Origin of the sequence: Holdemania sp. Marseille-P2844 (genome assembly GCF_900120005.1) — a bacterium.
Classification (GTDB): domain Bacteria; phylum Bacillota_I; class Bacilli_A; order Erysipelotrichales; family Erysipelotrichaceae; genus Holdemania.
Genome location: NZ_LT635449.1, coordinates 288106 through 403448 on the forward strand (window position 1 = coordinate 288106; position 115343 = coordinate 403448).

Here is a 115343-nt window from a genome sequence, read left to right on the forward strand (position 1 = left end):
GCATCGGATTTTTGGAAGACAGCGGAATCCGGCAGTCGCGCAGCTCGATCACTAAATCGACCAGCTTTAAATTTTCCTGCATTTCCCGTCTGGCTTTTGTCATGTGCCCGGGAAACCACTGAATGGTCATATCAATGCACTCCTATCTGTTGAAACGGGAACAGCACGACAACGTCCTTCGCCTTGATCTGTTCCTTCTTAAACGGGCCGTACCAGCGGGAATCGCTGGAATACGGACGATTGTCGCCGAGCATGAAGTATTCGTCATCCGCCAGCGTCACCGGTCCAAAATCCTGGGTGAAGCTGCCGTTGGCGCTCTGGCTGCGCTTGTAGTCCTGATCGAAGAAATCTTCTGCCACAGCTTCGCCGTTGACAAGCAGCTGATCCTGACGGTATTCGATCGTTTCCCCCGGCAGTCCGATCACGCGCTTGACAAGATATTCCTTCTTCTCCGGCACATAGATGATCGCGATATCAAAACGCTTTAAGCCCTGCATCCGGTAAGTCAGAATATTGGAAAACCCGATCGCGTTGTTGTGCAGCGTCGGATACATGGAATCGCCGTCGACCCGCACCGGCCGGATTAAAAACCGCGTGCACAGGAACACGACGACGATGCTGATCAGCAGCATCTTCAGGAAATCCAGAATCTCCCGTCCCCAGTTGATCGGCGCTTGTTTGTTTTCTTCCATGGCAACTCCTCCCTGCGCCGCTTTGGGGCGCAACAAAAGAAAAAGCCGGATAGCTCCGGCTTCGACTAGCGAATTTCTTTGATACGAGCCGCTTTGCCGGACAGGCCGCGCAGATAGAACAGCTTGCTTCTTCTGACCTTGCCTCGACGGACGACGGTAATCTTGTCGATGATTGGCGAATGCAGCGGGAATGTTCTTTCAACGCCGACGCCGCTGGACATTTTACGAACCGTGAAGGTTTCAGCGATGCCGCTGCCCTTCTTCGCGATGACCAGACCTTCGAACGCCTGGATACGGGACTTGTCGCCTTCTTTGATCTTGACGTCAACTCTGACTGTGCAGCCCGGACGGAATTCCGGAATGTCGGTACGGAGCTGATCTTTTGTGATTTCGTTGACTAAATTCAGATTCATACTTTTTCTCCTTTTCAAATCTCGATTTTATCCGATGCTCATTCATTCAGCAGAATCAGCGGAACATGGACGCTATTAAGCTGTATTATTATAACATACGCGAGGTCAAAAAGCAATCCTTTTTATTCCAGATTCTCCTGATTTTCCGGACTTTCTGATTGCAGAAATGCCTCCGCTTTCGCTTCTTCCTCTTCCAGCACTTCATCCAGAAGCTTCCGTTCTTCCTTGGTGAAGCTCCGGTTTTCCAACAAGTCCGGACGCACCTGGAGCGTCAGCCGCAGCGACTCCTTCAGCCGGAATTTGCGGATGTTTTCATGATGGCCGGAAAGCAGCACCTCCGGCACGGTGTGACCCTCATAATCCACCGGCCGGGTATACTGCGGATATTCCAGCAGGCCGTTCTCAAACGATTCATCGAGATGACTTTCTTCCGTGATCACGCCCGGCACCAGGCGCGTCACCGCATCGGTGATCACCATGGAAGCCAGTTCGCCGCCGGTCAGCACATAGTCGCCGATACTGATCTCCTCGTCGACATACGCGCGGATCCGCGCATCGAAGCCCTCGTAATGACCGCACAAAAGAATCAGGTGATCCTGTTTTACCAACTCGCGGGCCTTGGCCTGGTTAAATTGCTGGCCGGTCGGTCCCATCAGCAGCACCCGGCTTTGGGGCGTCCGGACGCTTTTCAGACAATCGAGCACCGGCTGGCATTTCATGATCATCCCCTGACCGCCCCCGAAAGGATATTCGTCGACGCGGTTGTGCTTATCGTCGGTAAATTCGCGGATATCGACCGCTTCAATTTCCGCCAGCCCCTTCAGGCGGGCTTTCTTGATGATCGACGTCGTCAAAAAGCCCTCAAACATTTCGGGGAACAGCGTCAGGATCGTGATTTTCATAACAGTCCCTCGATCAGATCGAGCGTGATCGTTTTGGCCTGCAGATCAACCTGCTTCACAAAAACGTCGATGTACGGAATTAACGCCTGCTTGCCGTCCGGTTTTTTCAATCGGATCAGATTCTGCGCCGCCGAGGCTTCCATCCGCACGACAGTCCCCAATTCGTTCCCCTGCGGATCAATCGCTTTTAAGCCCTTGAGCTGGAAGAAATAATATTCACCCTCCGCTAAGGGCGGCAGGGCGTCCTGATCAACTGCCAGTTCGCAGCCCTTGAAATGTTCTACCTGATTGATGTTCGTCACGCCTTCCAGCAGCACAAGCAAAAGACCTTTATGTTCCTTAACCGACGCGATCGTGACCTCTGCCTCACCTTCCGGCAGGCAGACGATCAACGTCTGTCCCGGCGCAAAGCGTTCTTCAATGAAATCCGTATCCGGAACCACCTTCAACTCTCCGCGGATACCAAAGGTGTTGACAATTTTGCCAATGATCATTTTCTTCATCCGGCTTCCCCCTTCTCTGCTTTGAAAAAAGGATGCAGGGCATCCTTCTTAATACGACTCAAATTTTACCGAAATCCGGCGGTTTTCGATCCGGGCCGGCACGTTCATCAGCTGCCGCAGCGCGGAAGCCATGCTTCCCTGGCGGCCGATCAAACGGGCGATATCCTCGCTCTTGGCATACACCACTAACAGGATCTCGTTTTCGTTAAGACTTGGCAGCGACTTCACTGAAACACTGTCCGGGTCTTCCACCATCGGCTTGACCAGGTTCAGTAAGACTTTCTCCAGATCGAGTTCTGCCATACTTTACTTCGCGTTTTTTTCTTCGTGCAAACGCTTCATCAGACCTTCGCCGGACAACAGATTGCGAACTGTATCGGAAGGCTGCGCGCCGTTTCTCAGCCACTTCATTGCCAGATCCGCATCAATCTTAACGGTAGCCGGATTCGTTGTCGGATTGTAGTATCCGATCGTTTCGATGGAACGTCCGTCTCTTGGGAAGCGGGAATCCGCAGCGACTATTCTGTAAAACGGAGCCTTCTTAGCACCCATTCTCTTTAAACGCAGTTTAACAGCCATTTTTCTATACCTCCTGAAAATTACTTACTCATCATATCATAAAAAGAAAGCCTGTCAAGTGTTTTTCCTTTACAGGCTTCATTTTCTTGTATTTCTGCTTTTTACCACTTGCGGCGGCGTGGGTTCAGCGGGATGTTCATGCCCTTCTTCTGCCCCATCAGAGCGTTCATATTCAGCTTGCCGCCCTTTTGCATCTGCGCCATCTGCTTCATCATCTGGCGGGTCTTCTCAAACTGATTGACCAGCGCGTTGACTTCCTGCACGGTCGTGCCGCTGCCGGCCGCAATTCTTTTCTTGCGGGAGGCGCGCAGAATACCCGGATCCTGACGTTCTTCCCTGGTCATGGACAGGATGATCGCTTTGGAACGATTCATCTGCTTCGTTGTCTTTTCATCGTCAAGCTGGGAAGCGAACTGATTGAGTCCCGGAATCAGCTTCATGATGCTGCCTAAAGAGCCCATCTTCTGAACCTGTTCGACCTGTTGAAGCATATCGTCCAGCGTAAAGGTGCCTTCCATCATCTTGCGGGCGCTCTTTTCGGATTGTTCCAGATCCATCTTTTCCTGGGCCTGTTCGACTAAGGTCATGATGTCGCCCATACCGAGAATCCGGTCGGCCATGCGGTCTGGATAGAAGACGTCGAGATCTTCCATCTTTTCACCCAAACCGATAAATTTTACCGGCACCTGAGTGATCGAACGGACGGACAAGACGCCGCCGCCGCGGGAATCGCCGTCGAGTTTGGTGACGACTAAGCCGGTGACGTCCAGCTTTTCATGGAACGCCTGCGCGACGTTGATGATATCCTGACCGGTCATCGCGTCGACGGTTAACAGAATATCGTCCGGTTTGGCAATTTCCTTGATCTTCGCCAGTTCTTCCATCAGCGCTTCGTCGATGTGCAGACGGCCGGCCGTATCGATCAACACAATATCCGCGCCGATTTCCTTCGCATGCGCCAGGCCCTGACGGACCGTTTCCACAGCGTCGGTTTCCGTTCCCAGCGAGAACACTTCGGCCCCGACTTCCTTGCCTAACGTCTGCAGCTGCTCAATCGCCGCCGGACGAATGACGTCCGCCGCGATCAACATCGGATGCTTATTATATTTTCGTTTTAACAGCGAAGTAATCTTGCCGACAGACGTGGTTTTACCGGTTCCCTGCAGACCGACCATCATGACGACGGTCATGCCGGATTCCTTAAAGTTCAGCGTCGCTTCCTTCTCACCTAAAAGTGCGACCAGTTCGTCGTGAACGATCTTAACGACCATCTGCGACGGATTCAGCGAGGTATAGACCTCCTGCCCTACCGCTTTATCCTTAACCTTTACTAAAAAATCTTTGACGATCTTGTAATTGACGTCCGCTTCCAGCAAAGCCAGCCGGACTTCCCGAAGCATGTCGTCCATGTTTTTTTCAGTCAGTTTGCCCTGGCCGCTGATATTCTTAAACGCTTTATTCAGCCGCTCTGTCAACGATTCAAATGCCATACTTGTTTCTTCCTTTCCTGCAAATTTCTTATCCGGGATTTATTATACCAAGAAATCCGGGGCAAAGCACCTGTTTCAGCGGTTTTTGCTCAAAATCAAAAAAAGAAGGCGCAAACACAGCCTCCTTTTCTCCTTTTCAAGCTTTATCCAGCGGTACTTTCCGGACTGTGTTTTTAGGCAGAGCGCGAAAGTGCAGATGGAATTCAATCCGCTTGCCCTGACCGACAGCGTTGATCGTGCCGCCGTGCATCTCCACGATATCCCGGGCGATCGCCAGTCCCAATCCCGCGCCGCCGGTAGCGGCGCTGCGCGAAGGATCCGCGCGGTAGAACTTCTCAAATAACAGGCTGATCTGATCGTCGCTCAGCTGCGGTCCGATATTGGCGAACATCAGCTCCACCCCGCCGGCGTTTTCCTGCATGGTGATCTCGATATCGCTGTTCCTGTCGCAATACGCCAATGCATTCCGCAGCAGGTTATCAAATACCCGCGCCAGTTTGTCGGCGTCAGCCTCGATCATCACGCCCTCTTTCAGCTGCAGCCTGCACTGAACCTGCCGCTCCTCAAACAACGGATAAAACTCGTCGGTCAGCTGCTGCAGCATGACGCTTAAATTCACGGGTTCTTTATTGAGCGTCTGTTTCTGCAGCGCAAACCGTGTAATATCAAAGAATTCATTGATCAGACTTTCCAGCCGATAGCTTTTCTCCAAAGCGATCTGCGTGTATTTCCCGCGCAGTTCCTCGCTGATTTCTTTCTCATCGTTCAACAACGACAGATATCCGATAATCGAGGTCAGCGGCGTCTTTAAATCATGCGCCAGATAAACGACCAGATCATCGCGCTTCTGTTGTTCCTGCTGCTGCGCCTGTTCGCTGCGCAGCGTTTCAAATTTAATCGAATTCAGCTGATTCTCAATTTCCTTAAAATCCGTCGGCAGCACGACCAAATTCTCATCTTTATTAAAAACCTGGTTGATCGAGGTGATGATTTGTTCCAGATAGTTCGAAGTCTTACGGATCGTAAAATAGATGACGATCATAATCGTGCCGGAACCGATTAAAAACAACAGCGCCGCTTTGTTGCGTACGCAGAACCGATACAGGTCGCTGTCCAGTGAGAATAGAAAATTCGCAATAAAATCATTTAAAATTCCATCGACCAGCCGCAGTCCCAGTAAAAGCAGCAGAATCGCGCCGACAATCTGCAGGCTTAACTCCAGAAACAGCCGGATCTTAAATCGTCGCAGGCTATTTTTCAATTTTATACCCCATTCCCCACACCGTCTTTATGAATTTCGGATTGCGCGGCTGTTCGTGCATCTTTTCGCGGATGCGCCGGATATGGACCATCACCGTATTGTTGGACTCGAAGTATTTTTCCTTCCAGATGCTTTCAAACAAATCCTGCGAACTGATGACCTTGCCCCGATTCTCACACAACATCTGAAGAATTGAAAACTCCGTCGGCGTCAGATTCAGCTTTTCTCCATACAGCGTGCATTCATGCGTGCTGCAATTTAAGATTAATCCCTGAAAATCAATGATATTATCGTCCCGCTTCTGGGAATTATAGCGCATATACCGGCGCAGCTGCGCTTTGACGCGGGCTGTCATTTCAACCGGATTAAACGGCTTGGTGATGTAATCGTCAGCCCCGATTGTCAGCCCCGTAATCTTATCAATATCCTCGCCTTTGGCCGTCAGCATGATGACCGGATAATTATAATGGCTGCGGATTTCTTCACACAGATGAAATCCGCTGCAGTCAGGAAGCATGACGTCAAGAACCGCAAGGTCAAATTTGTGGTCCCGAATTAACTTCAACGCTTCCGTTCCGCTGTACTCCACGGTTGTTTGAAAACCTTCGTTTTTCAGATAAACTGAAACCAGCTGAGCGATTTCCGCATCGTCGTCGACGATCAGGATTTTCTCATTCATCATTATCCCTCATTTCGATTTCAAGTATAGCTTATAAACGGATTTCCAACAATCTGCAAATTCTTACAAAGAAATAAACGTCACACCGCCATTTCCGCTAACGGCGGATTGTTGAGCGGTTTCACTGAAATAAACGAAACCTTTTCCGCCACGATCTCCGCGTTGTAATACATCTGCCCCTCCTTCGGCTCGTAATTGTGCGCCTGCAGCCGGCCTTTCACCGCGACAACCGAACCGGGACGCAGTAAATCCGCGCAGGTTTCCGCAATCCCCCGCCACAGCACAACATTAAAAACATCCTGATCATACTCGCCATTGCTGTTGCGGAATCCGCGGTCGACCTCCAGCAACATCGTCGCGATTTTTGTGCCGGCCGCTGTCAGCCGGATTTCGGGAATTTCTTTGACCTTTCCTACTAATACCATGAAATTTAACATAGCTTTCCTCCTTGCTGCTTCATTATGCCGCAGACCTTCCCCGCTGGCAAACCGGCGAATTCAACCTTTTTTTCATAGTTAGCTGGAATTATCACGCGGAAAATATGCAAAAAAAACGGAGAAGTCAGAATTCTCCATTTTTTGATTTTTTTCTAAATTTTATTTCAGCACCGTCAAAAGGACTGTTAAGCCTCAGTCTGACCTCTGGCCGGACTGATTTCCACGACGCTGCGCTGATCAAATTTCAAGGCCTCGAACGCTTCCTGCACCTGCTTCTGATCGAGCTGACCGATGATTTCCAGGGTATCAAAGAAACTGACGCCATTGAACTGATTTCGAATCATCGCCACCGCAATATCCTCCATATTGTTAAACGTCCGCATCGCTTCGCCGAAATACCGCCGTTTTAACAGCTGCAGCTGCTGATAGTCGACAGCCCGGTTCTTCAACCCATTCAGCTGTTCTTCGACAAATCGGGTAAACGCCGCGGCGTCTTCCGTTTCATTATAGAACATCATCATTGCGTAATCCTTGCCCAGATCAATTTCATAACCAAAGTAATCGTTGATGATTTCATTGTCCAGCCATTTTTGATAATCCGGATTCAGCGCGCTGAAATGCGATTCCAGCAGACACCGAATCGCCCACTCCTGGCGCACCCGCTCTTTGGCCGAGGTCTTCAGCGGCGCAAATTTATACGCCACACTGACCTTGCGGACGGCGACGTCCATCGGGATGACCGTATGGCTGGACACCACCGTCTGGGGTTCCTCTTCCAGATACCTTCCGACATCCTTGACCGGCTCAAACGACTTCGGCTGCTGATTTTCCTCAATCCATTCCAACAACGTTTCAGGGTCCTGCGGTCCTGCGACGATCAACGTCATGCGGGAAGGATGATAGTTCAGCTTGTAACAATCCTCCAACAGCTGCCGGGTTGTGGCGTTGACGCTTTTTTCATCCCCGCCGATATCACGGTTAAGCGGATGCTTGTGATACAGCGCCTTAAACGTTTCAAAAATCAACCGGCTGTCCGGCATCTGCAAATACATCTTCAATTCCTGATTGATGATGCCTTTTTCCTTTTCCACCGATTCGTCGGTAATCCGCAGATCCTGCACAAAGTCAAGTAACAGATTCAGCGGTTCCTTCAGATCACCATGACTGGTCGTGAAGTAATAACACGTTTCGTTGTAGGAGGTAAACGCGTTGACATTCGCGCCCATCCGCGAAAAATCATCCATGACGTCGCCTTCATCCGACTCAAATAACTTGTGTTCCAGAAAGTGCGCGATTCCGCTTGGAAAATCAAGATGATTGCCGTCCTTGTCGATCTGTCGGTAGTCCAGAGCGCCGTAGGGCGTCGCAAAGACCACGGCTGTGCTGACAAATTCCGGCTTATGCCAGAAGATCAGGTTTAATCCGTTATCCAGCGTATGCGTATACCACGTTTCGTCAAACTGCGCGTTAACAATTTTCTTCATGGACGTCCTCCTTCTGAATTAATGCGAACACCGCTTTGCATTCCATCGCGGCAAACAGCTTCATGATGGCCTTGCGCGTAACGCTGCGGATCTGGTCGCTGATCTGCTCTAGCGTCTGCGTCTGTTCCAGCAGACAGTTCTGGAATTCCCGGTTGATCATCGAGAGTGGATCATCCTCGGAAGCGAGGATCGAATTGATCAACATTTCCTTGGCAGTCTCCAGCATTTCCTCGTCGAAAGCACCCTCAGCCATGCGCTGGCGCTGCTGCTCGATCAATTCCTTCACTTCGTCCAGATGCGCTTTGTCAATTCCTGTGCTGACGCTCATTACGCCGTCGTAGGAAAGAATGCTTGAATAGATTGAATAGCACAGACTGCGCTTTTCCCGCACCTCCTGAAACAATAACGACGTCGGCAGCTGGCCGAAGATGCAGCTGCCGGTGCGCAGCGCCCAGTAATCCGGGCCACTCAGCGCAACGTGCGTCGGATACATCATGACAAGCGTCGTCTGATCGATTGAACGGGTTTCAGATTTTTCTTCAGCCGCTTCCTTTTCCGCCAGATATTCGCTTTTGATTTCCAGCTCACGGTCTTCGAATGGGAACGCGTGTTTTAACAGCGAGATCACGGTCGCCGGATCCACCTGTCCCTCCACAAAAATATCAATTCGGTCCTCGCGGATCATTTTTTCATAGGCTTCGCTGACTTGCGCCAGTGTAATTGTTTCCGCTTCTTCCATCGTCGGCAGCACGCTGATGCCTAACGCCTGACCTTCACCCAGCAGTTTCGCGCATTGAGAAGCTGCATAGGAGGCCGGATTGTCGCTGCGGCGTTGGATCATCGCTTTTAAATTGATCATGGCTTCCTTAAATAATGCGTTCGACAGCTGATCCCCGTCTTTCAGCGGATGCAGAAGAAACTGCGAAGCCAGCGCGATCTGCCGCTGCAACAGATCCCCGCCGACATATTTTTCATTCAAAGCTTTGACGCGGAATTCCAGAATCTGTCCCTGACCATAGGTCGTCGTCCGCGCCGACGCGCTGGCGCCATACAATCCATCCAGGCAGCAGGATACCTCCCGCTTCGTCGGATATTTCTCACACCGGTCTGCCAACATCAGCGCCAACACGGTCCTGACCCAGCTGTCCGGAGTTTTCAGTTCATTAAAAAAACGGAATGACAGGATGACATCCTTGAATTTTCCGGTTTCCAGAATATGCATTTCAACATTTTTACAAAGGGTTTCTTTTCTCATCAAACGTTCCTCCTTCGCTACCTAGTATATCCCACTTTCCAGGCAAAAAACAGAAAATCTTTCCTTTTCCCCCGCGATCAGACTGCGAAAGCAGACGCCCGCAAAGGGAGTGCAGCGAACTGACGCGCTGATGATCAGACCCGAAATTCAGCAAAATTCCCGTTTAGAAAAAACCCGTTTTCCTCTTCTATTGAAAAAACAGGACAAATTCGGATGATTTCATTTTCATCGTTTAAAAATTTTGTTATGATAATCAATAAGCAAGAAGAAAAGAGGCCAAAGAGATGAAAACAGAACTTTTTCTGAAAGAAAAAGACGACCGTTCCTTATTGGTCGTCGTCGACATGATCAACGGCTTTATCCATACCGGAGCCTTGGCGGACCCGAAAATTGATCAGATCACCCCAGCCGTGCTGGATACTGTGAAAGCTTATTTAAAGCGCGATTTCCCGATTCTCGCCTTCCGCGACTGCCACAATGAAAGCGCGAAAGAATTTTCCAGCTTTCCGCCGCATTGTTTAAAAGACAGCGAGGAGAGCGAACTGATCAAGGAGTTGAAGCCCTATGCCGATCAATTTATCATCCTGGAAAAGAATTCGACCAACGGTTTTGTTCAGCCTGAGTTTTTAGAAGTGTTCCAGCAGATGACCAATTTGCGTTCCGTGATGATCGTCGGCTGCTGCACCGATATTTGCGTATTGCAGTTTGCTTTATCTTTAAAAGGGTATATTAATCAAAACGATCTGGGTATTGAAGTCATCGTGCCGAAGGATCAGGTCGCAACCTTCGACGCGCCGGGACACAGTGCCAAGGACTATGGGCACTGGGCGCTGAAATTGATGGCCAACGCCGGTATTCATGTCGTGAACAACGAGGAGGAATAACAAATGCAACCCGAAGATTTAATGCTGCTGACCGATTTTTACGAATATACGATGGCGTATGCGTATTTTAAAGAGAATAAACATGAGGAAATTGCCTACTTCGATATGTTCGTGCGGACGATTCCAGACGGCGGCGGCTTCTTGATTTTAAACGGCCTGCACCGGTTTATTGATTTCGTTCAAAACTTTCATTACACGGACGCGCAGATTGATTATCTGCGGCAGACGGGTTACTTTGACGAGGATTTTTTGCATTATTTAAAAACGATGACGATGGACGTGGACGTCTGGGCGATTCCGGAGGGAACGCCGGTGTTCGCCAACGAGCCGCTGGTCACCATCCGCGGCACCTTGATTCAGGCGCAGATTCTGGAAACCATTCTGCTTTTGTGCATCAACTATCCAACATTGACTACAACCAAAGCCTACCGCATCGTCCGTGCCAGCAAGGGCCGGGCCGTCCTGGAATTTGGTTCGCGCCGGGCGCATGGCTTCGACGCCGCCACCGAAGGGGCCCGCGGCGCTTACATCGCAGGCTGCGCCGGTTCCGCCTGCACGATTGCCGGTCAGAAATATGCCGTCCCGGTCAGCGGTACGATCGCCCACAGCTATGTTCAGCTGCATGACAGCGAGCTGGAAGCCTTCCGCAGCTACGCGCGGGTTTCCCCGGACAACTGCATCCTGTTGGTCGATACTTATGACACGCTGCATTCCGGCATTCCCAACGCGATCAAAGTGGCCCAGGAGGAATTGATTCCGAACGGCCACCGTTTAAAAGGAATCCGGATCGACAGCGGCGATTTGGCTTATCTGTCAAAGAAAGCACGGAAAATGCTCGACGCGGCCGGTCTGACCGACTGCAAGATCGTCGTTTCCAATTCGCTGGACGAATTCTTAATCGACGATCTGATCATGCAGGATGCGAAGATCGACACCTTCGGCGTGGGTGAAAACATGATCACCGCCAAATCCACACCGGTCTTGGGCGGCGTCTACAAAGTGGTAGCGCATGAAAAAGATGGTCAGATTATCCCGAAGATCAAGATCAGCGGCAACGTGGAAAAGCTGACCAATCCGGGCTTTAAGAAAATCATCCGGTTCTATGACAAAGAGAATCATCAGGCGATCGCCGATTTATTAGCGCTGCGCGACGAAGTAATTCCGACGGATGAGTATCTGTTATTTGATCCGCAGGCGCCGTGGAAGCAGAAACGGATCAAGGATTATGAAATGCGCGAGCTGCAGGAACAGATTTTCGATCATGGCAAGTTAGTTTATACTGTTCCTACAACGGAAGAAGTTAAAAACTACTGCATGCAGCAGATGGATACGCTGTGGGAGGAAGTCAAACGGCTGCGTTATCCGCATCGGTATTATGTCGATTATTCCCGCCAGCTTTATGATTTGAAACAGGAATTGATTGAAAAGAACACCATTAAAATCTAATTCTTATCTTCTTGAGAACGCGCTCAGCGTTCTCTTTTTTTCATTCTTTCTCCTTTTTTATATTCTTGAAGGCCGCTATCCATTTTTGCGCAAACCGGCGCTGTTTTTTGTTTTACGCAAACGTCCGTCTTACCAGTTGATATTCCGTCTTTTCATCGCTATACAAATCCACAGCTTTTTTGACTTTCGTTATTAAAGACAGGCAGCAGATGAAAATCCGGGGTCTTTATGCCGCTGTATTTTAAAAGGCCTGTTGCCGTCAGTTTATTGATGAATTAAGCGGCGAAGGTCTTTGTGCCGCAATGATTTAATAGACCCGTTGACCTTGACTTTGGACACGATCAGAAAGACCGGCAGTCAAAAAGTTTTATCAGTCAAAAAAAAGCGCTGCATCCCTTTTCACAAAGAGTCAGCGCACTTTAGTTTGCCCTCACGCGAATAAACGTCAGGGATGACAGGCGCTGCCTTTGCAGCGCCGCCTTCCCCTTTTGCCAATTCATTCCAAGCAGGCATTTCAATTTATTATTTTCAGTTTTTTCATGCTTCCCTGCAGCTTTAAACACCCAGTTCCGCCCGCTTTATTTCAGCCGGATCAGCTTTTTCAAGCCCGCTTTCCTGATAATCAAACAGGCCTGGTTGTGCAGCGGCAGCCCTTCGCAATACAAAATCTTCTTTCCCCGGTAAAGCTGCTGATGGAAAATGACGCACGTATAGCTTTCTTCACCCCGGACAAACCGCCAGGCGCTGACTTCCTCTTGCCTCAGCTTTCCGCGGCCCGGCTGCACAACCTCAGCCGGTTCCAGCCGGAAGTCCTCGCCATAAAACAGCTCGTCCTGAAACAACGATCCGCGCATCGTTCCCCGGCTGGCAAGGATTTTATGGTCCTGCAATTCGTTGTAGCGCAGCGAACACGGTCCCTGTTCCACGCTGACCGGCAAGCCTTCATGATGATAATTCAGCTTGACTGTTCCCTGTTTCAACTGCCAATCCGATTGATTGCTGCTGACCTCTGCCTGCGGATCAAGCTGGATCCGGCTGACAACGGTATGCCCGCCCTCACAGAAAATCTCATCACAGACAACCCAGCAGCCCTGCGGAAGCATGATCAGCTTCCGGATGTGCGTCATCTGCGGCTGTTCGGTCAATACGCCCCCTTCCCAATACAAGCCCTCCGGCGTATCGCGGATGAGCGTTGCCAACGGACGCAGAAACCGTTGATAGGTCCAGCTGGAATCCGGCACGCTGCCGGGCTGATCGTCCAGAACCACCGTGTTGTGCGCGCTCATCCCTTTCAGTTCGACGCGGACTGGATGATCCTCACGATAGGTGAAGCGGCCGGGGTCGATCACAAACGGCAGACCCTGGTGGATAATCGAATAATGCAGATTATCCGAATGACCATGACCGCTGCCCAGCTCGCCGTTAAGCACCATCATCCATTCTGCGCTCCGGCCGAAATCACTCCGGCGTACGACGATGCCGCAATCCTGCCCGGCATAGAGCAACGTCTGCGGCGTCTGCTTCGGCAGGGTCTGCAGCTTGCGCCAGGCCGGCATCCCGCCGTTTAAAAGCAGATCGCTGTCGCCCTGATCGCTGCCCATCGCGCGCAGCTGCGGATCGTCAAATAAAATAGCGCCTTTGTTCATGACATCCTCGGCATTGACCCGGTCGGAGTCGCCGAAGGTTTCGATCTGATGATCCGGCATCATCATATGCATCAGCGCCCGAGTCATCGCATGTGCTTTTTCGCGGATTTCATCCGTCAGCGGAATCGGATAATACTGCGCGTAATCCAATACCCGCAGCACATTGTTGAGCACCTCGACATGATACATCGTCGATTGTTCCCAAAGCATGCCATCGGATCCGATCTGAAGCTGCATCTGGGTTTCCAGTTCCTCCAGTGCCCAGCGGTAGACTTCATCCTGCCGCGGATCCTTTCCCATCATTGCCGAGCACACGATAATCCCGCAGGTTTGAATGCTGCCCCAGTTGCTCAAGGTGTATTTCTCAATATAATTCGCTTTCAAATACGCCAGCTGATTCTCTACGCTTGTAAGAATCCATGTCAGCTCCTCTTCGCTCAGCTTTTCCGCTGCTTCCAAAAGCGCTGCGCATTCCAGCATGTTGACCACACGGATGCCGGTATCCAGCGTACGCGTCGACAGACTGGCTTCAATCTGGGGATGCTGCGTGATCCAGTCAAGCAAAAAGTCTTTCGCCTGATCAAGATAGCGCGTATCCTGACTGATCAGCGCCGCTTTGGCCAGCGCCGACCAGTAATCCATGCGGTTGAGCATGAATGTCCATTCCTCGTCGTCATTGAACACCTGATTCCAATTCATCGTTTCCATGGTATGCGGCGTCAGACACCGTTCCATGTCCCACGGATGATCGAACACAAATGTATGCGCGCACAGCTCCCGTCCCCGCTGCATGATTTTTTCCCGCTCCGGACTTTGCCGCAGCAATTCCGCTACCTGCTTGAACTCTTTCTGCGCGACAAGCTGCCGCCATGATTTTCTGATTTCTTCAATCTTCATCAATATCCTCTTTCCTTATCAGCGATGAAATCTGATTTCTTTCTTTATTACTGATTATACCAGAATTAACAGGGAAAAAGAAAAACCGGCTGAATGGAATTGCACAATTTCAGCCGGCTCAGTCTTAACGTTTGCCTGTATCGTATATTTCGCCCGCCGCCTTCGGACCGACCGACTTGCCGGCGAAGATGACCAGCGCGATGATCGTCAGAACATACGGGAACATGCTGAAGAATTCCGTCGGCAGCGTCGCCAGAAACGGGATGTCCTTCGCGTAGAAGCCCAGCGTCTGGGAGAAGCCGAAGAACATGCCGGCGCCTAAGACGCCGAATGGATTCCACTTACCGAAGATCAGCGCCGCGATCGCGATAAACCCGAAACCGTGAATGGTCACGACGGTAAACTGAACGTCCTGGGTCAAGACCATGACGCCCCCGGCCAGGCCTGCCAGCGCGCCGGAAACCAGCACGCCGAAATAGCGCATCCGGCGGACGTTGATGCCCATCGACGCAGAAGCCTGCGGGAATTCACCGCAGGAGCGCATGCGCAGACCGAACGGTGTTTTAAAGACGACAAACCAGGTTACAAAGACGAGGATGATCGTCAGATAGAAGGTCGGATGCACCTGCTTGAAGAACATCTCGCCCAATACCGGGATGTCCTTTAAGACCGGCACATCAATGCGCGTGATACCGCGGATAAACGCCGGGGTACGCTGCTGGTTGAAGAAAATCTGGCACAGATAGACCGTGATGCCGGCCGCCAGCAAGTTCAGCGCCGTCCCGGAAACCGTCTGGTCCGCGTTCAGGTCGATGCTCGCATAGGCATGCAGCAGGGAGAAGACCACGCCGGCCGCCATGCCCGCGATCAAGCCGATCAGAATCGCCGTCTTACTGTTGGCTCCGGTCGGATCCAGCACCACAACCACCGCTGCGGTAACAAACGCTCCGACCAGCATGATGCCATCCAGCGCAATGTTGACGACGCCGCTGCGTTCGCTGAACAAGCCGCCCAGCGCCGCGATGATAATCGGAGCCGAGATCATCAGAGTGATCGTAAACATGTTATAGAACAAACTCATGCTTCTTCACTTCCTTTCTCCGCCGTTTCTTTCTTTTTTGACAACCAGTTCATAATGAAGATGATGCCGTTCTGCATCGCGACTAACATGATGATGGTCGAGGAGATGATCGTTGCGATATCCTTCGGAATCTGCATCGACTGCATCAGCGGCTGCGCCACCTTCAGCAGACCGAACAACAAGCCGGCAAAGAAGATGCCGATCGCGTTGCACCCGCCGACCAGCGCGACGGCGATGCCGTCAAAGCCGTAGTTTTCCGCCGTATTCAGCACGCGTCCGTAGCCGAAGGTGCCCAAGACCATGATCGCTCCTGCCAGCCCGGCCATAACGCCGGAAATCATCATCGCATAGACGACGTTGCGTTCAACCTTCATGCCCGCATAACGTGCGCCCTCGGCATTGAAGCCGGTTGCCCGCAGACTGTAGCCGAACGTCGTCTTCTCAATGACGATGTGATAAACAATCACCGCCAGAATGACGACCAGAATGCCCCAATGCAGGCGGGAATTATTCGTGATCTGCTTGAGAAAATCCGATTTGATCAGCGCCGAGGCCGGCAGATCCACTGTACGGGTCTGGGTTGAACCCGGCAGCGCCTTTAAGATGTAGTTGCAGAAGTACAGCGCGGCATAGTTCATCATGATCGCCGTGACGACTTCCGAGATATTCCGTTTGACTTTCAAAAAGCCAGGTAAAAAGGCCCATAATGCCCCGGCAGCGCCGCCGGCGATCAAACAGACGATCGCGTGCAGCACCGGCGGCAGCGGTACGAGAATGCCGACGACGGTCGCCGCCAGCGCCCCGACCATGACCTGACCTTCGCCGCCGATGTTGAACAAACCGGTGCGGTAAGCGAACCCGACCGCCAGACCGGTCAAAATCAGCGGCATCGAGAAGACGATAAACTCGCCGAAGTAGCGCGGGTTGATCGGTCCCGGCGCCAGGATGTCAAAGCCGCAGAAGCTTTTGACAATCGCCGAGATCAGCAGCACCGGCGATTTCCCGCTGGCGATGACGATGATCATGCCGACTAACAGACCCAGCAGAACCGCGATTAACGGAGCTGCCAGTTTTTCTCTTTTTTTCATGCTTCGCCAACCCCCTTCCGGATCGAACCGGACATCATCAGACCCAGCTCGTTTTCATCCGTCTCTTCCGCTTTGACCCAGCCGGTCAGCTCGCCGTTGAACATCACGGCAATTTGATCAGACAGCGCCAGCACTTCGTCCAACTCCAGCGAAACAAGCAGAATTGCCTTGCCGTTGTCGCGTTCCTGCACGATCCGTTTATGGATGTACTCGATCGCGCCGACATCCAGTCCCCGCGTCGGCTGAACGACGATCAGCAGCTTTGGACTGCGGTCGATCTCCCGGGCGATGATCGCTTTCTGCTGATTGCCGCCGGACATGCTGCGGGTAATCGTTTCCCGGCCCTGACCGCTGCGGACGTCGAACATTTCGATCAGTTCGTCGGTTTTCCTGTCGATCGCCGCCATCTGAAGCAGGCCGTTCTTCGCATACGGCGCTTCGTTATAGCTGTGAATAACCATGTTCTCTTTCAGTTTGAAATCCAGAATCAAACCATGCTTATGCCGATCTTCCGGAATATGGCCCATCCCGGCTTCGATCCGGTGCTTGATTGAGCTGTGCGTGATATCCTTGCCGTTAAGCAGCACCTTGCCGCCTTCCGCCTTCGCCAGTCCGGTCAGCGCATACACCAGCTCCGTCTGTCCGTTGCCGTCGATGCCTGCCACGCCGACAATTTCACCGGCGCGCACCTGCAGACTGAAATCCTTCACGCCTAAAAGCCCCTTGGAGTTTTTGACTTTCAAATGCTCGATCTCCAGCACGACCTTGCCGGGCTGCTGAGCTTGCTTCTCAACGCCGAAATCGACTTCCCGGCCGACCATCAGCTTTGCCATTTCCTCTTCCGAAGTTTCCGCGACCTGAATCGTCCCCATGCACCGGCCGCGCCGCAATACGGTGCACACATCGGCGACTTCCTTAATTTCCTTCAATTTATGCGTGATTAAAATAATCGTCTTGCCTTCCTTGGTCAGATTGCGCATGATTTCCATCAGCTCATGGATTTCCTGCGGCGTCAGCACCGCCGTCGGTTCGTCAAAGATCAAAATGTCCGCATTGCGGTAAAGCATCTTCAAAATTTCGACGCGCTGCTGCATGCCGACCGAGATATTCTGAATCTTGGCATACGGGTCGACGTTCAGCCCGTACATTTCGCTCAGCTGCTGAATCCGCTGCGCCGCCGATTTGATATCCGTGGTATAGAATTTTGTTTTCGGTTCCAGTCCGAGAATAATATTTTCAGTGACCGTAAAGCATTCTACCAATTTAAAATGCTGATGCACCATCCCGATCCCCAGGCTGTTGGCGACATTCGGGTCTGTTATTTTTACTTCCTGTCCCCGCACTTTAATCGTGCCGCGGGTCGGCTGATACAGACCGAATAAAATCGACATCAGCGTGGATTTTCCGGCCCCGTTTTCTCCCAAGAGAGCATGAATGCTTTTTTCCTCTACTTGAAGAGTCACATCGTCGTTGGCGCGGATGCCTGGAAAGTCCTTGGTGATGTTGAGCATCTCTATCGCATAACTCATTATTTTCCCTCCATTAACTATCCAAAATTATAACATACTTCCCTCCTCTCCCGGTGGCTTTTTTTGCGTTTTCCGCTAATAAATGTGACATTTGACACCTGAGCAGTGCTTGTGAACAGAAAAAAGAAATCTGAGCGCTGGAAGACTTCGGCTTCTTTCCCCGCTTCAGGCAATTCAGTAAAGCAACGTTGGACTTCTGATTTTCAGCCTGTCCGGGGCGCCAGCAGTCTTCGCAGAAAACGGCGATTAAACGCGGCAGCCGCAAAAAAATAAATACAATACAAAATCCCAAAGCATAAAACAAACACGCCGCCGATCTGAAACAGAACATCGGGCATCGCCGGAAGCAGCATCGCATTCAATTTGAAATTGACAAAGGGCGCGGCAAGCCCCAGCGAAACAATCCCCATGCCCATGGGCAGACTCAAACCTTCGATAACCTGATAATCAAGCCAGCGGTTCAGCGCTTTCTCACTTTTGCCCAAAGCGTGCAGAATCATAAGCGCGCGCCTCTGCCGCCGCAGTTGAAGTAGCTGCGTTAAGGAAAGCATTGAAAAATAAAGAACCAGAAAGATCAGTCCGATATTGATCTGCAAGAACCCCATCCAGCGCTGCGTCTGCGGATCACCAACAACCAGCCCCTCCGCAAACAACAGCGTGCCGAAACAAAACGCTGTAAACGCGAAGATCAGACAGACACAGAACACCGTGTTAAGAAGTGCTCCGCTTTTCGCCCCGCCGCTGAATTCCGCGATCTTCAGCAAACGGTCATTTTCAAGCAGCGCAGAGGGGCAGGTGCGGCGCAGACCTGAACCTGCGGCATAGACAAACTTGTAAAAAGCGGCAACGCTGAGCAGCAGGGGGATCGCGATGAACGCGATGGAGAACATCATGATTTCCTCGTTTCCGCGAACCAGCAGGATCAGCAGGAACACATAGACCGCCAGACTGACCAGAAAGATTGTCTGCCACCGCTTTCGCTGATCCGGATTCAAAGGCGAATTCCGCCGCTGCTCGGCGAACAGCTGACAAATCTGCAGGCGCGATAATTTCCGGTAAACCGGATAAGCGGATAAAAGTTGGGCCAGCAGAAACCAGACGGCCGTCTGCAGCGCGCTCTGGCCAAACAGCGGCAGCATGTTGGCGAAGATCGCCCCCTCCGGCAGCGAAAAGAGCAGGATCCAACCGGCGCCACAGCCCAGCCAGATTCCCAACAGGCAGCAGAACGCTCCGATCCATCCCAATTCCAAAAGAAGCAGCTGGATCAACCGGCGTTTTTCCATTCCCATTAAAAGGTAAACGGCCAGCTCCTGAGCCCGCTGCGCCACGATGAACTGATTGAGAACCCCGACCAGCAGCACCAGAATTGAAACGATGAGAAGCGGCAGCGCCGCCGTCTGAAATCCGGCCTGCCTCTGTCCTAACGCTGCAACACAATGGGAAAAACACAACAGTGCGGCCAGAATGATCACCGTCATCACATAGACAAAATAATCGCCGGCACTGCGGCAGGCGTTACGCCACGCTAATTTAAAAACCATTCTCCGCCGCCTTTCTTACCGATCCCATCGCGTCCAGAATGCGGGTAAAAAACGCCTGTGGGCTTAAACTTCCCCGCTCGATCACCTTTCGCAGCTGACCATCGTGCATCAACAGGATGCGGTCGCAATAGCTGGCGGATAAAACGTCGTGAGTCGCCATCAGAATCGTCGCCCCCTCCCCGCGCAGCATCGTCAACGTTTTCAACAGCGCTTTCGCCGCCTGACTGTCTAACGCCCCGGTCGGCTCATCGGCCAGAATCAGCGTGGGCTGCGTCGCGATCGCGCGGGCGCAGGCACAGCGCTGCCGCTGTCCCCCAGAAACCTCGCTGGGAAAATGCTGCAGAATCTCAGAGATCCCCAGCCTGGCAGCCCAGTGTTCCACAATCCCTTTAATTTCAGTTTTCGGCGTTTGCTTGATCGTGAGCGCCAGCATCATATTTTCCCGGATTGTCAGCGTTTCCAGCAAATTGTATTCCTGAAAAATGAATCCGAGATGATCCCGGCGAAAAGCCGCCAGATCTGCTTCCGATAATTCCGCCAGATCCTGCCCATCCAGCTCAATCGTTCCGCCGCTGGGCTTATCCATCGTCGCGATCAGATTCAATAACGTCGACTTTCCGCAGCCGGAAGCCCCCATGATTCCGACAAAGCTGCCTTTGTCCACCGTGAAGCTGACGTCCCGCACCGCCTGCGTCAGTACGCCGTCATTCTCATAAACCTTGGCGACATGCTCCAGCCGCAAGACCGGACAAGATAAGCTGGACTTGTCAGCCGGCACCTGCTCATCCCGGCCCAGCCATCCGGCGATCACCTCCAGCAGCACCTGATCTGTTTTTTCCATTAAATCTTCTGCACGGATCAATTCGCCCGAAAATAATTCGCTCAGCGTGATTCCCAACGCCTCGCTTAACGGCGTCAGCAATGCGTAATCCGGCAGCGATTTCCCCGTTTCCCATTTCGACACCGCTTTATCGGTAATCCCCAAGACCTCGGCCAGCTGACTTTGCGTCCAGCCTTTTTCCTTTCTGCGGATAGCGATGAAGCCGCCGATTTTTATCTGATCCATACTTTATCCTCGCTTTCATCGTTTTCATTGTAGCGCAGCACGCCAAAAGGAACACCTACCAACGGTAGAGTTCCTCGTTTTCCACCTGTTTTCTCTCTTCTGCCGCGTCGGTTTGGGATAAAAACCGATTGGATTTCTGACAAAAGTCCTCTTCCGATCAGAGACCTGTAACCTTCATGAAAGAGTTCAACTTTTGTCAAAAAGAAAGGAGAGCCTGCGCTCTCCTCTCACAAATTGAAAATCAGCTTATTTCTGAACTGCTTCGTCAACGACGATCTCGCCGGACTTGATCTTCGCTAACGCGTCTTCCATCGCCTTGACGATTTCATCAGACAGGTTCGGGTTTTCCTTCGGGAAGCCGATGCCGTCATTGCTTGCGTCAAAGACCATTGTTCCACCCTGGAATGTGCCGTTCTTGACCTGTTCTGCGAAATAGTAAGCCGCTGTATCCACACGCTTCAGCGCAGAAGTCAGAACTGCGGATTTGCCGTCAGACATCAGACCTGCGTCATACTGGTCGGAGTCAACGCCGATCGCCCAGACGTCTTCGCCAGCTTCACGGCGGTCCTTCGCTTCTTTAATCAGACCGTTGCCCGTTGCGCCCGCTGCATGGAAAATAACATACGCGCCGTCATTGTACTGCTTCTGAGCCAAGGTCGAGCCTTTGCCCGGATCGTCAAATGCGTTGGCATAATCCGTCAGCACTTCGATCGCCGGATCGACGCTGGCAACACCCTGCTTGTAGCCCGCTTCAAAACGTTCGATGATCGGGTTTTCAACGCCGCCGATAAATCCGACTTTCGTCTTGCCCGCTTCTTTCGCCTTCATGGCTGCGGCAACACCGACCAGATAAGAAGGCTGCTGCTCTTTAAAGACTGCGGAAGCAACGTTTGGTTTGTCAACTTCCGTATCAATGATAACGAACTTCTGATCCGGATACAGATCGGCAACTTCTTTCATCGCATCTTCAAACAGGAAGCCCGGAGCTTCGATCAGATCTTTCTTTTGATCCGCGAAGGTGCTCAGATTCGGGATGTAATCCGCGTCCGCCGAGGACTGCAGGTAGCCGTAGCAATCTTCGCTCATCTTGTTGTCTTCCGCGAATTTAACTACGCCTTCCCAAGTACCCTGGTTGAAGGACTTGTCGTCGATACCGCCCAAGTCGGTAACTAATCCGATGGTAATCGTGCAGCCGGTGTTTTCACCGTCTGTGTTTGCGTCAGCGCTTGGTGTCGGTGTAGCCGTTCCTCCGCCATTGTTGGAACAGCCGGCAACCATCAGCAGCGCTAAAGCAAAGGTCAGCAATTTTTTCATTTTCTTTCCCTCCATTGCTTTGTGCAAGCTATGCTTACAGTATAATATTAGACTTTTAAAATGCCATTTGTCAACTTAAGGCGTGGTTTTCTTCAGACAATTCCGGCAAGTCAGGAAAAAAACCGGTTTTGATTCAGAAAATAATCAATTCCGGTTTCAATGTGATTTTTCAATCTTCTTCCTCAGCGTCCGCTTCAGCGTTCTTTTTAATGTAAACATCTCTTGGCTTCGAGCCCTGAACCGGACCGATGATGCCGCGTTCTTCCAGCACGTCGATCAGCCGGGCCGCGCGGTTATATCCGATTCCGAACCTTCGCTGCAAGAGCGACGTCGACGCCTTCTGCGTTTCGATGACGTAGTCCTTCACTTCCTCGTACAGCGGATCGTCCTGGGCTGAGACCACAGCCGTGCTCTCGTTGTTATCGACCCCTTCCAGCCGGATAAACGCGTCCTCGTAGCGCGGCTTCATCTGAGCGGAAACAAAGTCGGTGATCCGCTTGACCTCCTCGTCGGTAACATAGACACCCTGCAAGCGCACCGGACTCGGTTCGCCGATCGGGAAATAAAGCATATCGCCGTTGCCCAGCAGCCGTTCCGCTCCGACATGATCGAGGATCGTCCGGGAATCAATGCCACTGGAAACGGAGAAGGCGATCCGGCTTGGAATGTTGGCCTTGATGATGCCGGTGATGACATCGGTCGAGGGCCGCTGCGTCGCGACGATCAGATGAATGCCGGCGGCGCGCGCCAGCTGCGTGATCCGCTGGATGCTCATTTCCACTTCCTTGCCGGCCACCGCCATCAAGTCCGCCAATTCGTCGATGATCACGACGATAAACGGCATCGGCTGCAGGTTCGGCTGCGGTTCTTTGGCGATTTTCTCATTGTAGCCGGCGATGTTGCGCACCCCGACCTGCGCAAAGACTTCGTAGCGGTTTTCCATCATCATGACGATGACCTTTAACGCGCGGGCTGCCTCGGCGCCGTCGGAAATCACCGGACCGATCAGATGCGGGATCTCGCGGTAAGGCGTGAATTCCACCTTCTTCGGATCGACTAAAAGCAGCTTTACCTCATCCGGCGAAGTCCGCATCAACAGCGAGGTGATGATCGTATTCATACAAACCGACTTGCCGCTGCCGGTCGCGCCGGCGATCAACAGATGCGGCATTTTGTCCAGTTGGCAGAAAATGCCTTTACCCATTAAATCCTTGCCCAGCGCCAGAAGCAGCTTTTTGTCTTTTTTATCCTCCGGCAGCTGACGCATCAGCTCCAGCATCTTGACCGGCGTCGTTTCGACATTCGGAATTTCGATGCCGACGGCGTTGCGGCCGGGAATCGGCGCTTCAATCCGGATATCGCGGGCTGCCAGCTCCATTTTCAGGTTATCGGAAATCGCGTTGATCTTCGATACCTTGACGTTGGAATCCGGACGGATTTCAAATTTAGTGACCGCCGGGCCGATATGCGTCGCGACCAGCTGCGCGTTGATACCGAAATTGCCCAGCACCTCGATCAGCTTCTTGCCTTTGATCGACGCGGCGTTCTGGTTCAGCACCGAGCGTGACTTGGCCTGAATTTCATCAAGCATCGTCAAGGCCGGCAGCTTGTAGTCGACCGCTCCCGCGCCGCTGCCCACGGATACCACCTTCGGCAGCTCCTCCGCAGCCGGTTTCTCTTTTTCCTCTTTTTTCTTTTCTTTCTTCACGACCGATGACGGCAGCTCTTCTTCAGGCGCCGGTTCGTCATCCGGGGTTAAGAAAATTGATTTCTTCTTCTTTTTGCCCAGCTCCACCGTGCCGATCACCTTCCGCTCTTCCGCGGCCACTTCCAGCGAATCGCTTTCCGTTTCGCGTTTGGAACGCTTCGGCTTCGTCTTTTTCTCACGATGCAAAGCCCCGGTGAGCGACTGCCACAGCGACACATAGACCTCGGTCTTGATCATCAGCAGCGCGGCCAGCGCCAGCAGCGCGAAAATCACCAGCACCGTGCCGGTGCGGGCAAACAACAGCGAGCTGAGCGAATACAATAACGCGCCCAGCACGCCGCCCTGAGCCGCGACGGTTGAAGGCGAACTGAAATGCTCGCCGGTATGGGAAAGATACTCGCTGAACACCTGAAAGCCGCTCAGCTGCGGATCCTGAGGAATCGCCGACCACAAAATCATCGCGACCAACACCGCGCCGATCGCGATCAGCGTCTTAACGGAGAAAACGGGAAACTTCTGTCCAAACAAGACAGCCAGCCCCCCGAGTAAACACAGCCCGTAGACGACTCCGTAATACGTTCCGAACAAATACCGCGTGATCGTAGTCAGAAACTGACCGACGATGCCCAACTGCAGCGCCGCGATCAGCGTCACGGTGATCGCCGCCAACGCGATCACATAACGCAGGATTTCCGAATCCACGGTATTCTTATTGCTTTTTTTCTTTTTCTGCTTCGTTTTCGCCACGGATCATCATCTCCTATTCCGTGACATTGATTTCGACAATCGCCGGTAAAATCATCGGCCGCTTGCCGGTTTCCTTCAAGACATATTTCACGATCCGGTCTTTGGCTTCCATCCGCACCGCCATATTCTCATAGCGTTTTTCCTTGACGGCGTCCTCGACCGTGCGTTCGATAATGTTGCCGATTTCCTTGACGATGTGATCGGCGTCCTTCAGATAGATCACGCCGCGGCTCTGTACATCCGGTCCGCCGATGACCTCCTTGGTCTTGTGATTGACGACGATGCCGACGATGATCGCGCCGTCGGTGGATAAAATTTCCCGATCGCGCAAAACCATGCCGCTGACGTCGAGATTCTCGTTGCCGTCGATCAAAACGTCTTCCAGCGTCAGCTGATCCGCCGTCGATTTCAGAATGCCGTCTTCAAATTTGGCAATCTGCCCGTTGTCCAGCACAAGGATCTTATCCGCGTGATACCCCATGTTCAGCGCGATGTTGGCGTTGGACACCAGCTGGCGGTATTCGCCCTTGATCGGCATGTAATAGGTCGGCTTAAACAGGTAAAGCATCATTTTCAGATCTTCGATCGACGCGTGCATGGAATACACCTTGCGCCGGTCCAGCGTCACAACGCGGACGTTTTCCTTATACAGTTCGTTTTCCATATTCGTCGCTTCGCGTTCGGTGCCCGGCACCACCGGCGAGGCAATGACGACGGTATCCTGGCCGTTCAGCCGCAGCATCGCGTCTTCGCCCAGCGCGACCTTGTGCATCCGCCGGAACACGTGATCGCCTGAACCGGACACGATCACCACGACGCCCTTCAAGTCATTGGTAAACTTGGCTTTCGGGATTTCCAGACCGATCGGCATGCGGTAATAGCCCATCTTTTCGACGGCTTTTAAAATCGCGCGCAGATCGTCGTCATAGAAAATCACTTTGCGGTTGTACTTGTTCGCCAGCTCGATAATCTCGATGATGCGGTATAAATTCTGATGATAAGTCGTAATGATAATCCGGCCTTCCGCGTCTTCAAATGCCGGTTCGACAAACTCCGTGATCCGGTGATGCGGCGCCGAATGGCCCTCGCGGTCCGCGCCGACCGACTCGGTCATCAACGCCAGCACGCCGCGCTTGCCAATCTCCGCCAAAGCGGTGATATCGCAGGAAAAGGCGTCGTTATGAATATCGTAGTCGACGATGTATTCGCTCGTGTAGACGATCGCACCCTGCGGCGTTTCGATCGACAGGCCGAAGCCGTCGGCGATCGACTGGGTCATGCCGAAGGTGCGGATCGGAATTCCGGCGATCTTAAAGCTGGAATTGCGCTTGACGCGGTGCACGCGAATCTCGCGCAGTCCTTCCTTTTTCAGCATCTCCTCGATCAGCATCGCGGTTAACGGCGTCGAATATACCGGTGCTTTGACATGCCGAAGCAGATTCGGCAGCGCCGCCATGACGTCGTCATGACCATGCGAAATGAAAATCGCCTGAATCCGGTGTTGGTTCTCAATTAAATATTTGAAGTCCGGAATAATCCGCTCGATCCCCAACTGATCGGTGGATTCCGGATATTTTAAGCCCGCTTCAATGACAAAAATGGATTCGCCGACTTCAACCACATACATGTTTTTGCCGTCTTCATCCAGTCCGCCCAAAGCGAACAGACGTACTTGATCCATGAAAATTCCTCCTATGATGTTTTCTTTATTATACCCTGTCCAACGTTCCCTGACAACCGCGCGCAGCGCAGGAAAAACGCTTTCAATCGTTGAAAAGCGCTTGTCCAGGCGGTTTTGGTCAATCATGATACGGCCCAACAGGGATAGCTTCGTGGGTAAACTATATCATAGCTCCGGCTGGATTTCAATCTTTTTAACAGAATCGCCTTCCAGCCTGGAGAAGGCGTTCACTAAAAAAAGACCGCGGTCTGATAAAAAGCAAACAAAAACCGCCGGTCTCATTCAGCGAAATTCCGACGGCAGTTGTCTTTGGGGCTCAGGCAGCCTGCGGCTGCGGTTGTTCGATTTTTTCACCGTTCAGCGACCACGAATGGATCTCGGTGATCCGCACCTGAACCAGATCGCCCGGTTCGGCATGATCGGCGGTGAAGTTGACCAGCTTGTTGGTCTCGCTGTAGCCGCTGTAAACCTGTTCGTTTTTCTTGGATGGTCCGTCGACCAGCACGGTCACGATCCGGCCCAGATACGGCTCGTTATTGCGATGGGCATAAAACGCGATCTTTTCATTGAGCTGCTGCAGGCGGCGGCTTTTGACCTCAGCCGGCACATTGTCCTGCATCCGTGCGGCCGGCGTGCCCTCGCGGGGAGAATAGATGAACGTAAACGCGCCGTCGTACTGACATTCGTCGACCAGGCTCAGCGTCATCTCAAATTGTTCCTCGGTTTCATTGGGGAAGCCGACGATGATATCGGTCGTGAACGAACAGCCCGGAATCCGGTCTTTAATCTTATGGAACAGCGTTAAATACTCCTCGCGGGTATAACGCCGGCCCATGATCTTGAGCATTTCGCTGCTGCCGGACTGCACCGGCAGATGAATCGCGGGCATGATGTTGTCATAGCTGGCGATCACCTCGATCATCTCATCCGTAAAATCCCATGGGTGACTGGTTGTAAAGCGCACCCGTTCAACACCGATTTCCGCGGTATCGCGAAGCAGCTGGGCAAAACCGTAGCCGCTGGCGCGGTCTTTGCCATAGGCGTTGACGTTCTGGCCCAGCAGCGTGATCTCCTTATAGCCCTGTGCCTTGAGTTCGCGCACCTCTGCCAGCACGTCTTCGGGATCGCGCGAACGTTCCTTGCCGCGGGTATACGGCACGATGCAGTACGTACAGAACTTGTCGCAGCCGTACATGATATTGACCCACGCCTTATGCTTGCCAAAGCGGCGCACCGGCAGGTTTTCAATGACCTCGCCTTCCTTGGAGAAGATCTCCACCGTCCGCTCATGGCTCAGCATGGCCTGCGTCAACAGCTGCGGCAGTCGATGCAGATTGTGCGTGCCGAAGATCAGATCGACCTGATGATATTTCTTCAGAATCAGATCGACGATGTCTTCCTCCTGCGCCATGCAGCCGCACACCGCGAAAATCAGATCGGGATTTTCCCGCTTCATCCGCTTCAGCGCGCCCAGCTGGCCGATGACCTTGTCCTCGGCATTTTTGCGCACCGCGCACGTGTTCAGAATGATCAAATCCGCGTCGGCTTCGTTGGCAGCGCTCAAAAAACCCATCGTTTCAAGGATTCCGGCGATGGTTTCCGAATCGCGCTCGTTCGCCTGACAACCATAGGTATGGATATAATAACGCCGGCCGACGCCCAGACTGCGCGCCTGCGGATCCAGGGCGAACAGCGAACGTTCGATCGCCGCTTCCTGCGGCGTCCGTATTTGCGCCGCCTTCAGCGACGGCAGCTTCCAGTCTTTTTTCATAGGCATCTCCTTGTCTTTTTCATAACGCGTTTCATTATATCAAAAAGAAGGCTTTTTGTCGCCTTCTTTCTGTCTCTCTGCTTATTTCAGGATGGAATTACTGCGAAATGGCAGAAACCGGGCAGGTCGAAACGCAGGCACCGCAATCGATGCATGTTCCTTCGTCAACACCCGCTTTTCCATCGTCCTGTAATGCAATGGCTCCTACCGGGCAAACTCCTGCGCATGCGCCGCAGCCGATGCATGTATCTTTATCTACTTTTGCTGGCATTGTTTCATCCTCCTTTATGCTCCCTATTATATCATGGTTGCTTTTTTTCAACAATAAGTTTTATCGCCGTTCTTTGCTGACCGTCGATCACGATATCCATAAACGCCGGCACGCAGAACAGCTCCAGACCGATCGGCGCCACAAACCCGCGCGCGATCGCAACCGCCTTGATCGCCTGGTTAATCGCGCCGGCGCCGATCGTATCGACTTCGACCCGATCGTTCTCTTTTAATAAGTTGGCTAACGCGCCCGCGACCGAATTCGGATTGGATTTCGTTGATACTTTTAATATTTCCATAAAATACCCCTTTCTTCTAACAGGATATGTGAGAAAAAAGGGGTTTATGTTATGGTCTGATCTGAATCCGCTCAACGTGGGAAGCCCGGCCTGTCGTTTCGTCGATTTCCGCCCACACCCCGCATAGCATTGCCGGTCCTTCCGCGACGGTATACCGGGTTTTGATTCCATGTAGCGTGCGGTCGATAACCTCCTGCTTATCGCGGCCGAGAATGCTGTCAAACGCGCCGCACATGCCGACGTCGCTGATGTACGCGCAGCCCCGCATCAGCTGCTCATCGGCGGTCTGAACGTGGGTGTGCGTGCCGACGATCATGACGCACCGATCGGCGAACACCTGCGCGAACGTTTCCTTCTCGCCGGTCGTTTCGCCATGGAAATCCACGAACCACAGATCGGCGGATATCCGGTTCAGAATTTCGCTCATGCACGCAAACGGACTGCGCACGACGTTATCCATGAACACCTCGCCGCACAGATTGACCATGCCGATCCACTTCCCGTTAACCCTCGCAATCCGCACGCCCTCGCCCAGCTCGACCGGAGCCAGGTTGACCGGCCGGATCAGACGGTCGGCTTCCTGAATGAACATTTTCAATTCGCTTTTGGAAAACGTATGGTTGCCCATCGTGATGTAGTCCGCCCCGCAGCCTAACAGCTGGTGATAAATCTTTTTGGTGATGCCTTTGCCATGAGCGGCGTTTTCGCCGTTGACGATCGTCAGGTTCGGACAGATCTTTTCTTTTAAAGCAGGCAGGTGCTGCTGGAGCATCTGCCTGCCTGGGGAACCGACGATATCGCCGATAAATAAAATTCGCATTATTTCGCTAATTCGCTGGCGCGGGTTTCTCGAATGACGGTGACCTTGATCTGTCCAGGATAGGTCAGCTCGGCTTCGATCTTATCTTTAATATCGCGCGCTACGCGATGGCATGCCACGTCGTCGATCTTATCCGGAATAACCATGACGCGGATTTCGCGTCCGGCCTGAATCGCATACGTCTTATCGACGCCTTCAAAGCCGTTGGCGATCGCTTCCAGCTGTTCAAGCCGGTTGATATAGTTTTCAAAGCTCTCAAACCGGGCCCCCGGACGGGCTGCGCTTAACGCGTCCGCCGCTGCGACAAGGTTGGAGATCAGCGTCGTCGGTTCGACTTCGCCATGATGCGAATGAATCGCGTTGATGACGACAGCGTTTTCGCCGTGCTTCTTCGCAACCTTCACACCCAGCTCGACATGGCTGCCGTCCATTTCGAAGTCCAGCGCTTTGCCGATATCGTGCAGTAAGCCCGCGCGCTTGGCCAGCGTCTGGTTCAAGCCCAGCTCGGCGGCCATCATGCCGGACAAATAAGCGACTTCCATGCTGTGCTGCAATACGTTCTGACCATAGCTGTAACGGAACCGCAGACGGCCCAGCAGTCTGACCAGCTCTTTGTCGATCCGGCCGATCTGCAGCTTGAACACCGCATCCTCGCCGGTTTTCATAATCGTGTCGTTGAGTTCATTGGTCACCTTGCGGACTACGTCCTCGATCCGGCCCGGCTGAATGCGGCCGTCGCGGATCAGTGTTTCCAACGCCTGCCGCGCGATTTCGCGGCGGATCGGGTCGAAGCAGGAAACCGTGATCGTTTCCGGCGTGTCGTCGATGATCAGATCGACGCCGGTCGCCTGTTCGATCGCCTTGATGTTGCGGCCCTCGCGGCCGATGATCCGGCCCTTCATTTCCTCGGAAGGCAGACCGACGACGGAAACCGTCCGTTCGATCGTTTCTTCCTGAGCATAACGCTGAATCGCCAGCGCGATGATATTGCGGGCGGAATCGGCGGCTTTGGAACGTGCCTCGTCTTCCCGTTCGCGGATATAAACGCTGACCTCTTTATCCATTTTCTTTTCGACGGCGTCCATCAATTCCTTTTTGGCGTCATCGGCGCTCATTGACGCGATGCGTTCCAATTCGACAATCTGATTGTCGATCTTGGCCTGCAGCTGAGTTTCCATCTTCTCCAGTACATTCAGTTTATCCGTGATCTGGCTGTTTTTGTTTTCAATCTGCTTTTCTTTCGCCGTTAAGGTTTCATCACGAAAATTCAGGTTATCTTCCCGACGCGTCAGTTTATTTTCTTTATCCTGAAGCTCTTGCTTTCTTTCCTTAACTTCTTTTTCAGCGGCCAGCTTCAGCTCGTACGCCTGCGTACGGCCGTCCAGCACAGCCTGTCGGACTAAGTTCTCAGATTTAATTTGTGCCTCTTCTAACAGCAATTTTGCCTTTTGCTGATCACGATTTAAGCCCAGCCGGGATGTGATCATCATGATGACGACACCGACAGCTAAACCCCCAATACCAGATAAAATGGACAAAACAAGTGAATTCATCATACCTTATTTCCTCCATTATCAGTTGTGTAGAGTTGTGACTCCTTTATAATAATACCTAATTTTAACCGTTTTCACAATAACAAAGCATGGTTTTTCCAGAAATTCTTTCTTTTTCACCGGCTTTTTCATCCCATTTCCCATTGTTTTATTCTTTAAAAAGGAAGCCCTTTCACCCAAAGTCTTCCTCTGACGCCCGCCGTTAAGCGCTTTTTCACATCTTGAAAAAAAGAACAAGCTTAAGCTTGTTCTTCGGCTGGCGCTTCTTCCTCGTCGCCATGAAAAAGTTTATGTTTGATTTTCGCGGTGATTTCCTCATCCAGCTGCGGATTGGCTTTTAAGAATGCCCGCACCGCCTCGCGGCCCTGCCCGATCTTCTCTCCGTTATAGGAGAACCAGGCGCCGCTCTTGTTGATGATTTCAAACGATTCGCCCAGGCTGACGACTTCGCCGATATGCGAAATTCCCTCGCCGTACATGATTTCGATCGCCGCGACCTTAAACGGCGGCGCGACCTTGTTTTTTACGACCTTGACGTTGACCTTGTTGCCGACGATTTCCGAACCATTCTTAATTGCTTCACTGCGGCGCACGTCCAGGCGCACAGAAGAATAGAACTTCAGCGCCCGGCCGCCCGGGGTCGTTTCCGGATTGCCGAACATGATGCCGACCTTTTCCCGCAGCTGGTTGATAAAGATCGCCGTGCACTGGCTGCGGTTCATGACGCCGGCCAGCTTCCGCATGGCCTTCGACATCAAACGGGCCTGCAGACCGACCTGGGAATCGCCCATTTCGCCATCCAGTTCGGCCTGCGGAACTAAAGCTGCAACTGAGTCGATGACGATCAGGTCGATCGCTCCGCTCTTGATCAGCATCTCGGTGATTTCCAGCGCCTGTTCCCCGCTGTCCGGCTGGGATAAGATCAAATCGTCGATCTTGACGCCCAGATTCTTCGCGTACATCGGGTCGATCGCGTTTTCTGCGTCGATAAACGCCGCCCGTCCGCCGGCTTTCTGGCACTCGGCGATCGCGTGCAGCGCCAGCGTCGTTTTACCGGAGGATTCCGGTCCGTAGATCTCGATGATCCGGCCTTTCGGATAGCCGCCGATGCCCAGCGCGTAGTCGATCGCGATCGAACCGCTGCTGATGGCGTCGATGTCGACGTTGGCCCGGTCGCCCAGTTTCATAATGGACCCCTTGCCGTATTGCTTCTCGATCTGTTTGAGTGTGTCCTGGAGTAGTGCGTCTTTATTCTTCTCTTTTTCTGCCATAGCTGTCCCTCCGCTACTCTTTATATACGCAAATTTTTTAAAATTCCTTTTTATTTTACCGAATCTGTCTTAAAATTGACGAACTTCGCTCCGCAACCCGCTGAACGATCTGTTCGCGGACTTCCTGACGCGTCCCGGTTAACAGGTCGGTCGCGGTCCAGGTTTGACCGGGAACATGAATTGCCGTGCAGATCATCCCCGCCGGTTTGTCCTCCATGACGTCCGGTCCGGCGTTGCCGGTAAAGGCCACCGCCATGTCGCAGTTCATTAACAGCGCGCACTGCTCGGCCATCGCTTTCGCAGTTTGTTCGCTGATCACACCATACTGATCAAGTATCGCCGGATTGACATGCACGACGTCGATCTTCATCGCCGTCCAATAGGTCACGACGGCGCCCTTAAAGAAGGCGGACACCCCCGGCACTTCGGTCAGCCGGCTGGCAAACAACCCACCCGTACAGCTCTCGCAGCTGCACAGCGTCCAGCCTTTCTGACGAACCAGCGCCGCCAGTTCCGCCATGCTACTTGCTTTCAAAAATGTACTCCTTCATCTGATTAAAATAGGAAATTCCGCTGGCCAGCGACGTGAATGCCGCAAACCACAATAAGAAATCCGAGACCGGCAGACGGTACAGCTCAAACGGCAGATTGTTCAGCAGAATCGTTATGATCGAAAGCATCTGCACCACCGTTTTCAGCTTGCCCAGATAGCCCGCCGCCATCACGACGCCGTTGCTTGAGGCGATCATGCGGATGCCGTCGACAATCGTATCGCGGGCAACCATGATCAGCACCGGCACGACGGGAATCGTGCCCTGCGCCGCGAATAAAATATACATCGTCGTGACTAACAGCTTATCGGCGATCGGATCGGCAAATTTACCGAAGGTTGTGACCAGATTGTTCTTCCGGGCCAGATAGCCGTCCAGAAAGTCCGTGAAGCTGGCGACGCAGAACAGCACAAGCATCACGATATTGACCGCCGAAAGCGTCACAAACCCAAACTGCAGCAGAGGAATCTCAATTCCGAATTGCGAATAAGGGAAGATCGCGATCAAAATGATGACCGGAATCATGATGATCCGCATCACGGTTAAACGATTAGGTAAATTCATAGCTTATTCCCCTTTCAGAATGAAGTTGATTTTCTGACCGCTGGTTTTCGCCGCGATCCCGGCGTCCAGCGTCACCGCCTCGCCGTTAATTGTGATCGTGTTGTTTTTGACGATGCCGAAATGGATCGTGATCTTTAAATCCTGAGAAGCGGTGCGGGTGATCTCCATCACGTCGTTGGCATGATAGGTCGTGCTCGCCGGATTGTCGGTCGCAACGTCGTTTTCCAGCACCCGGATCCATGTGTCCTGCGCAAAGGTAACGGCGATCGTAAAGCTTTCCTGCGCCTTCCAGCCGCGCACCTCGTAGGTTGACGGATCGTTGGCCGCCATCGTCACCGTCAGTGCAGAGGGCTGACCGATCACATCCGGCGTCTCACTTGGCGTCAGCGATGGCGTCGGCGTGACGTCGGCCGTTGGGAAACTGTCTTTTTTCGGTTCAGATTTAAACCAGTTCGGCGCCGTCTTAAACAACACGACGCTTAAGCAGACCAGCATCACCGCAATGACCGCCAGCAGCGACACCAGCGAATAGTCGATCTTTTTCTTTTCTTTTTTCAACGTGCCCGAAGCCCTGCTGATCTTCTTTTCAATATTCGACTGCATTTCTTCCCGGTCATGAATCGCCTTTAAGCTCATCGTTTCGGTAAACTGATCCAGATCCTGACTCAGCTGATCCCGCAGCGGATCAAAATCCAGATACAGCGCCTGACAATAGAACCGGACAAAATACCGGACATAGGAAAGGTCATCCTTAAAGAACTCCAGATCTCCATCCTCCAGCGCTTTGAGCTGAGCGACGGAAATCCGCGTTTTATTGCTCATTTCCTCAAGAGTGTAGCCGAGTTCTTCCCGGCGTTTTTTCAATGTAGCACCAATTTCTTTCATTCTGCTGCACCTCTTTTTTCATATCAGAACAATTATATCAAGTGTTGTTCTAATTGTAAAACAAGAACTCGCTGAAAGTGGTCGACAAAGCGTAATGTTTGTCAAACCAGGGTGAACGGAATCCTCTTATGTCGGACAAGCTCACTATAACACAGAGATGAATTATTTTCAAGTTAAACTCTTTATCGTCCTCTTTATCCCGACGCCGCTTCCGCAGCACTCCCAACAGTCTGCCCTGATCCCCCACGCTGTCCTTTTCTTTACCGGGCTTTTTTAAGCGGAATTCGCAGTTTATTGATTTCCTTTTCACGCTGAAAATTAAAGAAAAAGGAGCTGATCGCTCAGCTCCCGGCCTTCTATCGTGTAAGCCATGTTCTGTTCCCGATCCCTGCGGACCGGGCGGCAACCATTTATCTCCGTCCTTGCGGACGGCTTCCGCGCCCTTCATTTCAGGTCTGGAAGTTCCCCTACCAAATTTGGGTTTCTCGCTTGCGGGGTTTATCGCGTTCCACTTTCCGGGTTTCCCCGGAAACTCCGTCACTGTGACACTGTTACAGACGTCCGCCATAGTTCAAACGAACCTTAGGGTTTCGTCAGCCGTCAGCCTTGCGGCTGCCCGGTCTTATTGATTGGGCCGGCGCAAACACTACAATCATCGCAGATTGTGCGAGCATGGACTTTCCTCTAGCTTTGGTCAAGCCAGCGATTGCCCGGATAGAAGACTAATCCATCTGTTTGTTTTTATAGACTTCCTGTTCCAGACGCGACAGCCGCTTCAGAATGTCAACCTGATTAAACGAGTTCTGGCCCGCTTCTTCCATGACCTTCTGCCGACTTTCCAGCTCGATGATCCGGGCTTTCAGCGAAGCGTTGGCCCGTTCCTGAGCCATCAGCTTTTCACCCAGTTCGCCGATCTTGCGTTCATAGATCTGATAATCCTGAATGACCGAATCCAGAAATTCGTCCACCTCTGCCGGGGAATACCCTTTGAAGTCAACGTGAAATTCTTTGTCCAGAATTGTCTGGGGATCTAAGTTCAGCTTGTTTTCCATCGTGTCACAACCTTCCGTCTGCTTTTATTTTCGCAGATTGAGGGTTAAAAAGCAAGTCATATCCCAAAACGTTTTTTGACAAAGACCGGTCAGACTTTACGATTTTGTTACGAATCCCGGGTATTCCTAGAAAAACGACGCAATGTTGTATATAATAATGGAAGGTGATGATATGATCGGTTATCCGAATGGAAAGACTTCCGCGCGCTCAGTCAACGCTCAGCCACTGAAACAGTCGGCCGGCGGCCGCGGGATGTCTTTGGAAAATGATCTGAATAAGACCAATGAATACTACCTGCAGCTGGACAAAGCGGTGATCCACAAGAAACCCACGCCGATCCAGATCGTGCAGGTCGATTATCCCAAGCGCAGCGCCGCCAAGATCACGGAAGCGTACTTCAAGGTTCCTTCCACAACCGATTACAACGGTGTCTACCGCGGCAAAGCGATTGACTTTGAGGCGAAGGAAACACGCTCGAAAACTTCCTTTCCCTTCTCCCACATCCATCTGCATCAGATCGAGCATCTGGAGCGGGTGCTGCGGCAGGGAGCGATCGCCTTCGTCATCGTCCGGTTTATCGCCTACGATGAAACCTACTATGTCGACGCCGCGAAAATGATCCGGCAGTATCGTCTGGCCGAACGGAAATCCCTGCCTTATTCGTGGTTTGTGCAGGAAGGGATTCTGATTCCATATTCGCTGACCCCGCCGGTACATTATCTGCGGGTGATCGACGAACTATATTTTAAGGAGAAGTGAGCTATGAATACGACGCAGAAACAGCCGCCGAGGAAAAAACCGGCGGCCAAAAAGAAAACGGTCAAAAGAAGAAAAATCAACGCCAAGAACATGGCGACGATCATCGTTTCGGTGATCGTGATCCTGGGGCTGATCGGCGGCAGCGTCGGGATGGTGATGATCGGCAGCATGATCAACGATGCGCCGAAGATCGACATCAACAACTTTGAAAGCAAGGAATCGACGCAGATCCTCGACAAGGACGGCAATCTGATCCAGGACATCGGTCAGCAGATCCGCACCAACGTTTCCTACCAGGATATGCCGACGTCCTTAGTCGACGCGTTTGTGGCGGTTGAAGACAGCCGTTACTTTGAACATAACGGCTTTGACCTGCCGCGTTTTGCCAAAGCATTTCTGACCAACCTGAAAACGCTGAGCTTTTCGCAGGGCGGCTCAACCTTTACGATGCAGTTAGTGAAAAACACTTACTTTACCAACGATGAAACCGGCGAGATGGCGGCCCGCAGCAAGCTGGCCGGCGTCAAGCGCAAGGTTCAGGAAATCTTCCTGGCGATGCAGTTGGAGAAACAGACAAACAAAAAGCGGATTTTCGAGCTGTATTTAAACAAGCTGAATTTCGGCGGCTCGGGCAACATCCGCGGTGTTCAGAAGGCCGCCGAGTATTACTTCGGCAAAGACGTCAGCGAGCTGAACCTCAGCGAAAGCGCGCTGCTGGCCGGGATCATCAACCGGCCGAACGCCTACAACCCGTTTAAAAATCTCGATTACGCGACCGACCGCCGCAACACGGTGCTCAACCTGATGCAGCGGCACGGCTACATCACAAAACAGGAAGCCGAGCTGGCCAAGTCGATCAAAATTGAAGATCAGCTGGTCGACAGCTCCGTCAATAAGGGCAGCACCGACGGCGGTACGCCATACCAGAGCTATGTCGACGCGGTCATCGCCGAGGCAAAAGAGCTGACTGGAATGGATCCGACCGTCGTGCCGATGAAAATCTACACGTCGATGGATCCTGAAGTCCAGACGCAGATCGACGACATTCAGGCTGGCAAAACCAACGTGGAATTCCCGGACGACCTGATGGAGATCGCGATCGTCTCGATGAACAACCAGACCGGCGAGATCGTCGGCATCGGCGGCGGACGCAATTACGCCGGCGGTGGCAGTCTGCTGCTCAACCATGCGACCGATCAGTACAAGCAGCCGGGTTCCGCGGTCAAACCGTTCTTATCCTATGCGCTGGCCTTTGAAAACCTCGGCTGGGCAACGTCCCACACAGTCACCGACGCCCCGTTTAATTACGCCGGGACGACGAAGGTCGTCAAGAACTTCAACGGCCGCTACTATGGCGATATTCCGCTGGAATACGCCGTCGGCAACTCGCTGAATACCCCGGCGTTAAAGACGCTGCAGGAAGTCATTGACGCGATCGGAAGCAAGAAGGTCGTGCAGTATCTGCAAAACCTCGGCTTCAGCCGCGTCACCCAGGATGAATTCAACGTCGGCTATGCGATCGGCGGCTCCACCTACGAAGCCAGTACGGTTGAAATGGCCGGTGCGCATGCCACGATGATCAACGGCGGCAGCTACATCAAGCCCCACACGATTACCAAGATTGAATTCAAAGACGGCACCTCGCCGGTCGTTCCGGATTATTCCGGAACCCAGGTCATCAGCGCCGAATCCGCTTATCTGGCTTCGCATCTGATGTACCAGGCGGTTTATGGCCCGTATTCCAACTACATGCAGATCTTAAAGCGCGGTTATCCGATTTATGGCAAGACCGGCACGACCGACTGGGGCAGCGACGGCCTGAAATTCGGCATTCCGCAGGGCGCGGCCAAGGATAAGTGGATGATCGCGTCCAGCTCGAAATACACCAACGCGGTCTGGGTTGGTTATGAAAAAGGGATTAAAGATAAAGACACTTATTTCGATTCCAAGAAAAGCAAACTGAACATCCCGGGCAATATCTCCAAGCTGATGCTCGACGTCCTGCATAAAGACGAGGAGAATCCGCCGGCGATCACCCAGCCTGACGGCGTGACCTCGATTACCCATATCAAGGGCCTGTATCCGTACACTGCGGTGCTGGAAGGCATGGACGGCAGCTTTGTGACCACCGGCATGATCAAGAAGGAATTCAACAAGCTGGCCGATCCGCTGCAGGCTTCGGTTCAGGATATCGGAGCCTTCGACGCCAGCCTGAGCACCGACGGCAATCTGCATCTGACCTGGGGCGATTACCCGGACGCAAGCAAGCTCACCGTCGCGCCGAACACCAAAAATCTCGGCATTGAGGTCGGCGGCAAGTGGTACGATGCGCCGGACTGTGCGGTCGCGTTCGACTGGACATGGGTCTACGGTCCAATCCGCTATAAAGCGCAGGTTTCCATTCAGGACTTCTCGTTCGACGTGACCAGCGAACAATCCAGCTTCGATCAGCACATCGACGTCAAGCCGGGCGACAAGGTCAACGTCTGCGGTTACTACGCGTATGAAAATATGAATTACCGAAGCAATGAGATCTGCAAGGAAATCCAGGTTGAAGATAAGGAGATCCAGCTGACGATCCCATCCGACAAAGCGACCAAGGCGGAAATTGAAAGCTGGGCCAGCGCCAACGGCGTCACCGTCAGCTTTACAGAAGTCGCCGACGAAGCGAAGAAAGGCACTAACGAAATTATTTCCAACGGCGTCAAGGTCAACGGGACGACGATGACGTTCATGCAGTCGACAATCGGGCAGGCCCGCTTCGCTGTCACACTGTACGTCGGTCTTGCCTGCGGCGACAACGCGTCCGTCGTCAACGGCGCCTGCGCCTGCAATCAGGGCTATGAGGGCGATCCGATCAAGGGCTGTACGGCAAAGCCGGCGCCAACGCCGGATCCGACCCCGTCTACTGATCCAAGTCCGGACACCTCGCCTTCTCCGGATCCAACGCCAAGCGAGGATACCCAGGATCAAAACGATGAGAACAAGGATTAATTCGGTATTCTTACAAAAGTCTTAATTTCAATCCCGGCAGAGGAATTTCAATTCGCTCTGCCTTTTTTATGTTAAAATGAGACCAAGGAGCTGATAACTTGAAAATCGAAGAAGAAATTCAGAAATTAGTCGATGAAGATCAGATACAGGAAGCCCTGCTGACGCTCGACGCCAACGAAGCCAAGGTTCATGATAAAGCCTGGTATTACAGCGAACGCGGTTGGATTCTGGGCATGCTCGAACGCTATCAGGAAGCGTTCTGGAGTTTAAACAAAGCGCTGAGCTTAGGTCAGGACGACGCCGGCATTCTCTCCCAGCTGGGCTGGGTGCTCAACAAAATGGAAATGCACGAATCCGCGCTGGACTACCTGAATCAGGCGGAAAAGAAAGGCCGCGACGACGCCTGGCTGTACCGTGAAAAAGGCTGGACCCTGACGCAGCTTGACAAATTCGAGGAAGCCGTCGGCTACTTTGAGGAAGCGTTGTATTTCGATCAGACCGACGGCTGGTGCCACGCTCAGATCGGCTTTTGTTACAACCGGATGGAACAGCCGGATCAGGCGCTGAGCGAATTAAAAAAAGCGCTGACGATGAATTACCGCGATCTGTGGGTGATGAAGGAATATGCCTGGAGCTGCTCGCGCGTCAATCAGCTGGAAGACGAATTGGAAATCCTGCAGGAGCTGATCAAGGACAATCCGGACGATTTGTGGCTGCTCAACGAACTGGGCTTCTGCTGCAACACGCTCGATCATCCCCAACAAGCGCTGCCTTACCTTGAAAAGTCCGTGGCGATCAACGATCAGGATATCTGGAGTCAATGCGAGCTGGCCCGCTGCTACGCAATGCAGGGCAAGCCTGAAGAAGCCCTGCCGCACTTTCTTAAAGCCAGGGAATTAGGCCGCGACGACGCCTGGATCGAGGTTCAGATCGGCTATGTCAACGAAGACATGAACAAGCCGGAGGACGCGATCCCGCAGTTTGAGCTGGCGCTGCAAAAAGATCCGGACAACATCTCCGCCCTGTCGCATTTAGCCTATCAGCTCTCTCAGAAAGGCGATTCCAGACAAGCCCTGCCGCTGCTGGAAAAAGCCCTGAGCTTAGGCCGCGACGACGCCTGGCTGTATGCTCAGCTGGGTTACGACTATTCAGAGGTCAACGAATATGACAAAGCCGCCGAATATTATGAAAAAGCGGTTGCATCCCACAACGATCCGTTCTGGGTTAAAACCCAGTTAGGCTGGAATCTCGCGGCCGGCGGGCATAAGGAAGAAGCGCTGGACGTGTATTTCAAGCTGCTGGAAGAACAGCCGGAAAACGGCTGGGTACTGGCCCAGATTGCCTGGAATCAGGTACGTCTGGACCAGCTGGACGCCGCGCGGGAAAACTATGAAAAAGCACTGGCGACCGGCATTAACGAAATCTGGATCTGGAGCGACTGCGCCTGGCTGTATCATCGGATCGGGGCTTATGACAAGGAATTGGAATACTTGCAGAAAGCGATGGAGATGGGGCGCGACGACGACTGGCTGCATTACCGCAAGGCCGACGCCTTCAGTCAGCTGGACCGCTACGATCAGGCGCTGGCCGAGCTGGCCGTCGCCGAAAAGAAAGGCAAACAGGACATTGAGCTGTACTCGTTAAGAGCCTGGAACTTCGGCCGGCTGCGGCGCAACGAAGATGCGATGGAACAACTGAAAAAAGCTCAGGAGCTGGGCCGCGACGATCTGTGGATCGTCAATGAAATCGGTTGGAATGAAATTCAGCTGGATCACTATGAAGAAGGCCGCAAGCTTTTCGAACGGTCAATCGAAATGGATCCGGAAGACGGCTGGGCACACGCCCAATTAGGTTACGCCCTGAGCCGCTTAAAGCAGTTCGACGAGGCGCTGACCGAGATGGAAAAAGCCAAACAGCTGGATTTTGAAGAACCGTGGAATTTGCGTGAAAAAGCCTGGATTCTCTCGCAATTAAGCCGCTATGAGGATGAACTGGCCGTATTGGAGAAACTGAATCTTTCGGAAACCGACGACCGCTGGGTCTTGGGCGAAGCGGGCTACTGCCTGAATCAGCTTGACCGCAGCGAGGAAGCGATCGGTTATTTGAAGCGGTCGATCGAACTCAAGCCGGATCACGCCTGGACGTATTGTCAGCTGGGGATTTCCTATAAAAATACGAACCAGCTGGAAGCGGCGGAGGCCAGTCTGAAAAAAGGTCTGGAAATGGGCTACGCGGACAGCTGGCCGCACTATCAGCTGGCCATCGTCTACAACCGCATGGAAAAATACGAGGACGCATTAAAGGAAGTCCCGCTGGGCTTTGATGAAGATGAAAAAGACTGCAGCGATTACCACTGGATGATGGCGCGCAATCTGGGACCGCTGGGCGAACATCGTGAAGCAATCGCGCATCTGCGCAAGGCGAACGACCATGATGAAGCCTCCTTGTACGAGGAATTCGGCTGGAATTACAGCGAAATGGAACTGTATGACAAGGCGCTGGATTATTATCAGCGGGCCGCGCATCTGCGTGAGGAAAAAAGCGGCTGGCTGCTGGCGCAGTTAGGCTGCACCGAAGACCGGTTAGGCCACTACCTAAAAGCAGATGCCTTTTTAAAGGAAGCACTGGAAAAAGGCTACGACACGCCGTGGTTCCACACGGTTCTGGCCTACCATTACTGGAAAACCAGCAAGCGCGAGGAAGCGCTGAAATGGCTGAACAAAGCGAAAGATGAAGGCCGCCATCCGGATTGGATGGATCAGGCGTTCAAAGAACTGGAAAAGCCGAAAGGCTTCAAGCTGTTCAAGGGCAAATAAGAGTTTCCGACGATCCTTCTGGTCAATTTCCGAGAGGATGACTTTCTGTCGGAAGCTCATTGGTTTATCCTATTGGATTTCACTGAATTCAATCGAAAAGAAAGGCGCGGGTTTTCATCACCTGCGCCTTTGACTTGTTTTTTCATTTTAACACTTAATTTAAGCTTTGGCTTTGATCGGGGCCGCTTTCTTGGCAACCAGTTTTTCAGCCTGTTTCTGCTGAGCTTTATACTCGCGGCAGAAAGAAGTAAACGGACAATCTTGGCACTGCGGGTTTTTGGCCTTGCAGAAATAGCGGCCGAAGAAAATAAACAGATGGTGCGCGTGCGACCATTCCGCTTTTGGCAGCTTGCGCATCAGTTTCTTTTCCACCTCCAGCACGGTATCCTTCGGTGCGGCCAGCCCCAGCCGCTTGGAAACGCGTTCCACATGCGTATCGACCGCGATCGCTGGCATTCCGAAGCACACCGACATAATGACGTTGGCGCTCTTGCGGCCAACTCCCGGCAGACTTGTCAGTTCCTCCATCGTCTGCGGCATCACTCCGCCGAACTGCTCGACGACGCCGCGCGCCAGTCCCTGAATGCTTTTTGCTTTATTATGATATAAACCGATCCGGCGGATACAATCTTCAATGTCTTCCAGCGGCGCTTCCGCCAGCGCCTGGGGCGTCGGATATTTTTCAAACAGCCGCGGCGTGACCTTATTGACAGACACGTCGGTTGTCTGCGCGGACAGCACGACGGCAACCGCCAGTTCAAACGGGTTGCGGTGATTCAGCTCGCAATGCGCATCGGGAAACATCGCCGTCAGCGCCGCTAAAATTTCATCCACTTTCATGATTTCTTACCTCCCGGCCATCCGGCCCGATCCAGCCTTTGCGCTGCCATTCTGATAAAATCCGCTGCATATACGCGAAATTCAGCTTCTGATACATACTCGCTTCTTTCAGCACTTTAACCAGGACTGACGAGTCATACCGGCTGACCCAATCCTGCAGCGTCATCAGCTCGTTGGAATTCAGCGGCCGCCCGAATTCGCCTTCAAACAAATCGAACACCGGCTGTTCCATCGCCTTCTGTGATTTCGCCGTGTCCGCGCTGTAAAGTCCGTCCAGACTGAAGCTGACGGAGGAACGGCCCGCTTTCAGTTCCAGATATTTCTTCGCGCACAACACGCTTAACGCCTGGTCCAGCGCTTCCTTGGTCAATCCCGTCTTTTTTTCAAGCAGCGCCGGCGTGATCGCGATCTGACATGTATTCAGATATTCGATCATCAGCACGACCAATCCTTCCTTCTCGGAAAACCCAAACCATTCGTAATGTTCCAGGATCCATTGCAGCCGATTGATATACGGCTGTTTCCACCATGCCTTCATCCTTTACCTCTTTTCATACAACATTAATTTTTCCAGCGTTGCAGCGTCAAGCGCCAGCTCACGGTTTTGGTCCTCAACAATGATCGCCGGACGGTCCTTGACCCAGCCGAATTGAATTGCCGAAGCCGCGATCCCGTTTTGTTCTCCGATCGCTAAAGCCTGCGCTGCGTCGATCTGCGCTTCTTCCATCTGCGCCTTGATGTTCAGCTGATCGTCGTACCACACGATCCATTGCTTCGACAGCGAGGTGACGCGCGATATATACGTTACCTCATTCAGCGCGTAGCGGTTGACCAGCTCGCCCTCAGGCGCACGCATCGCTTCCATTAACTGCCGATGCAGCCGCAGATCTGCGCTGCGCTCCTTGATGTACGGCCCCTGAACAAATATCGACCGGCTGATAAACCAGCTAAAAAATAAAACGAAAAGCAGCGCCGCTGACAGTAGCAGCGACCGGATCCGCTTAGAATTCATGGTCTTCACCTCTGTGGTCCTTATTATACCAAATTCAGCCGGCTGAAACAATGAACCTGACCCCTCTTTGCCGTAAAGGTAAAGATTCACAGTGCTTGTTTCAGCGGGGCTGAATTTGCAAAACCAGATGAAACATGATATGATGATTGGGCATTTGAGGAGCGTGATGATGTGTTAAAGAAACTGATGATCGGATCCATGGGATTCCTTTTTCTCAGCAGCGCTACGTTGTTTTCTTATCGGGCGCTGGAACCGAAAGCCGCCACGGGCATTGAGGAAAGCTATTTAAGCGCTGCCCAGTCGACGGATAATCTTCGCTCCGTGGAACCCGCTGACAACGCAGCGCCCGCAGCGGCTTCTGCCCAACCGGCATTGGAACCCGGACTGCATCATATCTATTTCTGCCGTCCGGACAACGACGATTGCGCTTATATCAACGAATATGTCTTCAAGCCGTTGGCGCAGGAGCTGAAAACAACCGCGCTGGACGCATTTGAATTTTATGATCTGACCAGCCTGGGTGAAAATTACCCAGCCGCCAAGCTGAAGAGCCAGTGGGGCTTTGAAAGCTATCCGGCGTTTGTTTCTCTGAGTGTCGCCGACGATGGCGTACAGACGGTTAACAGCGTTCTCAGCTGGAACAAGGAAGATCCGATCGACGCCCAGAGCTTGAAGCTGTGGATGATCGACAACGGCATCTGGACCGGCGAAATTGAAGATCAGGGAGAATTGATCGAACAACCGGAATAAGTCCTGAATTTCAGGACTTTTCTTTTTTCCGGCGCTTGTTTTTTTTGTAAGAATAGTCTAAACTTTTTGGTGGATGTGCAACTGGCGGATCAGTGGAATAACCACAGGGAGCACAATTCTGAAACAGCCGACCGCCTGGGCCGGGAGTCATTCCCGTTGAATTTAGGGAGGAAATTTATGCAAAAAATCTCACTCAAAGAGGATCTTCAACAGAACACCTACCCGGGACGGGGCATCGTGCTGGGCAAGACGCCGGACGGCCGCAAAGCGGCGGCCGCGTACTTCATCATGGGCCGCAGTGAAAACAGCCGCAACCGCATCTTTGTCACAGACGGACAGGGGATCCGCACGCAGGCTTACGATCCCTCAAAGCTGACCGATCCGTCGCTGATCATTTATGCACCGGTGCGCGTTCTGGGCAACAAGACGATCGTCACCAACGGCGATCAGACCGATACGATCTACGCCGGCATGGACAGGCAGCTGACGTTTGAACAGGCGCTGCGCAGCCGGGAATTCGAGCCGGATGGACCGAACTTCACGCCGCGGATCTCCGGGATCCTGCATATCGAAAACGGCCAATTCAACTATGCGCTGTCGATCTTAAAAAGCAGCGACGGCAATCCGCAGTCCTGCCACCGCTACACCTTCGCATACGAAAATCCACTGGCGGGTGAAGGTCATTTCATTCACACCTACATGCACGACGGGGATCCGCTGCCCAGCTTTGAGGGCGAACCCAAGCGCGTGGAAATCCCGGATTCGCTGGACGCACTGACCACGCTGTTGTGGGATAATCTGAATCCGGACAACAAGGTTTCCCTGTTTGTCCGCATGATCGATCTGGAAAGCGGCGAAACGGAAACCCGCATCGTCAACAAGCATGCATAAGCGGCCAATTCACCCGGTGATCGCTTAAAACCAAGCAAAAGGATGTCTGATTTCCCGGAGAGCGTCTCCGCAGATGAAATCAGACATCCTTTTTTTGATCGGCCCGGGTGATTTCCCCCGGTGCTTTGCTTTTCGTTGCTTCTGCTTCAGCGCGAACCGGTTTTCTTTTTCCTGATCGCGCCGCTGTCGAAGCTGAAAGAACGGAAGACCCGAAGCAGAGAAGGTTACTTCCATCTTGCAATGGAGCCGGGCTGCCTGCCGGCTCTGTAAGCGGGATCGCTTACGCTGCGTTTTTATCTTTGCGTTTCATTTTAATGAGTTCAGGATTCATAATCCGTGCTTCTTGCGAAAATGTGCGGAGATGAGGTACAACGCGGCCAAGATCGCAACAGCTAAAATCAGATAGACCGGCCGGGTAAAGGAAATACTCAGGGTTTTGCCGAACAAGCTCAGCCCCAGCATCATAATCAGCTTGGCGGCGATCAGCGTCTTGATGAACTTCTGTTCGTCAAAATCAGATAAACCGAACGCGATGTTGATAAACGAGCTGGGCGTAAACGGCAGCGACACCAGAATAAACAGAACGGCGGCGTTGCGCTCAGCCACCCAGTCAAGCGCTTTCTGAATCGACGCCCTGCGGCTGAACCACGGCATCAGCTTGCGTTTGACAATCCGGCGAAAGAACAAGAAGACGATCAGTGAACCGAGCGTCGTTCCCACCCAGGAATACAAAAAACCTAAAATTGCGCCGTGAGCGCTGATATTGATCGTGACAATCGCCACCAGCGGCAGCGCCGGGATCAACGATTCCACTAAGGCCAGGCAGATTGGCGCCAGCGGCCCCAGATCCTTAAACGCCGAGAGCGCCTCGACCCAGAACTCCACGGTCATGATCCGCTCAAGCCAAAATCGAAGCGTTTCGCTCATGAGCGCTCAGCCAGCTTCACAACGAGCTTTTCACACCAATCCGCCGAGCGGACCGACGCTTTCTGCGCGTATTCCTCAAAGGTCATCTCATTGCCTTCCTTGAGCGTGATATCCGACAGAGAGCGAACGACGACAAACGGTACGCCGTAATGCGCGCACACCTGAGCGATCGAGGCCGCCTCCATTTCCGCGCACAAGGCCTGCGGATAGTCGCGCAGAATCCGCTCGACCTGTTCAGGCGTATTGACGAAGCAGTCGCCGGAAGCCACCGGCCCGATCCAGGCCCGGTCCTGTTGCTGAATCACTTCGCCGGCCGCCTGGACATACCGTTCATCGGCGGAAAAGCAGCACGGGTTATCCGGTCCGAAGCCATGATTCCAGCCCGGCACGTTGACATCGTGATGCGCGATCCGCGTCGAGATGACGACGTCCAGCACTTCCTGATTTTCCAGTAACCCGCCGGCCGTGCCGATGTTGATTACGCCGTCGACATCGAAATGCTCCAATAACAACGTCGTGCTCATCGCCGCCAGCGTCTTGCCGACGCCGCTTTGGGTGACGACGACCGGCTCGCCTGCCAGTTTCCCGGTATAAAACGAAATCTTCTGCACCGGACAGGCCTGAACCTCGCTCATCCGGTCCAGCAGCGCGTCAATCTCAACCTTCATCGCTCCGATAATCGCGATCATACTTTCTTCCTCCCTGCGTAAAACAGTTTTTCACCAGGCTGAATACCTGGCTGTGTAAAATCTGTCATGATTTCCACGTCGAAGCCGGCTTCTTCCATCAGCCGGCGCACGGCCAACGGATCGAAGACCGTCTGGACATGATGTTCCTCGCGCAGTCCCTGCGGCGTCCAGAACGCGAAATGCTGGTAAATCCGGTCCTCGTCGCTGAGGATCGTCCATTGATACGGCGTATCCCCCAACATCCCCTCTTCAATATATTCCTCAGCGAACTCGTTGAGTCGCTCTGGGGTGTGCATATCGAACAACAGCACGCCGCCGTTTTTTAACAAAGCCGCCGCTTTCTGGATAAACTGCGCAACCTGATCGAGCGAAGCCAGATAATTCAGACTGTCGCAATAGCACACGATGGCCTGCACCGGTTGCTTCGTTTCCATTTCCAGCATATCCATCACGCGGAAGGTAATCGAATCCGGATGCGGTTTGACCTGGGCAGCAGCGATCATGGACGGGGATAAGTCCGTGGCGTCGACGGTGTAGCCGGCCCTGGCTAACGCGATGGAAATCTCGCCGCTGCCGCACGCCAGCTCCAGCAGCGGGCCAGGCGCACAATAGCGCCGGGTGTAATCCAGCCAGGCGGCCGTCGCTTCCTCATCCTTCACCAGCGCGTCGTAATAGGCCGCAAGACTGTCATAGCTCATGGCTGAACCTCAACCCGCGGCAGATCGCCCCACAGCTTTTCCAGATTATATACCTGGCGTTCTTCGCCGACGAAAACGTGCAGTACGATCTCGTACAAATCGACTAACAGCCACCGGCTGCCCTGACCGCCTTCGACGTTGCGCACGGCATAGCCGGCTTTTTCAGCTTCCTCAATCACGTGATCGACGATCGAATCGGCCATCCGTTCATTCTTCGCCGAGGCGATCACAAAGTAATCGGTAAACGGGCTGTGGCCGCGGAAATCCAGCACGATCAGATCTTCCGCCAGCCGCTGATCCGCCGCGTGGACGACTTTCTGCAGTAATTCAGACATTCAATCCCTCCTTGCGTAAATAAGCTTTCTGTTCTTGCTGGATCAGACGGAAGCCTTGATCCAGATCTTGCAGGCACACCGCTTTCTGGCGGGTAATATCATAACCGCGGCCGGGGTCGATCTTATCGGCGATGTAGATGATCTTCGCCAGATCGCTCTTGCCCTCGCCGGTCGTGTGCCACGCCACGGCTTCCAGAATTTCCTGATCGTAAAGATACAGCCGGGTTTTCAGCCAGGTCGCCCCGATGTACTGATGCCAGATCTTCCACGCCTGATCCCGGGCCTGCGGCCAGTACACTTCGATCCAGCCACGCGCCGTTTCTTCATCCAGACCTTTGGCGAGATCATGAAGCATGCCCGCAACGTAGGCTTTGCGCGGATTCACCCCATGCGCTTTCGCCAGTTCGACCGCCAGCGCGCTCATCGTGACGCAGTGCTGATAGCGGCGTGGGTGACAATACGCCTTCGCAATCTCCTCGACATACAGTCCCGTTTCCAGCATTACCTGCCGGACAGCCTTCGGCACATCCTTAAAGGCGCCCTGGCGGACAGCTGTGGACGAAGCGGGATGTGAAAAGTTTTCAACATACAGAAATCCCGGCTGCTTGACCGCGATTCCCTGACGGCTGAAGACGGCGAATTGTACGAGCCGGCGCAGTTCGTCGACCGCTTTCCATTGATCGAGATTGGCATATTGATCGTCGCCGATGATCCAGACAAATTCGTCGTCCGGATATTGTTTTTTCAGCGTCTTCACCGTTGTGATCGTATAGGAGGGCGTCGGCAGATCTTTTTCAATCAGACAGAGCTTCATTTTGCGATAGGGCCGCAGCGCCTTTTCCATCATCGTCACACGCAGCTCAAAGGGTGTCAGTTCCCGGTCCTTCAACGGCGTTTTCAGCGACGGGACAAACCAGACCTGATCCAGTCGCAGGCGTTTGAGCGCGGTTTTCGCGATTGCCAGATGACCGTTGTGAATCGGGTCGAAGGTGCCTCCCAATAAACCGATTTTCATCGCGGCAGCTCGATCCTGCGGTGTTCGCGGCTTTCGCGGTACAGCACGATCGTTTTGCCAATGATCTGAACGACTTCGGCATGTGTGCCGCTGGCCAGATCCAGAGCGACCTGCCGGACGTCGTCCGGACAGCTCTTTAAGACATTGAGCTTGACTAATTCATGTGCCTCCAGCGCATCGGAAAGCGTATTGATCAGGTTATAGGAAACGCCTTCCTTGCCGACCTGAAAGATCGGGCGCAGCGTGTTCGCCATCGAACGCAGCGCGCTTTTTTGTTTGTTCGTTAACATTTATATCATTGCCTTTCTGTGTTTGATTTCCAATGTTTGCGGGTGGGTTACGCGAATCTGACCGCATGTTCCGCTTAAGGACATCCAGCCGACGCCCGGAATGACGATGTCTTCCTTCACCCCCAGCGGCGTCAGGACGGTGCTCGTCCATTCGGCATACGGCATCCCGGCGGGAATCGGCCGCAGCAGCTCGCCGTAATGTCGATCCCACAGCTCATCCGCCTTATCTGCGCGGCCGCGGTGCAGCTCAAGAAGATTACTGCAGTAGAACACGGCCGAGACATGTTCGCAGCCGAGTAAATCGATCCGGCACAAACCGCCCACCGCGAAGCTTTGATCCCCGCGCAGCTGGAAGCCGACCGGTTTGACCGCCTTCGCCGGCAGCACTGTTTTAAGATCTTCTTCGTCCAGGTGCAGCAGCATCGAATTGCGCGGCGTCAAGCCTGGCGTGTCATACACCGTGACGCCGTGGATGTCAAGCGGATTGAAGTCCAGCGTGGTGCCGGGATAACGTGAGCTGGTCAGCTGGGGTTTGTCCATCAGGGCGTTGAGCAGCGTACTCTTGCCGGCGTTGGCCATGCCCATCACGACGACGTCCTTGCCTTTGGCCCATTCGATCGCCCGCAGCACTTCCTCCGGTCCGCCGGGAATATTTTTACCGGTCACGACCAGACCCTTGACATGGATGCCCAGCTCCTTCAGTCGGCCGTACACAAACTTCGCCAGCTTCTCGCTGCCCACTGTTTCCGGCAGCAGGTCGCGCTTGGTGCCGACGACAATGACGTCCTTGCCGAACAGATGCCGGTTCATGCCTTCCAGCAAACTTGCTTCAAAATCGAACAGATCAACCACCCACAAAATCAGCGCGTCCATCGCGTGGATCTGCGCCAGAATCCGGTCGGGATCAATCCCTTCCCGCATCGAAAACTGCAGGTCGTCGTAATGGGTCAGCCGGAAGCAGCGCTGACACAGCGCACTGCCCGCTTTGGGCGTATACCCAGCCTCCTGGGGACGGTCGTGCTGCAGCAGCGCGCCGCAGCCCTGGCATCTTTCACTCATCATAGTCTCCCCTTTTCAAGATTTCTTCATGCTCCAACAGACGGTACACCTGATTTTCAACCACCCGGTTCAGCTTGGTCCAGGGGATATCCCGGGTGACTAAGGGCGTCGTTAAGATCGTCGTCAAGCCCATCCGGCTGCCGCCGAGGATATCCGTCAGCAGCTGATCGCCGATCACCGCGCATTGATCCGGCTTCAGGCCGGTATCGCGCAACACCTTCTTATACGTCCGCTTCAGCGGTTTCGTTGAAAAATAATAATACGGCACATCCAGACTCGCCGCAAACCGGCTGACACGTTCCTTGTTGTTATTCGACATGACAACGGCTTGAATGCCGGCGTCCTTGAGTCTATGGACGAATGCTTTGGCTTTGTCGCCGGCGACCTGTTCATCGTGCGCCGCCAGCGTGTTGTCGATATCTAAGATTAAAAGCCGGATCTTCCGCCGCACTAACCAGGCGGGATCCAGATCTTCATAGCTTTTCAGATAAAGCGCAGGCGTGAAATAGTTCAGCAGCATACGGATCCTCCTTATCTTAATGATTATATCAGATTCCGCTGAACAAAGAAATGAAAAAACCGTGGACTTTCGTGCCCTTTTGTCTATCTCTCACCTGCTTTTTTCCGCGGACCGCTCCTGCTTTTTCTGTTCTGACAAAGCAGGCGTTCACGTTAAGGAATAAAAATTCCATCGTTAGAGAAAGGGATAAAAAAGACCCCGCGAACGGGATCTTAAATGAGTGAACAAGACTTACAGGCCGAGCACCTTGCGGCAGCGCGGACACAGTCCTTCCTCATCGGCCTGATCGGAAATATTCCAGCAGCGCGGGCAGACCGTGCCTTCTGCCTTGACAATTTCAACCTGGCAGACGTCATACGGTTTCAGCTCGTCGATTGAGAAGCTGACCTTCGAGACAATCAGCCACTGGTGGAACTGATCGCCGCACAGCTCCGCGATCAAGGCGCGGTCCTCGTCGCTGACGTTGACCAGCACTTCCGCCTCTAATGACTTGCCAATGACCTTCTCCGCGCGGGCTTCTTCCAACGCTTTAAAGATATCGGAACGGATCTGCATCAGCCGGCCGATCTTGGCCTTTAAGGCTTCGGCGTCCGCAATGTTAAACGGTTCCGCAAACCGGCCCAGATGAATGCTTTCTTCCTCACCCTTAAAGAAATCGTTGACCTCCTCCGCAGTATGGACAAGAATCGGCGCCCACAGCCGGACTAAAACGTTGACTGCGTGATACAGCACAGTCTGAACCTGACGTCGGCGCGGGGAGTCCTTCTTCTCGATATACAGGATATCCTTGGTGAAATCGAGATAATAAGCCGAGAATTCATTCGTCATCAGGTTTGTCAGCAGCGTTGTAACGTCGGAGAAGCGATATTCCTGATAGGCCAGCTGGCATTTCGCGTTAACCTCGTCGAGCAGCGCCAGCATGTACTGATCAAGCTTCGGCAGCTCGCTGACCGCAACGAGGTCGGCTTTTGTGAAGTCATCTTCGTTGTTGATATTTGCCAGTAAGAAGCGGAACGTATTTCTGACCTTGCGGTAGTTCTCACTGATCTGCTTCAGAATTTCCTCGGACATGCTGCAGTCGGCCTGGTAATCGACGCTGGCTGCCCACAAACGCAGGATATCAGCGCCGTATTTCTTCGTGATTTCACCCGGCGCAACAGCGTTCCACTGCGACTTGCTCATCTTGACGCCCTTGCCGTCCATGACAAAGCCATGGCTTAACACCTGCTTGTACGGCGCCTGACCATGCACGGCCGTGCCAACGATCAGCGACGAGTTGAACCAGCCACGGTACTGGTCGCTGCCTTCAAAGTACAGGTCGGCCGGATAGCCCAACCCACGCTCGATCATCGCGCCGGTATGCGAGGAACCGGAGTCAAACCAGACGTCCATCGTGTCGGTTTCCTTTGTAAATTCACCGTTCGGGGATGCCGGATTGGTGTAGCCTTCCGGAAGCAGCTCCTTCGCATCCTTCTCAAACCAGATATTGCTTCCATGCTCGCGGAACAGATCGGCGACATGTTCAAAGACTGCCTTTTCCATGATCGGCGTGCCGTCTTCATTATAGAAGATCGGAATCGGAACGCCCCAGGCGCGCTGGCGGGAAATGCACCAGTCGCCGCGGTCGGCGATCATGTTGTGCATGCGCTGCTGGCCCCACTTCGGAATCCAGTCAACGTTGTCGATCTGCTGAAGCAGCTCGGTGCGGATTTTGTCGATCGAAGCGAACCACTGCGTCGTGGCACGGAAAATGATCGGTTTTTTCGTCCGCCAGTCATGCGGGTAGGAGTGGGTAATCCATTCCAGCTTCAGCAGTGCGCCCAGCTCGTCCAGGCGGTTGGCAACGGTCTTGTTGGCGTCATCGACGTACTGGCCCTTCAGCCAGTCCCCGGCATCCTCCATCATGCAGCCGTGCTCATCGACGTTGCAATAAGCCGGCAGGCCGTATTTCTGACCGACAAAGAAGTCGTCCGCACCGAAGCCCGGAGCCGTATGAACACAGCCGGTGCCGGCGTCGGCGGTGACGTGATCGCCCAGGATGACTAACGACTCACGGTCATAGAGCGGATGCTGGCAGGTGATCATCTCCAGCTCTCGGCCCTTGAAGGTCTTGATGATGTCTTTCTTTTCCAATCCGAACTTGGCCCACAGCGTGTCGACCAGTTCTTCCAATACGATCAGCTTGCCCTTTTCGCTGTCCACTAACGCGTAGGTCAGCTCCGGATTCAGACAGATCGCCAGGTTGGCCGGGATTGTCCACGGTGTCGTCGTCCAGATCACAAACGAAGTCTCGTTATCGAGGAGGCCCTTGCCGTCCTTCACCGCAAACTTGACGAAGATCGTCGGCGACTTGATGTCCTTGTATTCGATTTCCGCTTCCGCTAAGGCCGATTCGCTGGACGGGGACCAGTAGACCGGCTTTAAGCCCTTGTAGATCAGACCGTCCATCGCCATCTGACCGAAGATCTGGATCTGATGCGCTTCAAATTCCTTCTTTAATGTGATGTAAGGATGATCGTAATCACCGACCACGCCCAGCGCCAGGAAACCAGCCTTCTGCCGTTCAACCTGTTCCAGAGCATAATCGTAACAAAGCTTGCGGAATGCCGACAGCTCCATCTTCTTGCGGTCGTAGCCCAGCTTGGTGATCGCCGTTTCAATCGGCAGACCGTGGGTGTCCCAGCCCGGAATGTACGGTACCTTGTAGCCGGCCATGTAATGCGAGCGCACAATGACATCCTTTAAAATCTTGTTTAACGCGTGGCCCAGATGGATATCGCCGTTGGCATACGGCGGCCCGTCATGCAGCACGAACGCTTCGCAGCCCTCGCGCTTCGCCAGCATTTTTTCGTAGATGTCCTGTTCTTTCCAGCGGGTCTGATAGCCGGGTTCTTTCGTCGGCAGCTTGCCTCTCATCTCGAACTTCGTATTCGGCATCAGCAGTGTGTTTTTGTAATCCATGTCCTCTACCTCCTCAACAATAAAAAAGCGCCCTTAGAAAAGGACGCAGTTCTGCGCGGTACCACCTTTGTTCACCCTTCCGCCTTCAGGGGAAGAATGCGCTTCTCTCATAACGCTGAGCCGCGGTCTTTCCTACTCATTTCAAAAAGACAGCTCGCAGGTGATGTCCTGTCCACCCGGGGTTCTGCGTTTCACCAACCCGCAGACTCTCTGCACTCCCGTTGCCGTGGAACCGGCGCGTCCTGCATCAAAGCTTTTCCTGATTCAGCCATTCCGATTTCGGAACCGGCGGAATTTCAAACTGATCCAGCATCCCCATCAGCGAGGACAGCTGTTCCTGCATATCGCCCTTCATCTCCGTCGCCTCCGACGCGATGCGCGAGAGGTCGTTCAGGATGATCCGGGCGGTCGTCAGCGCTTCGCTCACGATCGCATCCGCGTTGTTCTGTGCGGTTTCGATGATCGTGTTGGCTTCCTTGAGGGCCAGGCGCGCGATATCATCGGCCGCCTTTTCCTTCACGGTCAGTTCGCTGACCAACGTTTGATAACGCTGACGGATCACCGCCAGCTGTTCGTTGGCGGATTGAATCTGACGGCTGGTCAGATCCAGCTGTTTTTTCAGAGAATCAATTTCCCGGACATACCGGTCAACCGCGTCGTCGACGGCAAAGCGGTCGTATCCGTTTTTCATCACTCGGAATTTCGGTGTTCCCGGTTCCAAAGAAATCCCTCCTTTTAAACATACTGTTCGAATTCAGCGACGATCCGGTCGCTGCGGGTCTGACCGCGCTGGCCTTTCAGCACAAAACGCCCGTACCCGCGCACGGAAATCGTGTCTTCATTATGACACAGAAAGTCGCATTCATCAAGAATTTTGTGATTCACCGACACTCTCTGCGCCCGGATCAAATCCTGCGCCTTCGCCCGTGACATCCGGCATAATCCCGCGATCACGCAGTCCAGCCGCAGCGCCGTGACGATCACCGTCAGCGCCTGCTTCTTTACGACCGGCTCATACATCATCGACGAGCGTTCCAGACGGATCGACAGCTTATGAATCCGCGTCAGATTCATACAAACGTAATCCGCCAGCTCTTCGCTGGTATAGATCACAATCCGGCCCGGCTCAACCCACAGATCCCCAAATTGCGAGCGGTCGAGATCCAGGTTCATCAGCGCGCCTAAAACATCGGGATGCTTTACCTGCACAAATTTATCCGAAATCCGCGCGGTCAAACAGACGATGTCGCTGACGCACGCGTCTTCCTCCGGAGCCAGGATCAGCTTTTTCCGCTCCGCCTCCGCACAGCCGCCGTCCCAGCGGTACGCCAGATCCCACGGCAGAAACGGTTTTAGCGCTTCCTGTTGGGAAGGCGAAAATAGGGTAGAGGGAAAATAAATTTCGCCCCTCCCATTGCACCGTACGTACGGATCTCGTATACGGCGCTACATATGTATTGCTGTCACGAATAACTTAGATAGTACTCTAAAGGATTGACTAAGCCTTGTCTTTCCTTTTTCTTTATGGCTAGTATTCTGGGATTTAAGATGTAGTTTACCACATTCATTCCACATCTTCGATACCATCCTAGTCTTGAATTTGCTACTTTAAATATGTCTTCCTCTGTAAAGGAAAAATTTTGCAGTTTATTCAGTCTTTGCAGATTTATATAAATCCGTTTCGGTATCTTCCATTGCTTAATAATAACCACTCTTATTTTGTGTCTTAACCATTGTCCGAATTTATCCAAGAATTGTTTCATACTTCCGATACGGAAATAGTTTATCCATCCTCGTATAATTTGGTTTATTCTTTTAAATGTCTCTGCTAATGGTCTTGCTACTGCGTGTTTCCGTTTTAGTATTTCTTTGATTTTCATGCATAACTTCGCTTTCCTGTTATCGCTTGGCCTACACTTCCATCCCATACTTCCTTTCCAGAACGTAAAACCTAGAAAATTACTTTTCGTCGGTCTTACGATTTTGGTCTTTGTCGCACTCACTTTTAAGAATAGTTTTCTTTCTAGCCACCATGTGATTGATTTCATTACTCTTTCTGCTGCCATTTCGCTCTTTACGAAGATGTTACCATCATCAGCGTACCTCACAAAGCGCAGCCCTCTCTCTTCAAGTTCTTTATCAAGCTTATCTAAATATATATTTGATAGTACTGGACTGAGTGGTCCTCCTTGTGGTACTCCTGCTTCATTTGGACTTACTAGTCCATCTTCCATAACTCCTGCTTTTAAGAACGAACGTATCAGATGCAGTATTTCTCTTTCATTCACATGTTCTCTAAGTATTGAGATTAACTTGTCATGATGTACTGTATCGAAATATTTTTCTATATCTATGTCAATAACCCATTCGTATCCTTCGTTTAGATATTCTAATACTTGTTCCATCGCATTATGTGCACTTCTATTGGGGCGAAACCCATAACTGTTTTCACTGAAATGTGGTTCATATATTTCGCTCAGTATCTGCGCTAATGCTTGTTGTATTACTCTATCTGTTACTGTCGGTATACCTAGCGGTCTTTGCTTTCCATCTGCTTTTGGTATATAGACTCTCCTTACTGGCTTTGGTTTATATTTCATATTCATGATTGCGGTTATAATTTCCTCTCCATGTATTTCAAAATATTTGTCAATTTCTTCCACCATCATGTTATCAACACCCGGTGCGCCTTTGTTACTCTTGACTTTCTTTATCGCCAGTTCCATATTTCTTTTACTTAGCATCTTTTCTATCAATCTCATTCGCTGTTCCTCCTCTACTCGTAGATTTATCCAAGACCATCCCCACTACTTTCCTCATCAATGATTACGATTCATTGTTTCAGAGTATCCTCATTTTCGGATTGCTTGAACATTTTCTCATAGTGATTCACACTATACATACATTAAGTCCTTCGTTATCTAGGCTGGATAACTAATATGACCTCAGCTGACTTCTTGTGATAAACCTTTTTCGACCGATGCTACCATCCCTGATTTTAAAGTTTATTGGACTTCATCGTTCACAAGACCTCCCGGGGTAAGACATACATCTCTTTCCTATCTTCACAAGTTCCTGATTTACTGTCTTGGTTTTACGTTTACCTTTTGGACTTTGGTTTGTTTCGCAACCTTATCCACCATTTAGCCTCATCAGGTTTCTGTTCGTAACCTCGAAGATTTTGCTACACCACTTCCTTCACCCTTAACATCACTGCTAACGACTTGTGGTTCACTACACTTGGCGGTAAATACCCGTGGTTGGATTTTCACCAACTAGATGTATGCCATGCCCGGCACACGAAAACAGGAGCGCACCGGCTTGCGGCGCGTCCTGCACTGATCAATCCAGTCTTCCAGCCGGGCCTGCAGCGCGGCTTCGTCCGACTCCGAAAAATGCGGGGTCCGCACTATTCCTCATCGCTGTCCAGGCTGATTTCACCGTGGACGGCAATGGACTTCGGCGTGCACAAAATGACGTTGTGGCCGATCTTCTGAATCGTTCCGTCCAGCGCGAACACAACGCCCGTTAAAAAGTCGATCGTGCGCTGCGCGTATTCCCGCTGCAGCCGGTGCAGATTGACAACGGCGGCGCGTCTTTCCTTCAAATGCTTCGCGACTTCCTCGGCTTCGTCAAACGAACGCGGCTCAAACAAAACCATTTTCGTATCCGAAGCGAGCTTGGTTACGCCTTTCGTCTGCGGCTGTTCATATTTGACGGGAACGGCGATCTCGTCTTCTTCTACTTCCAGTTCTTCCTCATCGTAATCATCGTCGACCGGAGCGATGAAATTCTTCATTTTATCTAATACTCCCATGGTTTGCACCTTCCTTTAGTTCTCGTTCATTATATCATAAATCTGCGCAAGGGAATACCGAGTTCACAGAAATGAAAGGATTTCAACCGCCTTTTTCACACGAATTTTAGCGAAAAAGAACGAAATTCCGGCTTCTGTTTTCCAAAGCTTTCCAGCCGTTTACTCCTTCCCCTTGCCGCTCTTGGTCCGCGGATGGATCAGGATCACATCTTCACCGACGCTGACGACCTGATCCAGGCAGACGATGATCCGCGCCGGCGGAAATAAAAACGCGAACAACGAACGAAGCCAGCCGGTATTCCTGCCGACGAGAAACGATTGAACCTGGTAGTTGGTCAGCGATACGTCCAAATCTTCGACGCGGCCGATCAGGGTGCCGTCCTGAACATTGACGACCTGTTTGTCCTGCAGTTCACTGAATTTCATAGTTATCACCTGTTTTCAGTGTATGCCGCCGGCGGATTTTTGTGCAAACGATCGAATCGACTCTAAAAAAATCGAAAAGGGTCAGAAATTCTTTTTCAGACATTGCAGCGCGCTTTTTTCCAGGCGCGACACCTGGGCCTGGGAAATTCCCAGTTCAGAGGCGATTTCTGTCTGCGTCTGGCCTTGATAGTAGCGCTTGTTGATAATCTGGGCTTCCTTATCGCTCAAATGCTTCATGCTTTCCTTCAGTGCGATCAGACTGGAAAGCTTGCCGATCTCATCGTGATCATCCTTGATCTGATCCAGCAGGTACAACGTGTCGCCGTCGTCGTTGTAGATCGGCTCAAAGATGCTGACGACGCTCTGCAGCGATTCCAGACTTTCGGCGATCTCTTTTTCCTTGACGCCCATGATCTCCGCCAGTTCCGCCAGCGAAGGCTCACGCTGATTCGCATGGATGAACGCTTCTTTTTCCTTCAATACCTTGTATGCCAGATCCTTCAGATGCCGCGAGACCCGGATCATCTGGTTGTCCCGCAGATAACGCTTGATCTCGCCGATGATCATCGGGACGGCGTAGGTTGAAAAGCGGACTTCATGGGAAAGATCGAAATTATCAATCGCCTTGATCAGTCCGATGCAGCCGATCTGAAACAAATCGTCCATGTTTTCCGTGCGGTGCGCAAAGCGCTGGACGATCGACAGAACAAGCTTGAGATTGCCGTTGATCAGCTTCTCCTTGGCTGACAAATCGCCGTTTTGCAGCTGAACGAACAGCTCCGTCATCTGCTGACTCTTTAAAACCGGCAGCGTCGCCGTGTTGACGCCGCAGATCTCTACTTTATATTTACCCATTGACCCGGACCCTCCTGATGTGCGTAATGGAAGTTTTCCCGGCCCGCAGAGGAATATTCCCGCATTCCTCTGGCACTCTTTGGAAGAAAAGGGATGGTCATCCGGTCTGAAATTCGGTACAATAGATTCCAGAATGAGATCAGGAGGGACATCATGGGTTTTACAATCAGACAGGCGCAGCCGGAAGACTGCGCGACGATCGGCCGGTTCATCCGGCTGATTGCGGAATATGAAAAAATGAGCGATGAGGTCGTCTGGGACGACGCCACCCTTTACGACCAGCTGTTCGTCGAACGCCGGGCGGAAGTACTGTTAGGTGAGGAGGACGGTCAGGTCGTTGGCTTTGCATTGTATTTCCACAACTTCTCAACGTTTGTCGGCCGGAAAGGATTGTATCTGGAAGATTTGTACGTCCTGCAGGAAAAACGCGGCCGCGGCTACGGCAAAGCGTTCTTCAAACGGCTGGCGGAAATCGCCGTCGAGCGCCGCTGTGGCCGGATGGAATGGGTATGCCTCAACTGGAACGCTCCGTCGATCGCCTTTTATCAAAATCTGGGCGCAGAAGGCCTGACGGAATGGACGACCTGGCGGCTAAGCGAAGACAAGATCCGTCAGCTGGCTGGATTGTAAGCTGCGAAGTTTCATGATTTAAAATCATGGAGCATTATGAAAGCGGCCTGGCTGCCGGAAACATAGAAAAAAGAACAGAACTTTGATTTCAGAGTTCCGTTCTTTTTTTGATTTCCGGTTCAAGGTCGAAGCTGCGGCAAAGCTCGCCGCAGCCGGACTTCTTAGCGGCTAAGATCGATCCGCTCGACCTGCAGCTTCTGATCCTTAATTGTCAATATCATCATCGTCAGCTCCAGATTAAACCGCTTTCGCCCGCAGCTGCCGGGATTCAGCCAGCGCACCGTTTTAAGCTGCTCGTCGCAAAACTGGTGGGAATGACCGAAAATTTTCAGATCAGCCCGCACGCAATCCAGCGAACGTCGGCTGTGCGCCATCGCAATATGCAGCCCTCCGCAGTCAAACTCGTCGATAGTAGGCAGCCGTTCAAAAAAAGGATCTTCGTCATTGTTGCCCTGCACGCCGCGCAGCGGTTTCAGCGCGTTCAGCGCTTCCCAGATTTCCGGTTCGCAGAAATCGCCCGCATGCCAGATTGCATCGCAAGTTTTTAACAGTTCGATTACCTGCGGACGCAGGACGTTGTGCGTATCCGAGATCAAACCTATCCGCATTGCCGCTCATCCTCCCTCGTGTCCCTTATTATACGCCAAACCCAAAAAAAACCGCAGCGAATCCGGCCTTATTTGCGGATTTCTGCGGTTTTTTACCATTTATTCGACGGCGGTTTCCTTCGCCTTGTTCGCCTTGATGACCTTCAGGCGGGAGAATTCCTCACGGTCTTTTTCTTCCAGCGATTCTGTGATGAATTTCACGGTCGCTTCCAGATTCGGAATACTGATATTCTTCAGCGCGTTGGCCCGCTTCTGCGTCTTGCGGATCGCATTAGCCAGCCGGTACACGCTGTTGTCGACCTCCGCCAGGATGATCGTCAGCTCCTTGACGCGGTGAAACTGCAGGTACGCTTCATCGACACGGGAGTTCGTGCCTTCAAAGCCATACTCCATTTTCGTTTCCGACGGTTCGATGCTGACGGACGGCACCTCAACGCCCATGACTGAGCGGTAGGTGACATGCACGCCGGTTTCGACATGCACGCTGGCGGCGATATCGGAGATAATGCCGGTTGAGACGTTGGCCTGCTGCAGAAGATAATACGCCGTCGCATAGCTCTGGGTAATCTCGTCACGCAGCATTTTAACTTTATCGACTAACTGCATCATTTCGCGGATCAGCACGTTCCGTTTGCGGTCCAGCAGATCATAGCCCATCCGGGCCAGCGCCAGCGACTTTTTGGACGCGATCAGGTTGCCCTTGGTCGGGAATACCTTGTTTTCCATAAGCCTACTCCTGACCGCTTAGATTCAGCATCCGCGCGGCCCGCTTCGGATCGTAATTTCCCTTGATGACTTCCGGATCCAGACGATCCAGCGCTTCGATCGGCAGCGTGGACAACAGCGCCCAGCCCAGATCCAGCGTTTCGTTGATCGAACGCTTGGAATCAAAGCCCTGACCGACGAAGACCTTCTCAAACAGCCGGCCGAACGCCATGTATTTCTTATCCATATCCGACAGCTCATCCTCGCCGATAACCGAAGCCAGCGAGCGCGCGTCCTGCACCTTGGCATAGCAGGCGAACAGCTGGTTGGACACGTCGGCATGATCCTTGCGGGTATAGCCTTCGCCGATGCCGTCTTTCATCAGACGGGACAAGGAAGCCAACACGCCGATCGGCGGATAAATCCCGGTCTGATGCAGCGAGCGGTCCAGTACGATCTGGCCCTCGGTGATATAGCCCGTTAAGTCCGGAATCGGATGGGTGATGTCGTCGTTGGGCATCGTCAGGATCGGAATCTGCGTGACTGAGCCTTCCACGCCCTCGACAATCCCCGCTCTTTCATACAGCGAAGCCAGATCGGAGTACAGATATCCCGGATATCCCTTACGGCCCGGAATCTCGCCCTTGGAACTGGACACTTCACGCAGCGCCTCACAATATGAGGTCATATCCGTTAAGATGACCAGAATGTGCATGTTCTTTTCAAACGCCAGATACTCCGCGGCCGTCAAAGCACAGCGCGGGGTCAGCGTCCGTTCGATAATCGGATCGTTGGACAGATTGATGAACATGACGACCTTTTCCATGACGCCGGTTTCCTCAAAGCTGCGCTTGAAGTAATCGGCGACGTCGTTCTTGACGCCCATCGCGCCGAACACGATGCCGAAGTTCTTCCCATCACCCTCGGCCAGCTGCGCCTGCCGGACGATCTGAACGGCCAGCTTGTCATGCGGCATACCGGAGCCGGAAAAAATCGGCAGCTTCTGCCCGCGGATCAGCGTGTTTAAACCGTCAATCGCAGAAATTCCGGTGTTGATATAATTGCGCGGATATTTCCGGGCAACGGGATTGAGCGGCTGACCGTTGATATCCAGACGCTTCTCCGCGTACACCTCGCCCAAACCGTCGATCGGCTCGCCCGCGCCGTTGAAGATCCGGCCCAGAATTTCCTGGGACACCGCCAGCTCCATCGGATGACCTAACAGACGGGTCTTGTTGTTGATTTTGGATAATCCGGTCGTGCCTTCAAACACCTGAATGATCGCGCGTCGGCCCTCGATCTGGACGACACGGCCGCTGCGCACGGAGCCGTCGGTCAGCTCAATTTCAACCATTTCTTCATTGCTGACGTCCTCGACGTTGTCCAGGGCAACAAGAGAACCGTTGATTTCATTCAAACCCATTAATTGAACGCTCATCTGTTTTCTCCTCCTATTCCACCTGGGCCAGAGCCTGATCGATCATCTCAAAATAACCGTCCAGAAGCTCCAGCTGATCATTCGGCACGTCGTATTTAATCTTGACGACCTTGTCGATAATTCCGGTCTTGGCAATCAGCGATACCGGAATCCGCCTGGCCACCAGCTTTTTGGCCTGTGCGTTGAGATACGAGATAATCTTCAGCATCTTGAACTGCTTCTCAAACGGCACGTAGGTATCGGCTGGATGGTAAGCATTCTGCTGCAGATAGCCGACGCGGATCACTTTGGCGATTTCCATCGTCAGCTTCTGATCTTCCGGCAGCACGTCGGAGCCGATCAGCTTGACGATTTCCATCAGCTGATTCTCTTCATGCAGGATCGCCTGAATTTCCTGACGCAGCGCGTTGAATTCATGGTCGACGTTCTTGTCGTACCAGCGTGCCAGATCGTCCAGATATTCGGAATAGCTGTCGTTCCAGTTGATCGCCGGATAGTGACGGGCATATGCCAGCGACTTATCCAGCGCCCAGAAGCAGCGCACAAACCGCTTGGTATTCTGGGTGACCGGCTCGGAGAAGTCCGCGCCCTGCGGCGAGACTGCGCCGATAATCGTGACGGAACCCTCGGCTCCGTTTAAGGTTTCGATATAGCCCGCACGTTCATAGAACTGCGAGATCCGCGACGGCAGATACGCCGGGAAGCCTTCTTCCGCCGGCATTTCTTCCAGACGTCCAGAAATTTCACGCAGCGCTTCCGCCCACCGGCTGGTGGAGTCGGCCATGATCGCGACGTGATAGCCCATATCGCGGTAATATTCCGCCAGCGTGATGCCGGTGTAAATGCTCGCTTCACGCGCCGCGACCGGCATGTTGGACGTATTGGCGATCAAGACTGTCCGCGCCAGCAGCGGCTTGTTGCTTTTCGGGTCGATCAGGTCCGTGAATTCCTCCAGAACCTGAGTCATTTCGTTACCGCGCTCGCCGCAGCCGACATACACGATGATGTCGGCGTCGCACCATTTCGCCAGCTGATGCTGGGTCATCGTCTTGCCCGAGCCAAACCCGCCCGGAATGGCGGCTGCGCCGCCCTTGGCGATCGGGAACAGCGTGTCGATGACGCGCTGACCGGTGATCAGCGGACGGGTGATCGGCTTGCGATAGCCGACCGGCCGCGGATTGCGGATCGGCCATTTCTGAGTGAGCGTCAGCGCATGTTCTTCGCCCTGATCGTCACGGATCCGCACGATCTCGTCGTTGATATGAAATTGACCGTTTTCAGCGACGAAAATGACCTCGCCTTCCGGAAGCATCGGACTGAGCATGCAGCGATGCTCGATCAGCTCGGTTTCCGGGCAGGTCGCGTAGATCTGTCCCGGACGCAAACGGTCGTGCAGCTTGACCTGCATCGTCACGTCCCACAGTTTTTCTTCATCCAGCGGGGAAACCGTCGTTCCGGCGGCAATGAACGCGCCTTCGGTTTCCATCAGCTCTTTTAACGGACGTTCGATGCCGTCGAAGATATTTTTCAGAATTCCCGGCCCCAGCGTCGCAGACAACAGAGATCCGGAAGGCCGAACCGGTTCGCCCGGTTTCAGACCCGTGGTGGATTCGTACACCTGAATCGTCGTGTACTGTTCATCAATGCCGATGACTTCCCCCATCATTTCCTTATTGCCGACAAAGACCATCTCCTGCATGGAAAAGTCTTTGGAATCCTTGACGGTGACAACCGGTCCGTTGATTGAATAGATCAAATTGTTATTCAATGTCTTCACCTCGGTTTTTGTCGTATTACAATGTGAATCCGGAATTGTTCTGGAACCACTCTTTCTGATTTCTTAATGCGTTGTCCAGCGTTTCGTCGATCTCAAAGCCCTCTGACGGACACATAAAGCGCCATCCGCCAAATTCCAGATACGCTGTTTCCACCGACTGAGAAAAGCCCTTGCGCTTTAAGATTTCGCGCATCAGCGCTTCGTCCTGTTCGCGCACGATGAACGTTCCGGCCTTGCCGGCGATCTTCGCGTGCTTATCCAGCTTCTTTTCGAGTAAATCCGCGTAAGCGGAGGAAGCCACGAACGCTTTCAGCTCGTCAGCCACGTGGTCAAACAGTTCCGCGGCCATCGCCTGGCGCTGCGCCAGCAGATCCCGCTTGATTTTCAGCTTGGCTTGGGAGGTCTTCGTGGCTTGCAGCAGCTCCAGCTCGCTGATTTCTTTTTCTTCGTAGTGCCCGGTTTCCTTATGCAGCGATTCCGTGAAGAAATGAATCTCCTCGTCCTGCAGCTGCTGCACCTCAGAATGAATCTGATCGGTAACCAAGCCGGCCTGATCCTGAATGTCCTCCAGGATAGCCGTGAGCGCTTCTGTCTTCTCTGCCATTGTTTTCACCTCACAATTTGATGCCGATCGCTTCGCTGATGTAGCGGTCGATCGTTTCTCCGATTTTGGCTGACCCGTGACGATCTGGAATTTCGACCAGCAGCGGCTTGGACAGCCGCAGCTTGTAATCGGATACCACGTCCGGGCAGGTGTTGACGATTTTCGTCGTCATTAACACGATCGCGATCTCGGGGTTTTCAATCGCTTTGTTCAAAGCGGCCAGCACCTCGTCCCGTTCGTGGACCACGACGCCTTCGACCCCGGCTAAGCGCATGCCCATCTGGGTATCAATATTGTCACTGATCAAATAAAGTTTCATGACAATCCCCGATCTTACAGCTTATTGATGATCAGGATGGAAATCAGCAGACCGTAGATCGCAACACCTTCGCCCAACGCGACGAAGATGATCGCCTTACCAAAGTTTTCCGAATTCTCCGAGATCGCTCCGATCGCTGCCGGAGCCGCGGAAGCCACCGCCCAGCCGGCGCCGATTGCCGAACAGCCCGTCGCCAGCGCCGCTGCAATAAAGCCCATCCCCTGAGCTAAAGTGCCGGTGATGGAATTGGCGGCCGCCGTACCTTCCGCCAGCGCATGGACGCCGCCGAACTGGAACAGGACAGCTAAGACGAAGACGCCGCCGAAGACGCAGATCTGCGCGATCAGCTTGGTTTTCAGGTTTTCAGCGGAAGCGCCCTTTTTGTAGATGAAGAACAGCGGAGCGATCACCAGGATCACGGCGATCAAAGGCAGCAGCATTTCAAGTAATGTTAACATGGTTTATTTTCCTCCTTATGCATTTTCCGATGAGATCATCGTAAATTTCTTCCCGTTGCCGACAAAGTAGCGGCTGAACATTTCATAATATTCCAGACGCAATGTCTGAATGCCGACGATCAGACCTTCTAAGCCCATGACAAACAAGTTGCCCAGCACGAAGACGACCGGTCCGGCGTTGCCGGTCATTTTGACCAGCGTCATGACGACGAGCATCATGCCGGCATGGCTCAGAACGAAGCCGCCGACACGCAGGTAAGACAGGGAATTGGTGACGAAGCTCAGGATGATTTCCAGCACTTCAAACACTTCTTCCAGCACGAAGTTGCCCCAGCCCTGATGCGGCGTCAGCCCCTCGCCCTTCATTAAGCCGTTTAACGGTTCCTTCATGAAGAACAGGACGACCGGCACGCCGATGAACAAAATCATGAGCGGCTTGCTTCCCGGATTAAACGGCAGCATATCCGGCATGAACATGCCGATCAAAAACAGAATGATATAGCCGTAGAAAATAAATCCGGCCACGCCGTTCTGCGAGAACAGCGCTTCCGCCATCTCTTTGCGCTTGATATTCAGATAGATATTGATGATCATCGTCATCAGGATCAGCACTGCGCCGATCGCAACCGCGCCGATCAATAACGGCATCGTCGCGCTGGCGTCCATGACCTCAAACAGCTTCTCGCGAACGCCGAACAGGCTCTGATGCACTGGATTGAGCAGTGTTTCCACGCCGAAGACTGATCCGAACAGGAAGCCGAAGATCATCGACGTCAATCCCGCCCGGCCGACGATGCCGGCCAGCCGGTTATGCTTGATTTTTTCCAGCAGCAGACCGCCGATCAGAAGCAGCGCGCCCTGACCGAGATCGCCGAACATGATGCCGAACAACAGGCAGAACGTGACGGCCACAAACGGCGTCGGATCCAGGTCATGATAATTCGGCAGACCATACATCTCGACGAACATCTCGAACGGACGGAACAGCCAGACGTTGTGCAGCATCGTCGGCGGCACCAGCTGCGGCGCCGTTTCCGGTTCAGCCAGATCAACGCGGACATTCAGCCCGTCAAACAGCCGGACAAACTGATCCGCTGTTTTTGCCGGCACAAAGCCAGCCAGCTGATAGTCGTCCTGCACCTGCACGACATAGCGGTACAGCTTACGGATTTCGCTGGTATACGCACAATAGGAATAAACCTCCGTCAGCTTTTCCTTATACTGTTCCAGGATTTTCTTTCCGTCGATGCGTGGAATTGGAATTTCCTCAATGAACAGGCTTTCCATACATTTTCTGACTTCTTTAACGAAGGTGTTGGACGTCGCATACAGGATCCAGACGTACTGGCCGCTTTTATGCAGCTCCTCAACGACGAAGTTCTTCTTTTCGATCAGGCTCAGCTTTTTGAAGCTTTCCGCCGGCAGACGGCCCATTCCGAACGAAATATACTGGCACTCATGCATCGCCTCAAATCCATAGCTCCGCACTTTTTCCAAAGCGATTTCATCGTTGCCCGTCAAGGTCATCAGCTCGTGCGTATCCGCGATCATCGCAAACTGCTCGTTGACTTCCTTGATAAACGCTTCAATTTCCGCTTCTTCATAGCTGCGGCTGACCGGTCCGGCTTTCAGCTCGAAACCGACGCTATGGCCAATATTTTTCAGCTGGTTCAGGTATTCGTTGTAGACATTTTCGTCCTGCAGCGCCTTGCCGCCGTTCTCATCGTTGATCAGATGCGCCGCCGGTTCCGGATGGAACTGAGCGCAGGATACGCAGCGTTTCAGCACGTCCTGAAACTGATCGGCTCCGGCATGCACCGTCGCCAGCTTCATTTTTACGATTGACATAAGCTCCCCCTTTCTTCTTAATAAATCAACAGCCGGTTAATCTTATCGGCCGGGATTCCATAGCGGACACCCTCGATAATATCAACGACGTTTTGAATTTCCGTTTCCGACAATACCAGATACGCGATCAGCACGATGTCCGGATTGGTCGAAAACATCATGTGCCGCTTGTTCAGGTTATAATTGATCGACTGCGCGTGATATTCAATGTACGCGAAGTTGGAGGAATCCAGATAGTTGTGATAGGCGGAACGGGCCAGCCGTTCCATGAATTCCTCAGCGTTGCAGTGATCGATCATATCCTCCAATTCCCGCTTCGGTATCCGCAGGTAAACCGGATTGATGACTTTTTTGATCTGCGCGGGCGTCGCGTTGAAATACCGTTTGGAACGATAGATCCGCGTGATGTTGTCCAATTCGATCTGGGTCAGGAAAATCTCCCGGATCTCCTTTTTCACCTTGCCGCTGAACTCCTGATCGACGATCTTCATGACCTGATCATAGAAATACTTCTGCAGGACGCTTTCGCAGGCCGTATAATCAAACTCCTCCATGTCCGTCACGGAGAATGGACGGATCAGATCGGCATACGGCGTTTTATCCAGCACTTCCAGCAGCGCATTGAAATCGCGCACCTGAGCCAGCGCCCGGATATCGAACGACGTACTCTTTTCGATATACAGCGGCAGCTCGCCGATCATCTTGTAGTTGTCCTCATCATTAAAGGCGCGGATGCAGGCCATGATCTGCTCAACCTCGCTCATCATGATGCCGTAGCGATAAAACTTATCCCCACTGGTACTGGCATACCGTAAAAGCCGGGACAGCCGGGTTCCCAGATCGCGCCGGATCAGCATTTCCAGCTGACCGCGGTGCAGCCCGGTTTCACTGTATCCTTCCAGCGCTTCCCGAAACAGCGTTTCGTTTTTAAGATAAGAAGCGATTTCCGGAATTGATTTCTTCTGCAGCAGCTGCTGGTAATCCGAAGCCGTCAGCCGTTTTCCAAACATCGCCTTGGCTTTGGTCGCCATTGCTGCATTCGATGCGGTTCCCATGGCACCCCTCCTTTTTAACTAGGTCGTATGCTGGACGTTCAAATTTCCAGGCAACGGCGAACCAGTTCTTTCTGCCATTCCTCTTTTTTCTCCAGATAATGAGCCTGAAGCCGCTTCAGCTCCTGCTCATATTCCTTCAAATTCTCGGATTCCACCTGGCTGATCTGATAATCCAGCTCGGCTTTTTTTGCGTCGACCCGCTGATGAACTTCTTTCCACGCGTCTTCGCTGATCTGCTTTTCCGTATCGGCAATTTTCCGCTTCAGCTCAAATTTCATCCGATGCGCTTCTTCTACCGCTTTTCGCGTCTTCTGATCCGCTTGAATCAGATCCAGGATCTCAGATTCCATAGCACGACCTCCCTCCTTGTTTAAAGCACGCCACTTAGTATATTCCTTTCAAAATCAATTTTCAATCATGGAAAAAATGAAACCTTTAATTTTACTGCATTGACTAAAAATCGTACCAATGTTGCGAATGATATCCTTAAAAATTTGGAATGAAATATGACAATTTTGTGAAATTAGTTTCATCTTTCGTGCGGGATTTGATATAATAGCCCCCGAGGTAGCGTATGAAAAAAAATCTTAAATCTTTATTGAGCTTCACTTTGGCGGCGTTGATTTTCAGCGCCGGGTGCGCCTTTTTTTCTGACAATCCGTTATTGATGTTTATCGACGTTCTGTCGATCCTCAGTCTGGTTCTGCTTGTCGTGGGACTGGTGGAGTTTTTGATTCACGGTGGTTATTTTGATTTTCTGTCCTATTCGTTTTCGTCGGCGAAGAACCTGTTGATGCGCCATCCCGAAACGCAGCCGCAGCGGTATTTCGATTACGCGCAGAAACAGAAAGCACGGCGGAAAGACAGCGGACACTTCGTGTTAAAGCTGGCCGGCCTGCTTCTGACGTTGAGTATTTTATTAACGATCTTCTATGAAGTGATCTGAATGAGAAGGGAATCGATTCATCGTCATTTTGAACGCCTTTGAATTTTTTTGCATTTCTTTTCATTTAGGACTCGATTTTTTGAAAAGAATTTTGTATAATAAGAAGGCACACGGAGAAATACCCAAGTGGCCGAAGGGACCAGTTTCGAAAACTGGCAGAGGTGAAAGCCTGCGGGGGTTCGACTCCCTCTTTCTCCGCCATATGTAAATAAAGCTCTCATTCGAGAGCTTTTTTCGTATTTTCCCAAACGCGGGTCCCCGCAGGCGGCAGCGCGATCAGGGATCCTTGAAGCGGATCATGGCAAAAAAAGAGATTTCCTGCCAACTTTCCTTTACCAAGTTTCGAGCCTGACTTATAGTTTCAATCGCCGGATTTAACTGAAATTTCATCAGAAGATCAAGCACTCTTCTGGTTGCGGCGGCAGTCTTGAAACCGAAGCATAACCCGTAATGTGATCTGTCCCTTGGCAACAAACTTTCTTCTTTACTTTTACCTGTAAAAAAGGACATGGCTTCCCACATCCTTTTATAAAAAATGAAGACTACGCTAACAAGACGGCGCGCAGCGCATTGAGGAAAAACTCCGGCTGGTCGATCATCGTATTATGTCCGGCATTCGGAATCAGGATCAGCTGCTTCCGCGGCGCTTCGATCCCCGCGAAGTATTCCTGCGCGATCGGATACGGCGTCTGCCAGTCCTGATCGCCTAACAAATAGTACACTGGGACTTCGTAATGCCGATCCAGTGCTTCCAGATCAAAGCTCATCAGTTCCTGAAGCAACGGCAGCTGCAGCTTGAAATCAAGGTTGAAGTAGACTGAGAACTCGCCAGGGTTGACATCGGGCGCCACCAGCATTTGCCACAGAGCTTTCAGCGAGATTGGAGCAGCGAGATGATATTTCCGCTGCAGCCTGCGCACGGCCATCATTTTATCCATCATTTCCTGATCAAATTGCGTTTGGGGATACGGCGTCAGTGCCAACAGCCGTTGGACGTCGTGATCCGCTCCGGCGATCCGCGCTTTCTGCAGCACTTTCTGATAGCCGGTTTCTTCGTTGCGCCGCATACTGACGACCTGACCGACGCCGACGTAAGCTTTCACGCGGTCAGGATACTTGCGAACAAACATCGTGCCCAGCACGCTGCCCCAGGAATGACCGAGAATGAAAATCTTATCCTGATGATATTGCGCACGCAGCACATCGCAGATCTCACGCGTGTCCTCGATCAGCTGATCCAGCGTCAGCGAAGAAGCCAGCTCCTCCTTCTGATCGGCGTTGATCTGCAGCGTCTTGCCGCACAGCCGCTGATCCCAATTCACCACCGTGAAATACTTTTCCCATTCGCGCTGATACAGATAGCGCGTCGGCATCGCGGATTCGCCCGGCCCGCCGTGCAGAACTAACAGCACCGGATTTTCATCGTTCTCCGTGCGGTGCACCAGATACTGTTGAATCCCATTGATCATCCGGTATTCCTTCAGCTCAAACCCGGCGTCTTGATCAAAACGCTGCTTTCGCTGATTAGCCTTGCGCTGCACGGCATACGCCGTTCCCACCGCAGCGGCGGCGCCGAAAGTTGTCAGTAAACATTTCGTACTGAGTTTCATGTATGAAGTCCTCCTTTACTGGATTACCCGTTCCACGCTGACCACGCTGTTCACCTTTTTCAGATTGGCGATCAGCGTTTTTAAATGATCGTAATCATCGACCAGCAGCATGATTTTTGTCGATACCGTCAATTCTTCCTGATTGACGGAGGAATTGATATTCTGCAGCGATGCCTTGCATTGCGAGATGACCGTCATCAAATCAGTTAACAGGAAATTGCGGTCGTGGCTGTAAATCTGAATCGTCGCTTCATATTTGCGCGGTTCGCGGCGGTCGTCCCATTCCACGTCGATCAGCCGCGATTTCTCGTTGGCGACGTTCGGACAATCCCGGCGGTGAACCTTGACGCCGTTGCCCTTGGAGATATAACCGACGATTTCATCGCCCGGGATCGGGCTGCAGCAGCCGGCCAGCGAAATCATCATCGACTCGATGCCCGGCACGATAATCCCGGATTTGCTCGGCGCTTTGCGGGCTGGAGAAAACGACCGGCTGACCGTTTCATTATCCAGAATGATCGGTTTTTTCTGATTTGTCAGCTTTTCAATGACGCTGATCACCGAGATCGACTTCACGGCGATCCCGTACATCAGATCGGTATAGGAGCCGACCTGAAACGCCGTCAGAATGCTTTCAATCTTTTTCCGTTCAAAATAATCCTTTTCCGGATAGCCGCGTTTTTTCAGCTCGTCGCGGATGATCTGTTCGCCCCGTTCGATAAACTCCTGTTTCTTCTCGACTTCCTTCTTCTGCAGAAAGCCGCGGATCTTGTTTTTCGCATGGTTGGTCTTGACAAATTTCAGCCAGTCCTCGCTTGGGCCCGCGGACTGCTTGGACGTCTTGATCTGCACGACGTCGCCGGTTTTTAACGGCGTGTTCAGCGGCACCAGCGTTTCGTTAACCATCGCGCCGACGGTGGAATGGCCGACCTCGGTATGCACACGGTAGGCGAAGTCAATCGGCGTGGAGCCGTTAGGCAGCTCGATGACCCGCCCTTTCGGCGTCATGACATAGACGTTCGCCTCAAAGATATCCTTCTGCAGCGTATCCATGTATTCGTTGGGATCATCGCTGAGATCGCCGGTCAGCGCCGACAGATCACGGAACCACGACAGCTTCTGTTCGATTTCACGCTGTTCCTTATGCGGATCATACTTCGTGCCTTCCTTGTAGCGCCAGTGCGCCGCAATGCCCATCTCGGCGATACTGTCCATCTCCTCGGTGCGGATCTGAATCTCAAAAATGCGCCCTTCATCGCCGACGATCGTCGTGTGCAGCGACTGGTACATGTTCGATTTCGGCACCGCGATATAGTCCTTCAAGCGACCGGGAATCGGGCGGTAAGCGGCGTGGATATAGCCGAGGATTTCATAACAGTTCAGCTTGGTCTGAGTAACGATCCGGATCGCTAACAAATCGAGGATTTCCTCAAACCGTTTGTTCTTCGTCTTCATCTTTTTGTAGATGCTGTAAAGATGCTTACTGCGGCCGAAAATCCGGAATTCGATGTTTTTTTCCTGCAGCATTTCAGAAATGTCGCGGATCATGTGCTTGACCTGCTCGTCCCGCATCGCCTTTTTCTCTTCGACCAGATGTGCGATCTCATAGTATTTCTCGCGGTCGAGATAGTAAAAGCTGAGATCCTCCAATTCGTTTTTGATCTCGCTGATACCTAAGCGGTGGGCGATCGGCGCGTAGACCTGCAGCGTTTCCGCCGCGATCTTCTGCTGCTTTTGCGGCGGCATGTACTGCAGCGTGCGCATGTTGTGCAGCCGGTCGACCAGCTTGATCACGATTACGCGGATATCGTTGGCCATCGCGATAAAGATCTTACGATGATTCGCCGCCTGATATTCCTTCTCGTCCTTAAATTTCAGATTGCCGATCTTGGTGACCCCTTCCACCAGCATCGTGATTTCCTCGTCGAAATCCGCGCTCATCTGCTCGGCCGAAACGCCGCAGTCCTCCAGCACGTCGTGCAGAAGCCCCGCGCAGATCGTCCGCGGTCCGACCTTCATCGTCGCCAGGATATAACCCACCTGGGCGGCGTGGATCATATACGGTTCCCCGCTGCGGCGGAATTGCCCCTGATGGTGTTCCTGCGCATAGCGGTACGCCCTTTCGATCAGAGCCAGGCTGTCCGGCTCCTGGATGTAGGTCTTCACCTCATTCATCAGCTCATCCAGCGTGATCATCGTATTCCCTTTATCCACAACCCATTCCCCCTTTTTTGAGAAAAACCGAAGAGAATCCTCTTCGGCTTATTCGTAGGACATCAACGTAAAGACTTCGTAGCCCGCCAGCGCCTCGCGCCCTTTCAAGCCTTCCAGCTCGATCAGAAACGCACAGCCGACAACCACGCCGCCCAGTTCTTCGATCATTTTAATCGTGGCCTGAACGGTGCCGCCGGTCGCCAAGAGATCGTCGACGATCAGCACTTTCTGCCCCGGCTTGATCGCGTCCTTGTGCATGTGCAGTTCGTTGGATCCATATTCCAGATCGTAGCGGTAGCTGATCGTTTCACGCGGCAGCTTGCCCGGCTTGCGGACCGGCACAAAGCCGATATGCAGATTCGCGGCCACCGGACAGCCGAAGATGAAGCCGCGGGATTCTGGCCCTGCGATCACTTCCGCGCCGACCTGTTCGGCAAACTTCTGAATTTCTGATGTCGCCGCGTGGAACGCTTCGCCGTTGCTCATCAGCGGCGTAATATCGCGGAACAGCACGCCCGGCTGCGGGAAATCAGGAATTGAAGCAATATATTTTTTAAAGTCCATGGATGGATGCCTCCTATAATACCGTTATTATAACAAATTTTTATCAAATTGAACTGTTTTATTCAACAGTTTCCACAAGAATCGAGCACTTTTCCCGCCCGCGGAAGCGGTTGATCTGCAGCTGACCGATCCAGCTGACCGGATGCGGATTGTCCAGTTCCCGGTTAAAGCTGATCGCGTCGATCAGATCGACGCCGTTGGTCGTCTGCCATTTAGGATAAACTTCTTTCATTTTGGCGTATTGCAGAATCGTCAGCCCGCTGACCTCAAAGGTCACCGGCTCAAACTGCTGCCCAAACGGAGCCAACTGATCCAGCTCATGCAGCGCCGTCAGATTGATTTCCTGAGCGCTGACCGGCAATACCTGCAGCGTCGGCTCCTGCAGCGCTAAATTCAGCGTTTTCATTTTAGCCAGGATCGCCTGCCTCAACGGTTCCAGCTGATCCGCCGCGACTTCGATGCCGGCTGCCTGAGCATGGCCGCCAAACTGGATCAGATACCCGCGCAGATCCTCAAAGAAGGTCTGGATATCCAAACCCGGTACGCTGCGCACCGAACCTTTGTAGCCCTGAGCGCTGGGCGCCAGCACCAGCGTCGGCCGATGCGTTTCGTTCATGATCCGGCCCGCGACCAGACCGACGATGCCTTCGTGGAATTCCCCGTCCGCAATCACATGGAAAGGATCCTCAGGATGCATCTGTTCCATCGCCGTTTTGGTCATCTTGTCGCTCATCTGGCGGCGCTTCTGATTAATCTGGCGGATCTGCGCCGCCGCGGATTCGATCTGTGCCGGATCTTCCAGCAGCAGATAGCGCACGATGTTGTTGATATTGCACAGCTCGGCCAGCCGGCCAGCAGCGTTGAGCTTCGGCACGATCTGGTAGGCGACTTCTTTCTCCGTCCACAGCTCGCATTTCTTTTCATTGAGCGCTTCGATCGCCGTAAACTGGCGTTCGTTAAGATATTTCAGTCCCAGCCGCACCAGAATCCGGTTTTCTTCCCACAGCGGCATCATATCGGCAATCGTCGCGATCGCCGCCAGCATGATCGGACGTTTGCGCGGACCCGTCATCGCCATCGACAGCTGCAGCGCCACCCCGGCTCCGCAGCAATACTGCCATGGCCTGCCCATCCGCGACGGGTGCAGCAGCGTCAGACATTCAGGCTCCTGCTGGATTACGTGATGATCGGTGACGATCACTTCCACGCCCAGCTGCTTCGCCAAGGCCAGCGCGGGATGCGCCGCCACGCCGTTATCCACGGTCAGGATCAGCGAATAGCCCTTTTCCCTGGCCAGCTGCACGGTCTGCGCAGATAAGCCATAACCCTCGTTGAGCCGGTGGGGAACGTAAAACCCGTTGACAATTCCTGTTCGGTCAAGCGCCTCTTTCATGATTGCGGTCGCGCACAGGCCATCGGCGTCATAATCGCCGGCGATCAGCACTTTTTCATGCCGCTGACGCGCGGTGTCCAGCCGTTTTAAAATCTGCGTGAGTTCCGGGCTTTGGCAAGGATGCAGCGTCAGATCCGGATTCAGCACCTGACGGATTTGTTCATCGTCCTGGCAGCGGCAGGCCAGCACCTTCGCGCACAGTTCGCTGACGCCAAATTCCTGCCGGATCCGTTTTTCTTCGCCGTTGGTTTCAATTCGTTCAATTTTCATATTTTTCACCTGTATTGTTTATTTTATCATAAAATACGCTGTCTGTCTGGGCTCGCGCTCCTTTCTAATGCACAAAAGGCGGCTCGCGCCGCCTTCCTGATGGTTAATCGTTGATGCCTGGAATCGTCAGTTCGTCCAGTTTTTCTTTTTTGACTTTCTTCTTTTTCTTTTCCTTCGGCTTCACATGGGTGCGAATAGCATACCACATCTGCGGCGCAATGAAGATCGAGGAGAAGGTGCCGGCGATCAGACCGACGAACATCGCGAAGTTGAACGTGACGATCGCACCCGATCCCATCAACAGCAGCGCGATGATCGGCAGCAGCGTTGTGATCGAAGAGAAGACGGAACGCACCAGCGTCTTATCCAGCGAGTCGTTGACGATCTGCTTGTAATCTTCGTTTGTCAGCTTCGGCTTGCGGCTTTCCGCCACCGACTCGCGGACGCGGTCGAAGACGACGATCGAGTTGTTGATCGAATAGCCGATGATCGCCAGAATGACGGAAATCAGCTCGATGTTGATTTCCATTCTGAAGATGGCGAAGATCGCCAGAACGATTGCAACGTCATGAACCAGCGCAACGATACAGCTGACCGCATAATCCCATTTAAAGCGGATCGTGATGTAGATCAGCATCGCCACCCACGCCAGCAAGGACAGTGCGATCGCGTTCTTGACCAACTCGCGGCCGACGACCGGCGTAACGACGTTATCGTTTGGCTCAATTCCATATTTCGCCGTCAGCGTTTCCTTGATCGAAGTCAGCTGATCCTGTTCCAACGCCTGGTTCAGCGTGACGTAAACAACCTTATCGCCGGAAGCCTGTACGCGGCTCGGCTTGTAGCCCAGCGCTTCAAAATCGCTGCGGACCTCATTGGTATTCAGCGTTTCATTGGATGAAACGGTAATCTTCGTGCCGCTGGAGAAGTCGATCCCCAAATTCAGCGCACCCTTGCCGCCAAAGCCGTTGACGCAGATCATCACGACCGCCGCCGCCAGAATAATCAGGCTGGTTGTAATCAAATACTTCGCTTTGCCGACAAAGTCGACCTTCTTAAACGGACCGAAATAAAACTGTTCCTGACGCTTGGCCACATCCGGAATATTCGACTGCTTCACGCCGAACCAGATCTTCTTGTTGTCCAGCGCGCCGGACTTCACGATCTGATTGACTAAGAAGCGGGAGACATACACGTTTAACACCATCGTGCAGAAAACGGTGACCATCAGCATCGTCGCAAAGCCCTTGACTGCGCCGGTGCCGAAGATATACATGATCAACGCCGCTAAGAGCGTCGTGAACTGCGCGTCGAAGATCGTCGCAAACGAAGTCGACTGTCCTTCTTTGACGGCGTTCTGAACGGAACGGCCGGCGTACAGCTCGTCTTTGATGCGTTCGAAGGTGATGATGTTCGCGTCCACGGTCATGCCGACGCCTAAAACCAGCGCTGCGATGCCCGGCAGCGTAAAGACGCCGCCCATGCCGCCGTAAATCGCGAAGACCGCGAAGATATACAGCGCCAGCATCACGTCGGCAATCACGCCCGCGAAACGGTAGACGACCAACATGAAGACCATGACTAACGCCACGCCGACGATGCCCGCCGTCGCAGTCTTGTTAAACGCGCCGATGCCATAGTCGGCACTGACGACGTTGGAGTAAATTTCTGTCATCTTGACAGGCAGACTGCCGGAATTGATCAGCTCCGCCAGCTCGCGCGCTTCGCTTTCCGTAAAGCCGCCGCTGATGACGCAGTCGCCGGAAATTGCCGACTTGACCTGCGCCGCGCTGATATACTTCGCTTCGCCCCCGGCCTGCGCTACGGCCGCTTCCTTGACATAGGAATCGCCGTCTTCATAATCCAGCCAGACAATCATAATGTTGTTGCCGGTTCCCATTTCGGAAACCTTCTGCGTGATTTCCGCAAACTTCGCCTGATCGGCAATCTTCAAGCTGACGACCGGCGCGCCGTTTTCATACCCTAAAGAAGCGCCGCCTTCCTTGATGATGCTTGCATCGGAAAGCAGGTTGTCGTTGACGTCGCGGAACGTTAAGTTCGCGGTCGAGGAAATCACCCGCCGGGCTTCCTCCTGATCCTTGACCCCCGCCAGCTGCACGCGGATGCGGTCGTTGCCTTCAATCAAAATCTGAGGTTCGCTGACCCCCAGTACGTTAATGCGCTTGCTGACGCTTTCCGCCACCGCGGACATCGCCGGCAAATCTTTGCCTTCCTGCAGCGGGCTGATCTGATAGACGATCTCAAAGCCGCCCTGCAAATCCAAACCCAGCGTCGTGTTTCTGGCGACATCCTGCGCGAAGATGCCGATCATTGCAAAGATGGCAACAACAGTCACGATGAAGACCGTTAAACGACTTGTTCTTGTCCCCTTTTTCATACGTTTCTTCCTCCTATTAAATCGCTAAACTCTGATAATTCTTGATGATACCCTTCAATGATCGCCTGCTTTGACAAAAAGCGGACAATCTGATCTGCCGATAAAGATAATATATCATTTACAGCCTCGTGTAAAGTCTTCGGTTGATTCCTTTTCCACACCAGCTTCTGCATGACATCCTCAAGATTTTTATAGTTTAGGCCGGGAAGCTGTTCACGCTGCAGCTGCTGCAGCTTCAGCATCAGAGTGAGCTGAATCTGCTTATTTTTCAGATCCAGGGATTCCATCTGAACTCTCCCCTTTCTTAATCATACTTATTTATTATAAATCATACTTTATAAAAAGTGGAGGAAAAAGTAATGAAAAAAGAAATCATTCGATCAACTGTCCATCTCCTTACCCTTTCATTGATCGCAAAAATCCTTTCCTTTTTTGTTCGGATCGCCTGCGCGCGCGTTCTCAGCGCCGAGGCGATGAATTATTACAGTCTGACGATGCCGACGACGGTGTTCCTCATCACGCTCGGCCAGATGGGGCTGCCCAGCGCCGTCAGCAAGATCATCGCTTCGCGTCAGGACTACACGCCGGTATTAAAAGCGTCCGTTCTGCTTTCGGTGATCAACAACCTGCTTCTGACAGTCTTTTTCATCCTCGTGATCCCGTTGCTGGCGGCCGTCGTCTTGAAGCAGCAGGTTCTGATTCCGGTACTGCGCGCGGTCGTACCGATCATTCCGCTGGTCAGTATCTCAGGGCTGCTGAAAGGTTATTTCATGGGCCGGCAGGAAATTATCCCGCCCACGGCCTGCCAGATCAGCGAGGAAATCACACGGATTCTCTTTCTGATCGGCTGCTTCACACTGGCGCCGACGACCGATCCGGTTAAAATGGCGTCGATCGCGGTGTTTTCGATGTCAGTTGGAGAAATGGGCAGCATCGTCCATCTGCTGATCGCGCTCAAACGTAAAAAAAGGGTGCTGCATCACGTCAGCACCTTAACCGATTCCCTGCATTGGCAGACCGTCAACGAATTGCTCAGCCTGTCGCTGCCGATGACCGGCAGCCGTTTAATCGGTTCCCTGACGAGTTTTCTGGAACCGATGTGCCTCGTGCTGTTCGCGGGCGTCCTGCTTCAGCAGCAGCTGATCACAACCTATGGCCAGCTTAACGGCTACGTCATGCCGTTATTGACGCTGCCCAGCTTTGCGACAATCGCTCTAAGCAACTGGCTGCTGCCCTCGTTTACCTACCAGGCCAGCCGTCACCGCATGGATCATGCCCGCAAACAATTCTTTCAGATCGGCTTGTGCTGTCTGGGCATCGGCTGCGCCAGCGGACTGACGTTGTTCTGCTTCGCCGAGCCGATCTGTCAGCTGCTCTATCACCAGACGCAGATGGTCGGCTTGCTGCGCTCGCTGGCGCTGCCGTTTATTCTGTATTCGATCCAGCCCTGCTTAAGCAGCGTGCTGCACGCGCTCGGCCAGAGTCAGAAGGCGATGATCGACACGACCTGCGGCTGTCTGACGCGCTTAGCCTGCATCAGCTTTCTGACGATTCCCTTAGGCACGCAGGCTGTCGGAATCGCGTTAGTCAGCGGGATGCTGGTGACGACCGTGCTGCATCTCGGCCGGGTTCTGCGCTGTCTTTTTCAGGACGAAAAAGCCATTTTTCTGCCACAGGCATAAGAACACGTCCGCCGGATCTGAGATGCCTTCGGTTTCAAGCTGTTCGCGCAGCCATGCCTCATCCTTGCCGATGGCCTGAAGCACCTGCTGCTGCACGATGCCGTCGGAGATCAGCGGGTCTTTCCACTTCAGCTTGCTGGCATCTTTTTTTAACACCGTCAGCGTGCCGCTGTTTTCCAGAATCGCAAACTGAACCTCCTCCGGCGTTGAAATGTCCTTATCACGCAGCTGATACATTAAATCGTCGATCGTATAGCGCTGCTTCTTCATCTCCATCTGGTCGATCATACCGTTATAGATGATCAAACTCGGCTTACCTTCAAAAAAGTCGCGCCATTTCTTCTTTTTCAGGCAGGCCCAGGCGATGAGGATCTGCAGCACCGTCAGCGTCAGGATCGCAATCAGTGCTTTCCAGATACTCTGGTCCGGTTCGGATATGGACAGGGCGTAAACCTCCGACATGACGAAATAAATGACGATATCCAGCACGCTCAGTTCGCCGACCTCGCGCTTGCCCATCACCCGCAGCGAGATGATGATGATCAGATAGAAAAAAATACATTTTGAAATGAGTTCAACATATTCCACTTTGACTTCCTCCTGTTGACATAATTCAGCATTTCCAGCGTAAGATGGGAGTGAGGTGACATCATGAAACACTTGCTTGACCCCTATCTCAGACTGGCCGCCGTCTTTCTCGGCGGTTCCCTCTTAGTTTCGTTCTTATTCAGCGTTTTATACTATTTTAACTGGATGGGAACGCCGATTTATCAAATTGGCTGTCTTTTATGCGGCGTGCTGCTGTACGCAGTGTGCGGAATTCTATTTGCTCAGAAAGCCAAGCGCAAGGTGCTGCTGCAGGCGTTGGTGCTGTTAATCGTGCTGGTGGTGCTGGGCGTGCTGTTAATGGAAGAGAAAAGCTGGGCTGCTCTGGGCGCGTTGGCGGCGAAGGGAATCTGTTTTCTGGCCGGCTGCGTCGTGATGATCAGCAAACATAATTAAACTCTTTTCCCTTTGGACGGCGATGAAAATGCCCATCGCCTTTTTTATTGTTTGATCGCGGTCATCCTAAAAAACAGGGCGTGCGGCTCCGGGATTCCAGACTTGGATGATCCTACCTTAAAAAAGAAAAAATTGTGAACTGATCTTTCTCCTCTTCTATTTCAAGCTTTTCACCTGCCGGCGGATTTTCAGACAACTTTACCTTGTTGAAGCACAGAAACGCCTATGACTTTTCGCGATCAATCGTTTTAATTAGAATGGATTAAGGTTATCGCATAAAAAAAGGAAACATCAGGTTCGCTGATCTTTCCTTTATCGTTCTGCTTTCTCTTTTTATCTGGAATTTCCAGCTTTATTCTTTCCACCGAAAGGCCGGTAATTCAACCCGCGCTGCACTGAACTGGGAACGCTAGTCGTTGATCATCATATTTAAAATGACCTGATCGGTGATCCGCATTCCATCCCGGCTCAGCTTGCCGACGGCGTCGATCGTCTGTTCGATATCATGCTTGATGATGCCGGTATCTTCCTCAAACGCGATGTTGTTGAGCGCCATCTGATGCGCGATCACGCCGCAGCTTAAAGCGGAAGCGATCTTGCTGGCGCAGGAAGGCTTTGCCCCGTCGCAGATCATGCCGGAAATTGTCCCGGCTAAATTCGTGATTGTCATCTCGATCTGACGCAGATTGCCGCCGGCCAGCCAGGTGATCGCGCTGAACGCGCCGCACGCCGCGCTGACGGCGCCGCAATAGGCCGACAGCCGGCCAATCCCGGTCTTTAAATGCACGGTGATCAGATTGCTTAAGGCCAGCGCCTGGAACATTTTTTCCTCGCTGATGCCTTTTTCCCGGGCGTACACGACGACCGGGACCGAGCAGGTCATGCCCTGATTGCCGCTGCCGGAATTGACGACGACCGGCAGGTTGCAGCCGCTCATCCGCGCGTCGGAACCGCTGGCGGCGTACGCGATGACCTTCGTAAACAAATCGTTGGGATTGTTTTTCATCATAATCCGGCCGACCTGCGAACCGAATGGATTCTTTAAGCCTTCCTCGGCGATCGCCATGTTGCATTCCACCTGCTTTTCAAGCAGCGGCCGGATTTCGCTGAGATCTTCATTTTCGACATAAGCGACGATCGATTCCACGGTCAGCCGGCTGCGGTCAATCGCGCTGACCGGCTGACTGGAACAATCATCCTTATCCAGCAGAACTTCTCCGTTCTTTATAATTTTCGTAATGTTGGTATGCTCGCGCTTGATCTGCAGCTGAACCTGATTTTCAGCCTGTTCCAGAACCGCCCAGATCTGCAGGTTTTCCTCGCCTTCAATCAGTTCCACCTTGCATAAATCGCTCTTTAACAGCTCCTTGACCCGCGCGACGTCCTGCGCCGTGCTGCCGGCGATGACCTGCAGCCCTTTTGACGCGTCGCCGCAGACGACGCCCATCAGCGCCGCGGTCTTAATTCCTTTTAAATTCACGGTGTTGGGAACGACGACGCCTTTCACGTTCTTCACAATGTTGCCGGAACAGCGCACCGTCATTTTCTCCGGGAACGCTCCCAGCACTTCTTTGGCCTTCGCGCAGGCATAAGCGATCGCGATCGGCTCAGTGCAGCCCAGCGCCGGAATCAGTTCTTCTTTTAATATCGGATAGACAAGCTCTTTAATCCCTTCTGGCATGGATATTCCTCCTCGTTTCTTTTCTGCTTCCTGGGTCGTATTCCCCGCAGCTTTTTTACGGTATCAAAACCGGATTGATCTGGTTTTTTACTCTGCTTTCATTATACCGTGTTCCCAACGGAAATTCATCCAGAAATTCGACCGGAACTCCGATTTATTTCCCATGTTTTTCTGCAAGCTGAAAACACTGACTTAACTCCACTTTTCCGCAAAAAAACCGGACAGGTCATCCGGTTAGGTTCTTACCCGAAATTGGACAAAGAAAAAAGTCACGCAGGATAAAGCTTCATTTAACGCTTACTCCTGCCAGCTTCTTTGTATGGACATTCTATGTCTGCTCGAAACCGAGTAAGAGCCTCAGTTACAGAGATTCGTTTCGGTTTTCCTCTGCGGATTGGGTTTGAATTGCCTGCAGCGTCTTTTGAATATCCTTCGCGATCAACCGCTGCATCGTTTCCGGCACATCCTGGATCTGCGCGCCGGTTAAAGCAGCGAGGATCGAAGGCTTGAGCGAGGGATGCGCGGCGCTCAGAGAAGGCAGGGCCTGAATGCACTGACGGCGTGTGATCGGTTTGGGATCCTGAATCAACGCCAGGCAGAAAGGCAGTGCGGCAGCGCAGGTCTTCTCCTCTACCCAGCGGGCATTGGCCCCGATCAAAAGCAGGCCGCGGGTGCGGACATAAGACTGAGGATCCTGAAGCAGCGCCACGAACCTGTCAAAATAGTATGAAACCTCCGCGCGGGTCTCACTGATCGCCAACAGGTGCTTTAACGCCTGATACGCGGTCTTCTGATCTTTATTTTTCAATTCTTCAATCTGAGCTTCAATCGGATTCATCTGCGATCACCTCGTTCTCATTAGACCATTCTGACCTCGTCCCGTCAACTCTTTTTCGCTGATGGATTCAAGCGTTCTTGCCTCCGGTCTTTGTGTGATCAGATAAGTCCGTTTTGATTATTCGCAGAATAACGGTTCAATCTGACCGCGGATAAAGTCGATCCGGTCTTTGACCCGCGGCACAAACGTGGACGCGATCGCGACGACCAGGTTTTTCTGCGGATTGACGTAGATCGCATTGCCGCCGTCGCCCAGCGCCGCAAACGAAGGCTCCGCTTCCTCCACGATCCACCACAGATAGCCGTAGTTCAAATTTCGTTTTTCCCAGCAGCTCTGCGTGCGGGTGCTTTCCTTCAGCCAGGCTTGGGGGATGATCTGTTTTCCGTCCACTTGACCACCATGGATGCAGCACTCGCCGATCGCCGCCATTTCCCGCGCCGAAAGCGTCAGACCCCATCCGGCAGTATTGATCTTGTTCGGTCCGCAGACCCAGCAGCTGTTTGTCGCCGCCTTGTAGAAGTCCATCTGTTCTTCTTTCGTTTCAAAGAAAAGACTTTTCTCTATGGCAATGCCCAGCGGATCAAACAAGTGTTCCCGGGCATAGTCGAGCACCGTTTTTCCGGTTGCGCGTGTCAGGATTCCGGTCAGTATATCCGGACCGATGATCGGCGCATAGCGAAATTCACCTAATTGTCCCCGCCCGCCGATCTGATTTAACGCGAAGCTGACCCAGTCGTCGCTTGTAAAATATTTCGTATAGGGATTAAAGCGAAAACGATACGGAACCGTCATCGTCAGGCAGTGCTTCAGCGTGACCTCACGCAGCAGCTCATGTCCTTTGCGGACTGGAAATTCGGGAAAGAAATCGAGAATTTTCTGATCCACTCCGGTAATTTCCCCGCGTTCCAGAGCGATTCCGATCAACAGGGAAACGATGCTTTTGGTCACGGAGAAGACGTGAAATTGATGTTCAGCGGTAAAGTCGTTGTAATACGCTTCCAGTTCGCGCCGGCCATTATGGCAGACGACCAGTCCGGCGAGATTCGGATAGTCTGTTTTGATGATTTTGTCGAGAGCGGACAGTTTTTTCGGATCCATATTCTTCCTCTTTTCCTTGTTTATTTTCTAACCGGATAATAGACTTCGGCGTAAAACGCCTGCGGATCATCCCGCGGATCAGAACGATAGACCTCAAACAACGCATCCGCATTGTGATATCCTTCCGCCTCAGCCCATTGAATCTGGCGGGCGTAGACCGCCGGGAAATCCGCGTCCGGACCGCTGACTACAGTTTTTAAACAGAGACCTGGCTGGAAAAGCCGGGTTTCCTCCGTGGTTTCCCGTACAGGAATCGCAAATTCCGTGTCCAATCCTTCCTCGCTGAATTCATCGTCATGAAATAAGGTCATCGGCGATCCGTCCATCGTCAGCAGTTGTTTTTGAAGTTTATCCAGCAAGATGCCGAAGCTTTGTTGATAGGCCAGCGGGAAATCGCCTTCCCGTACTTTTAAACGCCGCGAAAGCAGCGTCATCGCCGGCATTTCCGTCAACTCCACCACAATCTCATCCCCGGCGTTGACCAGCGGACAGCCTTGCCGGAGATTTTCAATGTCCCCGTCCAGCTGCTGCAGCCGTTGATTCAGGAGCGTTTTCTGACGCAGAAGTTCCTGCTTTTTTTCCTGCAGCGCCGCGCTCAGACTGCTTCGCTCGCCATTGAACGTGACGACGAGCAGCTTGATTTCTTCCAGCGTAAAGTTGTAGGCCTTAAGCCGGTTGATCAGCCGCATTGTCCCAAGCTGATCTGCGGTATAGAACCGATACCCGGTCGCAGGATTGACAAGCCAAGGCTGAAGTAGACCCATCGTTTCGTAATAGCGCAGTGTTTTCGTTGAAACCCGGCAGATCCTTGAAAATTCGCCGATCGTCAGCATCTTTTTTCCTCCTTTTTCCTGTGTCTGGCTTCAGGATACACCTTGTCCTTAGGGCAAAGTCAAGCGATCAATTCTGGAAATTTTAAACAAAGGAAAAGCGGCGCTGAAACAACGCCGCAAAACAGACAAAACTTTTCTTTTATTTCCTCATCCGGATCAGAATTCAGTCCGGACAAATTTCTGAGATCCGGCTCCTTTCGGTTAAGCTTCCTCGGCCAGATATTTTCCAGTCAGATAGCCGAACGTCAGGCAGGTGGAACCTAAATTATGTCCCGGGAAGTGGGTGGAATAGCAGTTGCAGTACATATCGCCGACCATCGAACCGACGCAGTACAGCCCTTCTATCGTTTCATTATTTTCATTGAGCACCTGCATCTTGTTATTGCAGCGGATGCCGCCGACGGTGGACAGGAACCACGGCGTACACTTAATCCCATAGAACGGGCCGGTCTTGATCGGAAGCAAAAGTTCCTTGCGCTTGTAGAAGTCTTCGTCCACTCCCTTTTCGCAGAAACCGTTATAGCGCTCGATCGTCGCAATCGCCGTTTCCTTCGGCAGTCCCAGCTTTTCAACCAGCTCCTCGATCGTGTCGGCTTTGACCATCTTGACGTCGATCGAACCGGAGCCGTTCATTTCAATGGTGCCGGAGCTGGCAACGATCTCATCCCAATATTGAATGACTTCCTGTTCGTTCTCAAATACCTTCGGTCCGTCGACATAGCGGTGATTCTGCCACTGCGGTTCGGAGGCATAAGCGGTATCCCAGATCGCATAGGCGTGATGGCCTTTTTCATGCATCAGCGACAGACCGCCGTGAGAAATAACATTGTCTTCGTTGATGTAGCGCACGCCGTCGCTGTTGACCATCAATCCCTGGAACGCCCGGACCTGACGGGTGATGCTGCGCCATTGGAAGCAGAAAATCATCGGTGCCGGCGTTTCGCTCTTATCCAACGCCGCCCCGGCCCAATAGCTCATCTTGTGGCCCGAACCTTCCCAGATTCCCCCGCGGCCCGCCTGCAGCGCCCATGGAATGTACTTCTGCAGCATTTCCTCGTCCGCGCCGAAATCGCCGGTCGCCATGACGACGCCTTTGCGGGCAATGTATTTCACATATTCGTTATTGGCGTTGGTACAGATCACCCCGATCACGCGGTCACCGTCCTTCACCAGCTGCTTTGCGGCGTTTTCATAGCGCATATCGACGCCGGCCTTGGCGCAGTATGCCGCCATGTTGTCGCAGACGTCCTGCTGCGGATTATCGTCCGGGCCTTTGCCATTCGGGCCGCCTAAGAATTCATGCGTGCCCGGGAATTCGCCGTTGACGTCTTCCGGATCCGAATACCAATGTTCCATAACCGGCGTCAGATCATTGCCGCCGACCTGGCTGGCCGTCGTCATGTGATCGATCAGCCAGTCCATCGCTTCGCCGCTGCGCTGGGCGTGAAGCATCCACTTGCTGCCGTCGATACGATAGGAATGATAGCCCATCATCCGTTTGTAAATCTTACTGATTTCTTCCTCGCTCAATTCGTAGCCCTTTTCCTTAGTCAGCTTGGAGTTGATGGCGAAAATCGATCCGCCGCGGCCGATGACCTGACGCATCCGTTCGATCAGGACAACCTCTGCCCCCGCTTCCCGGCCGGACAGGGCACAGCACAGACCGCTGAAGCCGCCGCCCACGACAACGATATCACTCTCGACAGTTTCTTTGATCTGATCCTCTGGAATCGGCTCCGGAGCCGATTCCCAGGCGAACTGACCGGAAGCGGCCGTCGGTTCAGGACATGGCGTTGACGTCGGCGTTTCCTGGCTTTCACAGCCTGTTAAAAGCCCGGCCGCCGCCAGCCCGACAGCACCGGCTGCCGCACCTTTCAGGAAATCCCGGCGCGAGATGCCGCTGGTTATCTTGTGGTTTTGATTCATTTCTTGTTTCCTCCTCTTGTGATTCCATTATCACAAGACTTTGGGAATTCGCCAATCATCTGTTATTTGATCTTTTCGCAACCAAAAGTTTCCAGTGTGTTTATGTTTTCACAATATATGTTATAATGATCACAACATCAAAGAGGAAAGAAACTAAAAAAATCGGGGGATTTTGTCATGGATTTTCGGACTTTAAGTTATTTCGTCGAAGTATGCCAGCAAGCTTCTTTCGCCAAGGCCGCCAAAGCCGCTTACATCTCGCCGCAGGGGCTGCACAAAGCGATCCGGCAGCTGGAACAGGAACTGAACGCGCCGTTGTTTGTCAAAACCGACGAGGGACGGCTGTTGACGCCACAGGGTGAGTGTTACTACGAATTTGCCGTCAGGACGTTGGAAGATTATAACGATACGCTGGAAAAAATCGAGGATCTGGCAAGACCGAAGTCCAGCCGTCTGCGGATCGGCTTCTCCTATGGCACAATCGGCTCGCTGGGCATCAACACGCTTGTTGAATTCCGCCAGCAATATCCGCGGATTGAAATTCAGCATGAGGATTTGCCGGACTTGCGCTGCGAACAGAAATTACTCGACAAGCAGCTGGATCTGGCCATCACGGTCGCGCCGTTTGACCAGACCCGTTTTCATACTCAGCCGTTGTTCAGCGAACCTTTCCATTTCTGGATTAATCGGCAGAATCCGTTGTCAAAAAAAGCGCGGATCACGTTTGACGACCTGCGCGGCCAGCGGATTATGATGGTTGGCAAAGAATTCAAGTCGTATGCCTTTGTGATCCACGGCTGCCGCAAGCTGGGGTTTCGCCCCAACGTTGTGCTGACGACTTCGGAAATGGAACTTCTGCGGCAGTTTGTCTGCGATAACCATGGCATTGCGCTGACCGTCGAGCATGAAACCCGGCTGCCAGCCTCCGAAGTGTTCACCAGCGTACCGTTTGACGATCATACCTGGAGCTACGGTGTTTCCTGGTTAAAAAACCACACGCTCACCGAAGATGAAAAAACGCTGATCCACTATTTTCAGACCCGCGTCCCCGCGCCGGATCGTCCGGATGAAGCCCGGCTCTGATCCGGCTTTATTCCTTCACGGACTTCCGTCCGTTTTTTTATGCTTTTCTGATGCAAACTAATCGAGAATCTGACGGATCATCTGCGGATTATTCAGGAATCGGCGGTACAGGTTGACCGTCTGCGACTCGTCATAGCTCACCGGCACCAGCACGTCGTCCTGGATTTCCAGAATTTCCGCCTGCGGACAGGCGAGCAGGATCGGCGAATGAGTCGCGATCACAAGCTGGGAATCCTCCTGGACCAGATCGTTCATGATCGCCAGCATCGCAAACTGCCCGGTCGGCGACAGCGCGGATTCCGGTTCGTCAAACAGATAAAAGCCATGTCCGGAAAGCCGGCTGCGCAGCAGTGTCAGATAGCTCTCCCCATGCGACATCTTGTGCAGCGACACCCCGCCGTAGCCCGTTAACATGCGGCTGTCCTCGGCCGCGATATTTTCAATTTCCGAAGCAACGTTATAAAAGCTTTCAGCCCGGAAAAAGAAGCCGTCGCGGCAGCGGCGCACGCCTTTAACCAGCGTCAGCGCCTGATACAGGGACGAATGGGTTTCCCGGGTCGAAAACTGAAAGTTGCGTGTTCCCCCTTCCGGATTAAAGCCCATCCCAACGGCGATCGCTTCGATCAGCGTCGATTTTCCGGTGCCATTATCCCCGGTGATAAACGTCAGCGGTTTATGAAACGTCAGCGGCTGAAAATGTTGAAACAGCGGGATCGCAAACGGATATCCCGCAGAACGTCCGGCGTCGCCTTCGTTGATGCGGACCTGGCGCAGATACAGTTCATAAGCTTCCAGCATGACGGCCTCACCTCTTGAATTTATTGTACCAGAGTAAGACTAAAAGAAAAGGACAACCTGAAAGAATTCAGATCGTCCCACTTCGTAAGCGTTCGTTTAATTATCGCTCAGATCTTCGCCGTGCGTCGCGATGACCTTGCGGAACCATTCATAGCTGTCCTTGCGCGTCCGTTTCAGCGTCCCGCTGCCGTCGTTCTGCCGGTCGACATGCACAAATCCATAGCGCTTGCGCATCTCGCCGGTGCCCGCCGACACGATATCAATCGGTCCCCAATACAGATACCCCATCACATCGCAGCCGTCCGCGATCGCTTCGCGCAGCTGGATCAGATGCTCGCGGATATATTCGACGCGGAAATCATCGTGAATCGCTCCGGTTTCATCCGGCTGTTCGTCCAAACCGATCCCGTTCTCCACGATAAACAGCGGCTTGTGATAATGATCGGTCAAAAAGTTGCAGACATAGCGCAGCCCTTGCGGATCGACAGGCCAGCGCCAGGGCGTCGGGGAAGTCTGTTTAAGATAGGGATTGTCCAGTCCTGCCGAACCGCCGGTATCCGTCCGGATTTCCGCTCCGGCATGATAAACCGTGCTGCGGTAATAGCTGAAAGCGATGTAGTCGACCGGAAAGCTGCGGATCAGCTTTAGCTCATCCTGGGTCATATCCGGCCGCGATCCGTTTTCACGCCAGCTCCGCCGGACATAACCCGGATATTCCCCGCGCACCATAACATCCAGGAATAACATCTGTTTGTGCTGATGTTCCATCACGCCCAGAATATCCTGCGGATCGCAGGTATAAGGATACGTCGCCAGACTGGAGAGCGAAAGCATACAGCCGATCTGGGCCTGTGGGTCGATCTGATGACCCAGCTGCACGGTTTTCGCGTTGGCGACAAACAGATGATGCGCTGCCTGATAGAGCTGCCGCTCGGTCAGATCCTGATTGACATGTTCCGGATGCGTTGGGTGAATGTCCAGTACGCCGCCGGCCACAAACGGAATTCTGAACAGGTTGTTCACCTCGTTAAACGTCATCCAGTAGTTCACGACGTTGTGATAACGACGGAAAACGACATCGACATACTTCATCCAGAAATCGATCATCTTCGGGTTCAGCCAGCCTCCGTATTCCGTCAACAGATGCAGCGGCATTTCATAATGGCTCAGCGTGATCACCGGCTCCATGCCGCGCCGGCGCATCTGCGCGAACAGCTCGTCGTAATACCGCAGACCGGCTTCGTTGGGCTCGGTTTCGTCGCCGTTGGGGAAAATCCGCGCCCAGGAAATACTCGTGCGGAATGCCTGGAACCCCATCCCTTCCATGAATGCGAGATCCTCGTTGAAGCGATGATAAAAATCGATCGCCTCATGACTGAGATATACCTTGTCGGCTTTCAGCACCGGTTCCCATTTCTGCCGCTTTGGATTCCATTTTAAGTCCGGTTCGTTCAGAATTCCAACAACCACGTCGGTGACATTAAGCTGCTTGCCATCCTCCAGATACGCGCCTTCGATCTGATTGGCCGCGACAGCGCCGCCCCATAAAAAATGTTCCGGAAATGCTTGTCCCATGGTATTCCTCCAATACTTTCTTTGATTTTATCTTTATTGTACTGAATTTCATCTTGTTGTACAGCCAAAAATTCATTTTTTCTGTGTCTCAAGTCCACAGCCGCAGCGCCAATCCGATCATCGGCGGGCAGGCTGAACAGCGACGCGATATCCGAACTTCGGCTTGCTGAGAAGCGCCATCCCGTAATCCGGCAGCTCTTCAGCCAGCAATTTCAGCTCGGTGCGCACCGTCCGGTCGGACAGATCCAGCTGTTGAGCGATAAAGGAAGCCGTCGTGTATGTTTCTTCTTCCAGATATTTTAAAATGGCTTTCTGCCGCTGGTTCAGCATACGATCACCCCTTCTTTTTAAGAGTATCATGAAATTAATTCATTTTCCAAGAAAACCGCTGATTTTGTACCGCAGTTCTCTTCTACAAAAAATCAAGGAGATTGAGGAACAAAAAAACAGTGAACGTCAGCTTGACAAAAAGAAATCTGCGGCTTAATATTAAATTAGTTTTAAAAAGTGTTTAAATGTTGTTCACCCTTAAAGGATAAAGGAGGCTTTCGCCATGGCCGATGCCGGAATGCTTAAACAGATTAATCTTCAAAAAATCCGGGACGCATTTTTAATGGGCGGACCTTTCAGCAAGACCGAGCTGGCGGAAAAAACCGGACTGAGCTTTCCGACGGTCGGCAAGATCGTCGATGAAATGGTCGCCGCCCGGCAGCTGCAGATCGCAGGCACCGGAAGTTCCTCAGGCGGCCGCTGCAGCCGGATCTATCAATACAATGCGGATTACCGCAACGCGATCGCGATGATTCTGGAAGGTCAGAATCTCGACTGGTTTATCCTCGACAGCCTGGGTATGACGAAAAGCCAGGGCCGGATCGAAATTGACTCCGATCTGTTTGATACCCTCGTGGGTCTGCTTCTGCAGGCCCGCCGTCAGGAACCTTCGCTGTGCTGCTTCTGTCTGGGCATCGCCGCCAATACCAACGGTGAAACTGTCCAGCAAAGTTTTGAATATCCCCAGCTCAAAGGAATGAATCTGTTAAAAGAACTGGAATGCGCCAGCGGTCTGAACGGCACATTGGGCAACGACATGTGGATTTCCTCGGAAGGCTGCTGGCAGCGCTGCCGGATGAACGATCATACGACCCTGATCAGCTTCTATCTGGGCAGCTGCGGGTTTGGCTCCAGCTTTGTCGTCGGCGGCAAAACGGTCAAGGGCGCTCATCAGGTTGCCGGAGAAATCGAACTGCTGCCCTGGGTCCGTGAAGCCGGACTGAATGCGAACCAGTGGCCGGATACGTTGCCGGAATCCATTCTGCGCTGTATCCTGACCTACGCCATCATCACCGATCCGGATTTCATCCAGCTGTATACCCATCCGTTCTTCGTCGATCACTTCGATGAAATTCAAACTCAGCTCAACGCCTGCTTTGCCCCAGTTCAGCCGCCGGTATTGCTTTTGTCGGATGATTTCCGTGCCGATTATGAAATCGGGCTGAGCCGCCGGGCAATGCAGTTAATGAATCAGCCGGAGGTTTGCGCATGAAAACTTATACGCATCTGGTCTTCGATATCGATGGGACGCTGCTGAATACCGAGCAGGCGGTGCTGCACTCCCTGCAATGGGCGCTGGGCCGTCAAGGAATCGCGCTGAGAACCGAGGATCTGCGGTTTGCCCTGGGCATTCCCGGAAAAGACGCACTGAGACGGTTTCAGTTGGATCATCCGGAACAGGTGCTGCGGGAATGGGACGCAAAATATACAGAATTTCTCCAGGAGGTTACGATCTTCGACGGAATTATCGAGCTGCTTGGGACCTTGCGCGATCATGGCATAGCTCTGGGCGTCGTCACTTCCAAGACACAAATCGAACTGGCGCAGGATTTCAGCGCCCTGGGCTTAGATCAATATTTCGAACTCATCGTCACGGCCGACGACACCGTTGGACATAAGCCGGACCCCGAGCCGATGCTGAATTATTTGAAACGCAGCGGCGCAAAAGCCGAAACCACGATTTATATCGGCGATGCCGACTACGATCTGCAATGTGCGCTGCGCGCCGGATGCGATTGTGCGCTGGCTGGATGGGGGCGGAACGACCGGCCGGCCACAACCCCGACCTGGTTTCTGCCGCAAGTCAGCGATGTGCTGAAACTGGCAGGTCTGAATGCATCTTCCTCTCACTAAATCTATTTATTCCGAAACAGAAGGCGGATCTGACTGAATCCATAAGCAGTCCTCCCGGTTCGTCTGTCTGTTTGACAAAAAGCCCCGGGTGCTTACCCCAGGGCTTTTTTCTTATGATTTCTAAAACAGGATCCACTGAAGCGCGATCGCTTGCCCGATCCCTTTCAAAGACCGATCAGTCAAACACAACGATTGCTTCCGGCCGTTTAATCCGCAGCGCCAGTGTTTCCAGAATCCGGAAGGCATGATTGAAATCCTTCGTTTCCAGATAACCCGTGCTCAGATCCAGACCCAACGCCAGATCGACATTCTCCGGCTCCGCCGCGATCAGCAGCGCATGATTCTGTTTCAATACCGGTGATTTGAAGACGGATCCGCCGATCAGCCGTGCGATCCGGTCGACTTCCAGCATGCCGGTACCCGGCTGAATCCGCTGTAAATCCAACATTCGATCCGGACTCAGCAACAGCGTAATACCGCTGACATAACCGCGGCTTTCCAGCTCGTTCAAGCCTTGGGCAATATCCGCAAACGCATTCTCACTCTGGCTCCAGTCGCCATGAGGCAGATGCACAGTTCCTTCGGTGTTGACCAGTCCGGTTACTTCCGCCGCCGGATTCCCGAAGAAAATCAGCTCGTCTTCCCGCCGGGCCAGTCTGCGCGCCGCATCCAGAATCCGTGAACGATCCAGCGGCATCCCGCTTTCCACGCTTTCCAAATCACGCCACAATAAAGTAAAATCCTCAAACAACTGAATTAACGGCTGAAAACGGCGGCCGCGGATCTGGCCGATGCCCGCTTCCAGTTCTTCCTCCATCGCGGCGCTGTCAACGATCACGCTCTGCGCACCCGCCCCCAGCGGACCGGCCAGCGATAAGAACCGGCGGCCAATCAACAACTTCCGGGCAGTTTCAATTACGGTTTCATCAATCTGCTTCCACAACGCCGCATTGATCGGCGCGGATTCTCTGCCTAACACATCCATCATCAATTCTCCTTCCTACTCCTTGAGCGATCCGACCGTCAATCCGGTCTTCACCTCAGTGTTTTTGACAATTCCCAGATCCTCCAGCATTTCCCTGACCTCGGATTCACCGGCTAAGAAATGATCGGTTTCTGATGGATCCAGATAACGCATCAGGGTGATCAGTTCGCCCATGTGCGCCTTTTCCTCATCGCGGATATCCTCCAGCACCTTTTTTGCGGCAGGATCGTCCGTCGCTAAAATATGGGATTCGTACAGATAAATTGCTTCCAACTCGCCCGCGATGTCGAGGCGGATCGCCTGCATCAGTTCGGCGTTGGTCATCTTTCGGTTGACATTTCCTTGAAATGGATTCGCAAAGTTTGGCATGTTCATCCCTCCTTGGCTTTATTAAACCACAAATCCGTTCGTTTTACAATAGCGATAATCATCATCATTTTAACTTTGTTTTATTTTCTGCAGCAATCATAAAATAATTTTCATCAATTTAAACATTGCTTTGCTTTCCATCCGCGCCGATAAAAAAAGCCAGATTCCTGCAAATCGCTGCTGCACTGAAGGCACAAGCGGCATCGGGTTTCTCCGGCTTTCTTGAATATGAAATTTCAGGCTTTGGCCTTGATCCGGTTTTGATGGATTCTCCTCGATGGTCAGGCTGCCTGATCCCGCCACCAGACGCGGACTATTTCAACGGCGTTGGTCGCCGCGCCCTTGCGCAGCTGATCACCGCAGCACCACAGCGCGATGCCCTGTTCACTGGCAAGATCCCGCCGCAGCCGGCCGACCTCAACCATGTCCTGATCCGTACAGGCCAGCGGCGTCGGGTACGGCTGTTCGTTGAGGACGACGCCCTCCGCTTCCGTGATCGCCTGACGGACTTCATCCAGACTGACTTCCCGCTCGGTTTGCAGCGTGATCGACTCGGAATGACAGCGCAGCACCGGCACGCGGACGCACGTGCAGCTGACCCGCAGCGCCGGATCGTGAAGGATTTTGCGGCCTTCGTTCTGCAGCTTCATTTCCTCCGAGCTGTAGCCCTGTTCATCAAAGCCGCCGATCTGCGGAATAAGGTTGTACGCGATCTGAACCGGGAAGGTTTCCGCTGTTACTGACTTTCCCGCCTCCAGCTGGGTGATCTGGCGTTTTAATTCCGCTAAACCTGCAGCCCCGGCGCCGGAGACTGCCTGATAGGTCGAAACGATCATCCGTGTAATCCGCGAAAGCCGGTAAATCGGTGCAACCGCCATCAGCGCGATGATCGTTGCGCAGTTGGGATTGGCGATGATCCCCTGATGCGTGCGGATATCCTGCGGATTGATCTGCGGGATGACTAACGGCACATCTGAATCCAAGCGGAACGCGCTGCTGTTGTCGACAAACACCGCGCCCGCTTTGACGATCACCGGCGCCCAGCGCTTGGCCAGCTCGTTTTCTACGGCTCCCAGAACAACGTCGACGTCCGCGAAGCTGTCCTCATTGACTGCTTCGATGGTCAGCGGCTGACCTTTAAACATCAAGGTCTGGCCGGCGCTGCGCGGACTGGCCAGCAGCTTTACCGGTCCGATCGGCCAGTCGGTTTGTTCTTCCAGAACCAGAAGCATCGTGCGTCCCACCGCACCGGTAGCGCCCAAAATGGCAATTCGACAGCTTTTCATGCCTGCATCCTCCCTGCTTTCGGCGAAAACGCCGCGTATAAGACCTGAATTGCCCGGCTGAAGTCTTCATTCTCCACCCCGACGATGATGTTGATTTCATCCGAGCCCTGGGCGATCATCCGGATGTTGATCTGATGCGCGCCCAGCGTCTGAAACAGCTGGCCGGAGATGCCGCATTGCAGCGCCATGTTGCGGCCCACGACGGCGATCAGGCTGAGATTGTTGACAACCTTGATATCGTCGCATTCGCACACCTGTTTTAACTGCGCCGCGATTTCATACAGACTGTCGGCAATGGCGGCCGTGGAAACGACGATTGAGAAATTATCAATGCCCGATGGGACATGTTCAACGCTGATCTTATATTTTTCCAGAACCTCCAGCGCCCGCTTCAACAGACCGACCTCGTTGGACGCGTTGTGGCGGTACATCGTGATGACCGTGAAATCCTTCTTCCCGGCGATCCCGGTGACAAACCGCGACCGGTCTTCCAGTGCCGGATCGACATGATCGACGATCTGGGTGCCGGGATTGTCCGGTTGGTTTGTATTGCGGATGACGATTGGAATGTTCGCGTCCTTGACCGGATAGATCGCGTCCTCATGCAGGACGTTTGCGCCCATATAGGAAAGCTCGCGCAGTTCGCTGTAGGTAATCCTCTCGATCTGAACGGGATGGTCGATGATCCGCGGGTCAGCCATCAGAATCCCGCTGACGTCAGTCCAGTTTTCATACAGCCGGGCGGACAGCGCCGAGGCCATTAAACTGCCGGTAATATCCGATCCGCCGCGGGCCATGACCTTAATCCGGCCGTTGGGCAGCGCGCCGTAGAAGCCGGGAATGACGAACCGGGGCGTCTGCTGAGCCTGCGCCCGGATCAGCTGGCGGGTGACGTTGTGATCGATCTTGCCGTCATAGCCAAACCGGATCACCTCAGCCGCATCGACAAACGGCCAGTCCAGATACGCTGCCATCAGCTTCGACGTCAGCCATTCTCCCCGCGATACCAGCTCGTCCTGGCTGATTCCCTGACGCATTTTTTCTTTCAGCTGGGCTAAGGGTTCCTCCAGATCCAGACTTAACCCCAGCGCATCCCGGATTTCGCAGAACCGCTGGCGGATCAAATCGAACAGCGGCTCGCAGGAAACGGAATATTGCAGATGCGCGTGGCATAAATAAAGCAGATCCGTGATTTTATTATCGGTTTTTGTGCGTCTTCCCGCCGCACTGCAGACGACGATCTGACGCTCGGGATCGGACTTCACGATCGCTTTGACTTTTTGAAACTGACTGGCGTCGGCTAACGAGGAGCCGCCGAATTTTGCGACGATCATGCTTCTTCCTCCTGGATCCGCGCGGCAAACAGCTGCGGATCAAGTGTCCGGGCGTGAGTGATTAAAGCTTGAAGTTGCCGGCTGTCCTCCATCTGCGTCCAGAGCTGAACACGCCCTTCGCTGCGCCGGATTTCTGCGGTTACTCCGCTAAAAAGCGGGGCGGTCTGGTCGTTGGTTCCCACATAATAGCGAGCATCCCCGGCGGCTTCGCTGATTTTCATTTCACGCAGCCGCAGCGGCGCAACCGGACACCCCTTTACTATTTCCAAAATGTCGGTGAGCACGGCGTGTGCCGTCGGCGGTCCGCCCGCCCCCTGACCGATCAAGGTCAGCTCGCCCAGGCTGGCTGTGCGCAGCACGCCGGCGTTGAGATTATCGCGGATCTGCGCCAGCGGTGCGGATGAGGGCAGCAATACCGGCTCGACGCGAGCCTGAATTCCCACTTCCGTTTTCTTTAAGACCGACAACAGCCGGCAGCGTTTCTTTTTCGCTTCAAACGCCTGAATATCCTGATTCGTTAACCCCTGCAATCCCTGTACCTTAAACTGATCGCGCAGAAGCCGCCCGCTGAAAGCACAGCCGGCACTGATCATCAGCTTACGCGCCAGATCTTCCCCTTCCAAATCCGCACTGGGATCCGCTTCCGCATAACCTAAACGCTGGGCTTGAACGATGCCTTCGCTTAACGACAACCCATCGCGCTCCATGTGATCGAGGATGTAATTCGTCGTTCCATTAAAGATCCCTTCGACCGCCAGAATCGGATCGGTAGCTTTTAACGCACTGATCGTCCGCAGCCAGGGAATCCCCCCGGCGACGCTGGCGTCATAACGGAACTGGACCTGTTGCTTCTTTGCCAGTTCCAGCAATTCCCCATAATGCGCCGAAACCATCGCCTTGTTGGAGGTCACGACCGATTTGCCCGCTTCCATTGCCCGCCGGCAATAATTCCACGCCGCCTCGGCCCCGGAAATCATTTCAACGACAATCTCGATTTGCGGATCCGCTAAAATCGCCGCGTAATCATAAGTCATGGCCGGATGGGTCAGCGGATGCGGCTTCCGGATCAAAATGGCCGCGGCCTGCAGCGTTGGATCATGACGCTTCTCAATCTGTTCCATCAGGCTGCGGGCAACGGTACCCCAGCCAAGCATTGCGATTTTCAAATGAATTCCCCCTTGCGTGTATCCAAAATAAATACACTTGTTTTTCATTGAAAGACATTGTATCATAGAACTGTTAAAAAATTCAAGAGGTGGACACATGAAAAAACAGTTATGCAGTACGCGAGGTTCGCATATTGAAGGGGATTTCTGGACGGCGGTCAGAAACGGCGTGGCTGACGACGGCGGCTTAATCATCCCGACCGACTGGGAAAACCGGCAGATCGACGTGGAGACCCTGCCGCTCAGTTATCTGGCCATCGCCCAGGCTGTGCTGGCCTGCTTTACCGACGGATTGGACGCCCCCGCGCTTCAGGCTCTGCTTCATCAGGCTTACAAGGGACGCTTCGACGCGGAGGACATCGTGAAGCTTTCTCCGCTGGGTTCCGACTTTTTACTGGAGTTGTATCACGGACCGACGGCAGCGTTTAAGGATATCGCGCTGTCGCTGCTGCCGTTATTTCTGGCGGAAGCTTCCCGGCGGCAGAGTCAGCCGCAGAAAACGCTGATCCTGACGGCAACCTCCGGCGATACCGGCAAAGCGACGCTGGAAGGTTTCAAAAATCGGCCGAATTGCGAGCTGCTTGTCTTTTATCCTGATCATCTTGTCAGCGAAATCCAGCAGCGTCAGATGGTCAGCAGCGAAGGTCGCAACGTCGGCGTGTGCGCGATCCGCGGCAATTTTGACGACGCCCAGAGCGCAGTCAAGCGCTGCTTCGCCGATCCGCAGCTGCGCACCGCGCTCAACGCTTGCCAGCTTGAGCTTTCCAGCGCCAATTCGATCAATATCGGCCGGCTGGTTCCACAGATCGTCTATTATTTCTGGGCCTACCGCCAGCTGCGTCAGCAAGGCGTGCTCACGGCTGGGCAGACGTTGGATTTCAGTGTGCCGACCGGAAATTTCGGCGATATTCTGGCTGGCTATTACGCCAGGCAGATGGGTTTGCCCGTGGGCAAGCTGATCGTTGCAAGCAACGCCAACAACGTCCTGACCGAATTTTTCACTACCGGCCGCTACAACCGCCGGCGGACATTAAAGAAAACGACGTCGCCGTCGATGGATATCCTGATTTCCAGCAATCTGGAACGCCTGTTGGCGCATGAAACAGGACTGGATGGCCAACAGGTCGCGGCCTATATGGAGCAGCTGCAGAAACAGGGAGTATATCAGATTGACTCCGCGTTACTCCGCCGCCTGCAGAAACAATTTGCCTGCGGCGACTGTACCGACGAGCAGGCTGCCGCAACCATCCGGCAGGTCTATGCCCAAAGCGGTCAGGTCCTCGATCCGCACACCGCAGTCGGCGTGCACGTCCTGCGCCGGCTGCGAAGTGAAGGATTTGAAAAAAATCCATGCGTTGTCCTGGCGACCGCTTCGTGCTTCAAGTTCAGCAAGGACGTCTATGAAGCCTTGTTCGGTGCGGCTGAAATGGACGAGTGGATGGCGATGGAACAGTTGAGCAAACGCACCGGAATTCCAATTCCCGCTCCGTTGCAAGGCTTGCGGGACAAACCAGTTCGGCATACCGATCAGATCGAAAAGGATGCGATTCTCGATTACGTCCGGCAGAAAGTGCAGGCGATGAATCATGATTAAAGTGACCGTACCGGCGACGACCGCCAATTTAGGCCCCGGCTTTGATACGCTGGGACTGGCGCTGGACTTACAAGCCAGCTTCACTTTCACCCCCGCCGCGCAGTTTGCGATTACCGGTTGTCCCCGGCGTTATTGCAACGAGAATAATTTAGTCTGGAAAGCCTACTGCCGTTTGTTTCAAAAGCTGAACGAGAAACCAATCCCCGTCCGGATCACGATTGATTCGCCGATCCCGGTCAGCCGCGGTCTGGGATCGTCTTCCGCCTGCATCCTCGCGGGCCTGTGCGGGGCGAACGCGCTGTTGAACGAGCCGGTCTCCACGCTGGATCTTCTGCGGCTGGCCTGTGAACTGGAAGGTCATCCGGATAATGTCACCCCGGCGTTGTTAGGCGGATTGAAGGCCGCGCTGATCGATCAGGACTGTCTGTTGACCGCCGACTTCAGCGTCAGCGAACGTCTGCGGTTGGCCGCGCTGGTCCCGGACTTCGAACTGGAAACCCGCCGTGCCCGCCAGGCTCTGCCTCAGAGGATTCCTCATGCCCAGGCCGCGGGCGCTCTGGGCAAGCTGGCTTTTCTATTAAAAGGATTGGAAACGGCGGACAGCGCGTTGCTGGAAGCGGCGATGAACGAACCATTGCACGAGCCTTACCGCATCCCGCTGATTCCGGAATATGCGGCTGTAAAACAGTTATGCGTCGATCAGGGAGCCGCCGCGGTAATGATCAGCGGTTCCGGGCCGACGCTGCTGGCCTTATTTCTCGATGATCTTCCGGAAGCTGCCCTTTCGTTAAAGCTCAAAACACTGGATCATCATTGGCAGCTGCTGCCCTGCCGCGTCCAACAGGAAGGCGTCCGTATTGAATGCAAGGAGGAACCCTATGAGTGAACAATATCTGATCGTCAACACGAAAATCCTGCCGGATTTTTACGCGAAAGTTGTGGAAGCCCGCGATCTTGTCGAACAGCACAAAGTAAAAGGGGTCAGCGAAGCTGTTCAGCGCGTCGGCATCAGCCGCAGCACCTATTATAAATATAAAGATTCGATCTTTTCTTTCTCGGAAAACGCGCGCGGCCGCAAAGCTGTGTTAAGCATGATCCTGACACATCAGCAGGGCGTGTTAAGCGAGGTGCTCAACGAACTGGCGGCCCAGCACACCAGCGTGCTGACGATCAACCAGTCAATTCCGATTCATGATCACGCCTCGGTCAGCCTCTCGCTGGATATCTCAGATCTGGATTGTTCCATCGACGAAGTGCTGCGCAGCCTGAAAGAGAAAAAGGGCGTGACCAACGTCCGCCTGATCGACCTGGAATAAAAAAACTTCCTTCCGCCAGAGCGAAACATGTTGATTATCCTTGATTCTGGAAGCTTCCGATTGCGGAACCTGCATTTCCGGGATAGAATAAAAGTCCGGACAGTATATCAGGGGAGGGTAAGCGATGACGCGAGGTATTCTTTTATTTGGTTCTTCCGGTTCAGGAAAAACCACGCTGGGCAGGATGACGGCCAGTGAACTGGGTTATCCCTATTTTGACATCGACGATTATCTATGGCGCAAAGACACGCCAGTTCCGTTCACGCTCATGTTTTCGCGAACAGAAAAAGCCGAACGGCTGATGCATGACATTACTCCATTCGATCATTTCGTCATGGCTGGATCAATGGACAGCTTCAATGCGCCGTTTGTACCGTTGTTTGATCTGGCCGTGCATGTCGACGCTCCGGCCGAGCTTCGCCGGCAGCGTCTGCACCAGAGGGAACTGGAAGCCTTCGGCGCGCGGATTCTGCCGGGCGGGGATATGTTTGAAGCGCACCAGCGTTTCCTGGCGGATTCTGACCGCTACGAAACCGACGGTTCTCCCTGCCGCAAACGGCATCTGGAATGGGCGGCCAGTCTGCCCTGCCGCGTGCTTTATTTAAACGGCGCCAATCCTTTGTCAGAAAATCTGAAGCTGGTCCTGAGCACGTACAACGAGCTGATTCACGCTTCTGATATCGCAGAGATTCCAGTTGAACACATTCGATAAAATGAAAAAAAGAAATTGCCCCTTGGAAAATTCAATCCATTCGGCAATTTCTTTTTTTGTTACTTTAAAACAGATTCGGAAGGAAACAGAATGTTTTTGTTTTACTCAGCGTGTTCCAGCGCCAGCGTCTTCGTCGTGATATCGCAGACTTCAGCTGGTCCGTAATACTGGATCGCGCCCGGATAAACGAAGCTGGTTTCCACAGCCCATTCCTCACGATGAGCCTCAAAGAATTTAAACGGCTTGCCATCCAGCTCGACAAGTGCTTTCTTGATGACCGGCTTGTCTTCGCCATGTCTTCTTTCGATGTTCATCATCTTCGTGATCGGCATACCGCCCGCTGTCCATTCGCTGGCCGGCTTGGACAGGTTGGAGATCTTTGACAGATACCCGTTATAGCCATACTGGATCAGCATGAACGCATTATATCCCAGCGAGTAGCAGTAGTCGGAATCAAAGTTAGACGGGAACGCGCATCGTCCTTCATAGCCTAAGAAATGATGCAGCGGGCTGAATTTTCCCTTATACGTTCCGGCTTTCTTTCTTTCATCCAGTTTATCCTTGACTAACGCCGAGAATAATTTTTCCGATTCGATCAGAGAAACCTGGACGTTGCCGTGCGGATCGCGTTCCAGGAACAGCTGCTGCTGGATGTTTTCCGGCAGGATCGCAAAGACGCCCATGGATTCTTTCGTCAGTCCTTGTTCAATGAACGCATACTTTTCGCTCCACGTCGCCAGCGCGTTGAACGCGTCAGCCTTGCTTCCGGCGAGAAGTTCGTTGATTTCCTGAATTAACGCAGAGAATTCCGGTACGAATTCAACGACGCCTTCCGGAATGATCGCAACGCCGAAGTTCATGCCCTTTGCCGCACGCTTTTCAACGGAATCCGCAATGTAATCCGCAATCTGCGACAGCGACATTTTCTTTTCCGATACTTCTTCGGAGATCAGACAGATATTCGGCTGCGTTTCCAGCGCGCATTCCAGAGCGACATGGGAAGCGGAACGGCCCATGACTTTGATGAAATGCCAGTATTTCTTCGCGGAATTCGCGTCTCTTTCGATGTTGCCAATGATTTCGCTGTAAGTCTTGGTCGCCGTATCAAACCCGAACGAGCATTCGATGTCTTCGTTCTTCAGGTCGCCGTCGATCGTCTTCGGGCAGCCGATGACCTGAACGCCGGTGTCATGCGCCGCAAAGTATTCAGCCAAAACCGCCGCATTGGTATTGGAGTCATCGCCGCCGATGATGACAATCGCCGTAATTCCATGCTTCTTGCAGACATCCGCAACGATCGCGAATTGTTCGCTAGTTTCCAGCTTCGTTCTGCCGGAACCGATGATATCGAATCCGCCCGTGTTGCGGTACTGGTTGATGTAGGCATCGTCAAAAATCAAATAATCGTCTTCAATCAAACCGATCGGACCATTCTTGAAACCATAGAGAACATTTTCTTTATTCGCAGCTTTTAAAGCATCATATAAGCCGCAGATGACATTGTGTCCGCCCGGAGCCTGACCGCCGGAAAGAATCACGCCGACGACCTGTTTCTTCGTTTCCGCCGTGTTCTCACCCTGAACAAATGTAATTTCTTTTTTGCCGTATGTGTTTGGAAATAAGCGTTTGATTACTTCCTGATCGGCTGCGCTTTGAGTTTCTTCGCCTTCCTGAACCCCGATATTGGCAATGCCATGTCTCAGCATACCTGGAAGTTTCGGTGAATACTCATATCTAGCAGATTGTAGTGATGAAATTTTCATAGTTAATCTCCTTCTCATCTTAGATACATCGTAATTTTAAGATATTTAACCTGAAAAGTAAACCGGTATTCGCGTGTTCAGCGTGACAAAAGACACAAAAAAGGAACATCCGGAAGATTTGATCGCCGGGGTCCAATTTCCCGGCGATATTTCTCAATCTGGTACTTTTATTTTTAGACTAAACTGGGGATTATTATGCAATAAAAAAAGCCTTTCAGAAAGGCTTTGCGAATAAGTGGCAGGGGTGGAGAGAATCGAACTCCCATCAAAGGTTTTGGAGACCTCTGTTCTACCATTGAACCACACCCCTAAAAAAATGGTGACTCGTACGAGATTCGAACTCGTGAATGACGCCGTGAAAGGGCGCTGTGTTAAGCCACTTCACCAACGAGCCATTTTTTCCGATTGCTTTGTAATAATAGCATAAACTTTTTATGATTTCAACAAAAAAATAAAAAAACGAAGGCAGAAACTTCGCTCCGCCTTCCGCCTTCAGTGATTTTGTTTCCGTAACATCCGATTCTGTTCCCGGCTGCCCTTTTTAAACTTGGCTTTCTGGAACATCTTCGGCAGGATCTGCCAGTCCAGATACACAATCAAGCCCGGCAATGCCGGCAGGAATCCCGGCAGCAGAAAGAAGACTGCCACCGGCACCGCCAGCGTCAGCACCGCGATAGACAACGACTCCAAGAAACAAGTAAACGCCAGGTCCAGCGCCTTCGCCAGCGCTGTTTTTACTGTCAGCCCGGGAACTTCCGCCAGCAGTGCAAAGACCATCAACAATTCAAAAAAGACAAGCCCAAGCCCAACCGCAGCCACCGTGGCCCCCAGCACATCCTGCGACGATTCGCCGATCCGATAATAAATCAAATCCCACAGCAGCACCGCGATGACAACCAGATGGATCAGCCAGATCTTCGTGGCTAGCGGCCAATGCTGACGAAACGCGGCGAAAAAGGATTTTATCACCGAGCGGCGATCTCCCCGCACATAACCGCTCATCGAGGCGTTGAGCGCCGTACTGGAGGCGCCGATCGTGACGACAGGCAGACTGCAGATCAGCCACAGAAAGCCCAGCAGCACGATGTTCATTACCCGGTCGACGCCGGTCCAAAATAATTTTTCTCCTTTTTCGCCCATGTTCCACTCCTCTTTCAGGATTACCCTATTTAAATCAGTTTAAAATCTGTAAGGAACCCAGTCCCAGATTTTCTGTCGACTGCGCGTCAAACAGGATATACCGATCCCCTTCAAAACCGAAGTGAATGACGGAATCCATCGCGAAGTCGATGCTGCCGAAGGCCACCGCCGACAACGTGATGTCCTTGACCGCCAGCGACAACGTTGTTTCCATCCCGCTTGGCAATGAGGAAACAACCGTGCCTTCGATGCCCTCGTCCGCGCTGACTTTAACAAATTCCGGTCTTACGCCTAAAACATAATCCCCTTCCGCCGGCAGCGCCAGCGGTTGGTTCGGCGTGAAACGAACCGAGAAATGCCGGCAGGTCAATTCGACTGCCTGATCCTTTTTGATCCCGTGGCAGGAAATGAAATTCATCGCCGGATTGCCCATGAAATCAGCGCAGAATAAATTCGCCGGTTCACCATACAACGTCAATGGCGGACAATACTGCTGCAAGACGCCTTCCTTGATCAGACATACCTTCGAGCTCAGCGTCATCGCCTCCGACTGATCGTGGGTTACATAGACAAACGTCGCTCCGGTCGCCATGTGCAGCCGCTTCAGTTCAGCGCGCATGTCGTTGCGCAGCTTGGCGTCCAGGTTGGACAGCGGTTCGTCCATCAACAACACCCGCGGGTTCGGGGCTAAGGTCCGGGCGATCGCAACGCGCTGCTGCTGACCACCCGACAATTCAGACGGATAGCGCTGAATGTATTCTTCAATCCGCATCGTCTGGCAGATTTCCTTCACCCGGGAGTCGATCTTTTCCTTCGGCCATTTCATGTTTTCCAAACCAAATGAAATATTTTTATACACCGTCATGTGCGGCCACAGGGCATAGTTCTGAAACAGGAAACCGACGTTGCGCTTATCCGGTGAAACATTGACGCCCCTGGCATCGGAGAACACCAGCTGATCGTCGATGTAGATCTCGCCTTCGCTCGGCGTTTCCAGCCCGGCGATCATCCGCAGCGTCGTCGTTTTGCCGCAGCCGGAAGGTCCTAAAAGGGAAACGAAATCCCCGTCCTTAATTTCCAGATTCAAATGATTTACGGCAACAGAATCCTTGCCAAACCGCTTTGTAATATCGACTAACCGTATCGTCGGCATGTTAATTTCCTCCTCCTACACCCTTTTCAATCGAAGCTCCGGTCAGCTTTTCCACAGCGAAGTTGACGACGAGTACGACGAAGATGATCAACAGGTTGATCGCGTTGGAATACTGCTCCCAGCCCTTTTCATCATACATGAATAACAACGTTGTCAGCACGCGGTTATTTGCGGTGACCAGAATCACGTATAAGCTCAGCTCACGCATGCTGGAAACAAACGGCAGCAGATAGCCGGAGACGATCGTCGACTTCTCGATCGGCACGATGATCTTCGCCATCCGTTTGACCCAGGGAATGCCCTGAATGATGCCGGCCTCCTCAATTTCCGGCGACAGCTGCAGCATCGAATTCACACCGGAACGAGAGGCCATCGGCAAATATTTGACCGTCCCGATCAGCGCCAGAATCGCAAAGGTGCCGTAGAGCGACGGAATGATCCCGTGCGGCCGTGAGAACATCGACAGATAAATCGCCGCGAAAGCCATTGACGGAATCAGATATGGGATAAACGTCAGGTTTTCTACGATCTGACTCAGCTTGCTTCCCCGCCGGCGCACGATCGCATAGCCGGCCAGAAAGCCCAGCGTACCCGCGCCCACCGCGACGATCGCCGAAAGCTTCAGACTGTTGAACAACGTCTTCCAGACATCCGCGTTGATCAGGATTCCGGCCTTGTCCATGACATCGTTGCCGCCCTTGGAGCTGCCGATCCAGAAATCCAGCGTCATGTTGGACAGACTGTAATTGCCTTTAATAATGATCAGCGACTGCAGTAAGAACGAGATCAGCGGGACGACCGACATGCACAGCACCAGACACAGCACCAGCACTGACAATAGACTGCGGGCTTTCTTTAAATGGAACAGCGACACGTTGGCGCTTTTGCCCGTCACCGTCGCATAGGATTTGCGCTTGCCGATCAGCTTCTGGTTTGCCAGCATGATCAGCACGCTGATGATGATCATGACGATCGCCAGAATGTAGCCGACGCCCGGGTTGGTTCCCTGCAGCGCGGCGTACAGCTCGGTGGTCAGTACGTAATAACGCACCGGCAGACCAAGGAACTGCGGTACGGCGAATGAACTCATCGCGCTGGAGAAGACCAGAATAACCGTGCTCAGCACGGCCGGCATGACCATCGGAATTGTAATCCGCGTAAACATCCGCAAGCGTTTGGTTTTCAGAATAACCGCCGCTTCCTCCAGATTCGCATCCATGTTGCGCAGGATGCCGCCGATCAGGATATAGGCGAACGGCGCATAATGCAGCCCGGTGACCAGAATGATCGGAAAAGGTCCGTAAGCGAACCAATTCGGCGTCGCGATCCCCGTCAGTGCCGTGAAGATGCCGGTCGCCCCGCCGACCGCGGCGTTTTTAAAGAAATTCTTCCAGGCTAACGCCAGCGTCCAGCTTGGCATGATGTATGGGAAGATAAACAGCTTGGTCAGCACTTTTTTCCAGCGCAGATCGCTGCGGGTGACCAGCCAGGCAAAGCCTCCGCCGATTAAAATCGCGACGATGCAGGCGCTGATCGAACAGATCAGACTGTGGGCCAGCGGTTCATACAATAAGGATTTACTGTAAACGCTGGCGAACGTGCGGTTCCAATGATACGCTGTCAAGCTACCAACCGCCTGATGGACGCGGGATTTCTCAGCGGAATGGACCAGGAAGGTATCCTTCACGATCGAAAACAGCGGAAAGACGACCAGATAGGTCAGAACGATCAAAAAGAGCACCAACAGGATGTTATAGGGTTTGCTGAAGAATGTCTTGACTTGATTGAGCTTTCTTTTCATATTCCCCTCCCTAAGAGTGAGAAAGGCTGTGATGGCGAACACCACAACCTTCCGAGAGCTTTCTTATTTGATCAGATTGATGAAGTCTTCAACATCCGCGCGGTGCTCGGAGCAGTAGATCGGATCTTCTTCGACCAAGATCGATTTCCATTCCTTGACCGTCTTGTCACCGTCGGTAACTTTCAGATTGGTATTGCCGGAGTAATCGCCGAAGCGGCCGGTCATGCCGTTGTAGAGGGAGCCGTCGTTGATCTTCAGCTCCCCGTTGCCGAACCAGCCTTCTTCCGTGAACAGCCAGCACAGGAACGCCTTCGCCATATCCGGGTTGTCGGCATTGCTTGTCAACAGGCCGTAGATCGGATAAATGAAGCCCGCAAACGGCGTGACGCTGGAGGCAAAGCCCAGCTTGTAGCCCTTATCCAGATTCTTCTTATATTTGTTCAGCGTGATTAAGGCCGACCATTGCTCGCTCTGACCTTCCGCGCCGATTGCCTGGGCGATATCGCCGTCCGAGGAGCCGACGACCAGACCGTTGTTGTAAAGCATCTTGATCCACTGGTAACCGGCGTTCGGGCAATCGCTGTCCAGCACCAGATCGGTTCCGTAGTAATCTTTGTACGCCGCTTCCAGCTTGGCCGCATAGTCATCGGAAGTGATCTGCGTCAGGAAGTCCATGTTGACGCCCTCGCTGTACGGATCCTTCATCTGAACGGTGCCTTTGTATTGCTCGTCGGTGACATACCAGATATTGCTCAGGTCTTCTTCCTTGACGTTATCGCTGTTGAAAATGAAGACCTTGTTGCAGTAATCGTAGACTAACAGCGGTTCTGTATCCGCGCCGACCAGATCATAAATTTCCTGATTGTACCAGTTATAGACGTAGCCTTCCTCGACCAGATCGGACATGACGCGCGCGCCGTCCTGGATGAAGATGAGATCCGCGCCTTCAGCGCCGGAGGCAACTTCCTCCGCAACCTGAGTGATCTGGTTGGTATCGCCGATCTGCGTGCATTCAAATTCAACGTCTAAGTTATATTTGTTCTTAAACGCTTCGCAGCCGCTGACGACGACGGAATGAGTGGAATAGACCGTTACTTTCTTGCCGTTCTCAATCCCCTTCTGCAGCAGTTCCTCAAAGGTCGACTGATCGATTCCCTCCGTGGACTCGCCCGGTGTTTGGGCATTGTCCGGCTGCTTCTCCGGTTCCTTTGTCCCTTTGTCTGAGCATCCGCTCAAGGCTGCGGCACAGAGAAAGAAACAGCACAGGACAGTTAAAACTTTTCTCATGTTTCCTTACCTCCGACGGTTATGTAACCGCTTTCTTAAATCCATCTTAAAACTAATTTTTTTATTTTTCAACGATTTGAAACCAATTTGTGAAATTATTTGGAATAAGCAAACAATTACCACATTGTTCTTACTAAATTTCAGGCTTTATTCCTATTTTTCGATGATTTTACCTGTTTTCAGGAAATTTTTACCGGATTCATTCCCTACCTCTAAAAAAATTCTAATTTATTTTTAGATTCAAACAGGAAACGATGCGAATCTCTGCTCTCTTTCTGGATGCGGCAAACCCCAAAGCCGTTGAAAAATGAAGGCGATTTCGCACTTATAGCCTAAATTTTTTTTATGTTTTAACAGACGCTTCGGCGTTGATTTGCAAAGCTTCGTCATGAAGTCTTCATTGTTTTCGTCGGCTTGCGCATTGTTTTCTCGCCCCATTGCCGATATAATTAGGCTGTGGTTCAACACTGAGAAAAGAAAGGAGTCGTATGAAGAGTGAACTTCATACAGGAATTCAATGAGTAAAAAAAGAAAAGCGAAAAAATCCGGGATTTCGGCCGGAGCGCTGAGCGGCATCATTCTGGTGATGGTGCTTGCGGGTGCCGGGATTACCGGGACGCTGGCGCTCAATTCGATCTACCGCGGGCCATACAAAGCGTACACCCGGCATCTGTTGGAAACGATGGACGAAGGCAGCCTGCAGTACAAGGCCGCGGGGTTGTTCTATTCCCAAGCCGAACTGGATGCGATCCGCAATCCGCAGCTCACTGACCAGAGCGAACAGTCTGCCGAGGTTCCCAGCGCTGATCAGGACGCGATCGAGATCATTGATCTGAAAGGCACGACCTTTGAAGGCAAGCTGATGATCGTCCACGATCCATCCCGCGTCTTCGTCGCCTGCAATCCAAATATGGATTCCGGAGCGCCGGGCTATTCCGTCGAAAAATACATTCAGGACAACAACGCGATCGCCGGGATCAACGCCGGCGGCTTTGAGGATGCCGGCGGCAACGGCAATGGCGGCACCGCTTACGGCATCGTCATTCACGACGGCAAGCTGATCAGCGGCACCCCCGGCGAATTCACGCCGGTTATCGGCATCAACAACGCCAATCAGCTGGTCGTTGGCGATATGACCGCTCAGCAGGCGCTGGATTATGATATCCGCGACGCCGTAACCTTCGGTCCGGTCTTTATCAAAAACTGGGAAGTCGTCTTCGAAACCGGACGGCATCCGGGCCTGAATCCGCGTACCGTGATCGGTCAACGCTACGACGGCGCGTTCCTGTTGATGGTGCTGGACGGCCGGCAGCCGAGCAGCTTCGGCTCAACCTATCAGGACATCATCGACATCATGCAGCAGTATGACGCCGTCAACGCCGCGAATCTGGACGGCGGCAATTCCACCGTCATGGTCTACGACGGAGAAACCCTGAACACCACTGTATCGATCAAAGGTGACCGCCGCGTGCCGACCGCCTTTATCGTGAAATAGGAGAAACCGCAATGAGTAAAAAACAAGGAATTCCAACAGGCACTGCCCTGGCGATGATCGGACTGATTCTCGCGATCGTGATCGGCGCTTCCGCCGGCGTGCTGGCTCTGGTCAACGGCAAGATGAGCGCGTATGAAAAAACAACGCCCGACGCCGCGCTGCAGGCGTACATGAAACAGATTGAAAAGCAGGATTATACTGAACTATATCAACAGTTCCAGACCCGTACCGGCAGTCTGAGCAGCGAAGCTGATTTCACTGCGGCGATGAATACAATCTACGGCGATGTTGACTTTAAAGATCTGAACTATGTTAAAGATGATAAATCCGCGGAAGGGTATGAAGGCACCTATGGCGTCTATTCCAAGGGCAGAAAAGTTTCAACGCTGAATCTGCGCAAGGAGAACGAGACTTGGCTGGTGGAAACCGTCATGCAAAGTTCCGGCAACCTGAGCTATCTGATCGACGCCCCGGCAGAAGCGCAGGTCAAGGTCAACGGCATTCTCTTAGGCAGCGACTACGTTAAAGAGACCAAGGTTCCGGCCGGCACCTTCGACCGCTACAAGACCAGTTCCGCCGCCCCGACCGTCACCCGTTATCAAATCAGCGAACTGATGTCCCAGCCGGAGATCACCGCCGAGGGCTATGTCGTTGTCAAAGATGCCTATGAAGAGCGTTTCTACGTTGGCCAAGCTGCCAGCGGCGAGATCAAAAGCGCAGGCGAGAAAACGATGACGGCGATTGCCGAAGCGGCGGCGCGCTATGCCACCGGCGACGGCGGCCTGGGCACCTTGACCGGCTACTTCCTGTCCGGCAGCGAATTTGCGGCCAAGATCCGCACGATGGACAACCAGTGGTATACGGGACATGCGGGCGTCAAGTTTGAAAATGCCGAGGTTCTCGATCTGATTCAGATCGGTGAGCATGATCTGGTCGGCAAGGTCATCTTTGACTACACTGTATTGAGCAACACGTATGGCAACCGGACTTATCACTGCGGTTACCAGATTGTCCTGACCCACAGTTCAGGCAGCTGGAAAGCGATCGACCTGGTCGTCAACAACGACCTCAATCCAGCCAACAATTAATTCAACAAAACACTCAAAAAGCGACAAATGTCGCTTTTTTTGATATCTCTGCTGTGGTACATTATAAGTAATGAAAGCCCTTAACAAAGGAGGAACAAGCATGATTGATTATACAGAAGGTTCAGGGAAACAATATCACATCGGCGTTGGGAAAGGCGAGGTCGGCCGCTACGTTTTACTGCCGGGCGATCCGAAGCGCTGCGCCAAGATTGCGGCGCACTTTGACAATCCGGTACTGGTCGCGGATTCCCGCGAATTTGTCACGTATACCGGCGAGCTGGACGGCGTGAAGGTCAGCGTGACTTCAACCGGAATCGGCGGCGCTTCGGCTTCGATTGCGATGGAGGAGCTGCATGTCTGCGGCGCGGATACGTTCATCCGGGTCGGCACCTGCGGCGGGATGGATCTGGATGTCAAAGGCGGCGATCTCGTCATTGCCACTGGGGCCATCCGCTTTGAAGGTACAAGCAAGGAATACGCACCGATTGAATATCCGGCAGTCGCTGATTTTCAGGTTGTCAATGCGCTGGCGCACAGTGCTGCCAAACTGAATATGCCCTATCATGTCGGCGTGGTGCAGTGCAAAGACGCCTTCTATGGCCAGCACAAACCGGAAGAATTGCCAAATCATGAAGAACTGCTGCGCAAATGGGACGCCTGGTTAAGAATGGGTTGTCTGGCCAGCGAAATGGAGTCAGCAGCGCTGTTTATCGTCGGCGGCTATCTGCGCTGCCGCGTCGGCTCGGTCTTCCTGACGGTTGCCAATCAGCAGCGGGAAAAGGCAGGACTGGAAAATATCCAGCATCACGATACCGAAGCCCCGATCCGCGCGGCGATTGAAGCGCTGCGCGAACTGATCAAAGCCGATCTGGCAGATCAGAAGGCTTAAATTCAATCGTCACGGCAATCAGCTGTCCCTGAACTGACGGAGCTGCCCCTGCCTTTCGATCTTAACCCCATCAGCACAAAAATCAATGAAATCCAGAAAAGAAACGCCGCCCGACGCTTCTCCCTCTGGATTTTTTCATTTATGAAAAAGGGATCCAGTCTGTGCGCTTGGAATCCCTTTTGTCTTTTATTGTTCTCTGGTTGAGTTTTCCCGTTTGAAAAACTTGCTTAAGCCGCACGCTTCAACGCCTGAATCCGGGATTTCAGCTCATCCTTCACTTCCAGTTCCTCAGCCTGATCAAGTACGACAAGCAGCTGCGGCGCGATTCCCTTTAACGAAGTCTGCGCCAATTTTACCCAGCTTTCCAGCGTATCCAGCGCATAGGTCCGGCAGCTGATGACCGGACACAACAGAGCGCAGCGGATAAACTCCGCACCTTTGCCCGGATATAGCCGCAGCGACTGCAATATCGCCGCCAACGCATGGAAATTCTGATAATCCTTCCCCAGTCCCAGCACATCCGCAGGACCGCTGGCCATCGTCTCTAACGGCAGGCAGTCGGCATACAGCGCAAGAATCTCGTCGCAGTCCTTTTCCGAAGCCATTAATAACCGCGCCGCCATGCAATGCTCCACCGGATTCTGCTTCAGCCAGGTCATCGCCTTTTCTTCATACGGGATGCTCAGCTTCAACGCTTCTTCAAATCCTTTGCCCTGTTCCATCGCCGCACTGACGGTGACGTAGCATTCCGATGATTTCAACAGTTCCAGACACTGCTTCTTGACCTCCGGCAGTTTGACCTGTTCGCCGTCGATATACTGAGCGATCGCGATCAGATTCTGAACGGTCGCTAACGTCATCGGGAAATGTTCCGCCTGCTTCAGATAAGCGGTGAACACCCCTTCGCGGTCCTCGATTTCCGAGATCCCCGCAACCGGGCCTTCCGCCATTAAACCGTCTATGATCAACGTGATTCCCGCCCAGTCCTCCGGTGATAAATCATCACGGCGGAGCTGATCAATCAAATCGCACTTCTTCGCTACGGTCAGGGCCGAATATGCCGGAGCCACGTTATTCTCGCAGCCATGATCCAGCAGCCATTTTTTGATCAGGCGGTTTGCTGGATCGATCTGATTCACACAGTGAATCCGGCCCCAGCCATGAACCTTCTGCATCAGATCAAAAATTTCATCGTTGCCGCCGGTCCAGCTGCGCATGATAAACAGACAGTACAGCGTAAATTCGTTGCACAGCGCCAATGCGCGGATCACTTTTTTCAGCGCTTCCTGCTTATCGGTATTCAACAGTTCCATGATTGCCAGCCCCAGCTTGATCAGCTCCGGATCCGCCGACGTCATGATGCAGCGGATCGCGAAACCGGAGAGCTTCCCCGGATCCAGCTGCTGATGATGTTCATAAATCCATTTGTGCAGAGCGTCGATCACTTCAATCACGCTGTGCTGCGCCAACGCGGCCGTCAGCTGTGTTTTCCCGGCTTCTTCCTGCCCCTGGCTGATAAGCAGCAGCGCCTGGCAGACCGGTTCGAGATCTATCTCTTTGGGTTGAGTATGGTATAACTTAATGCCATCCATCGCTCCGTCGGCGAAGATCAGCTTATTCTGTACTTTTTCCTTTGGCAGCGAGAAATCCTTCGGCAATGTGCCCTCCGGCGTCAATGCTTCGGCGATCAGTTGAAATAAAGCCTTTTCCGGCTGGTTTTCACTCATGTTCTAGTCTCCTTCAATTCGTATACGAAAACGCAAACTACGCTTCTTCCGTATTATTGTACCATAGTTTACCAGCTCTGTCTGCGCCGGCTTCCGCACATTCATTGTGAAATTTATACTCCTTTTTCTCCACCTCACTCTGATATTTCAACAATTTCACTGCTCTGTGTTTTCATGAATTTTATAGTTTCGAAGCGTCTTATTCCAGCAAAGAAAGTTCCGGCAAACAAAAAAAGAGAACCGTTTCAGTTCTCCGCCTGATGAATGTTCATTCTGCTTAACTATGTTGACGGTTTTTAATACATTTCATGGATTCGAAAGCGCCCGTTGCCGCCCATCCCAGACACAGGCCGCTGATCGCTTTTACCAGCATACCCTGGCCTACTGAAAAATCAGGGATTACCAATCCCAGCACCACGCCCATGATCGCGCCGATCAAAGGAATCCAGGTGCTGTTCATCCGCGGTAAAAATGATTTTAGCAATTCTGCGCACACATAAACGCAGCCTGCGATTAAAATACCATTGCCAAGCAGTAATTGATGCATGAGTTCCATCATTTCATCCATTTTTCCATCCCTCTTTCACTTTCAATATATGAAAAAATCGAAGGAATTATCCCTCGATCAAGAGTTTCTCTTTGTCATTTGGAAACAGCGGTGAATCGAAAAATTCAGCAAGTGTCATCCCAACGGCTTTGCAGATCAATCGAATTGTCTGCAAGGTCACCGTTTTATCCTTTTTTGTTTTCAGTGTACTGATCGTTGATTTATTAACACCGGACATTTCTGCCAGCTTACTGATACTCTTGATATCCAAGATTACCATAATTTCCTGAATGCGCAGATAGACAGCATAATTTAGATCAAAAAATTGTTCATTTTCACTCATAGCTGATCTCTCCCGCTTTCGTTGATTTTATTATAGCGGTCGAAAATTTAACATATAAGACTAGCAATCGACTATTTTGACCGTTTATTAAAATGAACATTTTTGGTATAATATGGAAAATTGGGTTATTGGAAGTGATATTTAGCGATATACAGATTAATATGAAAACTAATATGCAGAATAGATAGGATCTAATAACAGATTAAGATGAATTAAAAACTAAGGGCCCTTAGTTTAGTTATTTAATTGGGACCATAAACGCTGAATCCATAATTTGCCAAAACAGGCGAGGCTGTTGGAACAGCGGCCATTAACGGCAGAATCAGCATCAGACTAACTAAAATCTTTTTCATCTTTTCTGTCCTTTCTTCAGGACAAACGTTTGTCTGTAATAATTATAAAATTCATAGAGCCAATCCACAACGAAAGTCCTTTTGAAAAAAAGGCATAGATGACATATAAATAACTATAAAAATTCAGATGATTTGACTCTTTTTTACGAAAGAAGGCTATGGATACAATGAATACTGATGAAAGTAAACTAAAAGCAGCTTTAATTAGGAAAAGACGAATTGAATTAAATTGGAAGCAAGAAGCCTTTGCAAAGTCATTACCCATGGCTAATTCTTCGTTTAGCGAGATGGAAAGAGGTCTCCGTCCTATTACAGAAGAATTATATAGAACGATCTCAAACAAATTGGAATTACCTTCTTTAACCACGGATTGGTTAGCAGAACAAAGCACGCTAATGAATCTGATTAAAGAAAAATTATACTTTTTCCAATACGAAGAAGCTT

117 protein-coding genes, 3 tRNA genes, 1 other RNA gene, 1 pseudogene and 1 riboswitch (2 of these 123 only partly in view) are annotated in these 115343 nt (G+C 52.6%); of the genes and pseudogenes, 25 read left to right on the forward strand and 97 right to left on the reverse strand.

The features are described from left to right. The 13 genes from ylqF to yfmF form a co-directional block, all read right to left on the reverse strand. Positions 1–130: the beginning of a ribosome biogenesis GTPase YlqF gene (gene ylqF / locus BQ7364_RS04050; protein WP_072683529.1), read on the reverse strand. 716 nt of this gene lie to the left of the window's left edge; only the first 130 of its 846 coding nucleotides appear in the window; its start codon is at positions 128–130; the stop codon falls past the left edge of the window. A 1-nt stretch (position 131) separates the two neighbouring features. After that, positions 132–692 (reverse strand): signal peptidase I, encoded by a 561-nt coding sequence (lepB, locus tag BQ7364_RS04055; protein ID WP_072683530.1) that lies wholly within the window; start codon positions 690–692, stop codon positions 132–134. 65 nt (positions 693–757) lie between these two features. Beyond that, a complete protein-coding gene (gene rplS, locus BQ7364_RS04060; RefSeq protein WP_006060887.1) occupies positions 758–1105 on the reverse strand; it encodes a 50S ribosomal protein L19 in 348 nt (115 codons plus the stop codon). Between the two features lie 122 nt (positions 1106–1227). Next, complete coding sequence (gene trmD / locus BQ7364_RS04065; protein ID WP_072683531.1) at positions 1228–2007, reverse strand: tRNA (guanosine(37)-N1)-methyltransferase TrmD; 780 nt, start codon at positions 2005–2007, stop codon at positions 1228–1230. After that, positions 2004–2510: a ribosome maturation factor RimM gene (gene rimM / locus BQ7364_RS04070; RefSeq protein ID WP_072683532.1), complete on the reverse strand. Its 507-nt coding sequence runs from the start codon at positions 2508–2510 to the stop codon at positions 2004–2006. The genes trmD and rimM overlap by 4 nt, the downstream gene beginning before the upstream one ends. A 48-nt stretch (positions 2511–2558) precedes the next feature. After that, on the reverse strand, positions 2559–2813 hold the full coding sequence (locus tag BQ7364_RS04075) for a KH domain-containing protein (protein ID WP_006060883.1): 255 nt from the start codon (positions 2811–2813) through the stop codon (positions 2559–2561). Positions 2814–2816: 3 nt separating this feature from the next. Next, positions 2817–3089: a 30S ribosomal protein S16 gene (rpsP, locus tag BQ7364_RS04080; RefSeq protein ID WP_006060882.1), complete on the reverse strand. Its 273-nt coding sequence runs from the start codon at positions 3087–3089 to the stop codon at positions 2817–2819. 101 nt (positions 3090–3190) lie between these two features. Beyond that, the gene (ffh, locus tag BQ7364_RS04085; RefSeq protein WP_072683533.1) at positions 3191–4579 is read right to left on the reverse strand and encodes a signal recognition particle protein; all 1389 of its coding nucleotides are present in this window, start codon (positions 4577–4579) and stop codon (positions 3191–3193) included. A gap of 136 nt (positions 4580–4715) precedes the next feature. Continuing rightward, positions 4716–5840 (reverse strand): sensor histidine kinase, encoded by a 1125-nt coding sequence (locus tag BQ7364_RS04090; protein WP_072683534.1) that lies wholly within the window; start codon positions 5838–5840, stop codon positions 4716–4718. Continuing rightward, positions 5830–6519, reverse strand: a complete 690-nt coding sequence (vanR, locus tag BQ7364_RS04095) for a VanR-ABDEGLN family response regulator transcription factor (protein ID WP_006060879.1) — start codon at positions 6517–6519, stop codon at positions 5830–5832. Before vanR ends, BQ7364_RS04090 begins: the two co-directional genes overlap by 11 nt. 80 nt (positions 6520–6599) lie before the next feature. Continuing rightward, entirely contained in the window at positions 6600–6956 is a 357-nt protein-coding gene (locus BQ7364_RS04100; RefSeq protein WP_072683535.1) for a single-stranded DNA-binding protein, read from the reverse strand. A 185-nt stretch (positions 6957–7141) separates the two neighbouring features. Next, positions 7142–8440, reverse strand: a complete 1299-nt coding sequence (gene yfmH / locus BQ7364_RS04105) for an EF-P 5-aminopentanol modification-associated protein YfmH (RefSeq protein ID WP_072683536.1) — start codon at positions 8438–8440, stop codon at positions 7142–7144. Beyond that, positions 8424–9695, reverse strand: coding sequence for an EF-P 5-aminopentanol modification-associated protein YfmF (gene yfmF, locus BQ7364_RS04110; RefSeq protein ID WP_072683537.1), 1272 nt, complete (start codon positions 9693–9695; stop codon positions 8424–8426). Before yfmF ends, yfmH begins: the two co-directional genes overlap by 17 nt. A 284-nt stretch (positions 9696–9979) precedes the next feature. Here yfmF and BQ7364_RS04115 point away from each other — a divergent pair, with 284 nt between their 5' ends. Both BQ7364_RS04115 and BQ7364_RS04120 read left to right on the forward strand, forming a co-directional pair. After that, positions 9980–10579 (forward strand): cysteine hydrolase family protein, encoded by a 600-nt coding sequence (locus tag BQ7364_RS04115; RefSeq protein ID WP_072683538.1) that lies wholly within the window; start codon positions 9980–9982, stop codon positions 10577–10579. Between the two features lie 3 nt (positions 10580–10582). Beyond that, complete coding sequence (locus tag BQ7364_RS04120; RefSeq protein WP_072683539.1) at positions 10583–12025, forward strand: nicotinate phosphoribosyltransferase; 1443 nt, start codon at positions 10583–10585, stop codon at positions 12023–12025. 578 nt (positions 12026–12603) lie between these two features. Here the strand turns inward: BQ7364_RS04120 and BQ7364_RS04125 are convergent. From BQ7364_RS04125 to BQ7364_RS04225, 22 genes and pseudogenes are all read right to left on the reverse strand, one after another. Continuing rightward, positions 12604–14568 (reverse strand): alginate lyase family protein, encoded by a 1965-nt coding sequence (locus BQ7364_RS04125; protein WP_072683540.1) that lies wholly within the window; start codon positions 14566–14568, stop codon positions 12604–12606. A gap of 124 nt (positions 14569–14692) precedes the next feature. Continuing rightward, positions 14693–15649, reverse strand: coding sequence for an ABC transporter permease (locus BQ7364_RS04130; protein WP_072683541.1), 957 nt, complete (start codon positions 15647–15649; stop codon positions 14693–14695). After that, the gene (locus tag BQ7364_RS04135; protein WP_072683542.1) at positions 15646–16737 is read right to left on the reverse strand and encodes an ABC transporter permease; all 1092 of its coding nucleotides are present in this window, start codon (positions 16735–16737) and stop codon (positions 15646–15648) included. The genes BQ7364_RS04130 and BQ7364_RS04135 overlap by 4 nt, the downstream gene beginning before the upstream one ends. Beyond that, positions 16734–18266, reverse strand: a complete 1533-nt coding sequence (locus BQ7364_RS04140; protein WP_072683543.1) for an ABC transporter ATP-binding protein — start codon at positions 18264–18266, stop codon at positions 16734–16736. The genes BQ7364_RS04135 and BQ7364_RS04140 overlap by 4 nt, the downstream gene beginning before the upstream one ends. A gap of 203 nt (positions 18267–18469) precedes the next feature. Beyond that, positions 18470–19807 carry an FtsX-like permease family protein gene (locus tag BQ7364_RS04145; RefSeq protein WP_072683544.1) on the reverse strand — a complete coding sequence of 446 codons (1338 nt, stop codon included), beginning with the start codon at positions 19805–19807 and terminating at the stop codon, positions 18470–18472. Beyond that, positions 19797–20585: an ABC transporter ATP-binding protein gene (locus tag BQ7364_RS04150; protein WP_369802542.1), complete on the reverse strand. Its 789-nt coding sequence runs from the start codon at positions 20583–20585 to the stop codon at positions 19797–19799. The genes BQ7364_RS04145 and BQ7364_RS04150 overlap by 11 nt, the downstream gene beginning before the upstream one ends. A 93-nt stretch (positions 20586–20678) precedes the next feature. After that, a pseudogene (locus BQ7364_RS18320) lies at positions 20679–20873 on the reverse strand (helix-turn-helix domain-containing protein); the annotation flags it as partial. Next, positions 20861–21073 (reverse strand): hypothetical protein, encoded by a 213-nt coding sequence (locus BQ7364_RS17670; RefSeq protein ID WP_139248553.1) that lies wholly within the window; start codon positions 21071–21073, stop codon positions 20861–20863. The pseudogene BQ7364_RS18320 and the gene BQ7364_RS17670, both read right to left, overlap by 13 nt. Before the next feature lie 46 nt (positions 21074–21119). Beyond that, positions 21120–22187, reverse strand: a complete 1068-nt coding sequence (locus BQ7364_RS04155; protein ID WP_072683546.1) for a BMP family ABC transporter substrate-binding protein — start codon at positions 22185–22187, stop codon at positions 21120–21122. Positions 22188–22356: 169 nt separating this feature from the next. Then, positions 22357–24642, reverse strand: coding sequence for a DNA translocase FtsK (locus tag BQ7364_RS04160; RefSeq protein WP_072683547.1), 2286 nt, complete (start codon positions 24640–24642; stop codon positions 22357–22359). A 13-nt stretch (positions 24643–24655) separates the two neighbouring features. Then, a complete protein-coding gene (locus tag BQ7364_RS04165; protein WP_072683548.1) occupies positions 24656–26323 on the reverse strand; it encodes a ribonuclease J in 1668 nt (555 codons plus the stop codon). A gap of 316 nt (positions 26324–26639) precedes the next feature. Beyond that, entirely contained in the window at positions 26640–28094 is a 1455-nt protein-coding gene (gene miaB, locus BQ7364_RS04170; RefSeq protein WP_072683549.1) for a tRNA (N6-isopentenyl adenosine(37)-C2)-methylthiotransferase MiaB, read from the reverse strand. Between the two features lie 97 nt (positions 28095–28191). Beyond that, a complete protein-coding gene (locus BQ7364_RS04175; protein WP_006060856.1) occupies positions 28192–28365 on the reverse strand; it encodes a 4Fe-4S binding protein in 174 nt (57 codons plus the stop codon). Between the two features lie 31 nt (positions 28366–28396). After that, the gene (locus BQ7364_RS04180) at positions 28397–28663 is read right to left on the reverse strand and encodes a stage V sporulation protein S (RefSeq protein WP_072683550.1); all 267 of its coding nucleotides are present in this window, start codon (positions 28661–28663) and stop codon (positions 28397–28399) included. Positions 28664–28712: 49 nt separating this feature from the next. Continuing rightward, positions 28713–29483 (reverse strand): TIGR00282 family metallophosphoesterase, encoded by a 771-nt coding sequence (locus BQ7364_RS04185; protein WP_072683551.1) that lies wholly within the window; start codon positions 29481–29483, stop codon positions 28713–28715. After that, positions 29483–31039 carry a ribonuclease Y gene (gene rny / locus BQ7364_RS04190; protein WP_072683552.1) on the reverse strand — a complete coding sequence of 519 codons (1557 nt, stop codon included), beginning with the start codon at positions 31037–31039 and terminating at the stop codon, positions 29483–29485. The genes BQ7364_RS04185 and rny overlap by 1 nt, the downstream gene beginning before the upstream one ends. A 236-nt stretch (positions 31040–31275) precedes the next feature. After that, complete coding sequence (gene recA, locus BQ7364_RS04200) at positions 31276–32307, reverse strand: recombinase RecA (protein WP_072683554.1); 1032 nt, start codon at positions 32305–32307, stop codon at positions 31276–31278. Positions 32308–32362: 55 nt separating this feature from the next. After that, positions 32363–32842, reverse strand: coding sequence for a CinA family protein (locus BQ7364_RS04205; RefSeq protein ID WP_139248554.1), 480 nt, complete (start codon positions 32840–32842; stop codon positions 32363–32365). Then, a complete protein-coding gene (pgsA, locus tag BQ7364_RS04210; protein WP_072683556.1) occupies positions 32829–33422 on the reverse strand; it encodes a CDP-diacylglycerol--glycerol-3-phosphate 3-phosphatidyltransferase in 594 nt (197 codons plus the stop codon). The genes BQ7364_RS04205 and pgsA overlap by 14 nt, the downstream gene beginning before the upstream one ends. A 3-nt stretch (positions 33423–33425) precedes the next feature. Beyond that, on the reverse strand, positions 33426–34307 hold the full coding sequence (locus tag BQ7364_RS04215) for a helix-turn-helix domain-containing protein (protein WP_072683557.1): 882 nt from the start codon (positions 34305–34307) through the stop codon (positions 33426–33428). Between the two features lie 359 nt (positions 34308–34666). After that, positions 34667–35025: RNase P RNA component class B (gene rnpB, locus BQ7364_RS04220), an RNA gene on the reverse strand. 4 nt (positions 35026–35029) lie between these two features. Further along, positions 35030–35359, reverse strand: coding sequence for a DivIVA domain-containing protein (locus BQ7364_RS04225; protein WP_072683558.1), 330 nt, complete (start codon positions 35357–35359; stop codon positions 35030–35032). A gap of 172 nt (positions 35360–35531) precedes the next feature. On the opposite strand from BQ7364_RS04225, the gene recU reads away from it, so the two are divergent. The 3 genes from recU to BQ7364_RS04240 all read left to right on the forward strand — a co-directional run bounded on the left by recU (position 35532) and on the right by BQ7364_RS04240 (position 41929). Beyond that, positions 35532–36119, forward strand: coding sequence for a Holliday junction resolvase RecU (recU, locus tag BQ7364_RS04230; protein WP_072683559.1), 588 nt, complete (start codon positions 35532–35534; stop codon positions 36117–36119). Positions 36120–36122: 3 nt separating this feature from the next. Next, positions 36123–39113, forward strand: coding sequence for a transglycosylase domain-containing protein (locus tag BQ7364_RS04235; protein ID WP_072683560.1), 2991 nt, complete (start codon positions 36123–36125; stop codon positions 39111–39113). 98 nt (positions 39114–39211) lie between these two features. Continuing rightward, positions 39212–41929 (forward strand): tetratricopeptide repeat protein, encoded by a 2718-nt coding sequence (locus BQ7364_RS04240; protein ID WP_072683561.1) that lies wholly within the window; start codon positions 39212–39214, stop codon positions 41927–41929. Positions 41930–42088: 159 nt separating this feature from the next. Here BQ7364_RS04240 and nth read toward each other — a convergent pair whose 3' ends face one another. The 3 genes from nth to BQ7364_RS04255 are packed head-to-tail and all read right to left on the reverse strand — an operon-like array spanning position 42089 to position 43781. After that, positions 42089–42769, reverse strand: a complete 681-nt coding sequence (gene nth / locus BQ7364_RS04245) for an endonuclease III (RefSeq protein WP_072683562.1) — start codon at positions 42767–42769, stop codon at positions 42089–42091. Then, positions 42756–43307, reverse strand: coding sequence for a DnaD domain protein (locus tag BQ7364_RS04250; protein ID WP_072683563.1), 552 nt, complete (start codon positions 43305–43307; stop codon positions 42756–42758). Before BQ7364_RS04250 ends, nth begins: the two co-directional genes overlap by 14 nt. A 3-nt stretch (positions 43308–43310) precedes the next feature. Next, entirely contained in the window at positions 43311–43781 is a 471-nt protein-coding gene (locus tag BQ7364_RS04255; RefSeq protein WP_072683564.1) for a hypothetical protein, read from the reverse strand. Between the two features lie 171 nt (positions 43782–43952). Here BQ7364_RS04255 and BQ7364_RS04260 point away from each other — a divergent pair, with 171 nt between their 5' ends. The 3 genes from BQ7364_RS04260 to BQ7364_RS18325 all read left to right on the forward strand — a co-directional run bounded on the left by BQ7364_RS04260 (position 43953) and on the right by BQ7364_RS18325 (position 45692). After that, the gene (locus BQ7364_RS04260; RefSeq protein ID WP_072683565.1) at positions 43953–44531 is read left to right on the forward strand and encodes a hypothetical protein; all 579 of its coding nucleotides are present in this window, start codon (positions 43953–43955) and stop codon (positions 44529–44531) included. 67 nt (positions 44532–44598) lie between these two features. After that, positions 44599–44679, forward strand: a riboswitch (ZMP/ZTP riboswitch). Positions 44680–44708: 29 nt separating this feature from the next. After that, positions 44709–45422: an IMP cyclohydrolase gene (locus BQ7364_RS04265; RefSeq protein WP_072683566.1), complete on the forward strand. Its 714-nt coding sequence runs from the start codon at positions 44709–44711 to the stop codon at positions 45420–45422. Between the two features lie 120 nt (positions 45423–45542). Continuing rightward, complete coding sequence (locus tag BQ7364_RS18325; protein WP_195396173.1) at positions 45543–45692, forward strand: hypothetical protein; 150 nt, start codon at positions 45543–45545, stop codon at positions 45690–45692. Between the two features lie 57 nt (positions 45693–45749). Here BQ7364_RS18325 and BQ7364_RS04270 read toward each other — a convergent pair whose 3' ends face one another. The 16 genes from BQ7364_RS04270 to sigG all read right to left on the reverse strand — a co-directional run bounded on the left by BQ7364_RS04270 (position 45750) and on the right by sigG (position 59014). Further along, entirely contained in the window at positions 45750–46349 is a 600-nt protein-coding gene (locus BQ7364_RS04270; RefSeq protein WP_072683567.1) for a TVP38/TMEM64 family protein, read from the reverse strand. After that, positions 46346–47038: a 5'-methylthioadenosine/adenosylhomocysteine nucleosidase gene (locus tag BQ7364_RS04275; RefSeq protein WP_072683568.1), complete on the reverse strand. Its 693-nt coding sequence runs from the start codon at positions 47036–47038 to the stop codon at positions 46346–46348. Before BQ7364_RS04275 ends, BQ7364_RS04270 begins: the two co-directional genes overlap by 4 nt. Then, positions 47035–47736, reverse strand: coding sequence for a class I SAM-dependent DNA methyltransferase (locus BQ7364_RS04280; protein ID WP_072683569.1), 702 nt, complete (start codon positions 47734–47736; stop codon positions 47035–47037). Before BQ7364_RS04280 ends, BQ7364_RS04275 begins: the two co-directional genes overlap by 4 nt. Beyond that, on the reverse strand, positions 47733–48071 hold the full coding sequence (gene rsfS, locus BQ7364_RS04285) for a ribosome silencing factor (RefSeq protein ID WP_072683570.1): 339 nt from the start codon (positions 48069–48071) through the stop codon (positions 47733–47735). Before rsfS ends, BQ7364_RS04280 begins: the two co-directional genes overlap by 4 nt. Continuing rightward, positions 48064–49086, reverse strand: a complete 1023-nt coding sequence (gene nadD / locus BQ7364_RS04290) for a nicotinate (nicotinamide) nucleotide adenylyltransferase (RefSeq protein ID WP_072683571.1) — start codon at positions 49084–49086, stop codon at positions 48064–48066. The genes rsfS and nadD overlap by 8 nt, the downstream gene beginning before the upstream one ends. Then, positions 49083–49376, reverse strand: coding sequence for a ribosome assembly RNA-binding protein YhbY (yhbY, locus tag BQ7364_RS17680; protein WP_006060831.1), 294 nt, complete (start codon positions 49374–49376; stop codon positions 49083–49085). The genes nadD and yhbY overlap by 4 nt, the downstream gene beginning before the upstream one ends. Continuing rightward, positions 49377–50435, reverse strand: coding sequence for a GTPase (locus BQ7364_RS04295; RefSeq protein WP_229056797.1), 1059 nt, complete (start codon positions 50433–50435; stop codon positions 49377–49379). It lies immediately after the preceding gene. Further along, positions 50428–50955, reverse strand: a complete 528-nt coding sequence (locus BQ7364_RS04300) for a YqeG family HAD IIIA-type phosphatase (protein ID WP_006060829.1) — start codon at positions 50953–50955, stop codon at positions 50428–50430. Before BQ7364_RS04300 ends, BQ7364_RS04295 begins: the two co-directional genes overlap by 8 nt. A 231-nt stretch (positions 50956–51186) precedes the next feature. Continuing rightward, positions 51187–53916: an isoleucine--tRNA ligase gene (gene ileS / locus BQ7364_RS04305; RefSeq protein WP_072683572.1), complete on the reverse strand. Its 2730-nt coding sequence runs from the start codon at positions 53914–53916 to the stop codon at positions 51187–51189. Positions 53917–54163: 247 nt separating this feature from the next. Then, entirely contained in the window at positions 54164–54637 is a 474-nt protein-coding gene (locus BQ7364_RS04310; protein WP_050767002.1) for a DivIVA domain-containing protein, read from the reverse strand. Positions 54638–54651: 14 nt separating this feature from the next. Then, positions 54652–55152 (reverse strand): YlmH/Sll1252 family protein, encoded by a 501-nt coding sequence (locus BQ7364_RS04315; protein ID WP_072683573.1) that lies wholly within the window; start codon positions 55150–55152, stop codon positions 54652–54654. A gap of 227 nt (positions 55153–55379) precedes the next feature. Further along, the gene (ltrA, locus tag BQ7364_RS04320; protein ID WP_072683574.1) at positions 55380–56678 is read right to left on the reverse strand and encodes a group II intron reverse transcriptase/maturase; all 1299 of its coding nucleotides are present in this window, start codon (positions 56676–56678) and stop codon (positions 55380–55382) included. Between the two features lie 513 nt (positions 56679–57191). Beyond that, complete coding sequence (locus BQ7364_RS18485) at positions 57192–57326, reverse strand: hypothetical protein (RefSeq protein ID WP_255370383.1); 135 nt, start codon at positions 57324–57326, stop codon at positions 57192–57194. Next, positions 57326–57733 (reverse strand): cell division protein SepF, encoded by a 408-nt coding sequence (locus BQ7364_RS04330; RefSeq protein WP_072683575.1) that lies wholly within the window; start codon positions 57731–57733, stop codon positions 57326–57328. Before BQ7364_RS04330 ends, BQ7364_RS18485 begins: the two co-directional genes overlap by 1 nt. A gap of 159 nt (positions 57734–57892) precedes the next feature. Then, positions 57893–58159 carry a YlmC/YmxH family sporulation protein gene (locus tag BQ7364_RS04335; RefSeq protein ID WP_072683576.1) on the reverse strand — a complete coding sequence of 89 codons (267 nt, stop codon included), beginning with the start codon at positions 58157–58159 and terminating at the stop codon, positions 57893–57895. 81 nt (positions 58160–58240) lie between these two features. Then, on the reverse strand, positions 58241–59014 hold the full coding sequence (sigG, locus tag BQ7364_RS04340) for an RNA polymerase sporulation sigma factor SigG (RefSeq protein ID WP_072683577.1): 774 nt from the start codon (positions 59012–59014) through the stop codon (positions 58241–58243). A 153-nt stretch (positions 59015–59167) separates the two neighbouring features. Between sigG and BQ7364_RS04345 the strand changes: the two genes are divergently transcribed. Beyond that, positions 59168–59644 (forward strand): GNAT family N-acetyltransferase, encoded by a 477-nt coding sequence (locus tag BQ7364_RS04345; RefSeq protein ID WP_072683578.1) that lies wholly within the window; start codon positions 59168–59170, stop codon positions 59642–59644. A gap of 161 nt (positions 59645–59805) precedes the next feature. Here BQ7364_RS04345 and BQ7364_RS04350 read toward each other — a convergent pair whose 3' ends face one another. From BQ7364_RS04350 to BQ7364_RS04395, 10 genes are all read right to left on the reverse strand, one after another. Then, a complete protein-coding gene (locus BQ7364_RS04350) occupies positions 59806–60252 on the reverse strand; it encodes a metallophosphoesterase family protein (RefSeq protein ID WP_072683579.1) in 447 nt (148 codons plus the stop codon). A gap of 99 nt (positions 60253–60351) precedes the next feature. Further along, positions 60352–60978, reverse strand: a complete 627-nt coding sequence (locus BQ7364_RS04355; protein WP_006060818.1) for a V-type ATP synthase subunit D — start codon at positions 60976–60978, stop codon at positions 60352–60354. 4 nt (positions 60979–60982) lie between these two features. Next, a complete protein-coding gene (locus BQ7364_RS04360) occupies positions 60983–62395 on the reverse strand; it encodes a V-type ATP synthase subunit B (protein WP_072683580.1) in 1413 nt (470 codons plus the stop codon). Positions 62396–62408: 13 nt separating this feature from the next. Continuing rightward, entirely contained in the window at positions 62409–64163 is a 1755-nt protein-coding gene (locus BQ7364_RS04365; RefSeq protein ID WP_072683581.1) for a V-type ATP synthase subunit A, read from the reverse strand. Positions 64164–64188: 25 nt separating this feature from the next. Next, on the reverse strand, positions 64189–64776 hold the full coding sequence (locus tag BQ7364_RS04370; RefSeq protein WP_072683582.1) for a V-type ATP synthase subunit E: 588 nt from the start codon (positions 64774–64776) through the stop codon (positions 64189–64191). 10 nt (positions 64777–64786) lie between these two features. Then, on the reverse strand, positions 64787–65095 hold the full coding sequence (locus BQ7364_RS04375; RefSeq protein ID WP_072683583.1) for a V-type ATP synthase subunit F: 309 nt from the start codon (positions 65093–65095) through the stop codon (positions 64787–64789). A gap of 14 nt (positions 65096–65109) precedes the next feature. Continuing rightward, positions 65110–65553 (reverse strand): ATP synthase subunit C, encoded by a 444-nt coding sequence (locus BQ7364_RS04380; RefSeq protein ID WP_006060813.1) that lies wholly within the window; start codon positions 65551–65553, stop codon positions 65110–65112. 15 nt (positions 65554–65568) lie between these two features. Continuing rightward, a complete protein-coding gene (locus BQ7364_RS04385; RefSeq protein WP_072683584.1) occupies positions 65569–67401 on the reverse strand; it encodes a V-type ATP synthase subunit I in 1833 nt (610 codons plus the stop codon). A 17-nt stretch (positions 67402–67418) separates the two neighbouring features. Next, positions 67419–68456, reverse strand: coding sequence for a V0D/AC39 family V-type ATPase subunit (locus BQ7364_RS04390; RefSeq protein ID WP_072683585.1), 1038 nt, complete (start codon positions 68454–68456; stop codon positions 67419–67421). A gap of 38 nt (positions 68457–68494) precedes the next feature. Then, positions 68495–68806: a hypothetical protein gene (locus BQ7364_RS04395; protein WP_072683586.1), complete on the reverse strand. Its 312-nt coding sequence runs from the start codon at positions 68804–68806 to the stop codon at positions 68495–68497. Between the two features lie 224 nt (positions 68807–69030). Here BQ7364_RS04395 and BQ7364_RS04400 point away from each other — a divergent pair, with 224 nt between their 5' ends. Further along, entirely contained in the window at positions 69031–69402 is a 372-nt protein-coding gene (locus BQ7364_RS04400) for a DUF3899 domain-containing protein (RefSeq protein ID WP_072683587.1), read from the forward strand. A 112-nt stretch (positions 69403–69514) separates the two neighbouring features. Beyond that, positions 69515–69603, forward strand: a tRNA-Ser gene (locus BQ7364_RS04405). Positions 69604–69678: 75 nt separating this feature from the next. On the opposite strand, the gene BQ7364_RS04410 is transcribed toward BQ7364_RS04405, so the two are convergent. From BQ7364_RS04410 to BQ7364_RS04440, 7 genes are all read right to left on the reverse strand, one after another. Next, positions 69679–69924 (reverse strand): hypothetical protein, encoded by a 246-nt coding sequence (locus BQ7364_RS04410; RefSeq protein ID WP_139248556.1) that lies wholly within the window; start codon positions 69922–69924, stop codon positions 69679–69681. A gap of 20 nt (positions 69925–69944) precedes the next feature. Next, complete coding sequence (locus BQ7364_RS04415; protein ID WP_083538426.1) at positions 69945–71012, reverse strand: alpha/beta fold hydrolase; 1068 nt, start codon at positions 71010–71012, stop codon at positions 69945–69947. Positions 71013–71027: 15 nt separating this feature from the next. Then, positions 71028–73208, reverse strand: a complete 2181-nt coding sequence (locus tag BQ7364_RS04420; protein WP_072683643.1) for a RelA/SpoT family protein — start codon at positions 73206–73208, stop codon at positions 71028–71030. A 66-nt stretch (positions 73209–73274) separates the two neighbouring features. Further along, entirely contained in the window at positions 73275–73790 is a 516-nt protein-coding gene (locus tag BQ7364_RS04425) for an adenine phosphoribosyltransferase (protein WP_072683589.1), read from the reverse strand. Positions 73791–73848: 58 nt separating this feature from the next. Next, positions 73849–75453, reverse strand: a complete 1605-nt coding sequence (locus BQ7364_RS04430; RefSeq protein ID WP_072683590.1) for a single-stranded-DNA-specific exonuclease RecJ — start codon at positions 75451–75453, stop codon at positions 73849–73851. 103 nt (positions 75454–75556) lie between these two features. Continuing rightward, complete coding sequence (locus BQ7364_RS04435) at positions 75557–77851, reverse strand: protein translocase subunit SecDF (RefSeq protein ID WP_072683591.1); 2295 nt, start codon at positions 77849–77851, stop codon at positions 75557–75559. Then, positions 77848–78138, reverse strand: a complete 291-nt coding sequence (locus tag BQ7364_RS04440; RefSeq protein WP_006060801.1) for a post-transcriptional regulator — start codon at positions 78136–78138, stop codon at positions 77848–77850. Before BQ7364_RS04440 ends, BQ7364_RS04435 begins: the two co-directional genes overlap by 4 nt. Positions 78139–78210: 72 nt before the next feature. On the opposite strand from BQ7364_RS04440, the gene BQ7364_RS04445 reads away from it, so the two are divergent. After that, positions 78211–79533: an oligosaccharide flippase family protein gene (locus BQ7364_RS04445; protein ID WP_072683592.1), complete on the forward strand. Its 1323-nt coding sequence runs from the start codon at positions 78211–78213 to the stop codon at positions 79531–79533. Here BQ7364_RS04445 and BQ7364_RS04450 read toward each other — a convergent pair. Further along, positions 79435–80121, reverse strand: coding sequence for a DUF421 domain-containing protein (locus BQ7364_RS04450; protein ID WP_072683593.1), 687 nt, complete (start codon positions 80119–80121; stop codon positions 79435–79437). The genes BQ7364_RS04445 and BQ7364_RS04450 overlap by 99 nt on opposite strands. Before the next feature lie 63 nt (positions 80122–80184). Between BQ7364_RS04450 and BQ7364_RS04455 the strand changes: the two genes are divergently transcribed. Beyond that, positions 80185–80535 carry a hypothetical protein gene (locus BQ7364_RS04455; protein ID WP_072683594.1) on the forward strand — a complete coding sequence of 117 codons (351 nt, stop codon included), beginning with the start codon at positions 80185–80187 and terminating at the stop codon, positions 80533–80535. A 409-nt stretch (positions 80536–80944) separates the two neighbouring features. Here BQ7364_RS04455 and BQ7364_RS04460 read toward each other — a convergent pair whose 3' ends face one another. From BQ7364_RS04460 to BQ7364_RS04480, 5 genes are all read right to left on the reverse strand, one after another. Then, positions 80945–82216: an L-cysteine desulfidase family protein gene (locus BQ7364_RS04460; protein ID WP_072683595.1), complete on the reverse strand. Its 1272-nt coding sequence runs from the start codon at positions 82214–82216 to the stop codon at positions 80945–80947. A 361-nt stretch (positions 82217–82577) separates the two neighbouring features. Continuing rightward, entirely contained in the window at positions 82578–83054 is a 477-nt protein-coding gene (locus BQ7364_RS04465) for a hypothetical protein (RefSeq protein WP_072683596.1), read from the reverse strand. A 117-nt stretch (positions 83055–83171) separates the two neighbouring features. Beyond that, the gene (locus BQ7364_RS04470) at positions 83172–84152 is read right to left on the reverse strand and encodes a serine hydrolase domain-containing protein (RefSeq protein WP_072683597.1); all 981 of its coding nucleotides are present in this window, start codon (positions 84150–84152) and stop codon (positions 83172–83174) included. A 20-nt stretch (positions 84153–84172) separates the two neighbouring features. Beyond that, the gene (locus tag BQ7364_RS04475; RefSeq protein ID WP_072683598.1) at positions 84173–84985 is read right to left on the reverse strand and encodes a MerR family transcriptional regulator; all 813 of its coding nucleotides are present in this window, start codon (positions 84983–84985) and stop codon (positions 84173–84175) included. A gap of 201 nt (positions 84986–85186) precedes the next feature. Then, positions 85187–86911 carry an FAD-dependent oxidoreductase gene (locus BQ7364_RS04480; protein ID WP_072683599.1) on the reverse strand — a complete coding sequence of 575 codons (1725 nt, stop codon included), beginning with the start codon at positions 86909–86911 and terminating at the stop codon, positions 85187–85189. Between the two features lie 177 nt (positions 86912–87088). Between BQ7364_RS04480 and BQ7364_RS04485 the strand changes: the two genes are divergently transcribed. Then, positions 87089–87994 carry a LysR family transcriptional regulator gene (locus tag BQ7364_RS04485; protein WP_072683600.1) on the forward strand — a complete coding sequence of 302 codons (906 nt, stop codon included), beginning with the start codon at positions 87089–87091 and terminating at the stop codon, positions 87992–87994. A gap of 57 nt (positions 87995–88051) precedes the next feature. On the opposite strand, the gene BQ7364_RS04490 is transcribed toward BQ7364_RS04485, so the two are convergent. The 3 genes from BQ7364_RS04490 to BQ7364_RS04500 form a co-directional block, all read right to left on the reverse strand. Beyond that, entirely contained in the window at positions 88052–88792 is a 741-nt protein-coding gene (locus BQ7364_RS04490) for an AAA family ATPase (RefSeq protein WP_072683601.1), read from the reverse strand. Positions 88793–88888: 96 nt separating this feature from the next. Then, positions 88889–90367 carry a glycoside hydrolase family 1 protein gene (locus BQ7364_RS04495; protein ID WP_072683602.1) on the reverse strand — a complete coding sequence of 493 codons (1479 nt, stop codon included), beginning with the start codon at positions 90365–90367 and terminating at the stop codon, positions 88889–88891. 117 nt (positions 90368–90484) lie between these two features. Then, on the reverse strand, positions 90485–90697 hold the full coding sequence (locus tag BQ7364_RS04500; RefSeq protein ID WP_072683603.1) for an HTH domain-containing protein: 213 nt from the start codon (positions 90695–90697) through the stop codon (positions 90485–90487). A 28-nt stretch (positions 90698–90725) separates the two neighbouring features. On the opposite strand from BQ7364_RS04500, the gene BQ7364_RS18490 reads away from it, so the two are divergent. The 3 genes from BQ7364_RS18490 to BQ7364_RS04510 all read left to right on the forward strand — a co-directional run bounded on the left by BQ7364_RS18490 (position 90726) and on the right by BQ7364_RS04510 (position 92551). Further along, complete coding sequence (locus tag BQ7364_RS18490; RefSeq protein WP_255370384.1) at positions 90726–90854, forward strand: hypothetical protein; 129 nt, start codon at positions 90726–90728, stop codon at positions 90852–90854. A gap of 66 nt (positions 90855–90920) precedes the next feature. Continuing rightward, positions 90921–91910 carry a hypothetical protein gene (locus BQ7364_RS04505; RefSeq protein WP_072683604.1) on the forward strand — a complete coding sequence of 330 codons (990 nt, stop codon included), beginning with the start codon at positions 90921–90923 and terminating at the stop codon, positions 91908–91910. Next, positions 91907–92551 carry an HAD family hydrolase gene (locus BQ7364_RS04510; RefSeq protein ID WP_072683605.1) on the forward strand — a complete coding sequence of 215 codons (645 nt, stop codon included), beginning with the start codon at positions 91907–91909 and terminating at the stop codon, positions 92549–92551. Before BQ7364_RS04505 ends, BQ7364_RS04510 begins: the two co-directional genes overlap by 4 nt. Before the next feature lie 175 nt (positions 92552–92726). Here BQ7364_RS04510 and BQ7364_RS04515 read toward each other — a convergent pair whose 3' ends face one another. The 6 genes from BQ7364_RS04515 to BQ7364_RS04535 form a co-directional block, all read right to left on the reverse strand. Further along, entirely contained in the window at positions 92727–93539 is an 813-nt protein-coding gene (locus BQ7364_RS04515; protein WP_229100643.1) for a family 1 encapsulin nanocompartment shell protein, read from the reverse strand. Between the two features lie 12 nt (positions 93540–93551). Further along, positions 93552–93905 (reverse strand): demethoxyubiquinone hydroxylase family protein, encoded by a 354-nt coding sequence (locus BQ7364_RS04520; protein ID WP_072683607.1) that lies wholly within the window; start codon positions 93903–93905, stop codon positions 93552–93554. Between the two features lie 96 nt (positions 93906–94001). Continuing rightward, the gene (locus BQ7364_RS17685) at positions 94002–94208 is read right to left on the reverse strand and encodes a hypothetical protein (RefSeq protein WP_139248557.1); all 207 of its coding nucleotides are present in this window, start codon (positions 94206–94208) and stop codon (positions 94002–94004) included. Continuing rightward, complete coding sequence (locus BQ7364_RS04525) at positions 94187–95191, reverse strand: aspartate-semialdehyde dehydrogenase (RefSeq protein WP_072683608.1); 1005 nt, start codon at positions 95189–95191, stop codon at positions 94187–94189. Before BQ7364_RS04525 ends, BQ7364_RS17685 begins: the two co-directional genes overlap by 22 nt. Then, positions 95188–96525, reverse strand: a complete 1338-nt coding sequence (locus BQ7364_RS04530) for an aspartate kinase (protein ID WP_072683609.1) — start codon at positions 96523–96525, stop codon at positions 95188–95190. The genes BQ7364_RS04525 and BQ7364_RS04530 overlap by 4 nt, the downstream gene beginning before the upstream one ends. Next, a complete protein-coding gene (locus BQ7364_RS04535) occupies positions 96522–97691 on the reverse strand; it encodes a homoserine dehydrogenase (RefSeq protein ID WP_072683610.1) in 1170 nt (389 codons plus the stop codon). Before BQ7364_RS04535 ends, BQ7364_RS04530 begins: the two co-directional genes overlap by 4 nt. 97 nt (positions 97692–97788) lie before the next feature. Here BQ7364_RS04535 and thrC point away from each other — a divergent pair, with 97 nt between their 5' ends. The 4 genes from thrC (at position 97789) to BQ7364_RS04555 (ending at position 101313) form a co-directional block, all read left to right on the forward strand. After that, the gene (gene thrC, locus BQ7364_RS04540; RefSeq protein ID WP_072683611.1) at positions 97789–99285 is read left to right on the forward strand and encodes a threonine synthase; all 1497 of its coding nucleotides are present in this window, start codon (positions 97789–97791) and stop codon (positions 99283–99285) included. Further along, complete coding sequence (gene thrB / locus BQ7364_RS04545; protein ID WP_072683612.1) at positions 99278–100171, forward strand: homoserine kinase; 894 nt, start codon at positions 99278–99280, stop codon at positions 100169–100171. Before thrC ends, thrB begins: the two co-directional genes overlap by 8 nt. Further along, a complete protein-coding gene (locus tag BQ7364_RS04550) occupies positions 100164–100601 on the forward strand; it encodes an ACT domain-containing protein (RefSeq protein WP_006060701.1) in 438 nt (145 codons plus the stop codon). The genes thrB and BQ7364_RS04550 overlap by 8 nt, the downstream gene beginning before the upstream one ends. Before the next feature lie 124 nt (positions 100602–100725). Further along, on the forward strand, positions 100726–101313 hold the full coding sequence (locus BQ7364_RS04555; protein ID WP_072683613.1) for a shikimate kinase: 588 nt from the start codon (positions 100726–100728) through the stop codon (positions 101311–101313). Between the two features lie 101 nt (positions 101314–101414). Here the strand turns inward: BQ7364_RS04555 and BQ7364_RS04560 are convergent, their stop codons facing one another. From BQ7364_RS04560 to BQ7364_RS17925, 8 genes are all read right to left on the reverse strand, one after another. Beyond that, the gene (locus BQ7364_RS04560; protein ID WP_072683614.1) at positions 101415–103076 is read right to left on the reverse strand and encodes a diphosphate--fructose-6-phosphate 1-phosphotransferase; all 1662 of its coding nucleotides are present in this window, start codon (positions 103074–103076) and stop codon (positions 101415–101417) included. Positions 103077–103312: 236 nt separating this feature from the next. Beyond that, a tRNA-Trp gene (locus BQ7364_RS04565) sits at positions 103313–103386 on the reverse strand. Between the two features lie 7 nt (positions 103387–103393). Further along, a tRNA-Glu gene (locus BQ7364_RS04570) sits at positions 103394–103470 on the reverse strand. Positions 103471–103568: 98 nt separating this feature from the next. Further along, positions 103569–104216, reverse strand: coding sequence for a DUF624 domain-containing protein (locus BQ7364_RS04575; RefSeq protein WP_072683615.1), 648 nt, complete (start codon positions 104214–104216; stop codon positions 103569–103571). A gap of 34 nt (positions 104217–104250) precedes the next feature. After that, positions 104251–105369: an ABC transporter ATP-binding protein gene (locus BQ7364_RS04580; protein WP_072683616.1), complete on the reverse strand. Its 1119-nt coding sequence runs from the start codon at positions 105367–105369 to the stop codon at positions 104251–104253. 1 nt (position 105370) lies between these two features. Further along, positions 105371–107170: an ABC transporter permease gene (locus BQ7364_RS04585; RefSeq protein ID WP_072683617.1), complete on the reverse strand. Its 1800-nt coding sequence runs from the start codon at positions 107168–107170 to the stop codon at positions 105371–105373. Between the two features lie 63 nt (positions 107171–107233). Then, a complete protein-coding gene (locus BQ7364_RS04590) occupies positions 107234–108457 on the reverse strand; it encodes an ABC transporter substrate-binding protein (RefSeq protein WP_072683618.1) in 1224 nt (407 codons plus the stop codon). Between the two features lie 240 nt (positions 108458–108697). Further along, positions 108698–108895: a hypothetical protein gene (locus BQ7364_RS17925; RefSeq protein WP_159432752.1), complete on the reverse strand. Its 198-nt coding sequence runs from the start codon at positions 108893–108895 to the stop codon at positions 108698–108700. A gap of 79 nt (positions 108896–108974) precedes the next feature. On the opposite strand from BQ7364_RS17925, the gene BQ7364_RS04595 reads away from it, so the two are divergent. From BQ7364_RS04595 to udp, 3 genes are all read left to right on the forward strand, one after another. Next, positions 108975–109952 (forward strand): phosphodiester glycosidase family protein, encoded by a 978-nt coding sequence (locus BQ7364_RS04595; RefSeq protein ID WP_083538428.1) that lies wholly within the window; start codon positions 108975–108977, stop codon positions 109950–109952. A gap of 11 nt (positions 109953–109963) precedes the next feature. Next, positions 109964–111040: an NTF2-like N-terminal transpeptidase domain-containing protein gene (locus tag BQ7364_RS04600; protein WP_072683619.1), complete on the forward strand. Its 1077-nt coding sequence runs from the start codon at positions 109964–109966 to the stop codon at positions 111038–111040. A 100-nt stretch (positions 111041–111140) separates the two neighbouring features. Beyond that, a complete protein-coding gene (udp, locus tag BQ7364_RS04605; RefSeq protein WP_200798759.1) occupies positions 111141–111929 on the forward strand; it encodes a uridine phosphorylase in 789 nt (262 codons plus the stop codon). A gap of 227 nt (positions 111930–112156) precedes the next feature. Here udp and BQ7364_RS04610 read toward each other — a convergent pair whose 3' ends face one another. From BQ7364_RS04610 to BQ7364_RS04620, 3 genes are all read right to left on the reverse strand, one after another. After that, positions 112157–113656: a hypothetical protein gene (locus BQ7364_RS04610; RefSeq protein ID WP_072683620.1), complete on the reverse strand. Its 1500-nt coding sequence runs from the start codon at positions 113654–113656 to the stop codon at positions 112157–112159. A gap of 277 nt (positions 113657–113933) precedes the next feature. Continuing rightward, positions 113934–114224: a hypothetical protein gene (locus BQ7364_RS04615; protein WP_072683621.1), complete on the reverse strand. Its 291-nt coding sequence runs from the start codon at positions 114222–114224 to the stop codon at positions 113934–113936. Between the two features lie 46 nt (positions 114225–114270). Next, positions 114271–114546, reverse strand: a complete 276-nt coding sequence (locus BQ7364_RS04620; RefSeq protein ID WP_072683622.1) for a helix-turn-helix domain-containing protein — start codon at positions 114544–114546, stop codon at positions 114271–114273. A gap of 511 nt (positions 114547–115057) precedes the next feature. Between BQ7364_RS04620 and BQ7364_RS04625 the strand changes: the two genes are divergently transcribed. Further along, positions 115058–115343: the 5' end (the start) of a helix-turn-helix domain-containing protein gene (locus BQ7364_RS04625; protein WP_139248558.1), read on the forward strand. Its footprint extends 974 nt past the window's final position; only the first 286 of its 1260 coding nucleotides appear in the window; it begins with the start codon at positions 115058–115060; the stop codon falls past the right edge of the window.

Coding starts and splice junctions, on each gene's coding strand:
- lepB (WP_072683530.1), bottom strand. CDS start 692: ATGGAAGAAAACAAACAAGCGCCGATCAACTGGGGACGGGAGATTCTG.
- rplS (WP_006060887.1), bottom strand. CDS start 1,105: ATGAATCTGAATTTAGTCAACGAAATCACAAAAGATCAGCTCCGTACC.
- trmD (WP_072683531.1), bottom strand. CDS start 2,007: ATGAAAATCACGATCCTGACGCTGTTCCCCGAAATGTTTGAGGGCTTT.
- rimM (WP_072683532.1), bottom strand. CDS start 2,510: ATGAAGAAAATGATCATTGGCAAAATTGTCAACACCTTTGGTATCCGC.
- BQ7364_RS04075 (WP_006060883.1), bottom strand. CDS start 2,813: ATGGCAGAACTCGATCTGGAGAAAGTCTTACTGAACCTGGTCAAGCCG.
- rpsP (WP_006060882.1), bottom strand. CDS start 3,089: ATGGCTGTTAAACTGCGTTTAAAGAGAATGGGTGCTAAGAAGGCTCCG.
- ffh (WP_072683533.1), bottom strand. CDS start 4,579: ATGGCATTTGAATCGTTGACAGAGCGGCTGAATAAAGCGTTTAAGAAT.
- vanR (WP_006060879.1), bottom strand. CDS start 6,519: ATGAATGAGAAAATCCTGATCGTCGACGACGATGCGGAAATCGCTCAG.
- BQ7364_RS04100 (WP_072683535.1), bottom strand. CDS start 6,956: ATGTTAAATTTCATGGTATTAGTAGGAAAGGTCAAAGAAATTCCCGAA.
- yfmH (WP_072683536.1), bottom strand. CDS start 8,440: ATGAAGAAAATTGTTAACGCGCAGTTTGACGAAACGTGGTATACGCAT.
- yfmF (WP_072683537.1), bottom strand. CDS start 9,695: ATGAGAAAAGAAACCCTTTGTAAAAATGTTGAAATGCATATTCTGGAA.
- BQ7364_RS04115 (WP_072683538.1), top strand. CDS start 9,980: ATGAAAACAGAACTTTTTCTGAAAGAAAAAGACGACCGTTCCTTATTG.
- BQ7364_RS04120 (WP_072683539.1), top strand. CDS start 10,583: ATGCAACCCGAAGATTTAATGCTGCTGACCGATTTTTACGAATATACG.
- BQ7364_RS04125 (WP_072683540.1), bottom strand. CDS start 14,568: ATGAAGATTGAAGAAATCAGAAAATCATGGCGGCAGCTTGTCGCGCAG.
- BQ7364_RS04130 (WP_072683541.1), bottom strand. CDS start 15,649: ATGAGTTTGTTCTATAACATGTTTACGATCACTCTGATGATCTCGGCT.
- BQ7364_RS04135 (WP_072683542.1), bottom strand. CDS start 16,737: ATGAAAAAAAGAGAAAAACTGGCAGCTCCGTTAATCGCGGTTCTGCTG.
- BQ7364_RS04140 (WP_072683543.1), bottom strand. CDS start 18,266: ATGAGTTATGCGATAGAGATGCTCAACATCACCAAGGACTTTCCAGGC.
- BQ7364_RS04145 (WP_072683544.1), bottom strand. CDS start 19,807: ATGGTTTTTAAATTAGCGTGGCGTAACGCCTGCCGCAGTGCCGGCGAT.
- BQ7364_RS04155 (WP_072683546.1), bottom strand. CDS start 22,187: ATGAAAAAATTGCTGACCTTTGCTTTAGCGCTGCTGATGGTTGCCGGC.
- BQ7364_RS04165 (WP_072683548.1), bottom strand. CDS start 26,323: ATGGATCAAGTACGTCTGTTCGCTTTGGGCGGACTGGATGAAGACGGC.
- miaB (WP_072683549.1), bottom strand. CDS start 28,094: ATGAAAAAAGACTGGAAGCTGCCGTCGCTGAAGGCGGCGCAAATACGG.
- BQ7364_RS04175 (WP_006060856.1), bottom strand. CDS start 28,365: ATGCCAGCAAAAGTAGATAAAGATACATGCATCGGCTGCGGCGCATGC.
- BQ7364_RS04180 (WP_072683550.1), bottom strand. CDS start 28,663: ATGGAAATATTAAAAGTATCAACGAAATCCAATCCGAATTCGGTCGCG.
- BQ7364_RS04185 (WP_072683551.1), bottom strand. CDS start 29,483: ATGCGAATTTTATTTATCGGCGATATCGTCGGTTCCCCAGGCAGGCAG.
- rny (WP_072683552.1), bottom strand. CDS start 31,039: ATGATGAATTCACTTGTTTTGTCCATTTTATCTGGTATTGGGGGTTTA.
- recA (WP_072683554.1), bottom strand. CDS start 32,307: ATGGCAGAAAAAGAGAAGAATAAAGACGCACTACTCCAGGACACACTC.
- pgsA (WP_072683556.1), bottom strand. CDS start 33,422: ATGAATTTACCTAATCGTTTAACCGTGATGCGGATCATCATGATTCCG.
- BQ7364_RS04215 (WP_072683557.1), bottom strand. CDS start 34,307: ATGAAAGAAATTGGTGCTACATTGAAAAAACGCCGGGAAGAACTCGGC.
- BQ7364_RS04225 (WP_072683558.1), bottom strand. CDS start 35,359: ATGGAAAACAAGCTGAACTTAGATCCCCAGACAATTCTGGACAAAGAA.
- recU (WP_072683559.1), top strand. CDS start 35,532: ATGATCGGTTATCCGAATGGAAAGACTTCCGCGCGCTCAGTCAACGCT.
- BQ7364_RS04235 (WP_072683560.1), top strand. CDS start 36,123: ATGAATACGACGCAGAAACAGCCGCCGAGGAAAAAACCGGCGGCCAAA.
- nth (WP_072683562.1), bottom strand. CDS start 42,769: ATGAAAGTGGATGAAATTTTAGCGGCGCTGACGGCGATGTTTCCCGAT.
- BQ7364_RS04250 (WP_072683563.1), bottom strand. CDS start 43,307: ATGAAGGCATGGTGGAAACAGCCGTATATCAATCGGCTGCAATGGATC.
- BQ7364_RS04255 (WP_072683564.1), bottom strand. CDS start 43,781: ATGAATTCTAAGCGGATCCGGTCGCTGCTACTGTCAGCGGCGCTGCTT.
- BQ7364_RS04265 (WP_072683566.1), top strand. CDS start 44,709: ATGCAAAAAATCTCACTCAAAGAGGATCTTCAACAGAACACCTACCCG.
- BQ7364_RS04270 (WP_072683567.1), bottom strand. CDS start 46,349: ATGAGCGAAACGCTTCGATTTTGGCTTGAGCGGATCATGACCGTGGAG.
- BQ7364_RS04275 (WP_072683568.1), bottom strand. CDS start 47,038: ATGATCGCGATTATCGGAGCGATGAAGGTTGAGATTGACGCGCTGCTG.
- BQ7364_RS04280 (WP_072683569.1), bottom strand. CDS start 47,736: ATGAGCTATGACAGTCTTGCGGCCTATTACGACGCGCTGGTGAAGGAT.
- rsfS (WP_072683570.1), bottom strand. CDS start 48,071: ATGTCTGAATTACTGCAGAAAGTCGTCCACGCGGCGGATCAGCGGCTG.
- nadD (WP_072683571.1), bottom strand. CDS start 49,086: ATGAAAATCGGTTTATTGGGAGGCACCTTCGACCCGATTCACAACGGT.
- yhbY (WP_006060831.1), bottom strand. CDS start 49,376: ATGTTAACGAACAAACAAAAAAGCGCGCTGCGTTCGATGGCGAACACG.
- BQ7364_RS04295 (WP_229056797.1), bottom strand. CDS start 50,435: ATGAGTGAAAGATGCCAGGGCTGCGGCGCGCTGCTGCAGCACGACCGT.
- BQ7364_RS04300 (WP_006060829.1), bottom strand. CDS start 50,955: ATGCTGCTGAACTATTTCACGCCTGCGCTTTATCTGAAAAGCTATGAA.
- ileS (WP_072683572.1), bottom strand. CDS start 53,916: ATGGATTACAAAAACACACTGCTGATGCCGAATACGAAGTTCGAGATG.
- ltrA (WP_072683574.1), bottom strand. CDS start 56,678: ATGAGATTGATAGAAAAGATGCTAAGTAAAAGAAATATGGAACTGGCG.
- BQ7364_RS04330 (WP_072683575.1), bottom strand. CDS start 57,733: ATGGGAGTATTAGATAAAATGAAGAATTTCATCGCTCCGGTCGACGAT.
- BQ7364_RS04335 (WP_072683576.1), bottom strand. CDS start 58,159: ATGAAATTCAGTGAACTGCAGGACAAACAGGTCGTCAATGTTCAGGAC.
- sigG (WP_072683577.1), bottom strand. CDS start 59,014: ATGGGTAAATATAAAGTAGAGATCTGCGGCGTCAACACGGCGACGCTG.
- BQ7364_RS04345 (WP_072683578.1), top strand. CDS start 59,168: ATGGGTTTTACAATCAGACAGGCGCAGCCGGAAGACTGCGCGACGATC.
- BQ7364_RS04350 (WP_072683579.1), bottom strand. CDS start 60,252: ATGCGGATAGGTTTGATCTCGGATACGCACAACGTCCTGCGTCCGCAG.
- BQ7364_RS04355 (WP_006060818.1), bottom strand. CDS start 60,978: ATGGAAAACAAGGTATTCCCGACCAAGGGCAACCTGATCGCGTCCAAA.
- BQ7364_RS04360 (WP_072683580.1), bottom strand. CDS start 62,395: ATGAGCGTTCAATTAATGGGTTTGAATGAAATCAACGGTTCTCTTGTT.
- BQ7364_RS04370 (WP_072683582.1), bottom strand. CDS start 64,776: ATGGCAGAGAAGACAGAAGCGCTCACGGCTATCCTGGAGGACATTCAG.
- BQ7364_RS04375 (WP_072683583.1), bottom strand. CDS start 65,095: ATGAAACTTTATTTGATCAGTGACAATATTGATACCCAGATGGGCATG.
- BQ7364_RS04380 (WP_006060813.1), bottom strand. CDS start 65,553: ATGTTAACATTACTTGAAATGCTGCTGCCTTTGATCGCCGTGATCCTG.
- BQ7364_RS04385 (WP_072683584.1), bottom strand. CDS start 67,401: ATGTCAATCGTAAAAATGAAGCTGGCGACGGTGCATGCCGGAGCCGAT.
- BQ7364_RS04390 (WP_072683585.1), bottom strand. CDS start 68,456: ATGGGAACCGCATCGAATGCAGCAATGGCGACCAAAGCCAAGGCGATG.
- BQ7364_RS04395 (WP_072683586.1), bottom strand. CDS start 68,806: ATGGAATCTGAGATCCTGGATCTGATTCAAGCGGATCAGAAGACGCGA.
- BQ7364_RS04400 (WP_072683587.1), top strand. CDS start 69,031: ATGAAAAAAAATCTTAAATCTTTATTGAGCTTCACTTTGGCGGCGTTG.
- BQ7364_RS04410 (WP_139248556.1), bottom strand. CDS start 69,924: ATGTGGGAAGCCATGTCCTTTTTTACAGGTAAAAGTAAAGAAGAAAGT.
- BQ7364_RS04415 (WP_083538426.1), bottom strand. CDS start 71,012: ATGAAACTCAGTACGAAATGTTTACTGACAACTTTCGGCGCCGCCGCT.
- BQ7364_RS04420 (WP_072683643.1), bottom strand. CDS start 73,208: ATGATCACGCTGGATGAGCTGATGAATGAGGTGAAGACCTACATCCAG.
- BQ7364_RS04425 (WP_072683589.1), bottom strand. CDS start 73,790: ATGGACTTTAAAAAATATATTGCTTCAATTCCTGATTTCCCGCAGCCG.
- BQ7364_RS04430 (WP_072683590.1), bottom strand. CDS start 75,453: ATGAAAATTGAACGAATTGAAACCAACGGCGAAGAAAAACGGATCCGG.
- BQ7364_RS04435 (WP_072683591.1), bottom strand. CDS start 77,851: ATGAAAAAGGGGACAAGAACAAGTCGTTTAACGGTCTTCATCGTGACT.
- BQ7364_RS04440 (WP_006060801.1), bottom strand. CDS start 78,138: ATGGAATCCCTGGATCTGAAAAATAAGCAGATTCAGCTCACTCTGATG.
- BQ7364_RS04445 (WP_072683592.1), top strand. CDS start 78,211: ATGAAAAAAGAAATCATTCGATCAACTGTCCATCTCCTTACCCTTTCA.
- BQ7364_RS04455 (WP_072683594.1), top strand. CDS start 80,185: ATGAAACACTTGCTTGACCCCTATCTCAGACTGGCCGCCGTCTTTCTC.
- BQ7364_RS04460 (WP_072683595.1), bottom strand. CDS start 82,216: ATGCCAGAAGGGATTAAAGAGCTTGTCTATCCGATATTAAAAGAAGAA.
- BQ7364_RS04465 (WP_072683596.1), bottom strand. CDS start 83,054: ATGAATCCGATTGAAGCTCAGATTGAAGAATTGAAAAATAAAGATCAG.
- BQ7364_RS04470 (WP_072683597.1), bottom strand. CDS start 84,152: ATGGATCCGAAAAAACTGTCCGCTCTCGACAAAATCATCAAAACAGAC.
- BQ7364_RS04475 (WP_072683598.1), bottom strand. CDS start 84,985: ATGCTGACGATCGGCGAATTTTCAAGGATCTGCCGGGTTTCAACGAAA.
- BQ7364_RS04480 (WP_072683599.1), bottom strand. CDS start 86,911: ATGAATCAAAACCACAAGATAACCAGCGGCATCTCGCGCCGGGATTTC.
- BQ7364_RS04485 (WP_072683600.1), top strand. CDS start 87,089: ATGGATTTTCGGACTTTAAGTTATTTCGTCGAAGTATGCCAGCAAGCT.
- BQ7364_RS04490 (WP_072683601.1), bottom strand. CDS start 88,792: ATGCTGGAAGCTTATGAACTGTATCTGCGCCAGGTCCGCATCAACGAA.
- BQ7364_RS04495 (WP_072683602.1), bottom strand. CDS start 90,367: ATGGGACAAGCATTTCCGGAACATTTTTTATGGGGCGGCGCTGTCGCG.
- BQ7364_RS04500 (WP_072683603.1), bottom strand. CDS start 90,697: ATGCTGAACCAGCGGCAGAAAGCCATTTTAAAATATCTGGAAGAAGAA.
- BQ7364_RS18490 (WP_255370384.1), top strand. CDS start 90,726: ATGAAATTAATTCATTTTCCAAGAAAACCGCTGATTTTGTACCGCAGT.
- BQ7364_RS04505 (WP_072683604.1), top strand. CDS start 90,921: ATGGCCGATGCCGGAATGCTTAAACAGATTAATCTTCAAAAAATCCGG.
- BQ7364_RS04510 (WP_072683605.1), top strand. CDS start 91,907: ATGAAAACTTATACGCATCTGGTCTTCGATATCGATGGGACGCTGCTG.
- BQ7364_RS04515 (WP_229100643.1), bottom strand. CDS start 93,539: ATGATGGATGTGTTAGGCAGAGAATCCGCGCCGATCAATGCGGCGTTG.
- BQ7364_RS04520 (WP_072683607.1), bottom strand. CDS start 93,905: ATGCCAAACTTTGCGAATCCATTTCAAGGAAATGTCAACCGAAAGATG.
- BQ7364_RS04525 (WP_072683608.1), bottom strand. CDS start 95,191: ATGAAAAGCTGTCGAATTGCCATTTTGGGCGCTACCGGTGCGGTGGGA.
- BQ7364_RS04530 (WP_072683609.1), bottom strand. CDS start 96,525: ATGATCGTCGCAAAATTCGGCGGCTCCTCGTTAGCCGACGCCAGTCAG.
- thrC (WP_072683611.1), top strand. CDS start 97,789: ATGAAAAAACAGTTATGCAGTACGCGAGGTTCGCATATTGAAGGGGAT.
- thrB (WP_072683612.1), top strand. CDS start 99,278: ATGATTAAAGTGACCGTACCGGCGACGACCGCCAATTTAGGCCCCGGC.
- BQ7364_RS04550 (WP_006060701.1), top strand. CDS start 100,164: ATGAGTGAACAATATCTGATCGTCAACACGAAAATCCTGCCGGATTTT.
- BQ7364_RS04555 (WP_072683613.1), top strand. CDS start 100,726: ATGACGCGAGGTATTCTTTTATTTGGTTCTTCCGGTTCAGGAAAAACC.
- BQ7364_RS04560 (WP_072683614.1), bottom strand. CDS start 103,076: ATGAAAATTTCATCACTACAATCTGCTAGATATGAGTATTCACCGAAA.
- BQ7364_RS04575 (WP_072683615.1), bottom strand. CDS start 104,216: ATGGGCGAAAAAGGAGAAAAATTATTTTGGACCGGCGTCGACCGGGTA.
- BQ7364_RS04580 (WP_072683616.1), bottom strand. CDS start 105,369: ATGCCGACGATACGGTTAGTCGATATTACAAAGCGGTTTGGCAAGGAT.
- BQ7364_RS04585 (WP_072683617.1), bottom strand. CDS start 107,170: ATGAAAAGAAAGCTCAATCAAGTCAAGACATTCTTCAGCAAACCCTAT.
- BQ7364_RS04590 (WP_072683618.1), bottom strand. CDS start 108,457: ATGAGAAAAGTTTTAACTGTCCTGTGCTGTTTCTTTCTCTGTGCCGCA.
- BQ7364_RS17925 (WP_159432752.1), bottom strand. CDS start 108,895: ATGGGGCGAGAAAACAATGCGCAAGCCGACGAAAACAATGAAGACTTC.
- BQ7364_RS04595 (WP_083538428.1), top strand. CDS start 108,975: ATGAGTAAAAAAAGAAAAGCGAAAAAATCCGGGATTTCGGCCGGAGCG.
- BQ7364_RS04600 (WP_072683619.1), top strand. CDS start 109,964: ATGAGTAAAAAACAAGGAATTCCAACAGGCACTGCCCTGGCGATGATC.
- udp (WP_200798759.1), top strand. CDS start 111,141: ATGATTGATTATACAGAAGGTTCAGGGAAACAATATCACATCGGCGTT.
- BQ7364_RS04610 (WP_072683620.1), bottom strand. CDS start 113,656: ATGAGTGAAAACCAGCCGGAAAAGGCTTTATTTCAACTGATCGCCGAA.
- BQ7364_RS04615 (WP_072683621.1), bottom strand. CDS start 114,224: ATGGATGAAATGATGGAACTCATGCATCAATTACTGCTTGGCAATGGT.
- BQ7364_RS04620 (WP_072683622.1), bottom strand. CDS start 114,546: ATGAGTGAAAATGAACAATTTTTTGATCTAAATTATGCTGTCTATCTG.